The sequence below is a fragment of the Psychroserpens sp. NJDZ02 genome (assembly GCF_004843725.1).
Taxonomy (GTDB): Bacteria; Bacteroidota; Bacteroidia; order Flavobacteriales; family Flavobacteriaceae; genus Olleya.
In genome coordinates this window covers 1448945-1564287 of record NZ_CP039451.1, presented here as the reverse complement: position 1 = coordinate 1564287, position 115343 = coordinate 1448945, and the positions used below count along the sequence as shown (strand labels likewise).

At 33.2% G+C, this 115343-nt stretch carries 105 protein-coding genes (2 of these 105 running past the window's edge); 64 read left to right on the top strand and 41 right to left on the bottom strand.

The annotated features are described in order from the left end of the window. From E9099_RS06835 to E9099_RS06785, 11 genes are all read left to right on the top strand, one after another. A protein-coding gene (locus E9099_RS06835) for a hypothetical protein (protein ID WP_136582934.1) crosses the window boundary here: on the top strand, window positions 1-1036 show its 3' portion. Its footprint begins 161 nt before the window's first position; 1036 of the gene's 1197 nt are visible here — the last part of the coding sequence; the start codon falls outside the window, past its left edge; its stop codon occupies window positions 1034-1036. A 57-nt stretch (window positions 1037-1093) separates the two neighbouring features. Beyond that, a complete protein-coding gene (locus E9099_RS06830) occupies window positions 1094-1792 on the top strand; it encodes a PIG-L deacetylase family protein (protein WP_136582933.1) in 699 nt (232 codons plus the stop codon). Between the two features lie 11 nt (window positions 1793-1803). Further along, complete coding sequence (locus E9099_RS06825; protein WP_136582932.1) at window positions 1804-2367, top strand: sugar transferase; 564 nt, start codon at window positions 1804-1806, stop codon at window positions 2365-2367. Window positions 2368-2369: 2 nt separating this feature from the next. Next, window positions 2370-3212, top strand: a complete 843-nt coding sequence (locus tag E9099_RS06820; RefSeq protein WP_136582931.1) for a formyltransferase family protein — start codon at window positions 2370-2372, stop codon at window positions 3210-3212. Beyond that, window positions 3205-3774, top strand: coding sequence for a sugar transferase (locus E9099_RS06815; protein WP_136582930.1), 570 nt, complete (start codon window positions 3205-3207; stop codon window positions 3772-3774). The genes E9099_RS06820 and E9099_RS06815 overlap by 8 nt, the downstream gene beginning before the upstream one ends. Before the next feature lie 7 nt (window positions 3775-3781). Continuing rightward, window positions 3782-4903, top strand: a complete 1122-nt coding sequence (locus E9099_RS06810) for a DegT/DnrJ/EryC1/StrS family aminotransferase (RefSeq protein WP_410523973.1) — start codon at window positions 3782-3784, stop codon at window positions 4901-4903. A gap of 95 nt (window positions 4904-4998) precedes the next feature. After that, the gene (locus E9099_RS06805; protein WP_136582928.1) at window positions 4999-6960 is read left to right on the top strand and encodes a polysaccharide biosynthesis protein; all 1962 of its coding nucleotides are present in this window, start codon (window positions 4999-5001) and stop codon (window positions 6958-6960) included. A gap of 5 nt (window positions 6961-6965) precedes the next feature. Continuing rightward, window positions 6966-8264 carry a UDP-glucose dehydrogenase family protein gene (locus tag E9099_RS06800; protein ID WP_136582927.1) on the top strand — a complete coding sequence of 433 codons (1299 nt, stop codon included), beginning with the start codon at window positions 6966-6968 and terminating at the stop codon, window positions 8262-8264. Beyond that, window positions 8265-9257 carry a UDP-glucuronic acid decarboxylase family protein gene (locus E9099_RS06795; protein WP_136582926.1) on the top strand — a complete coding sequence of 331 codons (993 nt, stop codon included), beginning with the start codon at window positions 8265-8267 and terminating at the stop codon, window positions 9255-9257. A 3-nt stretch (window positions 9258-9260) separates the two neighbouring features. After that, the gene (locus E9099_RS06790) at window positions 9261-10670 is read left to right on the top strand and encodes an exopolysaccharide biosynthesis polyprenyl glycosylphosphotransferase (protein ID WP_136582925.1); all 1410 of its coding nucleotides are present in this window, start codon (window positions 9261-9263) and stop codon (window positions 10668-10670) included. 3 nt (window positions 10671-10673) lie between these two features. Beyond that, window positions 10674-11447, top strand: a complete 774-nt coding sequence (locus E9099_RS06785; protein WP_136582924.1) for a glycosyltransferase family 2 protein — start codon at window positions 10674-10676, stop codon at window positions 11445-11447. 377 nt (window positions 11448-11824) lie between these two features. Here E9099_RS06785 and E9099_RS06780 read toward each other — a convergent pair whose 3' ends face one another. Next, a complete protein-coding gene (locus E9099_RS06780; protein ID WP_136582923.1) occupies window positions 11825-12052 on the bottom strand; it encodes a hypothetical protein in 228 nt (75 codons plus the stop codon). A 410-nt stretch (window positions 12053-12462) separates the two neighbouring features. Here E9099_RS06780 and E9099_RS06775 point away from each other — a divergent pair, with 410 nt between their 5' ends. Next, window positions 12463-13224, top strand: a complete 762-nt coding sequence (locus E9099_RS06775; protein ID WP_136582922.1) for a GLPGLI family protein — start codon at window positions 12463-12465, stop codon at window positions 13222-13224. A gap of 216 nt (window positions 13225-13440) precedes the next feature. Then, a complete protein-coding gene (locus E9099_RS06770; protein WP_136582921.1) occupies window positions 13441-16098 on the top strand; it encodes a carboxypeptidase-like regulatory domain-containing protein in 2658 nt (885 codons plus the stop codon). Window position 16099: 1 nt separating this feature from the next. Here the strand turns inward: E9099_RS06770 and E9099_RS06765 are convergent, their stop codons facing one another. Further along, entirely contained in the window at window positions 16100-17407 is a 1308-nt protein-coding gene (locus E9099_RS06765) for a phenylacetate--CoA ligase family protein (protein WP_136582920.1), read from the bottom strand. A 112-nt stretch (window positions 17408-17519) separates the two neighbouring features. On the opposite strand from E9099_RS06765, the gene purD reads away from it, so the two are divergent. Then, window positions 17520-18791: a phosphoribosylamine--glycine ligase gene (gene purD / locus E9099_RS06760; protein WP_136582919.1), complete on the top strand. Its 1272-nt coding sequence runs from the start codon at window positions 17520-17522 to the stop codon at window positions 18789-18791. A 3-nt stretch (window positions 18792-18794) separates the two neighbouring features. On the opposite strand, the gene E9099_RS06755 is transcribed toward purD, so the two are convergent. After that, window positions 18795-19022 (bottom strand): DUF6341 family protein, encoded by a 228-nt coding sequence (locus E9099_RS06755; protein WP_136582918.1) that lies wholly within the window; start codon window positions 19020-19022, stop codon window positions 18795-18797. Window positions 19023-19068: 46 nt separating this feature from the next. Here E9099_RS06755 and E9099_RS06750 point away from each other — a divergent pair, with 46 nt between their 5' ends. Continuing rightward, complete coding sequence (locus tag E9099_RS06750; protein ID WP_136582917.1) at window positions 19069-19992, top strand: DUF6427 family protein; 924 nt, start codon at window positions 19069-19071, stop codon at window positions 19990-19992. Here the strand turns inward: E9099_RS06750 and upp are convergent. Beyond that, window positions 19981-20640, bottom strand: a complete 660-nt coding sequence (gene upp / locus E9099_RS06745; protein ID WP_136582916.1) for a uracil phosphoribosyltransferase — start codon at window positions 20638-20640, stop codon at window positions 19981-19983. The genes E9099_RS06750 and upp overlap by 12 nt on opposite strands. 110 nt (window positions 20641-20750) lie before the next feature. Here upp and E9099_RS06740 point away from each other — a divergent pair, with 110 nt between their 5' ends. Both E9099_RS06740 and E9099_RS06735 read left to right on the top strand, forming a co-directional pair. Continuing rightward, the gene (locus E9099_RS06740; protein WP_136582915.1) at window positions 20751-21359 is read left to right on the top strand and encodes a DUF4254 domain-containing protein; all 609 of its coding nucleotides are present in this window, start codon (window positions 20751-20753) and stop codon (window positions 21357-21359) included. A 34-nt stretch (window positions 21360-21393) separates the two neighbouring features. After that, the gene (locus E9099_RS06735; protein ID WP_240788967.1) at window positions 21394-22419 is read left to right on the top strand and encodes a glycosyltransferase family 9 protein; all 1026 of its coding nucleotides are present in this window, start codon (window positions 21394-21396) and stop codon (window positions 22417-22419) included. Between the two features lie 470 nt (window positions 22420-22889). Here E9099_RS06735 and E9099_RS06730 read toward each other — a convergent pair whose 3' ends face one another. After that, the gene (locus tag E9099_RS06730) at window positions 22890-23945 is read right to left on the bottom strand and encodes a ferredoxin--NADP reductase (RefSeq protein ID WP_136582914.1); all 1056 of its coding nucleotides are present in this window, start codon (window positions 23943-23945) and stop codon (window positions 22890-22892) included. Between the two features lie 110 nt (window positions 23946-24055). Here E9099_RS06730 and E9099_RS06725 point away from each other — a divergent pair, with 110 nt between their 5' ends. From E9099_RS06725 to E9099_RS06620, 22 genes are all read left to right on the top strand, one after another. Further along, entirely contained in the window at window positions 24056-24394 is a 339-nt protein-coding gene (locus E9099_RS06725; RefSeq protein ID WP_101202823.1) for a PadR family transcriptional regulator, read from the top strand. Between the two features lies 1 nt (window position 24395). Beyond that, window positions 24396-25085: a hypothetical protein gene (locus tag E9099_RS06720; protein WP_136582913.1), complete on the top strand. Its 690-nt coding sequence runs from the start codon at window positions 24396-24398 to the stop codon at window positions 25083-25085. A gap of 53 nt (window positions 25086-25138) precedes the next feature. Then, entirely contained in the window at window positions 25139-26617 is a 1479-nt protein-coding gene (locus E9099_RS06715) for a DUF5687 family protein (protein WP_136582912.1), read from the top strand. Window positions 26618-26649: 32 nt separating this feature from the next. Then, window positions 26650-27360: an ABC transporter ATP-binding protein gene (locus E9099_RS06710; protein ID WP_136582911.1), complete on the top strand. Its 711-nt coding sequence runs from the start codon at window positions 26650-26652 to the stop codon at window positions 27358-27360. 125 nt (window positions 27361-27485) lie between these two features. Further along, entirely contained in the window at window positions 27486-30035 is a 2550-nt protein-coding gene (locus tag E9099_RS06705) for a tetratricopeptide repeat protein (RefSeq protein ID WP_136582910.1), read from the top strand. Between the two features lie 11 nt (window positions 30036-30046). Then, window positions 30047-30433 carry a polymer-forming cytoskeletal protein gene (locus E9099_RS06700; RefSeq protein WP_240788966.1) on the top strand — a complete coding sequence of 129 codons (387 nt, stop codon included), beginning with the start codon at window positions 30047-30049 and terminating at the stop codon, window positions 30431-30433. Further along, complete coding sequence (locus E9099_RS06695; RefSeq protein WP_240788965.1) at window positions 30405-30641, top strand: AtpZ/AtpI family protein; 237 nt, start codon at window positions 30405-30407, stop codon at window positions 30639-30641. Before E9099_RS06700 ends, E9099_RS06695 begins: the two co-directional genes overlap by 29 nt. Further along, window positions 30634-31005, top strand: a complete 372-nt coding sequence (locus E9099_RS06690) for a DUF6168 family protein (RefSeq protein ID WP_205961027.1) — start codon at window positions 30634-30636, stop codon at window positions 31003-31005. The genes E9099_RS06695 and E9099_RS06690 overlap by 8 nt, the downstream gene beginning before the upstream one ends. Window positions 31006-31140: 135 nt before the next feature. After that, window positions 31141-32253 (top strand): F0F1 ATP synthase subunit A, encoded by a 1113-nt coding sequence (atpB, locus tag E9099_RS06685; RefSeq protein ID WP_136582908.1) that lies wholly within the window; start codon window positions 31141-31143, stop codon window positions 32251-32253. Window positions 32254-32293: 40 nt separating this feature from the next. After that, window positions 32294-32482, top strand: a complete 189-nt coding sequence (gene atpE / locus E9099_RS06680; protein ID WP_090837241.1) for an ATP synthase F0 subunit C — start codon at window positions 32294-32296, stop codon at window positions 32480-32482. A gap of 93 nt (window positions 32483-32575) precedes the next feature. Continuing rightward, the gene (locus tag E9099_RS06675) at window positions 32576-33076 is read left to right on the top strand and encodes a F0F1 ATP synthase subunit B (protein WP_136582907.1); all 501 of its coding nucleotides are present in this window, start codon (window positions 32576-32578) and stop codon (window positions 33074-33076) included. Between the two features lie 7 nt (window positions 33077-33083). After that, complete coding sequence (gene atpH / locus E9099_RS06670) at window positions 33084-33620, top strand: ATP synthase F1 subunit delta (protein WP_136582906.1); 537 nt, start codon at window positions 33084-33086, stop codon at window positions 33618-33620. Between the two features lie 42 nt (window positions 33621-33662). Beyond that, entirely contained in the window at window positions 33663-35243 is a 1581-nt protein-coding gene (atpA, locus tag E9099_RS06665) for a F0F1 ATP synthase subunit alpha (protein WP_136582905.1), read from the top strand. 94 nt (window positions 35244-35337) lie between these two features. Continuing rightward, the gene (atpG, locus tag E9099_RS06660) at window positions 35338-36198 is read left to right on the top strand and encodes an ATP synthase F1 subunit gamma (protein ID WP_136582904.1); all 861 of its coding nucleotides are present in this window, start codon (window positions 35338-35340) and stop codon (window positions 36196-36198) included. A 118-nt stretch (window positions 36199-36316) separates the two neighbouring features. Further along, entirely contained in the window at window positions 36317-36778 is a 462-nt protein-coding gene (locus tag E9099_RS06655) for a hypothetical protein (RefSeq protein ID WP_136582903.1), read from the top strand. Between the two features lie 83 nt (window positions 36779-36861). Then, window positions 36862-38286 carry a polysaccharide biosynthesis C-terminal domain-containing protein gene (locus tag E9099_RS06650; protein WP_136582902.1) on the top strand — a complete coding sequence of 475 codons (1425 nt, stop codon included), beginning with the start codon at window positions 36862-36864 and terminating at the stop codon, window positions 38284-38286. A 1-nt stretch (window position 38287) separates the two neighbouring features. Continuing rightward, window positions 38288-38722, top strand: a complete 435-nt coding sequence (gene dut / locus E9099_RS06645; RefSeq protein WP_136582901.1) for a dUTP diphosphatase — start codon at window positions 38288-38290, stop codon at window positions 38720-38722. 8 nt (window positions 38723-38730) lie between these two features. Further along, window positions 38731-39696, top strand: coding sequence for a tetratricopeptide repeat protein (locus E9099_RS06640; protein WP_136582900.1), 966 nt, complete (start codon window positions 38731-38733; stop codon window positions 39694-39696). A 4-nt stretch (window positions 39697-39700) separates the two neighbouring features. Beyond that, window positions 39701-40720, top strand: a complete 1020-nt coding sequence (locus E9099_RS06635; protein WP_136582899.1) for a sugar phosphate nucleotidyltransferase — start codon at window positions 39701-39703, stop codon at window positions 40718-40720. Between the two features lie 54 nt (window positions 40721-40774). Beyond that, a complete protein-coding gene (locus E9099_RS06630) occupies window positions 40775-42139 on the top strand; it encodes a tetratricopeptide repeat protein (protein WP_136582898.1) in 1365 nt (454 codons plus the stop codon). Next, on the top strand, window positions 42139-42918 hold the full coding sequence (locus tag E9099_RS06625; protein ID WP_136582897.1) for a DUF4292 domain-containing protein: 780 nt from the start codon (window positions 42139-42141) through the stop codon (window positions 42916-42918). The genes E9099_RS06630 and E9099_RS06625 overlap by 1 nt, the downstream gene beginning before the upstream one ends. A gap of 3 nt (window positions 42919-42921) precedes the next feature. Further along, complete coding sequence (locus E9099_RS06620; protein WP_136582896.1) at window positions 42922-44154, top strand: murein hydrolase activator EnvC family protein; 1233 nt, start codon at window positions 42922-42924, stop codon at window positions 44152-44154. Between the two features lie 56 nt (window positions 44155-44210). On the opposite strand, the gene E9099_RS06615 is transcribed toward E9099_RS06620, so the two are convergent. Both E9099_RS06615 and E9099_RS06610 read right to left on the bottom strand, forming a co-directional pair. After that, window positions 44211-44720, bottom strand: coding sequence for an acyl-CoA thioesterase (locus tag E9099_RS06615; RefSeq protein ID WP_101015881.1), 510 nt, complete (start codon window positions 44718-44720; stop codon window positions 44211-44213). Between the two features lie 135 nt (window positions 44721-44855). After that, entirely contained in the window at window positions 44856-45791 is a 936-nt protein-coding gene (locus E9099_RS06610) for an SPOR domain-containing protein (protein ID WP_136582895.1), read from the bottom strand. A gap of 106 nt (window positions 45792-45897) precedes the next feature. On the opposite strand from E9099_RS06610, the gene dprA reads away from it, so the two are divergent. Next, the gene (gene dprA, locus E9099_RS06605; RefSeq protein ID WP_136582894.1) at window positions 45898-47001 is read left to right on the top strand and encodes a DNA-processing protein DprA; all 1104 of its coding nucleotides are present in this window, start codon (window positions 45898-45900) and stop codon (window positions 46999-47001) included. 9 nt (window positions 47002-47010) lie between these two features. Here dprA and trpS read toward each other — a convergent pair whose 3' ends face one another. After that, window positions 47011-47979 carry a tryptophan--tRNA ligase gene (trpS, locus tag E9099_RS06600; protein WP_136582893.1) on the bottom strand — a complete coding sequence of 323 codons (969 nt, stop codon included), beginning with the start codon at window positions 47977-47979 and terminating at the stop codon, window positions 47011-47013. 79 nt (window positions 47980-48058) lie between these two features. Between trpS and E9099_RS06595 the strand changes: the two genes are divergently transcribed. Then, the gene (locus E9099_RS06595; RefSeq protein WP_136582892.1) at window positions 48059-48796 is read left to right on the top strand and encodes a lysophospholipid acyltransferase family protein; all 738 of its coding nucleotides are present in this window, start codon (window positions 48059-48061) and stop codon (window positions 48794-48796) included. Between the two features lie 64 nt (window positions 48797-48860). Here the strand turns inward: E9099_RS06595 and E9099_RS19160 are convergent, their stop codons facing one another. The 4 genes from E9099_RS19160 to recA form a co-directional block, all read right to left on the bottom strand. Then, entirely contained in the window at window positions 48861-50471 is a 1611-nt protein-coding gene (locus E9099_RS19160; RefSeq protein WP_168800723.1) for a hypothetical protein, read from the bottom strand. Next, window positions 50472-51014 (bottom strand): RNA polymerase sigma factor, encoded by a 543-nt coding sequence (locus E9099_RS06580; RefSeq protein WP_136582890.1) that lies wholly within the window; start codon window positions 51012-51014, stop codon window positions 50472-50474. It lies immediately after the preceding gene. Between the two features lie 27 nt (window positions 51015-51041). Next, entirely contained in the window at window positions 51042-51449 is a 408-nt protein-coding gene (locus E9099_RS06575; RefSeq protein ID WP_136582889.1) for a hypothetical protein, read from the bottom strand. A 99-nt stretch (window positions 51450-51548) separates the two neighbouring features. After that, the gene (recA, locus tag E9099_RS06570) at window positions 51549-52553 is read right to left on the bottom strand and encodes a recombinase RecA (protein WP_101015897.1); all 1005 of its coding nucleotides are present in this window, start codon (window positions 52551-52553) and stop codon (window positions 51549-51551) included. A gap of 443 nt (window positions 52554-52996) precedes the next feature. On the opposite strand from recA, the gene E9099_RS06565 reads away from it, so the two are divergent. From E9099_RS06565 to E9099_RS06535, 7 genes are all read left to right on the top strand, one after another. Next, window positions 52997-54061 carry a rhodanese-related sulfurtransferase gene (locus tag E9099_RS06565; protein WP_136582888.1) on the top strand — a complete coding sequence of 355 codons (1065 nt, stop codon included), beginning with the start codon at window positions 52997-52999 and terminating at the stop codon, window positions 54059-54061. Between the two features lie 188 nt (window positions 54062-54249). Beyond that, a complete protein-coding gene (locus E9099_RS06560) occupies window positions 54250-55530 on the top strand; it encodes a stage 0 sporulation family protein (protein ID WP_136582887.1) in 1281 nt (426 codons plus the stop codon). Beyond that, window positions 55517-55999 (top strand): gliding motility lipoprotein GldH, encoded by a 483-nt coding sequence (locus E9099_RS06555; protein WP_136582886.1) that lies wholly within the window; start codon window positions 55517-55519, stop codon window positions 55997-55999. Before E9099_RS06560 ends, E9099_RS06555 begins: the two co-directional genes overlap by 14 nt. Before the next feature lie 15 nt (window positions 56000-56014). Further along, window positions 56015-58378 carry a penicillin-binding protein 1A gene (locus E9099_RS06550; protein ID WP_136582885.1) on the top strand — a complete coding sequence of 788 codons (2364 nt, stop codon included), beginning with the start codon at window positions 56015-56017 and terminating at the stop codon, window positions 58376-58378. Between the two features lie 90 nt (window positions 58379-58468). After that, window positions 58469-59170: a CoA transferase subunit A gene (locus E9099_RS06545; RefSeq protein WP_136582884.1), complete on the top strand. Its 702-nt coding sequence runs from the start codon at window positions 58469-58471 to the stop codon at window positions 59168-59170. 48 nt (window positions 59171-59218) lie between these two features. After that, on the top strand, window positions 59219-59872 hold the full coding sequence (locus E9099_RS06540; RefSeq protein ID WP_136582883.1) for a CoA transferase subunit B: 654 nt from the start codon (window positions 59219-59221) through the stop codon (window positions 59870-59872). A 78-nt stretch (window positions 59873-59950) separates the two neighbouring features. Next, entirely contained in the window at window positions 59951-60574 is a 624-nt protein-coding gene (locus E9099_RS06535) for a hypothetical protein (protein WP_136582882.1), read from the top strand. 262 nt (window positions 60575-60836) lie between these two features. On the opposite strand, the gene E9099_RS06530 is transcribed toward E9099_RS06535, so the two are convergent. After that, the gene (locus tag E9099_RS06530) at window positions 60837-62525 is read right to left on the bottom strand and encodes an ABC transporter ATP-binding protein (protein WP_136582881.1); all 1689 of its coding nucleotides are present in this window, start codon (window positions 62523-62525) and stop codon (window positions 60837-60839) included. Window positions 62526-62708: 183 nt separating this feature from the next. Here E9099_RS06530 and E9099_RS19475 point away from each other — a divergent pair, with 183 nt between their 5' ends. Continuing rightward, on the top strand, window positions 62709-65039 hold the full coding sequence (locus E9099_RS19475) for a GEVED domain-containing protein (protein ID WP_240788963.1): 2331 nt from the start codon (window positions 62709-62711) through the stop codon (window positions 65037-65039). Window positions 65040-65264: 225 nt separating this feature from the next. Further along, a complete protein-coding gene (locus E9099_RS06520) occupies window positions 65265-68474 on the top strand; it encodes a M4 family metallopeptidase (RefSeq protein ID WP_136582880.1) in 3210 nt (1069 codons plus the stop codon). A gap of 113 nt (window positions 68475-68587) precedes the next feature. On the opposite strand, the gene E9099_RS06515 is transcribed toward E9099_RS06520, so the two are convergent. The 5 genes from E9099_RS06515 to E9099_RS06495 are packed head-to-tail and all read right to left on the bottom strand — an operon-like array spanning window position 68588 to window position 72628. Next, entirely contained in the window at window positions 68588-69301 is a 714-nt protein-coding gene (locus E9099_RS06515; protein ID WP_136582879.1) for a 3'-5' exonuclease, read from the bottom strand. A gap of 55 nt (window positions 69302-69356) precedes the next feature. Further along, window positions 69357-70514 carry a serine hydrolase domain-containing protein gene (locus E9099_RS06510; RefSeq protein ID WP_136582878.1) on the bottom strand — a complete coding sequence of 386 codons (1158 nt, stop codon included), beginning with the start codon at window positions 70512-70514 and terminating at the stop codon, window positions 69357-69359. A gap of 46 nt (window positions 70515-70560) precedes the next feature. Continuing rightward, window positions 70561-71079 carry a DUF4442 domain-containing protein gene (locus tag E9099_RS06505; protein ID WP_136582877.1) on the bottom strand — a complete coding sequence of 173 codons (519 nt, stop codon included), beginning with the start codon at window positions 71077-71079 and terminating at the stop codon, window positions 70561-70563. Further along, a complete protein-coding gene (locus E9099_RS06500; RefSeq protein WP_136582876.1) occupies window positions 71079-71552 on the bottom strand; it encodes a methylated-DNA--[protein]-cysteine S-methyltransferase in 474 nt (157 codons plus the stop codon). Before E9099_RS06500 ends, E9099_RS06505 begins: the two co-directional genes overlap by 1 nt. Next, entirely contained in the window at window positions 71552-72628 is a 1077-nt protein-coding gene (locus tag E9099_RS06495; RefSeq protein ID WP_136582875.1) for a CNNM domain-containing protein, read from the bottom strand. Before E9099_RS06495 ends, E9099_RS06500 begins: the two co-directional genes overlap by 1 nt. A 108-nt stretch (window positions 72629-72736) precedes the next feature. Here E9099_RS06495 and E9099_RS06490 point away from each other — a divergent pair, with 108 nt between their 5' ends. Then, window positions 72737-73159 (top strand): hypothetical protein, encoded by a 423-nt coding sequence (locus E9099_RS06490; RefSeq protein ID WP_136582874.1) that lies wholly within the window; start codon window positions 72737-72739, stop codon window positions 73157-73159. A 17-nt stretch (window positions 73160-73176) separates the two neighbouring features. Then, window positions 73177-74445 carry a hypothetical protein gene (locus E9099_RS06485; protein ID WP_136582873.1) on the top strand — a complete coding sequence of 423 codons (1269 nt, stop codon included), beginning with the start codon at window positions 73177-73179 and terminating at the stop codon, window positions 74443-74445. Window positions 74446-74510: 65 nt separating this feature from the next. On the opposite strand, the gene hemB is transcribed toward E9099_RS06485, so the two are convergent. Next, window positions 74511-75500, bottom strand: coding sequence for a porphobilinogen synthase (gene hemB / locus E9099_RS06480; RefSeq protein ID WP_136582872.1), 990 nt, complete (start codon window positions 75498-75500; stop codon window positions 74511-74513). Window positions 75501-75572: 72 nt separating this feature from the next. On the opposite strand from hemB, the gene E9099_RS06475 reads away from it, so the two are divergent. Next, complete coding sequence (locus E9099_RS06475) at window positions 75573-78209, top strand: DEAD/DEAH box helicase family protein (RefSeq protein WP_136582871.1); 2637 nt, start codon at window positions 75573-75575, stop codon at window positions 78207-78209. Between the two features lie 4 nt (window positions 78210-78213). Here E9099_RS06475 and E9099_RS06470 read toward each other — a convergent pair whose 3' ends face one another. From E9099_RS06470 to hemA, 8 genes are all read right to left on the bottom strand, one after another. Then, window positions 78214-78603 (bottom strand): YchJ family protein, encoded by a 390-nt coding sequence (locus E9099_RS06470; protein ID WP_136582870.1) that lies wholly within the window; start codon window positions 78601-78603, stop codon window positions 78214-78216. A gap of 21 nt (window positions 78604-78624) precedes the next feature. Further along, window positions 78625-79395, bottom strand: a complete 771-nt coding sequence (locus E9099_RS06465) for a hypothetical protein (RefSeq protein WP_136582869.1) — start codon at window positions 79393-79395, stop codon at window positions 78625-78627. 2 nt (window positions 79396-79397) lie between these two features. Continuing rightward, the gene (gene hemF, locus E9099_RS19470) at window positions 79398-80300 is read right to left on the bottom strand and encodes an oxygen-dependent coproporphyrinogen oxidase (RefSeq protein ID WP_168800794.1); all 903 of its coding nucleotides are present in this window, start codon (window positions 80298-80300) and stop codon (window positions 79398-79400) included. A gap of 621 nt (window positions 80301-80921) precedes the next feature. Beyond that, on the bottom strand, window positions 80922-81458 hold the full coding sequence (locus E9099_RS06455; protein WP_136582867.1) for a GNAT family N-acetyltransferase: 537 nt from the start codon (window positions 81456-81458) through the stop codon (window positions 80922-80924). Continuing rightward, window positions 81458-82210: an EI24 domain-containing protein gene (locus tag E9099_RS06450; RefSeq protein ID WP_136582866.1), complete on the bottom strand. Its 753-nt coding sequence runs from the start codon at window positions 82208-82210 to the stop codon at window positions 81458-81460. Before E9099_RS06450 ends, E9099_RS06455 begins: the two co-directional genes overlap by 1 nt. Before the next feature lie 32 nt (window positions 82211-82242). After that, on the bottom strand, window positions 82243-83268 hold the full coding sequence (hemE, locus tag E9099_RS06445; protein WP_136582865.1) for a uroporphyrinogen decarboxylase: 1026 nt from the start codon (window positions 83266-83268) through the stop codon (window positions 82243-82245). A gap of 152 nt (window positions 83269-83420) precedes the next feature. Then, complete coding sequence (hemC, locus tag E9099_RS06440; protein WP_136582864.1) at window positions 83421-84995, bottom strand: hydroxymethylbilane synthase; 1575 nt, start codon at window positions 84993-84995, stop codon at window positions 83421-83423. Beyond that, window positions 84988-86250, bottom strand: coding sequence for a glutamyl-tRNA reductase (gene hemA / locus E9099_RS06435; protein WP_136582863.1), 1263 nt, complete (start codon window positions 86248-86250; stop codon window positions 84988-84990). The genes hemC and hemA overlap by 8 nt, the downstream gene beginning before the upstream one ends. 195 nt (window positions 86251-86445) lie before the next feature. Between hemA and E9099_RS06430 the strand changes: the two genes are divergently transcribed. Next, window positions 86446-87339, top strand: a complete 894-nt coding sequence (locus E9099_RS06430) for a helix-turn-helix transcriptional regulator (protein WP_136582862.1) — start codon at window positions 86446-86448, stop codon at window positions 87337-87339. A 38-nt stretch (window positions 87340-87377) separates the two neighbouring features. Here the strand turns inward: E9099_RS06430 and E9099_RS06425 are convergent, their stop codons facing one another. Beyond that, window positions 87378-90860, bottom strand: a complete 3483-nt coding sequence (locus E9099_RS06425; RefSeq protein WP_136582861.1) for a TraB/GumN family protein — start codon at window positions 90858-90860, stop codon at window positions 87378-87380. 155 nt (window positions 90861-91015) lie between these two features. Between E9099_RS06425 and hemH the strand changes: the two genes are divergently transcribed. From hemH to E9099_RS06390, 7 genes are all read left to right on the top strand, one after another. Continuing rightward, on the top strand, window positions 91016-92047 hold the full coding sequence (gene hemH, locus E9099_RS06420) for a ferrochelatase (protein ID WP_136582860.1): 1032 nt from the start codon (window positions 91016-91018) through the stop codon (window positions 92045-92047). Then, window positions 92047-93399 carry an MATE family efflux transporter gene (locus tag E9099_RS06415; protein WP_136582859.1) on the top strand — a complete coding sequence of 451 codons (1353 nt, stop codon included), beginning with the start codon at window positions 92047-92049 and terminating at the stop codon, window positions 93397-93399. The genes hemH and E9099_RS06415 overlap by 1 nt, the downstream gene beginning before the upstream one ends. A 48-nt stretch (window positions 93400-93447) precedes the next feature. Continuing rightward, window positions 93448-93999 (top strand): CopD family protein, encoded by a 552-nt coding sequence (locus E9099_RS06410; RefSeq protein WP_136582858.1) that lies wholly within the window; start codon window positions 93448-93450, stop codon window positions 93997-93999. A gap of 56 nt (window positions 94000-94055) precedes the next feature. Further along, complete coding sequence (locus E9099_RS06405; RefSeq protein WP_136582857.1) at window positions 94056-95507, top strand: sensor histidine kinase; 1452 nt, start codon at window positions 94056-94058, stop codon at window positions 95505-95507. A gap of 48 nt (window positions 95508-95555) precedes the next feature. Beyond that, the gene (locus E9099_RS06400; protein WP_136582856.1) at window positions 95556-96338 is read left to right on the top strand and encodes an enoyl-CoA hydratase/isomerase family protein; all 783 of its coding nucleotides are present in this window, start codon (window positions 95556-95558) and stop codon (window positions 96336-96338) included. 80 nt (window positions 96339-96418) lie between these two features. Beyond that, window positions 96419-98134 (top strand): AraC family transcriptional regulator, encoded by a 1716-nt coding sequence (locus tag E9099_RS06395; RefSeq protein ID WP_136582855.1) that lies wholly within the window; start codon window positions 96419-96421, stop codon window positions 98132-98134. 420 nt (window positions 98135-98554) lie between these two features. Further along, window positions 98555-99424, top strand: a complete 870-nt coding sequence (locus E9099_RS06390) for a TraB/GumN family protein (RefSeq protein WP_136582854.1) — start codon at window positions 98555-98557, stop codon at window positions 99422-99424. Between the two features lie 82 nt (window positions 99425-99506). Here the strand turns inward: E9099_RS06390 and E9099_RS06385 are convergent, their stop codons facing one another. Further along, a complete protein-coding gene (locus E9099_RS06385; RefSeq protein ID WP_136582853.1) occupies window positions 99507-100103 on the bottom strand; it encodes a hypothetical protein in 597 nt (198 codons plus the stop codon). Window positions 100104-100303: 200 nt separating this feature from the next. Here E9099_RS06385 and E9099_RS06380 point away from each other — a divergent pair, with 200 nt between their 5' ends. Both E9099_RS06380 and E9099_RS06375 read left to right on the top strand, forming a co-directional pair. Beyond that, window positions 100304-101173, top strand: coding sequence for an AraC family transcriptional regulator (locus E9099_RS06380; RefSeq protein WP_205961025.1), 870 nt, complete (start codon window positions 100304-100306; stop codon window positions 101171-101173). Between the two features lie 62 nt (window positions 101174-101235). Then, on the top strand, window positions 101236-101997 hold the full coding sequence (locus tag E9099_RS06375) for a hypothetical protein (RefSeq protein ID WP_136582852.1): 762 nt from the start codon (window positions 101236-101238) through the stop codon (window positions 101995-101997). 162 nt (window positions 101998-102159) lie between these two features. Here E9099_RS06375 and E9099_RS06370 read toward each other — a convergent pair whose 3' ends face one another. From E9099_RS06370 to E9099_RS06345, 6 genes are all read right to left on the bottom strand, one after another. Next, entirely contained in the window at window positions 102160-104514 is a 2355-nt protein-coding gene (locus E9099_RS06370; protein ID WP_136582851.1) for a hypothetical protein, read from the bottom strand. Next, a complete protein-coding gene (locus E9099_RS06365) occupies window positions 104489-105508 on the bottom strand; it encodes a hypothetical protein (protein WP_136582850.1) in 1020 nt (339 codons plus the stop codon). Before E9099_RS06365 ends, E9099_RS06370 begins: the two co-directional genes overlap by 26 nt. 47 nt (window positions 105509-105555) lie before the next feature. Continuing rightward, window positions 105556-106212: an HD domain-containing protein gene (locus E9099_RS06360; protein WP_136582849.1), complete on the bottom strand. Its 657-nt coding sequence runs from the start codon at window positions 106210-106212 to the stop codon at window positions 105556-105558. Window positions 106213-106216: 4 nt separating this feature from the next. Continuing rightward, window positions 106217-107203 carry an acyl-ACP desaturase gene (locus tag E9099_RS06355; protein ID WP_136582848.1) on the bottom strand — a complete coding sequence of 329 codons (987 nt, stop codon included), beginning with the start codon at window positions 107201-107203 and terminating at the stop codon, window positions 106217-106219. A gap of 4 nt (window positions 107204-107207) precedes the next feature. Beyond that, window positions 107208-107945 (bottom strand): lysophospholipid acyltransferase family protein, encoded by a 738-nt coding sequence (locus E9099_RS06350; protein WP_136582847.1) that lies wholly within the window; start codon window positions 107943-107945, stop codon window positions 107208-107210. Window positions 107946-108054: 109 nt separating this feature from the next. After that, window positions 108055-108465 (bottom strand): BrxA/BrxB family bacilliredoxin, encoded by a 411-nt coding sequence (locus tag E9099_RS06345; protein ID WP_136582846.1) that lies wholly within the window; start codon window positions 108463-108465, stop codon window positions 108055-108057. 251 nt (window positions 108466-108716) lie between these two features. Here E9099_RS06345 and E9099_RS06340 point away from each other — a divergent pair, with 251 nt between their 5' ends. Then, the gene (locus E9099_RS06340; protein ID WP_136582845.1) at window positions 108717-109511 is read left to right on the top strand and encodes a TerB family tellurite resistance protein; all 795 of its coding nucleotides are present in this window, start codon (window positions 108717-108719) and stop codon (window positions 109509-109511) included. A 57-nt stretch (window positions 109512-109568) separates the two neighbouring features. On the opposite strand, the gene E9099_RS06335 is transcribed toward E9099_RS06340, so the two are convergent. The 6 genes from E9099_RS06335 to E9099_RS06310 form a co-directional block, all read right to left on the bottom strand. Next, window positions 109569-110729 (bottom strand): metal ABC transporter permease, encoded by a 1161-nt coding sequence (locus E9099_RS06335; protein ID WP_136582844.1) that lies wholly within the window; start codon window positions 110727-110729, stop codon window positions 109569-109571. Further along, entirely contained in the window at window positions 110722-111849 is a 1128-nt protein-coding gene (locus E9099_RS06330) for a metal ABC transporter permease (protein WP_136582843.1), read from the bottom strand. Before E9099_RS06330 ends, E9099_RS06335 begins: the two co-directional genes overlap by 8 nt. Next, window positions 111849-112586 carry a metal ABC transporter ATP-binding protein gene (locus E9099_RS06325; RefSeq protein ID WP_090837394.1) on the bottom strand — a complete coding sequence of 246 codons (738 nt, stop codon included), beginning with the start codon at window positions 112584-112586 and terminating at the stop codon, window positions 111849-111851. Before E9099_RS06325 ends, E9099_RS06330 begins: the two co-directional genes overlap by 1 nt. Window positions 112587-112756: 170 nt before the next feature. Next, complete coding sequence (locus E9099_RS06320; protein WP_136582842.1) at window positions 112757-113668, bottom strand: metal ABC transporter solute-binding protein, Zn/Mn family; 912 nt, start codon at window positions 113666-113668, stop codon at window positions 112757-112759. A 73-nt stretch (window positions 113669-113741) separates the two neighbouring features. Continuing rightward, window positions 113742-114215: a thioredoxin family protein gene (locus E9099_RS06315; RefSeq protein WP_136582841.1), complete on the bottom strand. Its 474-nt coding sequence runs from the start codon at window positions 114213-114215 to the stop codon at window positions 113742-113744. An 8-nt stretch (window positions 114216-114223) separates the two neighbouring features. Continuing rightward, window positions 114224-115343 carry the 3' portion of a TonB-dependent receptor gene (locus E9099_RS06310; protein ID WP_136582840.1) on the bottom strand. It continues 1181 nt past the right edge of the window, so the window shows 1120 of its 2301 coding nt (coding positions 1182-2301); the start codon falls outside the window, past its right edge; its stop codon occupies window positions 114224-114226.

Sequence of the window (115343 nt, the reverse complement as noted above, 5' to 3'; positions counted from 1 at the left end):
TTTTTTTGTAGTGAAACTTAAAAAACTTGATAAGAGTAGTTTTGTAGTACTTATTTGTTTAGCCTCTCTATTTGTAATAAATCAATTTTTATTAAACCCAATCCTTTATAAAACCATCGATGTTAGTTTTTTGAAAGGAAGTGTTTATTATGCATACCGTTTTTTATATATTTTTATTTTTATTCTTATTTTTAAGACAACAACAAACTATGTCTTAATTGCAAAAAAAGTTTTAAAGCTGATTGAATATCTTCTTTTTTTTAATGCTTTTTTAATTTTGATAGGTTTTGTAACTGATTTGGATTTGCTAGCATCTTATGCTAGATCACCAAGGTTTGGTAGTGATGGAGTATTTAATAAGGTTAATGAAACATCCTATTTATATATAATTTATATTATATCTTTGTATTATAAATACATCAAGAAGAGGAAAGGTTTAGGAAAACTTTTATTTATAATTATAGTTAGTTTTTTTCTAGGGACCAAGACTGTTATTTTGTTTTTAGTTTTGATTTTAGGAGTGCATATTTTTTTAGTTTCATCAATTAATAAAATTATAAAAGGATTTGTAGCAACTGTTGCAATAGTAGGGGCTTTTTTGTTTGAAGAGATAGCTAGATTTTATTTTAAGTTAATTCCTTTTTGGAATAATTTACTAGATCAATATAGTATTACTTCTCTTTTGTTTTCAAAAAGAGACTATTTACTTAAAGATAATTTAGAATATGTTGGGTTAAATTGGGATTTTATAAATTATTGGATAGGAGGGGCTTTTTATACCGAAGATTTCAGAATTACTCAGATGGATGGGCCTGATTTGCTTTTGTTTTTTGGAGTTGTAGGGGTGTTACTATATTTATGGCTATTTTATAGGCATTATTTAGTTGCTGGTAATCTTATATATAACAGTTTAATTATGGCAGTTTTAATTTGCGGATTGCTAAGTGGTGGCTTTTTTCTTAGTGTAATGGCTATGATATACTTATTTTTGTTATCAACTATGATTGGAGAAAAAAACATATATTTCAATAATTAAAAGATTTTCCTTTAAAAATAAATACATTAGAAACTATTGGGTACTTAATAAAAAATAATGATAACAACTTCTAAAAAAATTTATCTGACAGTAACAGCGCATCCAGACGACGAAGCTTTAGGTTTTGGCGCAAGCTCTTTTGTATTGTCTCAAAAAGGACATAAAATATTTAATTGTATCTTATCTGGTAAAGTAGATGCTAGAAGGCATAGGCCAGACGAAGATAAATTAAAAGAACATACTGAAAATGCTCAAAAATTTATGGGTGCAGAGCCTGTAATTCTAGGAGAATTTCCCAATATTAAATTTAATACGGTACCACATTTGGACCTCGTACAATATATAGAAGATGTTATAGATCGAGTACAGCCAGATGTTATTATTACACATCATCCATACGATTTAAACAACGATCACTACCATACTTCTAAAGCATGTCAAGCAGCAGCTAGACTATTTCAAAGAAAACCATGCAAACCGCTTACAGGATTGTATTTTATGGAGATACCATCATCTACAGACTGGGCTTTTCCTGTAGATGGTCAAAATTTTACACCAGATACCTTTATAGAAGTTGGAGAAATAGGTGTTGAACAAAAATTAAAAGCACTTTATGCTTACGAAGGTGTTATGCGTCCTTATCCTCATCCTAGAAGTGATGAAGCTATTAAGGCTTTAGCAACTTTAAGAGGGTCGCAAGTAGGTCGACACTATTGTGAAGCCTTCCAAACAGCGATGAATATTATTGAACCTTAAACATCAAATAAATGTTTTTACTATTTAAAAGACTACTAGATGTTTTTGTGTCTATTTGTTTAATAATTTTTCTTTTTCCGTTATATGCAATAATTGCACTAATAATTTTTTTACAAGATGGCGGTACACCAATTTTTAAACAATTAAGAGTTGGGTATGGAGGCAATAAATTTATGTTTTATAAATTTAGAAGTATGCCACTTAAAACACCTAATGTAGAGTCTCACGAAAAAGGAAAATTAACTATTACACCTTTTGGTAAGTTTATTAGAAGATCTAATTTAGACGAGCTTCCTCAGTTTTTTAACGTATTAAAAGGAGATATGAGTTTTATTGGGCCAAGACCACCAATACCATCTCAAAATAAATTAATAAAATTAAGAAAAGAAAATAAATCCTTATTTTTAAAACCTGGACTTACAGGTTGGGCACAGGTAAACTCTTACGATAATATGCCTGAAGAAAAGAAAGCACAATTCGATGGCGAGTATGCAAGTAGAATTTCTTTAAAAATGGATTTCTTAATTTTACTTAAAACAGTAGTCTATTTTACTAAAAAACCTCCAACATATTAATTATGAAATTCGCATTTGTAACCTGTGTTCAAATTGGACTAAGTTGTATGAAATCTATTTACAATAGTAATGGTAAATTAGATTTAATTATCACTATTCCAGATGAAAAAGCTAAGAAAAAATCTGGTAGAATTTATGTAGATGAATTCGCTAATAAACATGACATTCCGGTCTTAAAAGTAAATCATATAAACGATGATATTGCGATAGAGACAATTATAGCACACGATATCGACTGGTTATTTATAATTGGATGGTCTCAAATAGCATCAGAAAACGTAATACATGCGCCAAAACTTGGAGCGATAGGCGCGCACCCAACACTATTACCAGTTGGAAGAGGTCGTGCTGCTATTCCTTGGGCTATTATTAAAGGGTTAGATAAAACCGGAGTATCCTTTTTTAAAATGGATAAAGGTGTTGATACTGGCTTAATTCTAGGTCAAGAAATAATTCCTTTAAGTGAAAAAGAAACTGCAACTACACTTTATAATAAAGTAAATACAGCGCACGAAGATTTCATAAAAGTATTATATAAAAAATTAGAAGAAAATAAAGTGGTTGCTTTAAAACAAGACGATAGTAAAGCAACGTATTGGGAGGGTAGAAAACCTGAAGATGGAAAAATACTACTAAACATGTCTTTAGATAAAGTAGATAAATTAGTAAGAGCAACAACAAAACCTTATCCTGGAGCTTTTATTATTGATGGAGACTATAAAACGATTATTTGGGAAGGCGTACCTTCTGAAAAGAAAATGGATAATGACAGTTATTTAGAGCTTAAACTATATAATGGCTATTTTTATGCTACAAATTTTGAAAGACAATTAATTCTTGACTAAAACTCAAAAAAACGTAAAAAGAGGTTTTGATGTTGTTTTTGCTATATCAGCTTTGACTTTTTTTAGTGTCATAATTATTATATTAATACTACTTTCAATTTACTTTTTTAACCAAAAAGGTGTTTTCAGGCAAGAAAGAATTGGCTATAGAGCGAGACCGTTTACCATATATAAAGTAAGATCAATAAATAAAACAAGTAGCTGTAAAAAAGGAGCTCGCCAATATGGTTCTTTTATTAGGCGCACAAAATTAGACGAGTTGCCACAGTTTTATAATATACTTATAGGAGATATGAGTGTTGTTGGTCCTAGACCAGACCTACCTGGTTTTGCAGATAAGCTAACAGGAAATAATGGAATTATTCTATCGGTCAAACCAGGACTAACAGGTCCAGCTTCAATTTATTTTAAAAATGAAGATAAATTGTTAGAAAAACAACAAGATGCAGACCAATATAATTTAAATGTTATTTGGCCCAAAAAGATAGAGATTAATAAAATATATATACAAGAATATTCTTTTTTAAAAGACTTATATTATATTTTGAAAACTGTTTTTTAATAGTATTATGCGTAAAATTCCTTTATCATCATCTCACCTTGGCGTACAAGAATTAACTTTTATTACAAAAGCTATAAATAATAATGAGCTTACTAAAGGCGAAAACTTAGAAGGCTTTGAAGCCGATTTAGAGCTTTATCTTAAGGAAGATCGTTATGTTGCAGCGTTATCATCAGGTACTGCAGCCATACATTTAGCATTATTGCAATTAGGGGTCACTTTAAATGACGAAGTAATTTGCCAAACCTTTACCTTTTGCGGGTCGTCCAATCCTATCGCTTACCAAGGCGCTACGCCGGTTTTTGTAGATAGTGAGCCTGAGACTTGGAATATGTGTCCTAACCATCTAGAAACGGCTATAAAGGATAGAATTTCGAAAGGTGTAAAGCCAAAAGCAATTATCATTGTTCATTTGTATGGTATGCCTTCTAAAATTGATGAGTTGTTAGAAGTTGCTGCAAAATATAAAATTCCTGTTGTGGAAGATGCAGCAGAAGCTTTGGGATCTACTTATAAAGGTAGACAATGTGGTACGTTTGGAGATTTTTCTATACTATCGTTTAACGGTAACAAAATTATAACAACTTCTGGTGGAGGAGCTATGGTTTGTAATACAGAAGAGGATAAAAAGCAGACGATCTTTTATGCTACACAAGCAAGGGATAATGCGCCACATTATGAGCATTCTAAAATAGGCTATAATTACAGAATGAGTAATATTAGTGCAGGAATAGGCCGTGGACAAATGGAAGTTTTAGATAAACATATTGGGCTGAGAAGAGATATGAATGCGTTTTATGTTAACTTGTTTAAAGGGATCAAAGGAGTTGAAGTTCAGAAACAACCTAACAGCGATTTTTATTCTAATTTTTGGTTAAGTTGTATATTAATTCATAAAGACGCGCCTTTTACAAAAGCACAGTTTCAAAGTGCTATGGAAGCTGCAAATATAGAAACTAGACCGTTATGGAAACCTATGCATATGCAACCAGTCTTTGAGGGGGCTTTGTATTTTGGTGATAAATTAAGTGAGGCCTTATTTAATAAAGGGTTGTGTCTGCCAAGTGGTTCTAATTTGGAACAAAAGGATTTGGACAGGATTACTAAAGTCGTAAAAGACTTGTTGTAAATAAGTATATTCCTTTCACATCTTGGCTTTGCGTATAATTTTGATGAATTGTCATTATAATTTAAGATATTTGTTAACTATTATTAATGATACAAATGCTTAAACAACTAAAACAAGCTCTATTTCAAGTTTTACAATCTAGTCGAAAACGAATAGATTTTAAAAGTGTTAATTACCTTCCTAGGTGGGCGATACTTTGTTTTGATACGTCTATTCTGTTGCTTTCTTTATTTTTTACAAAAATTATTGTTAGCAAAATTCAGAAGGCTTCATTTTTTAATTTAGGTTTTTCTAAAGAAGAGCTTGTAATAGTATTAATTAATGTCTTGTTTTTTATTCTGTTTAGGACGTATGCAGGCTTAATACGGCATTCAACGTTTATAGATGCGGCGAAATTCTTTTTGGCCTCTGTAGCAACTTTGCTGTTGGCTTTAGGATTGTATTATGGTTATTTTGTTTTCTCTAAAGAGGAATTATTTTCTATTCCACAATTATTTATTTATTCAATAATTTCCTTTTGTGGTTTATTTTTGTTTAGGATTTTGGTAAAACAAGTTTTTGAAGTATATCAACGTTATAGTGAAGAGGAAGCTAGATTAAATGTATTAGTTTACGGTACTGGAGAAAATGCAATAGCCATCGCAAGTGCTTTAAAATCAGAAAAGCCATCACGATACAAAGTATTAGGTTTTATCGATAAAGACGGTAAAAATAAAAGTAAAGAAATATTAGGGTTGCCAATCACACATTTAAATCGTAAAACTGCAGTTTTATTAAGGATATATAATGCTCAAGCCCTAATTATAGCTGATAGTACGCTTACTAAAGAGGAGAGTATTAAGATTGTGGATAGTTGTTTGGAGTTTAATTATAAGGTGTTTAGAGCGCCACTACTGTCTGATATTGAAAAAAACACGACACTTTCAAATCAGATACAAAAAATTCAAATAGAGGATATCTTGGAAAGGGATCCTATACAGCTAGATAATAAACTAGTTGCTAAAGAAATTTTCAATAAATGTATTCTAGTTACAGGAGGTGCGGGATCTATTGGTAGTGAAATTGTAAGACAGGTCGCAGGTTATAAACCAAGTAAACTTTTAATATTAGATCAAGCAGAATCCCCGTTATATAATATTCAATTAGAAATAAGACATGATTTTCCTGACCTTAATTTTGAGGCTGTTATAGCAGATGTTAGAAAACTAGATGTGCTTGACGAAATCTTTAAAACGCATAAACCTCAAGTCGTTTATCATGCTGCTGCATATAAACATGTACCCTTAATGGAAAGTCATCCTTCGGAAGCTATTTTTGCCAATGTTTTAGGAACTAAAAATATAGCGGACTTATCACACCTTTATAAAACAGAGAAATTTGTAATGGTATCAACAGATAAAGCTGTTAATCCAAGTAATGTTATGGGTGCCTCTAAGCGTATCGCGGAAATCTATGTACAAGCATTACAAAAGAAAGTCATGTTAGACAGTAAAAATGAAACACATTTTGTAACTACAAGATTTGGTAATGTTTTAGGAAGTAATGGTTCTGTGGTCCCTTTGTTTAAACGTCAAATTGAAGAAGGAGGTCCTGTAACAATCACGCATCCTGATATTATTAGATATTTTATGACGATCCCAGAAGCTTGTCAATTAGTGTTAGAAGCAGGAGCAATGGGTAATGGTGGAGAGATTTTTATATTTGATATGGGTGAGGCGGTTAAGATTATAGATTTAGCTAAAAAAATTATAAAATTAGCAGGTTTTACACCTTATAAAGAAATTGATATTAAGGTGGTTGGATTGCGGCCTGGAGAAAAATTATATGAAGAACTACTGAGTGATAAGTCGACAACATTACCTACGTATAATGAAAAGATTATGATAGCTAAGGTTGAGAACTGCACACATAAGCAAATAGATAGAGATATTCAAGATTTAATTACTATTGCTACAGAAAAAGATAAAAATGCAATAGTTATTAAAATGAAAGAAATTGTTCCTGAATTTTTGAGTATGAATTCAGACTTTGAAATTTTTGATAAAAAAATAGTTTAATTTAAATGAAAATAGCAGTAATTGGTACAGGTTACGTTGGTTTAGTAACGGGGACGTGTTTAGCAGAAACAGGTAACGAAGTGCTTTGTATAGACATAGACAAGGCTAAAGTAAAACAAATGCAAGCAGGAGAGGTGCCTATTTATGAACCTCATTTGGACGTTTTGTTTGAAAGAAACATAAAAGCAAACAGACTTAAGTTTTCTACTAATCTAGAAGAGGGTCTAGAGCATGGTGATATTATATTTTTAGCACTGCCTACGCCTGAAGACGAAGATGGCTCTGCAGATTTAAAATATATTTTGGGTGTCGCAAATGATATCGGTAAGTTAATAAAAGATTATAAAGTTATTGTCGATAAAAGTACAGTCCCTGTTGGTACTTCTGATAAGGTTAAGGCTGCTATTGCAAAACATGCAAAAGTAGATTTTGATGTGGTGTCTAATCCTGAATTTTTACGTGAAGGATTTGCTGTGGACGACTTTTTAAAGCCTGAACGTATCGTTGTTGGGTCAAGTAGTGATCGTGCTACAGAGCTTATGCAAAAGCTTTATAAACCGTATGTAAGGTCAGGTAATCCAATCATTGTTATGGATGAAAAGTCTGCAGAGCTAACTAAATACGCTTCTAATTCCTTTTTAGCAGCTAAAATCACGTTTATGAACGAGATTGCTAACTTTTGTGAAAAAGTAGGTGCTGATGTGGATAAAGTTAGAATCGGTATGGGTACAGATTCTCGTATTGGTAAACGTTTTTTATTCCCGGGAATTGGTTATGGTGGATCATGTTTTCCTAAAGACGTAAAGGCGTTACATAAATCTGGATTAGATAATAATTATGATTTCAAAATTTTAGATGCTGTTATTAATGTTAATGCTAGACAAAAGTTGGTGTTAATTCCTAAAATTGAAACTCATTTTAATAATGATTTAAAAGGAAAAAATATTGCGATTTGGGGATTAGCATTTAAACCAGAAACGGATGACATACGCGAAGCGCCTGCGTTATACATGATAGAGGCTTTACTGGAGGCTGGTTGTCGTGTTACAGCGTTTGATCCAGAAGCAATGCCTAACGTTAAACGTAAATTGGGCGATCAAATTAATTATGCAGATAGTATGTATGATACGTTGCAAAACGCTGATGCATTGATTATTTGCACGGAGTGGAGTATTTTTAGAACGCCAAATTTTGATAAAATGAAAGGCTTAATGTCTAGTCCTATAATCTTTGATGGTCGCAATTTATACGATGTAAAAGATGTTGTTAACGAAGGGTTTAAATACGTGTCAATAGGAAGATAAATGAGTCAAAAGAGAGTTTTAATTACGGGAGCAGCAGGTTTTTTGGGTTCGCATTTGTGTGATCGATTTATTAGTGAAGGGTATTATGTTATTGGAATGGATAATTTTATAACTGGAGATCCTAAAAACATAGCACATTTAGCTTCAAATTCAAGTTTTCTTTTTATTCAACATGATGTTACCAATTTTATAAATATAGAAGGAGATTTAGATTATATTCTTCATTTTGCTTCACCAGCAAGTCCAATAGATTATCTTAAAATTCCGATTCAAACCTTAAAGGTAGGCAGCTTAGGGACTCATAATTTATTAGGCTTAGCAAAAGCTAAAAAAGCAAGGTTATTAATAGCATCGACCTCTGAGGTTTATGGCGATCCTTTAGTGCATCCTCAAACAGAAGATTATTATGGTAATGTTAATACTATAGGGCCAAGAGGGGTTTACGATGAAGCAAAACGTTTTCAAGAATCCATTACGATGGCGTATCATAGGTTTCACGGTTTAGAAACACGTATTGTCAGAATATTTAATACCTATGGACCAAGAATGCGACTTAATGATGGTCGTGTTATTCCTGCGTTTATGGGACAGGCCCTTCGAGGTGAAGACTTAACTGTTTTTGGAGAAGGAATACAGACCCGTTCGTTTTGCTATGTTACTGATCAAGTGGAAGGTATTTATAGACTGTTGCTAAGTGATTATGCAAATCCAGTAAATATTGGAAATCCGCATGAAATTACTATTAAAGATTTTGCTGAAGAAATTATAAAATTAACAGGAACGTCCCAAAAAGTAATCTACAAAGATTTACCTGTTGACGATCCAATGCAACGTCAACCAGATACTACTTTGGCTAAAAAATTGTTAGGATGGGAACCTGAAGTAGAACGAGAAGAGGGTATGAGAAAAACCTACGATTATTTTAAAAACTTAACAGAAGCAGAGCTTTATAAAAGCGAACATAAAGATTTTTCAAACTATAATAAGGAATAAATTATGGAGTATAAACGCGGAAGGTATTCCTGGTTACTCCGACCTTTTCTTATCATTTTTGATCTTATTGTCATAAATGTTTTGGCGTTTTATTTTTTTGATTTTAATCAAAGCAATCTAAATTATTTTTCTTTTGATTTTTTGAATAATAAACATATTTTATATGGTTTATACGCCACAGTACTATGGTTAATATCAACTTCGTTTCTCAAGTTTTACGAAGTGTATCGCTATACTTCAACCGTTAATATTTTTTCGCTTATAGTCAAGCAGGTTTTGGTTTTTACCATTATTGTATATGCTTTTTTAGGGGCGTATAGAAGTATTGATATACCGTCTTATAGCGCCTTGGAATACTTACTTTTATGTTTTGCAGGTATTACTACTGCTAAATTAGTAAGCTATTTTGGTTTAAAATCCTTTCGTACTTTTTTAAAAGGGAATGTAAGACGTGTAATAATAGTCGGTAAAGGTGAAGGGGCACAAGAGTTAAAGCAGCTGTTTACCCAACGAAAAGCATTAGGATATAGTATAAAAGGTGTTTTTGCAAATAGCGACAATCATAAGTTTACAGGTAATATTGCAGATAGTTTTATATTTTTGAATGAAGGTAACGGTATTGACGAAATTTATTGCGCAATAGATGAGCTGTCTGAAAAAGAAGTAAACGATTATGTTAAATATGCAGAGGTTAATCACTGTAATATAAAATTTATACCCACAACTAATAAATTGTTGACCAAGAGATTACAAACTGATTATTATAACTACTTGCCCATTTTATCAATGCCCAAAGTAACGTTGAATAATGATTTGAATAAGTTTGTTAAACGTGTTTTTGATGTCATTTTTGCTTTAATGATTATCATATTAGTGTTGTCCTGGTTAACCCCAGTATTGTTTGTCTTAATTAAGTTGGAATCCAAGGGCCCATTATTTTATAAGCACAAACGTAATGGTATAAACTATAAAGAGTTTTATTGTTACAAGTTTAGGTCTTTAAAAATCAATAAAGAAATAGAAGGAACTTACATCACTCAGAATGATGATCGGGTAACTAATATTGGAAAATTTTTACGTAAAACAAGTTTAGACGAGTTTCCTCAATTTTATAATGTTTTAAAAAGTGAGATGAGTGTGGTTGGTCCACGTCCACATATGCTGTCTTACACGGATGATTATTCAAAAAAGATTGATAAATATAATTTTATTTTTAGGCATAATGTTAAACCTGGAGTGACGGGATTAGCGCAAATACGAGGCTATAGAGGAGAGATTAAAAATGACGAAGATATTATCAATCGTATAAAATTTGATAATTATTATATCGAAAATTGGTCTTTACTTTTGGATATGAAAATTATTTTTAAGACTATAATTAATGTGTTTACGGGTCAAAAAGAAGCTTATTAGAAGATGAAAGCATTAGTCTCTATAATAACACCATTATACAATTCTGAAGCCTTTATCGAGGGCACCATTAATAGTATATTAAGTCAGACGTATACTAATTGGGAACTGTTTTTAATTGACGATTTTTCAACAGATTCTACAGTGCAGATAGCAAATACATTTGCAAACACTTATCCTAATATAATAGTTTTAAAAAATAAGACGAATTGTGGTGCAGCTGTGTCTAGAAACAAAGGGATTAATGCTGCAAAAGGTAATTTTATTGCTTTTTTGGATGCCGACGATTTATGGAAACCTAATAAGTTGGAGGTTCAAATTAAGTTTATGTTGACTAATAATTGTGAGGTGTCTTATAGTAGTTATGAGCAAATCGATGAGGCGGGAAGACCGTTAAATAAACTAGTGAAGGCATTGCCAAGACTGACTTATAATAAATATTTGAAAACAAATTATATAGGTAACCTTACAGGAATGTATAATGCTAAAACCTTAGGCAAAATAACAGCTCCTAATTTACGTAAGCGTCAAGATTGGTTGTTATGGTTGTCTGCAATAAAAAAGTCTAGTAAACCGGCTCTAGGTATTCAAGAGTCCTTGGCGTATTATCGCATCAGATCCGATTCAATATCTTCAAATAAATTAGCGTTATTAAAATATAACTATTGGGTCTATAAAAAAGGATTAGGATTTTCTACTTTAAAATCTTTATATCGCATGCTCATTTTTGTAAGAGAACAGCTTTTTGTTAAATCAAAATTAATTGTCTCCATCAGGTAAATTTAGTACATAAATAATTGAAAATGTTTAAAAGTATGGTTTTAACCGCAGTAGTAAATGAGCAAAACCACATATTTTCGATAAAAGCCATATAAAATCGATAAACTTTTTAGCGATGTGTCAGAAAAATCATAGTTTCGCCTTGTCAATTAGAAACACATTTGATTTAGTCATTAAAAAACCAATTTTTGACGAATTTTAATTTTAACTAGCGCTAGTATTTTAATTTTTTTGGTTTATGTCTTGCTGTTTATTGATGCTCATTATCAATTTAAATACGGTTTAAATGTGTCTTTATGGTACTAATGTTGTATTGGAATACAGTGTAATAGTTTTAGATTTGTATCTACTTTTGTGTTTGTAGTTTCAATGCTAACCTACAATATAGACCTAAACTGTTTCAGTTTACCACTAACTTCCCGTTCTAAATTAACTTTCTGTTCAAAAATCAAATTTAAATTAGATTCCAAATACGTATCTACAGCTAATAATACAGCCTTTTGCTGAAGTTGGCTTAAGGCTTCGGTAGCAATATAAGCAATTTTAAAAGTGTCAATTTTAATTTGTTCGACTATAAACTCTTTAACATTAGCGTTTGTAGTCATTACTGCTTTTTTTCCGGTAGGAAGCGAAATAAAATCACTAGTACGACCAGTTAAAGATTCTAAAATGGGATGCTGTAAATCTTCTAACTGGTATTTTATTTATTCAAGTAACTTTAGTGACTTTTTGATTCAGGATAGCCAATCTTTTATTTTACCAAGGATTATCATGTTTAAAGTGGGTTTTAAATTGTAAAAAACGCACCTTTTTATAGATTTAATAGACTCAAAAACAAACAAGTGTGGTTTTTACCACATCTAGAAATGAGTAAAAGTCACTGTTTTCGATAAAAAGCAAAAAAAATGATTAAGAAGCTATGGTTTTATTTTTTTAAACTTAGCTTAGACTTGTCGATAGTAAAATAGACTCAGAGTAAATTAATTTACTCTAAGTCTTTATAAATTTAATAGTAATGAGAAATCACATAGTTTTAGTATTTATTTTAAATTCATTTTTTGTAACTAGTCAAACAAATGGTTATGTGGAGTATGATGTCAGTAGAAATTTCGCGTGGGACTTTCACACTGTTAAAACGTTAAGTTTTAATGCGACACAATCCATATTTACAGCGCTTAAAAAGGTTGAAAGTGATTCTGAAGTGACTATTGATGATAAAACAGATGGTGTGTCGCTCATTTTGAGATCTAAGACTAAGCAATTTGTTTTAAATGATTTGGAAAAAGACTCATTATTTAATCAAGAAGTATTCTTTAAACAAACACCTATTACAAAAGAAAAAACAACTGTTATCCCATGGAAGCTTCAAGACAGTACTAAAACAATTGGAGAATTTAAGTGTCAGTTGGCTATTGGAAAATTTAGAGGAAGGACCTATCATGCTTGGTTTACACAAGATATTCCAGTCAGATTTGGCCCATGGAAATTACAAGGTTTACCTGGGTTAATTTTAGAGGCTAATGATGATCAGAATAGGGTTAGTTATAGGGCTAAAAAAGTAAGTATTGGGACAGTGATGTTGGATGTGATTAATACAGATGAAGCTATTGAACTACAAAGTTTTATTAATGCCAAGCCACAGTATTTGAAAGAAATTGAAAAAAAAATGAGGTCTAAAATGCCAAGAGACGGTACGGTTGAGATGAATCTGCCAAATAGAAATACCCAACAAGAGATTAGTTATGAATGGGAAGTTGAAGTTATTGATAATAACTAAGGCAACTGTTTTGCAACATATGCCAGAAGTAAAGTGGTAACGGGTAAACATTGATTTAAAAAAGTTTTGTTGTTTTAAAGATATAAGGCTGGGTTAGCAATTTTAGTTATAAATAATATATAGTAATTAAGTAAGAATTACTTTGTAGTATTATGGTTATCTTTTATAACTATAGGTAACTTAAAGAGGAGAATTATAAACAGAAAATGAAGACTATTGAAAAAAATAAAGGTTACTGTACTCTTATTAGTACTCCAAACTATATGCTTATCGCAAACAACACTTTCTGGTGTTATAACGGATAGTACTGGGGGCTTGACTTCTGTTAGTGTCACCATAAAAGATAGTTTATCTAAACGTATTGTTGAGTACACGTATTCTAATGCTAAAGGTGATTATAGCCTAACGACAGAGAGGCAAGGTGCGTTTAATTTAGTTTTTCATGCGTTAGGTTACAAAACAAAAACGGTACCTCTAGTTTTAGGTAAGACAATAAAGGAAATCAAGTTAAATGTTATTTTAGAGGAAGATCCTTTTACACTAGAAGAGGTGATCATTAAATCGACACGACCCATTATTGTAAAAAAGGATACCATAACATTTAAAACAAGATTTTTTACTAAAGGTAACGAGCAAACAGTCGAAGATTTATTAAAAGTAATACCCGGTTTAAATATAGATAGTGAGGGGACTATAAAAGTTGGTAATAAAGAGATTGAAAAACTAATGATTGATGGTGATGATCTTTTTGAAAAAGGGTATAAAATATTATCCAAAAACATGCCTGCTTATCCCATAGAAGAGGTCGAGGTGTTACAAAACTACTCCAACAACCATTTGCTAAAAGGAATTGAAGAAAGCGATAAGGTGGCTTTAAACTTAAAATTAAACGATAAGTCAAAACGCATTTGGTTTGGTAATCTAGAGGCTAATGTTGGTAATGATAGTTTTTATCAATACAAAGCCAATTTAATGAATTTTGGAAAGAAAAATAAATACTATTTTTTAGCCAATGCCAATAGTATTGGTTATGATGCGACTGGAGATATACAGCAATTAATAAAACCATTTAGGTTTAATCAGCCAGCAAGTACCGGAGATAATCAGTCGGTTAGTAATTTAATAGGGTTATCGGATTCGGATTCTAATTTTAAAAAAGAACGGACCAATTTTAATAATGCCGAGTTAGTTTCTTTAAATGCCATATTTAATCCATCTGATAAGTTAAAGATTAAAACGTTAGGATTTTTTAATCGGGACGAAACCTCTTTTTTTAGAAATCAAGTGGATAATATTACTACAAATACTAACAGTTTTATTAACACGGAAGATTATAAGCTAAATAATAAAAGGCAATTGGCTTTTGGAAAGCTAGATTTTATTTACAAGCCTTCTAAAACTAAAATGTTAGAATCCACTACAAAGTACAATAGTGGTAATTATAATAATGATGCTAATTTAGTTTTTAATGGCGTGTCCACACTTCAAAATTTAGAACAGAACAATACTTTTTTTGATCAAAAACTAAATTATACTAATAAGTTTAAAGATAAAAAAGTACTGTTACTTACCGGTCGATTTATAACCGAAAAAAAGCCACAAAATTATACTATAAATCAGTTTTTGTATCAAGATTTATTTCCGGAGTATAGTACTGCAAATAATGTCTTTCAGGTTAGCAACAACCAAATGCAGTTTGTTGGTGTAAATGCGCATATTTTAGACCGTAAATCAAATGGACATTTATTAGAGTTGCAATTTGGTAACCAGTTTAGAGAGGATAAATTAAACACCAGTTTTACACTATTGGAAGATAATGTATCGTTACATCAGCCGATTGATTACCAAAATCAGGCTAAATATCAGGTTAACGATTTATATTTTAAAAGCAAATACAGGATAAAACTAGATAATATTGCATTAAGTGGTAACCTTGAAGCGCATCAGCTGTTTAATACATTACGCAGTAACAATACGTCTACCCAACAAACCCCTTTTTATATTAATCCAAGTGTTGGTGCAGAGTGGACTATAAATAGTAATAATAAAATACAAACCACTTATACTTATAATACGACTAATGCCAATGTATTGGATGTGTACAGTGATTATGTGTTAACAGGATTTAGATCGTTTAGTAAAGGAACAAATATGTTTAACCAATTAAAAGCCTCTAGTATGATGCTTAATTATCAATTGGGTAATTGGGCAAATCGGTTTTTTGCAAACACTTTGGTGCTTTATACTAAAAATCATGATTTTTTGTCAACCAACACGCTAATTAATCAAAACTATACGCAAACCCAGAAAACACTTATAAAAGACAGTCAGTTTTTAACTATTAATACCAAGTTTGATTACTATTTTAAGTTTATGTCATCTAACCTAAAGTTAGATTTAGGCTACACCAAAAACGAATTTAAAAACGTAGTAAACAATTCTAATTTAAGAACAGTGGTGTCTAATAATTATAATTATGGATTAGAGTTACGGTCTGCTTTTAAAGGGTTTTTTAATTACCATTTAGGTACTGCTTGGACAACCAATAAAATTGAAACCTTTGCTAATAGTAAGTTTACTAACAATCAATCTTTTTTAGATCTTAACTTTATCTTTAATAAAAAATTTGATGCAAAAGTAAAAACGGAACGTTACCATTTTGGAAGTTTAGATACAGATAATACCTATTATTTTTTAGATTTTGAAACACAATATAAGTTGATTGATAAAAAACTAACGTTAGGGATTACCGGTAAAAATTTATTTGATACCAAACGGTATACTAGTTTTTCTATCAGCGATTTGGGGTCTTCAACAACAGAGGTTAGGTTACTACCACGTATGGTGCTTTTAAAGGCAGAATACCGATTTTAACCTACAATCTAGACCTAAATTGTTTCAGTTTACCACTAGTTTCCCGTTCCAAAACAGTTTTCTGTTCAAAAATCAAATTTAAATTAGGTTCAAGGTAGTTATCAACTGCTAATTGTACTGCCTTTTGCTGCGTTTTACTTAAGTCTTCGGTAGCAACATAATCAATTTTAAAGGTGTCAATTTTAATTTGTTCGACTATAAACTCTTTCACATTAGCGTTTGTAGTCATGATGGTTTTAGTCACATAATAAAAGGTTAAGCCTGCTGCTTTTTTTCCGCTTGGAAGCGAAATAAAATCACTAGTACGACCAGTTAAAGATTCTAAAATGGGATGCTGTAATGTGCTTTTTGTGGATAATTGTCCTAAATCGCCTAACTCGTATCTTATAAACGGGTGTGCACGGTTGTATAAATCTGTAATTACAATTTTTCCGGGCTGACCCAAAGGTATCGGTTGGTTGTTATTGTCTAATATTTCGATGTATAAATGGTTAGAGTTAACCATCCAATTATCGTTTTTGTCTTCAAAAGCAATTAAACCTAATTCGGCTGCACCGTATTCGTTAACAATATTGATATTAAGCTGTTTTTCAAGTAGTTTTTTGTCGTCTTCAAATAACATTTCGGAAGTGACAATACAAACTTCTAAACTGGGGCAAACGTCTTTTAAAACAATGTTTTTACGTTCTAGATATTTCGCAAATTGGACAATAGCACTTGTGTAACCGTTAATGTAGTTAAACTTAGTACGCATAAATTTGTATAGTACGTTGTCTAAAGCTACATCGCTTAAATCAAATACCGAAAACCGAAACCGATTTCCTAACCAATCCTTTAATCGTTCTTTATAATATGCTTTTCTGTCTAACGGAATGCCATAAAAACGCGCCTGTTTAGACGTGTTTAAATCAATATTAAACCAACTATAGCGTTGCATAAAGGTTACCCAAGTCATGGCATGCGCAAAATTGTCTTTAGCAAACTCAAAAGGGGTTCCGGAGGATCCTGATGTTTTATGTTTGTGTACCGTTTTTATAGTGTATTTGTCAGATAAACGATCAGCCAAAGGTTGCTGTAAGTCGGCTTTAGTCAAAACGGGTAATGTATGCCAATCTGAAGTGTTTATATCTCCACATAATGCCTTGTAAAAAGGTGTGTGCTCTAGATGAAACGCAACAATAGCCTGTAACTGTTTACTTAAATAATTAGCATAATCAGCTTCGGTAAATCCATCAATAATAGCTTGTGTTTTTTTAGCTTCATTAACAGGAAATCCTTTTAATCGTAAAGACCATTCAAATTGTTTCAATGCAATATATTTTCTGTAAAATAAAGAAATAAAAAACTATTGGATTTAAAGTGAATCAAATTCTTTTAAATAATTATTTTTGTTGAAACAACAACAACACAATATTACTACAATGAATATTTTAATTTTAGGATCAGGAGGAAGAGAACACACAATTGCATGGAAGCTTAAGCAAAGCACAAAATGTAACTCACTTTTTGTAGCACCAGGAAACTCTGGAACAGCACAAATAGCAAAAAATGTTCCTGTTAGTGTAACCGATTTTGAAGCCATAAAAGATGTGGTGTTAAATAATAACATTACCATGGTAGTAGTTGGTCCTGAAGATCCATTGGTATTAGGTATTCATGATTTTTTCTTAGCAGATAAATCACTTAAAAATGTAGCAGTTATTGGGCCACAACAGGCAGCAGCAACCTTAGAAGGTAGTAAAGAGTTTGCTAAAGAGTTTTTATACAGACACAATATCCCAACAGCCGCTTACCAAAGTTTTAATAAAGACACTGTGGAAGATGGGTATGTATTTTTGGAAACCTTGAGTCCACCATATGTATTAAAGGCCGATGGTTTAGCAGCAGGTAAAGGTGTTGTTATTTTAAATGATTTAAATGAGGCTAAAGCCGAATTAAAAAGCATGCTTGTAGATGCTAAGTTTGGCGAAGCAAGTACTAAAGTTGTTATTGAAGAATTTTTAGACGGTATAGAATTAAGTTGTTTTGTACTAACGGACGGTAAAAACTATAAAATCCTACCAACAGCTAAAGATTATAAACGTATCGGAGAAGGTGATACAGGCTTAAATACAGGAGGAATGGGAGCAGTGTCTCCTGTACCTTTTGCTAATCAAACATTTTTAGATAAAGTAGAAGAGCAAGTAGTCAAACCGACGATTGCTGGTTTACAAAAAGACAATTTACCATATAAAGGGTTTGTGTTTATTGGGTTGATAAAAGTCGGTGATGAGCCTAAGGTTATCGAGTATAATGTGCGTTTGGGTGATCCTGAAACGGAAGTCGTTTTACCAAGACTTAAAAATGATTTAGTTGACGTTTTTCAAGCAATTGCCAATCAAACATTAGATCAAATTACTATTGAGGTAGATCCAAGAGCAGCAACTACAATTATGTTAGTGTCTGGTGGTTATCCGGAAGCGTATCAAAAAGGAAAAGTTATTACAGGTGTGGAAGATGTAATCGATTCTATTGTGTTTCATGCAGGAGCACAAAATAAAGAGGGTGCTATTGTAACGTCTGGAGGACGTGTTATGGCAATTACTAGTTACGGAGATACGTACCAAGAGGCCATAAAAAAATCTTACCAAAGTATAGATAAACTACATTTTGATAAGATGAATTATAGAAAAGATATAGGGTTTGACCTATAAGTTTTATAGATATGAGTGAGAAGAGATGCTTTTGTCTTCTTCATTGTTAGCCGCGTGTCCTTTTAATTGGATCATCCAATATATAAAAGCTACAAAACCAATAGTGATAAATATCCAAGACATAAAGTTTGCTGCCCACCAACTTTCTAATTCTAAGGCTCTTAATGCATCATAAGGAGCAAATAATACGTCAACAAAAAGGCTTTGTATAGCTTCAAAAAAATCTTTCATAATTATATAATAGTATATTTATAATACAAAAATACAAAAAGAGTTAATGATTACAACTATTTTTAGCAAATCCAAACCAATTAATTTTTTAATTGTCTTTAGTATTACACTAATTGCTTTTTTTTTGTTGCCTTTTAAATATCCTGATAATGTAAATCCTAACCTTACTATTTTGGGTAATCTAGGTATTTTTGTTTTAGTGTTTTTATCTATTTTAGTGCTTAATTTTATAGTTATAAAAAACCTTTTATCCCAACAGAATAATTACGAAATATTACTTTTTGCTTTATTTGTTTTAGCGATACCTCAGGCTTTTGTAAATTATAAGATAGTAGTCTCTAATTTTTTTATACTACTAGCTTTTAGGCGTTTAATAAGTGTAAGGTCAAAAAAAGATGTGGTTAAAAAATTATTTGATAGTGGTTTTTTAATTGGGATAGCTGCGCTGTTTTACTTTTGGGCTATTTTATTTTTTCCTTTAACTTTTATTGCTTTATTACTGTTTTCAGAGACTACAGTGAAGTATTATTTAGTGCCTTTTGTTGGATTGATAGCTATTGTGGTTATTGCTATTTGTTTTTCGATAATAGTTTATGGCGATTACTTTTCAGCATTACAGATTGATCCAGCTGTTAATTTTAATTTCAATAGTTATAATTCGTTACAATTTATAATTGCTATAACAATGTTGGCCTCTTTCGGGATTTGGTCGTCTTTATTTTATTTAAGAGACATTAAAAAGAAAATGCGTAGCTATAGACCATCTTATAAAATACTGTTTTTAACCTGCGTGTTTGCTGCAGTGATAGTCGTGTTTGCGCCTCAAAAAAATGGAAGTGAGTTTTTGTTTTTATTTGCCCCACTATCAGTGATAGTAACTAACTATATAGAAACGATAGAGGATAAATGGTTTAAAGAGCTATTTTTAGGGCTATTAATTATTATCCCAATAACCTTATTAGTGCTGTAATTTTACGCCAAAGGCTAAATCACCTGCATCACCTAATCCAGGAACAATATAACCTTTGCTGTTTAAAGTATCGTCAATGGCAGCAATCCAAAGATTAGTGTCCTTTGGTAAATTGTCCTCTAAAAATTGGACGCCAACTTCTGCGCCAATCGCAGCTACAATATGTATGTTTTTTGGAGTTCCAAATGGTTGTAAAGCTTTAAAAGTAGCAATTAGTGATTGTCCCGTTGCTAGCATTGGATCAGCAAGGATTAGTGTTTTTCCTGTAAGATCTGGACAAGCAAGATACTCCACAACAATTTCAAAAGATTCAGGGTTGTCTAAATGATGTCTATAGGCAGATATAAAGGCATTTTCAGCTTTATCAAAATAGTTTAATAAGCCATTATGTATAGGTACTCCTGCTCTAAGAATAGAACATAAAACCACATCGTTTTTTGGGACTAAGGTTTTGGTCGTGGCTAAAGGTGTGGTGATTGTTTTTGTTTCAAATTCTAAGGTTTTGCTTAATTCGTAACCTAAAACTTCACCAATACGTTCAATGTTTCGTCTAAAACGCATACTGTCTTTTTGGACTGTCACATCTCTTATTTCTGATACAAATTGACTTAAAATAGAGTTTTCTTTAGATAAATTATGAATATGCATGACTAATAGTTCTTTAAAGAGTAAAGTTACTCTATTATTTAAAAAGCCAAAATGTGTACCGACAAAATTCAGTTTAATTTATGTAATTTTACAGTCTTAAAAATAAGAACATGTTTACAGATAAAGCAAATACCATATTTCAGGACGTTATAAAAAAGTATCATATCATTAATACAGTGGATCAACCTTTTACTAATGTGTATGATAAAAACACCGACTTATTGGAGCACCTTTTATATAGAAAATGTTGGATCGATACTGTGCAGTGGCATTACGAGGATATTATTCGTGACCCGCAAATAGATCCTGTTGCAGCGTTGACTTTAAAGCGTAAAATAGATGCCTCTAATCAGGATAGAACGGATATGGTTGAATATATTGATAGTTATTTTTTAGAGCAATATAAGGATGTGAGTCCTAAAAGCGATGCGACTATTAATACCGAAAGTCCAGCTTGGGGGGTTGATAGATTATCTATTTTAGCATTGAAAGTATATCATATGGAAGAAGAAGCAACTAGAGCTGATGCGTCTGATGCGCATAAGGCGTCTTGCCAAATAAAGTATGATATTTTATTAGAACAACGTGTGGATTTAAGTACTGCAATAGATACTTTATTAGCAGACATCCAAAAAGGGGATAAGTACATGAAAGTGTATAAGCAGATGAAAATGTATAATGACGACGAGCTTAATCCAGTGTTAAGAAACCAGAAATAATATAACGCTTGTCTATTTGATAATGCTGTAATAGATGTCAAAAATACCAAAACATATTTTAGTGATTCGTCTCTCAGCAATGGGAGATGTCGCTATGACTATACCTGTTTTACGGGCAATGACTCAACAATTCCCTGATGTTAAATTAACAGTATTAACGCGCCCATTTTTTGCTCCTTTTTTTAGAGATTTAAATAATGTAGACGTTTTTCCTATAGATTTAAAGGAAAACCATAAAGGTGTTTTAGGATTGTTTAGGTTATCAAAACAGTTGAGAAAACTTAATATTGAGGCTGTTGCAGATCTTCATAATGTTTTACGGACTAAAATATTAAAGGTTTTTTTATTTGGAAAAAAGTACAAACAATTAGATAAAGGGCGTCAAGAGAAAAAAGAATTAGTCACAGGAGAGCGTTTTGAGGCTTTAAAAAGTACCCACCAACGTTATGCAGATGTATTTGAAGCTTTAGGTTTTAGCTTACAGCTAAATAATCCTGATTTCCCCGTTAAGAAATCAATTCCAAATGCTGTTTTAGAGGTTGTAGAGACACAAAATAAAAAACAATGGATTGGTATTGCTCCTTTTGCGCAATATGCGTCTAAAATGTATCCTTTGGATAAAATGAAGGTAGTAATAGATAGTTTAAAAGAAGACTATATTATTTTTCTGTTTGGAGGTGAAGTCGATAAGGATCAGTTAGACACATTAGCATTAAGTTCTGAGAATGTCATAAATGTGGCTGGACAATATGATTTAAATGAAGAATTAGATTTGATTTCTAATTTGGATGTGATGATTAGTATGGATTCTGGTAACGCGCATTTGGCAGCTATGCTAGGTGTAAAAGTGGTTACTATTTGGGGAGTTACACATCCATTTGCTGGTTTTGGCGCTTTTAACCAACCACGATCTAATAATTTAGTCCCGGACAGAATTGAATTCCCGAAATTACCAACCTCTATTTATGGTAACAAATATCCGGAAGATTATAAAACGGTAGCTGGGACTATCAGTCCAAAAGAAGTTACAGCTTTAGTAAAGTCTATTTTAAACTCATAAAAAAAAGCCTCAATGTTAAATTGAGACTTCTTGATTTTAACTACTAATATCAAATTAATATTATCCCTTAAACTAACAAATTTCAGCGTTATAATCTGTTACAAATGTAGAGGATTGTTGACTTGATTTATTTTGTCGAGGTCTGTTTTGATACGCTTTCGATTAAAAGTAAATATATCGGTTAATCTACAATTGTGCGTAATTATGGTTAGTCTGTATAAAAGGCGGTATGTAATGTCTTGAAAATTGGTAATATTGATTTTTTTTGCATAAAAAAAGCCTCAATTGCTTGAGGCTTTCTGATTGTAACAACTAATATAAAATTAATATTATCCCTTAAACTAACAAATTTTAGCGTTATAATCTTTTACAAATTTATCAGATTGTTCGTTTATTCAATTTTATAAAAGTTTATTCTTCTAAAATTTCGATAAAAAGCACATAAAGACGACAAAATACATAGTTAGGATTTATACGTCATCATAATCTACAGTTAAAGTTGGTGTTGTAGGATGTGCTTGACAGGTTAATATTAAACCTTCTGCAACTTCAGCATCTGTTAATATGTTGTTTTGTCTCATGATAGCTTTACCATCCACAACTCTAGCAATACAACTACTACATACGCCGCCTTGACAAGAGTATGGTGCATCTAAGTCTTGTTTTAACGCAGCTTCAAGTATCGTTTGTTTTTGTGACATGCTAAACGTTTCAGATTCATCATCTACGGTAACCGTTATTTCTGTGTTTCCGTCGCTAGTCTCTATTGTTTCTGTTGTAGTTTGAGTGGCAGCGGTAAATAATTCAAAATGAATATTGTCTTTAGAGACCTTATTTTCTGTTAATACATCTTTTACCGTGTTAATCATAGCTTCTGGTCCACAAAGGTAAAAGGAATCTATAGTAACGTGTTTGTATTTGTTTTTAACAATTAAATTAACGGTGCTTTTCTCGATACGTCCAAATAACGCATTTTCTTCTTGAGATTGGCTATATAAAAACTGAATATAAAAACGATCGACGTATTTATGGTGTAGCGCTAACAAGTCGTCAAAAAATATAGTGTCATTTTTAGATTTGTTACCGTATACCAATACAAAGTGACTTTTAGGTTCTTGCTCTAGTACTGTTTTTGCAATACTTAATATTGGTGTAATACCACTTCCGGCAGCAAAGGCGGCGATGGTGCGTTCTTCTGTCGGTTTTGGTTCAAAAACAAAACGACCTTGAGGTTTTGCAACGTCCAAAGTGTCTCCAACTTTTAAACTGCTGTTTGCATAAGTGCTAAAGGTTCCATTTGGTACTGCTTTAACCGCAACGGTAAGTGTTCCGCTTGACGGAGAAGAACATAAAGAGTAATCACGTCTTACTTCTTCATTGTTAATTTTAGTTTTTAGTGTAATATATTGTCCAGCTTTAAACGCGTAGTCTTGTTTTAAATTGTCTGGTACAGTAAAAGTCAACGTAACACATTGGTCCGTTTGACGTGTGATATCCGAAATAGTTAGTGTATTAAATTGAGACATGGTTTTTATTTTTTTGTAAAAATAATGAAGCTTTACCGTTTTGCCTGCTGTTTAGAAAAAAATTAATACCTAAGTTTATTATGCATAAGAATTTTATGTATGTTTGTGATATGGCAAATTCAAAATTATATAAGGGCAGTCTGACTACTATTATTTTAAAGCTTTTAAATGAAAGTGAAAAAATGTATGGGTACGAAATGACGCAAAAAGTGAAAGCAATAACTAAAGGTGAACTTAATATTACCGAAGGTGCTTTGTATCCTGCGCTACATAAGTTAGAAGCCGAAGGTTTGTTGGACGTCGAGGTTAAAAAAGTAGATAACCGATTGCGTAAATACTACAAACTTACCGAAAAAGGTAATAAAGAAACGGTTAGTAAACTGGAAGAACTTAAGGATTACATAAAAACGATGGAAACCTTTATGAATCCTAAATTTAGTTTGGATTAATATGAAATTAACTCCACTTCAAATAGAAAATCTTTACGCCTTTACAAGACAGCACTATGTAGAGCATTACGATTTACAAACCGAGTTAGTAGATCACTTAGCAAACGATATTGAGTCTGTTTGGCAAACAGAAACCAACTTATCTTTTGAAGATGCAAGAGATAAAGCCTTTAAAAAATTTGGAGTCTTTGGCTTTATGGAAGTCTTAGAACGTCGTCAAAAAGCTATGAATAAACGCTACTTTAAATACCTGTGGACAGAGCTAAAGCAATGGTTTACGTTTCCTAAATTAATAACTACACTAGCTTTATTTTTTGGTATTTATTTAGGGTTGTCTACAATTTTTGCAACATCATTTTTAATAGGTCTTTTTGTGATAATATGTGTTTTTGTAATCTATAAAAGCATACAGTTAAAAAGACAATTTAAACAGCGTAAAGCATTGTCCAGTAAAAAATGGATGTTAGAAGAAATTATATTTAAACAAGCAGGTGGATCTGCTATAATGTTGTTATCTCAATTGCCACAATGGTATAATTTTTCTGATCATTTATTAGATAATGCTTATGCTTTATTAGGTTTATCTATTTTCTCTACACTGTTTTGTCTTTGGATGTATATCAGTTTTGAGGTTATCCCAAACAAAGCAGAAAAACTTCTAAATGAAACCTATCCAGAGTTTTGTTTGTAACATTTTTAAACATTTGTATACTTATCTATTAAACCAACCAAACATTAACCATTATGATTAGTAAATTTTTAAGTCTAGAATGGAAATCTTTTATACGGTCTTCCAACTTTGGTAAAGGCCTAGCTATAAAAATAGTTATGGGCTTTTTTGCTGCCTATTTTATAGTTGTCTTTTTAGCGTTAGGTTTTGGACTGTATCCAATATTAAAAAAAACATTTCCGAATCAAGATCCTTTTATTGTCGTTAATACATTATTGTTTTTCTGGTTTTTAGGAGACTTAATGTTACGTTTCTTTTTGCAAAAATTGCCAGTGATGAGTGTAAAGCCATTTTTGACCATTCCAATAAAAAGAAGTACTGTTGTTCATTTTGTATTAGGTAAATCTGCTGTTTCATTTTTTAACTTTTTACCACTTTTTGCAATGGTGCCATTTAGTTTTGTTTTAGTGTATAAAGATTATGATACTATTACTGTAATAACTTGGTTGGTTGCAATGCTATTATTGACATTAATTAATAATTTTTTAAATTTTATTATTGAAAGTTTTTCGGCTGAAACTGAATTGTCTTTTCTTCCAATCATACTTTTTGCAGGTGCATTATTTGGATTAAACTATTTTAATATTGTTGATTTTTCTGGATTATTATCTTCTGCAATGTTGGCAATTACTGCTAATCCATCACTTTTATTAGTGCTACTCGCTGTTCTTGTTGGGTTGTATGTTTTTAATCATAAAATACTAATCAAAAAATTATACTTGGATAATTCGCTCAAAACAAAAATAAAAGAAGTGAGTACGTCAGACTTAGGTTGGACTAAACGTTTTGGTGATAGTGCGCCTTTTATGCAGTTGGATTTAAAATTAATTTGGCGTAACAAACGTCCAAGGTCTGCCGTTTTTATTTTGGTATTAGGATTATTATATGGCTTGTTTTTTTACCCTAATCCTGTGTATAATGACACACCAATTATGTTTGGTTTTGTTGGGGTTTTTGTGACAGGTATTTTCTTAATTAACTTTGGGCAATTTATTCCGGCTTGGGATAGTGGGTATTACAAAATGCTAATGAGTCAAAATATCAAGTACGAGCAGTATTTAAAATCTAAATACACCTTAATGATGTTAAGTGTAATTATCATGTTTGTGCTAAGTATACCGTATGTTTATTTTGGATGGAAAATTTTAGTAGCACATTTTGCTGCAGCTATTTATAATATTGGCGTTAATACTTATGTTATTATGCTTGGTGGGTCTTTTAATAGAAAAAAGATAGATTTAAACCAACGCGCCGCTTTTAACTATCAAGGGACAGGAGCAGTACAATGGCTTATCGGTATTCCGTTATTGTTAATCCCTTTGGCCATTTTTGGATCGTTAACGTATTATATTGGCTTTTATTCGGGTATTTCTGCACTAATAGCTTTGGGGTTAATAGGTATAATATTTCATCAAAAAACAATGCGTTTTATTACCAAAAAGTACTTAGCCTCTAAATATGAGATGGTCAAAGCTTTTAATGAAGACAACTAATCAATTCAATTAACCTTTACAATCACTACATTATGATAACTACAACAAATCTTTCAAAAAAATATAGCGGTAACGAAGTATTAAATATTCCTAGTTTAGACATTCCTAATGGTCAGAGTTTTGGACTTGTAGGTAATAATGGTGCAGGGAAAACAACGTATTTTAGTTTGCTTTTGGACTTAATAAAACCAACAACAGGAACTATTAATAATAACGGGGTTGTAGTAAATCAAAGTGAAGATTGGAAACCATTTACGTCTTCTTTTATTGATGAAAGTTTTTTAATTGGTTACTTAACGGCAGAAGAATATTTTTACTTTATTGGCGATTTACGTGGGCAGAATAAACAAGATGTTGATAATCTTGTGTCTCAGTTTGAGGATTTTTTTCATGGTGAAATTCTAGGTCAGAAAAAATATCTACGTGATTTAAGTAAAGGAAATCAGAAAAAAGCGGGGATTGTTGCCGCGCTTATTGGTAATCCAGAAGTTATCATTTTAGACGAGCCTTTTGCTAATCTGGATCCAACGACACAAATTAGACTAAAAGAAATTATTAAAGATTTAGCTTTGACAAAAGGCGTTACGGTGTTAGTGTCTAGTCATGATTTAATGCATGTTACGGATGTCTGCGAACGTATTGTTGTTTTAGAAAAAGGACACGTCGTAAAAGATATTGCAACTAGCGAGGCAACTTTAAAAGAGTTGGAAGCGCACTTTTCAGGAACGGTAGACGTGGCTTAAAAAACAAGTTTAATCTCATTTTTTGGAAAAAAGTAAAAAAGATGCTTATTTTTACGGTGTTGACAGTATCTATAAATACTATTTACTGCAATATTTAGTTATGTATTACACAAAATACAACCGCATTGAAGATAGCATTTAAAATTTGTATAGTTTCTGGATTAACCTTAGCAACAATCACTAGTTGCTCAAGAAAAAAAAACAGTTTCATAAATCGTAATTTTCATGCAGTTACTGCAGAGTATAATGCCTTATTTAATGGGTATGAGGCCTTAAAACAAGGTCAAGACAATTTAAATAACGGTTATAAAGACAACTATTGGGATCTTTTACCGATAGAACGTATGCAAGTTAGTGATGAGGTTGTGTTACCCGGTCAATCTAAAAATGAAGACTTTACAAAAGCAGAAGAAAAAGCGGTAAAAGCCATCCAAAAACATGGGATGAATATTAAGGGTAAGGAGTATAATCCTCAAATTGATGAAGCGTATTTATTGTTAGGTCAAGCTAGATATTTTGACCAACGTTTTGTGCCCGCTTTAGAGGCCTTTAATTATATTCTTTACAAGTACCCAGCATCCGATAAAATAAACACAGCAAAGGTTTGGAGAGAAAAAACCAATATGCGTTTAGAAAATGACGAGTTGGCTATTGTAAATCTTAAACGTCTTATTAAACAAGAAGAATTGGAGGGACAAGAATTGTCTGATGCTACATCCATTTTAGCGCAAGCTTATATAAACACAAAAGCCTTAGATAGTGCTTTGACGCAAATTAAAATAGCGTCAAAAGCGACGAGAAATAATGACGAGAAAGGGCGTTTTAATTTTATAAAAGGGCAATTGTATAATGTCTTGACCTTTAAAGACAGTGCAAATTTAGCATTTGATGAGGTTATCGATTTAAACCGAAAAACACCGCGTCGCTACCTAATGGCTGCTCAGATAGAAAAAGCTAAAAACTTTGACTACAATACAGGTGATAAAATTGAGTTTTTGAAGCATCTAACCAAGTTAGAGGAAGATAGAGAAAATCGTCCATACTTGGATAAAATCTATCATCAAATAGGTGATTTTCATTTAGCAAATCAATCAGATTCTTTGGCGGTCGCTTATTACAATAAATCATTAAGAGAAAAATCTAAAGACAAAATTTTGGTCGCTAAAAACTATGAGACTTTAGGCGATTTCTATTTTGATAGAAACAACTATAAATTTGCAGGCGCTTATTTTGATAGTACCATGACCAATATGGTTGAAAATAGCAAGCCATTCCGTACACTTAAACGTAAACGCGAAAACTTAGATGACGTCATTTATTATGAAGGTATAGCTGAAGTTAATGATAGTATTCTCAAAATAGTTAAAATGCCGGAAGCGGATCGTTTAGCCTATTTTACAGATTACACTAATACGCTTAAACAAAAATTAGAAGCAGAAAAAGAACGATTAGAAATTGAAGCGCGTAAAAGTGGATTTGCAGCAACTAATAGTTTGATTAATAATGCTGTTACACAAGGCGGTGGTTTGTCGGGAGCGGGACCTAGTTTCTATTTTTATAATCCAACTACAGTGGCTTATGGGAAGAACGAATTTTCGCGTATTTGGGGAGATCGTAAAAACGAAGATGATTGGAGATGGTCATCTGCTAAATCAGGTGGTTTTTCGGAGGAACAATCTAATTTAGAATTAGCAATAGCAGAAGGGGAAGAAAGTGAATTGTTAAGTCCAGACTATTATTTAGCTTTAATTCCTTCGGCAGAAAAAGAATTAGACAGTATTAAAAAAGAACGTAATTACGCATACTATCAATTGGGTTTAATTTATAAAGAAAAATTTAAAGAATATAAGTTGTCTAAAAGTAAATTTTTAAACTTATTAGAAAGTGATCCTGAAGAAAAACTAATTTTACCTTCTAATTATAATTTGTATAAAATTTATGAGATATTAGGCTTAGGTGATGAGGCTTTAATAACAAAAACTAGTATTATTAGTAATTATCCAGAGTCAAGATATGCTAATATTTTACTGCATCCTGAATTAGCAGCAACTAGAGATGAAAATAGTTCAGAAAGTCTATATGAAGCAACTTACAAGCTTTTAGAAGCACAACATTTTCAAGAAGTCATTGAAAAATCTAAAGAGTATATGACCTTTTTTGATGGAGACCCTATGGTTCCAAAATTTGCATTACTAAAAGCGACTGCTAATGGAAGGTTAAATGGGTATCAAGCGTATGTAGATGGTCTTAATGATGTTGTTTTAGCGTTTGCTAATACGCCAGAGGCTATTCAAGCAGAGGCTATTCTAGGTAGTTTAAAGTCGGTCAGTGATAAAACATTTAAACCAGATACACAGTCTAGAAGTTTTAAAGTGGTGTTTCAGTTTAATACAAACGAAAAAGAAGCGCTTGTTGATTTTAGAAAAATATTGGATGAAGTAATACCAAAGGTGACCTATTACAACATGTCAACGTCTGTGGATGTGTTTAATCCGGAAACGACGTTTCTTGTGGTTCATGGTTTAAGAAGTGTACAAGGTGCGCAAGCTTTTTCGGATATTCTAAAGGAAGAAGATAGAGATAAAATAAACAGACCTTATTTTGGAATATCGTCTAGCAACTACAAGACACTTCAAATACATAAAAATATAAACGAATACTTAGCAAATAAATAATGTCCCTTAAAATGAAAAATAAGCAGCAAGATCAGTTTTCAATTCAAAATATTATAGCAAAAGGCACTAAACTAGTAGGTGATTTTTTTAGTGATGGAGACATCCGTGTGGATGGAACAATAGAGGGGAATATAGAAACGTCTGGAAAAGTAGTGGTCGGAAAAGATGGCGAAATAATTGGAAAATTAAAATGTAGTAATGCTTACTTTGAAGGTAAGCTTTCTGGGACCATGGAATTGACTGAAACGTTAACTTTAAAGTCAACAGCACATATTGAAGGCGATGTGGTTACACAGAAACTAGCAGTAGAGCCTGGAGCAACCTTTAACGTGTCTTGCGTTATGAAAACCTCTGTAAATAACTTAAATAGTGGCTCGAAAACCCAAAAAACAACTTAATCCTTATATCCGGTTTACATCAATAGCATTGCAAATGGGTATTACCATTTGGTTAGGGAGTATATTGGGTAATTGGTTAGATCTTAACTATAGCACTAATCAGTTTTATTTTAAAACAATAACATTACTTGCTGTATTTGTGGCTATGTATTCTGTTATCAAGCAAGTTGTTAAAATTACTAATGATCAAAATTCTAAAAATGAATAAACGTATTGTATACGTCGTGTCTTTTATCCTTGTGGTATTAGTCGCTGCTTATAGCATTCAAAACTATGTCACACAGGATAATCTCCCTTATTCTTTGCAAAAACTGTATCTGTTTCATGGAATAGCAGTGTTAATTGTGTATTTAAGTATAGAGCTTGTTAATAGTAAATTACCTAATCAGCTAGGATTTGCTTATTTAACCTTAATGTTTGTTAAAATTGGAGTCTTTATTTTGCTTTTTCAATCATCGATCTTTTCTGAGACAAATTTGAGTCTGCCCGATCGTTTAGGTTTGGTGATACCCTTTTTCTTGTTTTTAATAATCGAAACAGCTTGTATCGCGAAATTATTAAAAGAGAAGTAAGTATTTGAATGATAGTTTAATAGTGTTTAATTTGTCTGTGAGAAAAATCTAATTAAAAAAAGTGTTTACCTTTTTAAATTATTACTTACATTTGCACAAAATTTACAGACCATAAATTTATTAGTTACAAAAAGTATGATGTTGGCAAAAAAACCTTTCCATTTTATAGCAATATTAGTTCTGATGTTCGTTTCAGTCTCTTCTTACGGAGATGATACTAAACATGAACCAGGGAATCAAGTGAACACTGCTCACGAAATCAAGGAGTATATAAAGCATCACTTAAAAGATTCTCACGATTTTCATTTGTTTACTCATAATGAGTCTGGGACACATTATAGTTTCCCTTTGCCAGTTATTGTTTGGACTAAAGATGGGTTGAAAACATTTATGTCTTCAGCTTTTCATCATGATGATAGTGCAAGCGTAATTGTAACTAAAGGAGAGTCGCGTTTAGTAAAACTACACAGTAAAATATACGAGTTGGATGCAGGAGTAACAACTCTTGATTTTGATGATAAACACCACCCGAAAAATGCACACAAGGTTTTAGATTTTTCAATCACAAAGTCTGTAGTTGGTATGTTATTAACAGGGGTTTTAATGTTATTAGCATTTAGCGCATTAGCAAGAGGTTACAAAAAAGGACATTCCGTACCAAAAGGTATTAGTAGAGTATTAGAGCCTTTAGTGATTTATGTAAGAGATGACATTGCAAAGCCAAATATTGGAGAGAAAAAATACCGTAAATTTATGGGGTTTTTGCTAACGGTCTTTTTCTTTATCTGGATCTTAAACTTATTAGGATTAACACCAATAGGATTTAATGTTACAGGTCAGATTGCGGTAACAGCATGTTTAGCAATTTTTACAGCAGTAATATATTTATTTAGCGCAAGTAAAGATTTTTGGAAGCACACATTATGGATGCCAGGTGTTCCAGTAATCTTACGACCAATATTAGCAGTGATAGAGTTAGTAGGTTTTGTTTTAATTAAGCCTTTCTCTTTATTAGTTCGTTTATTTGCAAACATGACAGCGGGTCACTTTGTTGTAATGAGCTTAATTGCATTAATGATAACAATGAAAGAATCATTTGGAGCTGTTGGATCAACAGGGATGTCTTTAGTGTTAGCATTATTTATTTCGGTTATTGAAATTTTAGTAGCCTTTTTACAAGCATTTATTTTTACGATGTTATCATCGTTATTTATAGGGATGGCAGTTGAAGAACATGACCACCATTAATAAGAATTTGTTTAATTAATATTTATAAAACCAAATTAGTATGTACAATTTAATTGGAGCAGGATTAATCGTAATCGGTGGAGGAATCGGATTAGGTCAAATTGGAGGAAAAGCAATGGAAGGTATTGCTCGTCAACCAGAAGCAGCTGGAAAAATCCAAACTGCGATGATCATCATCGGAGCCTTATTAGAAGGTTTAGCATTCGGTGCGTTAATCTTAGGAGCATAATCCTAAAACAAAAAGAAACAGTGTTCTGCAACGGTTGGTTGCAGAAACTGTTTTTAAATTAAACAAAAAAAGAATTATAGTAATCTATATAGTATGGAAACTTTATTAAATGATTTTTCAGTAGGCTTATTTGTTATGCAAGCCGTTATCTTGATAATATTAATAGTATTAATGAGAAAATTTGCATGGAAACCAATTTTAGACGCTTTACAAACACGTGAGGATGGTATACAAAATGCATTAGATTCAGCTGAAAACGCGAAGTTAGAAATGCAAAATCTTCAAGCAGATAACCAAAAGTTATTAACGGAAGCACGTGCAGAGCGCGAAGCTATGCTTAAAGAAGCAAGAGATTTAAAAAACAAAATGATTGACGACGCTAAAACGGAAGCTCAAGCGCAGGCTAACAATATGATTGTTCAGGCACAAGCAGCTATCGAAAGCGAGAAGAAATCAGCTATGGCAGAATTGAAAAATCACGTAGCAGGATTATCTTTAGAGATTGCAGAAAAAGTAGTACGTCAAGAATTATCTAACAAAGACAAACAATTAGAGTTAGTTGAGTCTATGTTAAATGATGCTAAATTAAACTAGTCAAATCATGGCAGGAGAAAGAGCAGCAATACGTTACGCAAAAGCAGTTTTAAGTTTAGCTACAGATAATAATATAGCTGAGGCTGTAAATACTGACATGGAGCTAATAAATAATACAGTAGCGCAAAGTAAAGACTTGAAAGATATGCTTTACAGTCCTGTAATTAGTGCAAGTATTAAAAAGTCAGCGTTATTAGAAATTTTTAAAGGTGTTAACCCCGCAACGGTTAATCTTATAAATACTTTAATTGCTAATAAACGTTTAGATTTATTACCTCAAGTGGCTGGAAAGTTTATAACTTTATACGAGCAACAAAAAGGGAGTCAAGTGGCAACCGTTACTACAGCAGTACCGTTAACAGAAGCTTTAGAAGCTAAAGTTTTAGCTAAGGTAAAAGAGCTTACAGGTAAAGAAGCTGCAATTAAAAATATAGTGGATGAAAGCATTTTAGGTGGTTTCATTTTAAGAGTTGGAGATACGCAATATAATGCAAGTATCGCCAATCAATTAAGCAAGTTAAAAAGAGAATTTACAATAAACTAAGACTTACCCTGAGTTTGTCGAAGGGTCTAAATATCAATAAAGATGGCAGAAGTAAAACCAGCTGAAGTATCAGCAATCTTAAAACAACAACTTTCAGGTTTTGAAGCTAGCGCTTCATTAGACGAAGTTGGAACAGTATTAACAGTAGGTGATGGTATTGTACGAGCTTACGGATTAGCTAACGCACAATATGGTGAGCTAGTAGAATTCGACGGTGGATTAGAAGGTATCGTACTTAACCTTGAAGAAGATAATGTAGGTATTGTACTTTTAGGAACTTCAGTAGGAGTTAGAGAAGGATCTACAGTAAAACGTACTAATCGTATCGCATCTATTAAAGTAGGTGAAGGTATTGTTGGACGTGTTGTAGATACATTAGGAAATCCAATTGATGGTAAAGGACCAATCACTGGTACAACTTATGAGATGCCTCTAGAGCGTAAAGCACCAGGAGTTATCTACAGAGAGCCAGTAACAGAGCCATTACAAACAGGTATTAAAGCAATTGATGCTATGATCCCAGTAGGTAGAGGTCAACGTGAGTTAGTTATTGGTGACAGACAAACAGGTAAAACTGCAGTTTGTATTGATGCTATCTTAAATCAAAAAGAATTTTACGATGCAGGGGAACCTGTATATTGTATATATGTTGCTATTGGTCAAAAGGCGGCAACAGTAGCACTTATTGCTAAAACATTAGAAGAAAAAGGCGCTTTAGCTTATACTACGATAGTAGCAGCTAACGCATCAGATCCTGCAGCAATGCAAGTATATGCACCGTTTACAGGAGCATCTATTGGAGAATATTTTAGAGATACTGGTAGACCTGCTTTAATTGTATTTGATGATTTATCAAAGCAAGCAGTTGCTTACCGTGAGGTATCTTTATTATTACGTCGTCCACCAGGACGTGAGGCGTATCCTGGAGATGTATTTTATTTACACTCAAGATTATTAGAGCGTTCTGCAAAAATCATTAATAATGATGCGATTGCAAAAGAGATGAATGATTTACCTGATTCGCTTAAGCCAATCGTAAAAGGTGGTGGTTCTCTTACAGCTTTACCAATTATAGAAACGCAAGCAGGTGATGTTTCGGCATATATCCCAACTAACGTAATTTCTATTACTGATGGGCAAATTTTCTTAGATGGAGATTTATTTAACTCTGGTGTTCGTCCAGCAATTAACGTAGGTATTTCGGTATCTCGTGTTGGAGGTAATGCACAGATTAAATCAATGAAAAAGGTATCTGGTACGTTAAAACTGGATCAAGCACAATATCGTGAGCTTGAAGCTTTCGCTAAGTTTGGTTCGGATTTAGATGCTGTTACTTTAAACGTAATTAACAAAGGAAAGCGTAATGTTGAGATTTTAAAACAAGCGCAAAATGATCCTTTTAAAGTAGAAGATCAGGTAGCAATTATTTATGCTGGATCTAAAAATTTATTGAAGGATGTTCCTGTTGAAAAAGTTAAAGAATTTCAACGTGATTATTTAGAATTTTTAAATGCAAAGCATAGAGGTATTTTAGATAGTTTAAAAGCAGGAAAATTAACAGATGAAGTTACAGATGTGTTAACAGTTGTAGCTAAGGAATTATCTGCTAAGTATAGAGCATAGTACTCTTCCTATCTCTTTTTAAAGAGAAACGAGAGTTTGTAAAGTATAACATTTTAAAAAGTCCTTTTTTAGGAAAGGACTTAGGATAAGAAAAATGGCTAATTTAAAAGAAATACGTAACAGAATTGCTTCAGTATCTTCAACGATGCAGATTACTAGTGCCATGAAAATGGTGTCTGCTGCTAAATTGAAGAAAGCTCAAGATGCTATTACAGCAATGCGTCCTTATTCGGACAAGTTGACTGAACTTTTACAAAGTTTAAGTGCAACATTGGATGAAGATTCAGGAAGTAAATATGCGGAACAACGTGAGGTTAATAATGTATTAATTGTATCCATAACGTCTAATAGAGGATTGTGTGGTGCTTTTAATTCTAACATTATTAAACAAACGCAACATTTAATTTCTAATGTGTATGCAGATAAAAAAGTGTCTGTTTTAGCTATTGGTAAAAAATCAAATGATGCGTTCACTAAAAAAGGAGTTGTAATAGGTAATCAAAGTGCCATATTTGACGATTTAACTTTTAATAGTGTTGCAGACATTGCAGAAATGCTAATGGGTAAATTTATTAGAGGCGAATTCGATAAAATCGAAGTTGTTTATAATAAATTTAAAAATGCAGCAACGCAAGAGGTAATGACAGAACAATTTTTACCAATTGTACCTATGGAAGGTGGAGCGGATAATAATTCTGATTATATCTTTGAGCCTTCTAAATTAGAAATCGTTGAGGAGTTAATACCTAAGTCTTTAAAAACACAATTATACAAAGGTATAAGAGATAGTTTTGCTTCAGAGCATGGTGCACGTATGACAGCAATGCATAAAGCAACAGATAACGCTACGGAGCTAAGAGATCAACTTAAATTAACGTATAATAAAGCGCGTCAAGCATCAATTACTAATGAAATATTAGAGATTGTTGGAGGGGCAGAGGCTTTAAACAATTAAACTAGTTGACTCTCAAGTATTGAAGAGTTATAGAAATAGAAAAAACCTTATTCAATTTGAATAAGGTTTTTTTATGGAATACATTTTGATTAATTACCTTTAACAAAATACAACGATTATGAGATTTTTTAAATATTTAAGTGTTTCTATTTTATCAAGCTTCTTTTTTATGCAATGTAGTAGTGCTCAAAAACTCCAAAAGGAAACTTCTTTTAAAACCAGTAATGTTTACTATCAAAAGTGGGTAGCAGGTGTTAAAGGTGGCGGTTCTGGTACAAATGTATTTATTCCCCTAACTGCAGAGCAAAAAGAGATAACGCTAGATAGCCTTTATTTTAGAGGCCATAAGGTAGCGTTGGAAACTAAACCTAATAGTCCAAAATTGTATATTGGACGTATCATAGGTAGCGCTAATCAAAAAGAAGGTTATACATCCAGTGGTGATAAGATTCCTTTTGATTTAAAGGATAATGAAGCAGTGGTTAGTTATTCTGAAAATGGAAACGTCAAGTACTTTAAAATTGAAAATATATCAGAGAAACCAATGCAACAGTTTCCAAGTGCACCACCAAGAAAATAAAAATTTAATTAAATCAGGCAAATAATTTATGCGTTTTGCATTCATACATATTCAATACATTTATACTTAATTAACAAGCTACATTGAGCGTATTAAAAAAATTTTTTAAAGACACAATTATTTATGGTTTAGCGACCGTTTTACCTCGTTTGATGAACTTTGTTTTGGTTCCTCTTCATACTGGTAAATTAGTAACCAGTAGTTTTTCGGACAGTACTACCTTTTATATTTATGCGGCCTTTTTTAATGTGCTATTAACTTATGGAATGGAAACAGCTTTCTTTAGATTTTTCAGCAAATCTGAAGAAAAAGATAAAGTGTTTTCTACAACATTTATAAGTCTTGTGGTTACAACAATGCTTTTTTTGATGGGTATATTGGTCTATAATCAAGAGTTATCCAGCTGGATTGGTATTAATCAGCTCTATTTTAATTTATTAATTGGAGTTATAGTTTTAGATACACTTGTAGTAGCTCCTTTCGCCTATTTGCGTGCTACAGGAAGGCCTATTAAATTTGCATCTATTAAGATTGCTAATATTTTAACTTATGTAATACTAAATTATTTTTTTCTTTGGGCTATTCCAAAATTTGGATTCAGTTTTTCATGGTATGATAGTACAGATTTAGTACAATATATATTCATCTCCAACCTATTCGCTAGTATTCTTACTTTTATATTACTTATACCTTATTTTTTCAAAACTAAACTACAGTTTAGTAAAACAATTTTTAAGCAATTAATTAGTTATGGATGGCCAATTATGGTTGCTGGTTTGGCTTATGTAATTAATGAGAATTTTGATAAATGGATCTTACCTAATTTGTTAGACAAGGATATAAATGGGGCGTATAGCGGATGTTATAAAATAGCAATGTTTATGACTATTTTTATACAAGCTTTTAGATTGGGAGCAGAACCTTTTTTCTTTTCTCATGCTAATGAAAAAAATGCAAAGCAAACGTATGCTTTAATAATGAAGTATTTTGTTATTGCCGGAAGCTTTATGTTAGTCTTTATAATTTCTTATTTAGATGTTTTTAAAGGATTGATAGTTAAAGATGAAAGTTATTGGATAGCTATTAAAATAGTACCAATAGTGTTACTTGCTAATTTATGTTTGGGTATATATTTTAACCTAGCAATTTGGTATAAATTGACGGATAAGACGCGATATGGTATGTATTTATCTATTGTTGGCGCAATATTGACTATAGCTTTCAATTTGATAATGATTCCAAAAATCGGATTTATTGCTGCTGCTTGGGCAACACTCGCGGCTTATGGCGTTATGATGGTTCTGTCTTATATTTTGGGGCAAAAGCATTATCCAGTACCTTATAATTTGAAACAAATTTTAGGCTATTTAGGAAGCGCCATAGGATTATCTATTATTGCATTAACGACCAATTCTAACTATTATATAAACACTATTTTAGTTTTAGTATTTTTGGGACTTATTGTCCTTTTTGAAAAGAAAGAACTAAAACAATTATTAAAAAAATAAAATGCAAATTAAAATTATAAACCAATCCAGCCATACGTTACCAAATTATGAGACTATGGCATCAGCAGGATTAGATCTAAGAGCTAATATTACAGAAGCAATAATACTTAAGCCTTTGGAGCGTGCAATCGTTAAAACAGGTTTATTTATAGAGTTACCAATAGGTTTTGAAGCACAAGTTAGGCCAAGAAGTGGTTTGGCAGCAAAAAAAGGAGTAACCGTATTAAATGCACCAGGAACGGTGGATGCCGATTACAGAGGAGAAATTGGTGTCATTCTTGTTAATTTGTCAAACGAAGATTTTAGTATTGAAAATGGAGAACGTGTTGCGCAATTAGTAATTGCAAAGCATGAACGTGCCGAGTGGGTTGAAGTTGAAGCATTGTCTGAAACTTCAAGAGGAGAAGGCGGCTTTGGAAGTACAGGAACTAAATAAAACCAAATATGAAACCAATTACAGTACTAATAACGCTATTAATAAGTAGCATTGGATTTGCTCAAGATAATTCAGAGAAAATTGTGGATGTCGCTTATGATGCTTGTGATTGTATTGGTGATATTAATAATAGTTTAAGTACTACAGAAAAAAGCATAGAAATAAAATCCTGTATTACCGCTGCAAACATGGCTTGGCAATTAAGTCATTCTATGTCTGAAGTGTCTTTAAAAGTAACTGATACGCTAAGTCAATTAGATAATGTATCCAAAATAGACTCGCTTATAGTTCCAACGGATAATTTAAATATTACATTAGTTTCTGATTCAGATTATGAAGAGATTGAAGCATACCTTTTAGAGACTTGTGGGGATATGGAAACTATGTATTTCGCAGAAAACGATACTACAGAAAACTCTTATTCTGATAAAGACAAAGCGATGGAGTATTATAATCAAGGATTGGCTGCTTTTGACAATCAAGATTATAGTAAAGCAGTGACTTTATATAAAAAGGCAGTCAAAGAAGATAAAACATTTGCTTTTGCTTGGGATAATCTAGGAAGGACATATAGAGAATTAGGAGATTATAAAGAGGCTATTAAGTGTTATAAAAAATCAATCAAAATAGATCCAAAAGGAGGTATGCCTTTAATGAATATTGCTGTGGCTTATGGTTATTTAGAGGAATTTGATAAAGCAAAAAAAGCATATCGACAATATGGTAAAGTCTTTGAGAATGATCCCGAAACCTATTTTGGCTTAGGTCGGATTTATGCTTTAGATAACGATTTTGAAAATGCTTTAGATAACATGATGCAAGCTTATCTTTTGTACGCAGAAATAAACTCACCGTATATAAAAGATGCCGAAAAGTTTATAGAAATATTATATCACGAATTAGAAAAACAAGATAAAGTAGAGGCGTTCAATAGAATAGCAGAGAAATATAAGATTCAAATTTTAGAAGATTAACAATATGAAAATAATAGTTCCCATGGCTGGACGAGGTTCTCGTCTTAGACCACATAGTTTAACAGTGCCAAAACCATTAATTCCTGTAGCAGGGCAACCAATTGTCCACAGGTTAGTAAAAGATATTGCTAAAGTATTAAACCAACCAATTACAGAAATTGCTTTTGTTTTGGGTGATCCAGCTTGGTTTGGTGACGATGTGGTTGCTAGTTTAAAAGATTTAGCGACCGGTTTGGGTGCTAAAGCATCAATTTATAGACAAGACCAACCTTTAGGGACAGGTCATGCTATAATGTGTGCTAAGGAGTCATTATCAGGGCCTGCTGTAATTGCGTACGCAGACACTTTAATTAGAGCTGATTTTAACTTAGATCCAGAAGCAGACGCTGTTATTTGGGTAAAGCAAGTTGATCAACCAGAAGCTTACGGTGTTGTTAAGCTAAATGATCAAAAGGAAATTGTAGAATTAGTTGAGAAACCAGAACAATTTGTAAGCGATTTAGCAGTAATTGGTATTTATTACTTTAAAGACGTTAGCCAATTAAAAGACCAACTTCAGATTGTATTAGATAATAATATTATTCATGGAGGAGAATACCAGATAAACGATGGTATTAAAGGAATGATGGCGGAAGGTAAAGTATTTAAGACAGGAGAGGTTAGCGAATGGATGGACTGTGGAAACAAAGCCATTACATTAGAAACTAATCAACGTATGTTAGGCTTTTTGAAAGCAGACGGAGAGGAGCAATTAATAGCGTCTAATGTTATAAACGAAAATTCTACAATTATAGAACCTTGTTATATCGGAGAGAATGTCGTGCTTAAAAATACGACTATTGGACCGTTTGTATCTGTTGGTGATAACTGTGTAATAACCGATTCGACCGTTAAAAATAGTCTAATACAAAACCATACCATTATAAAAAACGCTACTTTAGACGAAGCTATGATTGGTAATCATGTTAAGTTTGATGGTAAATTCAGTAAAATTAGCATTGGTGATTATTCTGTTTTAGAATAATAATGACGGTCTAATATAAGGTGGTCTTTAAAGCGTAGCATACAATTTTTAATAATGAAAAAACAATTTTATATAGTACTAATTTGTTTCGGAACACTGCTGTTTCCGCAGATTGCTGCTGCGCAAGTTGATTCTAATAAACCACCTGACGATGACTTAGGAGACGTTTCTGATGCGTATCAAGAATACTTTTTTGAGGCCTTAAAACAAAAAGGAATAGAGAATTACCAACGTGCAGTAGATAACTTGTTGGAGTGTATAGAAATTAACGATTCTGACGCTATTTTGTATTTCGAATTAGGTAAAAATTATAACCAGCTTAAAAACTTTGGAGCAGCAGAGGATGCGCTAAAAATAGCGGTGAGTAAAATTCCTGATAACGAATGGTTTTTAGATGAATTGTATAGTACTTACATTCAGGAAAAAGAGTATAAAAAAGCGATAAAAACGGTTAAACAATTGGTGAAATATCATCCTGATTATAGAGAAGATTTAGCAAATATCTATATGCAGACTGGCGATTTTAAAGAAGCGCTTAAAGTCTTAGATCAGTTGGATGAAGAATTAGGTATTACTAAAGAACGAGATATTTTAAGAAACAGAATTTATAATGCCACCGGTCAAAAAAAGGATCAGATAGCAAATTTGGAAGATCGTGTAGATAAACATCCAGATTCTGAAGACACTTATCTAAGATTAATTTATCGCTATAGCGAAAGCGGAGAATTAAAAAAAGCATTTGAGACGGCTAAAAAGTTACTTGAAGTTAACCCTAAATCTGAGTTAGTCCATTTGGCTCTTTATAAATTTTATTTGGAAGAGGGGAATAACGATATGGCTATTAAATCTATGAAAATTGCATTGCAGAGTTCTCAGATTAATCCGGAATCAAAAATTAAGGTGCTTGCAGATTTTGTGAAATTTGTAAGTAAAAATCAGCAATACGAGCAAGATTTGGTAGACGTGACTTCTATGTTGACAAAAATTGAATCAAGCGGAAAAACGTTGGTGGAATTAGCACAGTATTATCTGTTAAAAGGTGAAAAACAAAAAGCACTTAATTTTTATGAGGAAGCACTTCAAAAGGAAGAAGAAAACTTTGGTATTTTAAGAAACATTATATTACTTCATATAGATTTAAAACAATTTAAGGAAGCAGAACAAAAAAGCAAGGAAGGTTTAGAAATCTTTCCTTCACAACCCGTATTATATTTAGCAAACGGAGTGTCATTAAATTATTTAAACCGTCCTAAAGAAGCTATTGAAAGTTTAGAAATGGGTTTAGATTATATTATTGAAGACACTAAGATGGAAATAGATTTTTACAAACAATTAGCCAAAGCAAATACTGCAATTGACAATTTATCTAAGGCAAAAACGTTTACAGATAAAGCTAATAAACTCCGAGAATTAAACTAATGACTTTTAAAACACGCATATCATTTATCTTATTACTCTTAACAATAGTTGTTGTTGGCTGTAAAAGTACTAAGACAGTTGTGACTAACGGAGCAGTTAATTCTGGGTTGACCACTAAACAACTGATTAGGAATAGTACAAAAGCCAATATAGATTTTAATACTTTAGTCTCTAGATTAAAGATTGAAACGACTCAAAAGGGAAGTTCTAAAAGTTATACAGTAAATTTAAAGATTGAAAAAGACAAACAAATATTAATAACCTCTACGCCTATTAGTATTATCAGAGCTTTAATTACACCAGACAGGGTTGCTTTTTATAACAAATGGGATAACACGTTTTTTGATGGTGATTTTACTTATTTAAGTAAGCTTTTAGGGACAGAATTAGACTTTAATAAAGTACAAAACTTATTGTTAGGAGAGTCAATTTTTGATTTAAATGATGATAATTACGATTTAACAGCTAACGATAAATCGTATGTATTACAACCCAAAAAACAACGTGAATTGTTCGATTTATTTTTGTTTGTAAATCCTAGTCATTATAAAATGGATGCTCAAGAAATTTTGCAACCTAAAGAGAAGCGTATGCTGCATATAGATTATCTTACTTATCAAGAGGTTGATAAAAACACATTACCAGAACAGACTAAGATACTAGCTATTGAAGATGAAGAAGAACTAGAAATTAATCTGGAACTTAAGTCTGTAAAATTAAACGAAAACATTCGTTTTCCGTTTAAAATCCCATCTGGTTTTACAAAAATAGAATTGTAATTTATGAAGCGACGTTTACTCCTTTTTAGTGTGATTTGTTTTGTTTTGCTTGGCAGTACTTCCGCTTTAGCGCAAAAAAATAAAATTGATCAATTAGAAGCACAGCGTTTAGAAATTAAACAACAGATTAAACAAATAAATGATCTATTGTTTAAAAACCAATCTAAACAAAAAAGCCAAACCACATTAATTGAAGATTTAAATTACAAATTAAGTGTTAGACGCAACTTGATAAAAGTTACCAACCAGCAAGCTAATTTGATTAATAGATCTATTAATGTCAATCAAAAAAAGATTTCAAGCTTGCGTGAAGAGTTGGTTATTTTAAAAGATAACTACGCCAAAACGATTCGTAATACCTATAAAAACAAAAGCAGCCAAAGTCGCGTTATGTTTTTGTTGTCTTCCAATGATTTTAGACAAGCCTATAAGCGGTTGCAGTATATGAATCAGTACTCTAAATATCAAAAAGAGCAAGGCGAGAATATTAAGGAAAAAGCGTTAAAACTTCAAAATTTAAATTTAGAATTAGGACAGCAAAAAGCTGCTAAAGATAAACTGATTGCTGAAAATAGAGAGGTGCAAAAAGCATTGGAAGTGGATATGAAGCAACATGAAACAGTAATGGCTTCGATTAAACAAAATTTAAATAAATATGCTGCACAAGTAAAAGAGAAGCAAAAAGAGGCTAGAGAAATTGATCGTGAAATAGATAGAATTATTAAAGAAGCCATTGTCAGTTCCAATAAAAAAGCGGGCGCAAAAAATGCAACTGCTAAATCATCGACTACATTTGCTTTAACACCTGAAGCTAAAATTTTGGCGGCTGATTTTTTAAGTAATAAAGGAAAGTTAGTTTGGCCTGTAGAAAAAGGTTTGGTTAAGGTTAAGTATGGTATACAACGTCACCCAACGGATGCATCGTTGTCGATAAATAGTACAGGTGTGCGTATAGCAACTGAGAAGAATGCGATTGTAAGAGCAGTATTTAAAGGAGAAGTTTTGAAAATTATTGTTCAAAAAAGAGGAAATCCAACAGTCTTAATAAAGCATGGTAACTATATTACAGCCTATCATAATTTAAAAAAGATATCAGTTAAGCCTGGAGATAAGGTCGTGTCTAAGCAGGAAATTGGAGAAGTCTTTACCGATAGTAAAGGAGAAACGTTGCTTTGGTTTAGTTTATATAAAAATGATAAATCTGTAAACCCTGCACAATGGATTTATAAGATGTAGACTGACTAATAATAAGTAATAAAAAACCCAATGCATTGCATTGGGTTTTTCGTTTTCTATATAAACAAAGCTTTAAGCTCTGTAGCATCGTTAGGTTTTATTTTTCCTGCTAGTAATAAACTTAGTTGTTTACGTCTTAAAGCAGCAGCATAACGTTCTTTTTCTAAATCTGTTTCCGGTATTAATTCTGGTACAGCAACAGGTGTTCCGGTTTCGTCTACAGCAACAAACGTATAAATAGCTTCGTTGGCTTTAGATCGATTTCCAGATTCTCTGTCTTCTACCCAAACATCAATATAGATCTCCATAGAGCTTTTAAAGGCTCTAGAGACTTTAGCGTCTACGGTTACGACACTTCCTAAAGGAACGGCTTTGTTAAACGCAACGTGGTTAACAGAAGCGGTTACAACAATACGTCTAGAGTGACGTCTTGCACTAATACTGGCAGCACGATCCATTCTAGCTAGCAATTCGCCACCAAAAAGATTGTTTAAAGGATTCGTTTCACTAGGTAAAACTAAATCAGTCATTACGGTTCTAGAGTGTTCGGCTGTTCTTGCGTTCATCATAATTTTTCTTTTCAGCCACAAAGGTAAGCTGATTTACATATTTAGATTGCTGATTTTACAATTTATTAAGAAATAAAAAACCTCAAAGAATTTAAATTCTTTGAGGTTTTTTATATGTATAAAGGCTAGATTTTAGTCTATTGCTTTAATAAGCACCCAAGCATCTTTGTTTTGTTCTTCTCTAATTGTGTTTAAAGCCTTAAAAGCATCCTCTCTTGACGTATAACTAGCATAGGCTACTTGGTGCAGTCCATGTCTGTTTTTACCTATTTTACGAGCTTTAAAACCTTGGTCTTGTAACTGCGATACTTTTTTGTCTGAGTTTTCTTCTTCTCTAAAGGCGCCAGCTACAATGTGATAATTACCACTTTGCTTATTTACGTTTAAAGTAATAGCAGGTAACGGATTACTAATTACAAAAGTCGCTTCTTGTATTTGACTATCTAATTGTGTGTTAGCTTCTTCTTGTGCTATTTGGTTATGTTGGTCTACATTATTAACATAGTTGTTAAAACCAAAACCAGCAACACCTAAAGCAACAACCGCAATGGCAGCATACTTGAAAAACGACGTAGTGTTACGTTTTTCAGGAGTAATAGTAAGCGGGATTACTTTTTCAATAGTTTCGACTTCTTCTTTGTAAACTTCTCTAGTTACAGCAGGAGATACAAATTGAGACAATCCAAACGCATCAGTCAAATAATTAAGATGATAAGAAGGGTTAAACTCAATCTTACTTTCCGCATTAAATGTTAAATCACCAATGTTTTCAAAACTTAGTGTTTCGCCTTCCGCTAAATAAGACTTTAAAGACTTAACACGTTTAGATAAGTTTTGTAAAGCTGTTTCGAAAGGTATTTTTTCGACATCGGCTATATAACGAATTAACAAACCATCATTAGTCTGTATTTGCTCGTTAAAAGATAAGGTCTTTTTTGGTGGATAAAATGCATTGGTACTATCATGTACTTGTGCAGATTGACGTTGTGTTAAAAATGATCCAAATTCAGGAATCGTAACACAGTCATATCTGTATAATAAATCGCTTATGTAATGTTCTAATTGCATAGAAGCAAAGTTAGAAAATTTTAAAAACCAATAAAATTTTGGCAGTATTAGTTATTAACAGAGTTAAATTTCTTTTCTTGTAGATTCAAAATCAGTACAATAAAAAATGAATGACGACCAATTAAGATATAATTTAGCATTACAACACGTTTCAAAAATAGGAGATACCACTGCAAAAAAGCTAATTAATCATTGCGGAAGCGCGGAAGCGGTCTTTAAAGAGAAAAAACAAAACCTATTAAAAATTGATGGTATAGGTGAAATTATTTTAAGCGAATTGTATCAGTCTAGTCATTTTGAAGCGGCAGACAGTGAGTTGCGGTTTATTAAAGACGAAAACATTAAGCACCATCATTTTACTGACGAAACATATCCGGAAAATTTAAAACACTGTATTGATAGTCCGCTTATTTTATTTGAAAGCGGAAACATTAACCTTAACAACAAACACATAATTAGTATTGTTGGAGCAAGAAAAATAACAACCTCGGGCATTGCTTTCTGCGAAAAATTAGTAGAGGAATTAGCGATTTATAAACCTATTATTGTATCGGGCTTTGCTTATGGTACAGATATTACGGCACATAAAACAGCGGTGAAAAATAATTTGCAAACCATAGGTTGTTTAGCACACGGATTAAATCAGATTTATCCAAAGGTGCATAAAAAATATGTTGCTGAAGTCGAAAATAACGGTGGATTTTTTACGGATTTTTGGAGTAGCGATAATTTTGATCGGAACAATTTTTTAAAACGAAACCGAATTATTGCTGGAATAAGCCAAGCGACCATTGTTATTGAGTCTGCAGAAAAAGGAGGGAGTTTGGTAACCGCAGATATTGCAAATTCTTATAATAGAGATGTGTTTGCTGTGCCAGGTCGCGTTACTGATAGTCAAAGTATAGGTTGCAATAACTTAATAAAACAACAAAAAGCACATTTGTTATCGACGCCTTTAGATGTGCCTTATATTTTAAATTGGCAATTGGAGCACTTAAAAAAACCACCAGTTCAGAAACAATTGTTTATTGAGTTAGAGGCGGACGAAAAATTAGTTTATAATTATTTGAAAGACAAAGACAAAGAATTGTTGGATAGTATTGCTATTAATTGCAAAATGCCAACGTATAAATTAGCTGGCATTTTACTTAATATGGAATTAAAAGGAGTGATTAGACCACTTCCTGGTAAGTTGTTTGAGGTTATTTAGGTTCTAAAATTAATACCCAAGTTTTTCTCTTACTCTAACTAAAACATCATTAGCTACTTTTTTAGCTTTTTCTGCGCCTTTTGCTAAAGCATCATCAATTTCGTTTAAATTAGCCATGTAATGGTTGTAGCGTTCACGCTCAGTGCTAAAGGTTGCTAAGATTAGTTCGTATAGTGCTTGTTTAGCATGACCGTAACCATAATTACCGTTTTCGTAATTAGCTTTCATGGTTGCTATTTCGCTTTCTGAAGCTAATAATTTATATAAAGTAAAACAGTTACAGGTAGACCAATCTTTTGGATCTTCCAATGCGGTGCTATCTGTTTCGATGGACATAATTTGTTTGCGTAACTTCTTTTCAGGTAAAAAGATGTTTATTATATTCCCTTTACTTTTGCTCATTTTAGCACCATCGGTACCAGGAATAAGCATATTGCTTTCTTGGATTTTACCTTCTGGGATTACAAATGTTTCTCCTAATTTAGCATGAAATCTTGAGGCAACATCACGAGTCATTTCAATATGCTGTAATTGGTCTTTCCCAACAGGAATTATATCTGCATCATATAGTAAGATGTCCGCAGCCATAAGCATCGGATAAGTAAATAATCCAACGTTTACATCTTCTAAACGATCCGCCTTGTCTTTAAAACTATGCGCTAAAGTCAAACGTTGAAACGGAAAAAAACAACTTAAATACCAAGATAACTCAGTGGTTTGAGGGATGTCACTTTGTCTATAAAACACTGTTTTATCTATATCTAATCCTAAAGCTAGCCAGGTTGCAGCAGTAGAGTAGGTGTTGTTTCTAAGTGTTTCAGCATCTTTAATTTGAGTTAAAGAATGCATGTCTGCAATAAACAAAAACGATTCGTTTTTAGCATCATTAGATAATGCTATTGCAGGACGCAATGCACCCATTATGTTTCCAAAATGAGGTGTTCCTGTACTTTGTATTCCTGTAAGTATTCTTGCCATAATTATAAATATGTTCTAAGATGCAAAGGTAATTTTTTTAGTAGAATACCTCAATTAATTTAGTTAGTTTTGGCACACAATGATCGTATTTAAATATATTTTTTGGACATTTTACCGTATTTGGTTCTACATAATGGTGGCATTGCCAATTATTATCATGTTTCCACTTTTAATAGTTTCTATTTTAAAAGAATCTTGGTACCCTTATTTTTTTAAGTTAGCGCGTATTTGGGCTAGGTTTATTTTAATAGGAATGGGATTTTATACTAAAATTGAGTATTTGGAAAAACCAGAACGTCATAAAAGTTACATGTTTATTGCTAATCATACATCGATGTTGGATATCATGCTTATGCTAGTAACGGTTAAAAATCCTTTTGTATTTGTTGGTAAAGCGGAGTTGTCTAAAATACCATTATTTGGTTTTTTCTATAAACGAACTTGTATTTTGGTAGATCGAAGCAGTGCGCAAAGTAGACAGGCTGTGTTTTTAAGAGCGCAAAGACGACTAAAGCAAGGTTTAAGCATTTGCATATTTCCTGAAGGTCTTGTGCCAGAAGAAGATATTCTGCTGGGTGAATTTAAAGATGGTGCTTTCCGATTAGCGATTAATCATAATACACCAATAGTTCCTATTACTTTTGGGGATAATAAAAAACGTTTTTCTTATACTTTTTTTAGTGGAGGACCAGGAGTTATGAGAGCTAAAATGCATCATTTTATTCCAACGGAAGGGTTGGCTAAAGAAGATACTAGGGCGTTAAATGAGCAGTCTAAAAATGTTATTTTAGAACAATTGAAAATGTTTTTAAAATAGAAAAGCCACTCTTGGCACAGAGTAGCTTTTCAATATATTTCCCTAACTAAAGGGCACTCAGAAATTAAAATTTATAATTTAACCCTGTATATAATCCTATAATGTAAGGGTTAAAGTCACCTGAGGTGTTACTAAATGTTTTTAATTGATATTTAAATGTTGGCTCTACATTAAAATTGACGGTTTTGGTAATTCTAAAATTTAGCCCTATACCTAAGTTTGTACTAAAACTAACAGGGTTGATGTTGTTTGCTTCTCCAATTTCGGTTTGAGAACCATTTAATTCTGAAACAACTTGATTGTCATTAAGAAGAAAAGTGCTTAAGCCACCTATTACATTAATACCAAAACGTTTGTCCAATAGCTTGTACTCTATTTCTAATGGAATTTCAAAATAGCTCATGCGTTGACTTATTGCTGCATTTAAACTTGTGCTTACAAACATGGTGTTTACGGTGTTGGCACTAATCATACTTAGTTGCTGTCCTGATGGCATGCTCATAAAATTAACATTTTTTAAATTAGGCTCACTATTAGTAGGGGCATCGTTGATAGAGATGTTAGAGCTATAGCTATTAAATTTTTCGTAAACAATGATATCGTCTGTATCGTAGCTTAGGTTAAGACGATTGATACCTGATCGAATAGTGATTTTTTTATTTAAAGCATAGCCTACTTTTAAACCGTAACTAGCATTAATCTCTCCAGATTTACGGTTTTTATTAAATTGTGCGTCAATATGAGAACCTTCTCCAAAGGTGTTGTAATATACAGGTGAAATATTAGCATTAACTACCCACTTATTAGCTGTTTTTTGCTCTTTAATATCGTCCTCAATAGTTTTATTTTCGGTTATAGCCTCTTCAATGGATGTTTTTGCTATGTCAGTGTTGGCTATAGTAATGTGTGATGTAGTGTCTTTATTTTTGATAGTATTTGAAACTATAGATTGTTTTACTCTGGTTTGATTTTGATAGTTAGTATTATTCTCTAAATTATTTGCGCTATTAGTAATCATAGTCGCTTTTTCTTTATCCTTTTTTTCTATCGCATTGGTGGTCTTGGATGCATAGGTGTTTGCGGTGTTTTTGCGAGTTTTAGAGTTGGTGTTTTGGGTATTGCTAGGTATAGCACCGTTAGTGTTGACTGTTGCTTTTGTACGATGTCTACCTGAAACAATTATGTTGTTGTTGTTGTTGTTGTTGTTGTTGTTGTTGTTGTTGTTGTTGTTGTTGTTGTTGTTGTTGTTGTTGTTGTTGTTTGAAGTGATAACAATTTTGTCTTCTAAAGATGTCTGTGTGTTGTTTCTTATTGCAGCTTTAACAGTATTTAAGTCTTTTGTTTGTGATTTTTTTAATGGAGAATAACTGTCCTTGGACTTGTATTCTGTATTACTATCGTCATAGATTGTTCTTGTAGTGTCAGTGTCAACATTAGTTGGGGTAATTGAGGTGTCAGAAGTATTAAGTAAACCATTGCCTATTACCATGAATAGTGTTAGTGTCGCTGCAATACCTGATAATTTTAACCAAAAAGGGATTGCAAATACGGGTTTGTCATCCGCTTCTTTTTCTAGTCTAGATTGAATGTTTTTCCAAACTTTTGCGTCTGGTTTGACCTCAAAATCTTTAAACCTTTCCTGAAACAGTCTATCTATGTTTTTTTTGTGACTCATTTATAGTGATTGCGAGTTTAAGCTCGTTTTGTATGCTAATATTTTTTCTTTTAATAATTGTCTAGCTCTTGCAAGGTTAGATTTTGTGGTTCCAGTGGTTATGGATAGGAGATCCGCAATTTCTTTATGAGAATATCCATCTAAAACATATAGGTTAAATACTAAACGGTATCTATCTGGTAATTCTTGTATGTATTGTAGTAAGTAGTCAATGCTTACTGCATCTTCATCTATATCGACTTCTTCGTCTACTATGGCATCTTCATTAATTATTTCAAAAACTTTCTGACTTCTGTAGCGTTGTAGAGCTGTGTTTATTGTTATTCGTTTAAGCCAACCTTCAAAACTTCCTTTGTTTTTATACTGCTTTATTTTGCTGAAAATGGTTATAAATGCATCTTGTAAATTATCTTCGGCTTCTGCATAGGAGCTTGAATACTTTAAGCTAACTGAAAATAATTTGCTTGAGAAAAGCTGGTATAATTCACTTTGTGCTTTAGTATCATTAGACTTACATTTATGTATGAGTTGGTCTAAACCCAATTTTAGTTACGGTTTTAGTTGAAAATTTTACTGTACTGGTATTTCCATTGTTAAATAAATATTCTCGCCATTAGCATCTTCTCCTTGCCAGAATTTAAATATATAAGGCTCTTCATTGGTTACAATAAAATTAAAGGATTGTTCCTGTTCCAAATTAATCGCTTCGCACGTATCGCTATCGTAAACAGTGTTAATTATAGCAATTGTTCTAATATTATCTTCTTTGACATAATAAATGTCATAGAAAGCATAGCAATTGGTGGGTTGAATGTAATTAAGATCTATTTGATAGGTCTGTCCTTGTTCAAAATATTCTGGCACAGTTACGCTTTCAATAGGTACGGCTTCCAAATTTAGGTTTGGTCGTTGTGGTTTGTCATCCACGCTACAAGACATAAAGAGTAATACTATTAAAGCAGTTATAAGCTTTTTCATTTTTAGAGAACTAAATATTTGTTACTAAAGAGATGCATGAATTGTAGAAAGGTTGCGTCTTAAACCAAAAAAATCCCGATTAAATCGGGATTTTTAATTTTAAACACTTTCTTTAATAGCGATTTTTATTTTTTGTTCCAGCTCGTCAAACAGTTCTGGGTTGTCTTTTATAATCAGCTTAACGGCATCTCGTCCTTGTCCTAGTTTGGTGTCACCATAACTAAACCATGAACCACTTTTTTTGATGATTTCTTTTTCTACAGCAACATCTAAAATTTCTCCAACTTTACTAACTCCTTCTCCATACATGATGTCGAATTCTGCCATTCTAAAAGGTGGCGCAACTTTATTTTTTACTACTTTAACTCTGGTTTTATTTCCTAATACACCACCATTACTATCTTTTATTTGTGTAGATCGTCTGATGTCTAATCTTACAGAAGCGTAAAATTTTAATGCGTTACCACCGGTTGTTGTTTCTGGGTTACCAAACATAACACCAATTTTTTCACGTAACTGGTTAATAAATATTACTGTACAATTAGTTTTACTAATAGATGCAGTTAATTTTCTAAGGGCTTGTGACATTAAACGGGCATGTAGTCCCATTTTAGAGTCACCCATTTCGCCTTCAATTTCTGCTTTTGGCGTTAATGCAGCAACCGAGTCAATTACAACAATATCAATAGCTCCTGATCTAATTAAATTATCAGCAATTTCTAAAGCTTGCTCTCCATTATCTGGCTGAGAGATAATAAGGTTGTCAATATCTACTCCTAATTTTTCTGCGTAAAATCTATCAAAAGCATGTTCTGCATCAATAAATGCAGCAATACCTCCTGCTTTTTGTGCTTCTGCAATAGCATGAAGCGTTAATGTTGTTTTTCCAGAAGATTCTGGGCCATATATTTCTATAACTCTACCTCTTGGGTAACCACCAACTCCTAATGCAATATCCAAACCTAAAGATCCCGATGGGATAGCCTCTACATCAACAACAGCAGCATCACTCATTTTCATTACCGTACCTTTTCCGTAGGCTTTGTCTAATTTGTCTAAGGTTAATTGTAATGCTTTTAGCTTTGCTTCTTTCTCTTTACTCATACGTCAAGTTTTATTAAAAAAATTTTTCTATGCTAAAATACTACTTTTTTAAAGAATTTTAATTTTCTCACGCAACCTTTTTAAAGTTTTTGCATCTACTTATTGAAGTGGAAAAGATATGCTATGAAAAAGAAAATTTAATCCGCTTTTTAAAATGTTAATCCTTTAAATTTTTGAGGATATGAAATATTTAAAAAAGTTAGTGCGCAGTAAAGCATTAGGCGTTTCAGTTGTTATTTTACTTAATAGTAACTGTAAAGCCGATGGAGGTTAGCTCGGAATGTTATTTAATAAATTCAGTTAAGTAATATTAACGGGTTAGTCTATTAAAAGTCCTTTGCAAAGCGCAAGGGACTTTTTTTTTTGGTTGTAAATTGGTTAATTCATTTTATATAATACCTTTGTAAAAAAACTTTTTATTAACACTTAAAACCAAGTATAGCATGCAACTGTACAACAAATTAAGCGCTATTGAAAGAGCAGAACTTATTGAAAAAGCTGGAAAAGATCGCTTGACGTTATCTTTTTATCAGTATGCTCGCATTAGCAATCCACAAGAATTAAGAGATCAATTATTTATCAAATGGGATAGTCTAGACGTTTTAGGGCGTATTTACATTGCTACAGAAGGGATTAATGCCCAACTGTCATTACCTGCGGATAATTTTGAAGCTTTTAAAATTCATTTAGATAGTATTGATTTTTTAAAAGATGTCAGGCTTAACATTGCTGTAGAGCAAGATAATATGTCTTTTTTAAAGCTGAAAGTTAAAGTCCGTGACAAAATAGTAGCAGACGGGCTAAACGATGATACGTTTGATGTCACCAATAAAGGGGTGCATTTGTCTGCAAAAGATTTTAATGACATGTTATCAAATCCAAATACTGTATGTGTGGATATGCGTAATCATTATGAAAGTGAAATAGGTCATTTTGATGGCGCCGTAACACCAGATGTAGATACTTTTAGGGAATCTTTAGATATTATTGAAGCTGATTTAAGGGAGCATAAAGAAGAAAAAAACCTGTTAATGTATTGTACAGGAGGAATACGTTGTGAAAAAGCAAGTGCGTATTATAAGCATAAAGGATTTGAAAATGTATATCAATTAGAAGGTGGTATTATAGAATATACCAGACAAGTAAACGAAGAAGGTATTGATAATAAGTTTATTGGGAAAAATTTTGTGTTTGACGAGCGTCGTTCAGAAAAAATTACAGACGATGTTATCGCAAAATGTCACCAATGTGGTACGTCTTGTGATACGCATGTAAACTGTGCTAATGATGCCTGTCATTTGTTATTTATCCAATGTGAAGATTGTAAAGCAGAAATGAATAATTGCTGTTCTACTACTTGTAATGAGATACATGCATTGCCTTTTGAAGAGCAAAAAGAATTAAGAAAAGGGCAAGGTAATAGTAACGATATTTTTAAAAAAGGACGTGCAGATCACTTACCTTTTAAAAAAGATTTACGTAATATTTTTGAAGTACTTAAAAAATAGATTTAATCTTTAAAACATAAAAAAACCGTGATAATTTTTATCGCGGTTTTTTTATGTTTTAAAGTCAGCCAAATAATCTTATCTTTACGGTTTAACAAGGGTTGATGTTCGCTTACGCGGAAACAACTAATTATTAATCTTCATCTTTAGGGTAAAACCTTAAGATTCAATATATACACATAAATAGTATGGCTTGTCAAAGTTGCGCTACAGGAAAAGACGGACAACCAAAAGGTTGTAAGAATAATGGAACATGTGGTACAGATAGTTGTAATAAATTAACCGTTTTTGATTGGTTAGCAAATATGTCTGTTCCAAATGGCGAAAAACCATTTGATTGGGTTGAGGTTCGTTTTAAAAATGGACGTAAACATTATTACCATAATGCAGAGAATTTAACATTAAGTATCGGAGATATTGTAGCTACTCAGGCACAATCAGGTCATGATATTGGTATGGTTACTCTTACGGGAGAATTAGTACGCGTTCAGATAAAACGTAAAAGAATTGATATTAAAAATGATATTTTAAAAATCTATCGTAAGGCTTCTCAGAAAGATATAGATATCTGGAGTGAAGCTCGTGATAAGGAGGAACCGATGAAGGTTAAGGCGCGTCAATTTGCTATAGATTTAAAACTTCATATGAAAATCTCGGATATCGAGTTTCAAGGCGATAGTAGTAAAGCAACGTTTTATTACACCGCAGAAGAGCGCGTTGACTTTAGAGAGTTAATTAAAATATATGCGAGAGAGTTTAGAATTAGGATAGAAATGAAACAAGTCGGTTTTCGTCAGGAAGCATCTAGACTTGGAGGTATTGGCTCATGTGGTCGAGAACTGTGTTGCTCGACATGGTTAACAGATTTTAGATCTGTAAGTACCAGTGCAGCACGTTATCAGCAGTTATCGCTAAATCCTCAAAAATTAGCAGGACAATGTGGTAAGCTTAAATGTTGTTTAAATTATGAGTTGGATTCTTATTTAGATGCTTTAAAAGCTTTTCCTAAAGCAGATACTAAATTGTACACTGAAAAAGGAACTGCTGTTTGTCAAAAGACCGATATTTTTAAAGGGCATATGTGGTATGCTTATGAAGGTGAATGGATGAATTGGCACCTAATTACTACAGATCAAGCTAGCGAAATTATTGCAATTAATAAAAAGAGGGAAAAAGTAGCTAGTCTTGAAGAATATGCTGCAGATATTGAGGTTGATACTAAAACAGAGTTCGAAAACGTTGTTGGTCAGGATAGTTTAACGCGTTTTGATAGTCCAAAAGGTAATAAAAAACGTAAAAACAGTAGGGCTAGAAATAAAAAGCCAGTTCAAAATAATGTTGAGGCTAATAATAATAATAATAACACAAAGAGTTCGTCAAATAGCTCAAAACCAAAGCCTAGACCAAAACGTAAGCCAAACAAAAGAAAGCCAGAGAACAATAATAATAAACCTAATGAGAGTAAGTAAAATAGCGTTTATATTACTATTGGTTCTAGTCACTTCTTGCGATCAGAAAGCTGTTTTTGATGAGTATAAAAGTGTCTCTACTGCATGGAATAAAGAGGATGTCGTTCAATTTAAGGTTAATGCGCCAGATTCAATAAATCCTTATAATTTGTTTATTAATGTTAGAAATACTAATGCTTATAAATACAGTAATTTATACTTAATTGTCGAAATGAATTTTCCTCATGGGAAAAGACTAACAGATACATTAGAGTATAAAATGACTGAAAGAAATGGGGCATGGTTAGGAGAAGGATTATCAGCTGTTAAGGATAATAAATTGTGGTATAAAGAAGGTGTTATTTTTAACGAAAGCGGGACCTATAACGTCAAAATACAGCACGCAATGCGCAGTAGTGGGGAAGTTAATGGTGTTGTGAATTTAGAAGGTCTTACCGATGTAGGATTTAGAATTGAAAAATCAGAATAAATTAGTCAGATAGATATGGCAAAAACAAAAAAAGCAGAAGCAACAGGGTTTGATAAGTATATAAGATGGTTTTGGGTGCTGTTTTTAGGAGGATTACTTTCAGTAGTATTATTATTTCTTTTAGCATCTTGGGGTGCTTTAGGAGAGATGCCTGATCACACGCAATTGGAAAACCCTAAAACAAATTTAGCGACAGAAGTTATTTCTTCGGATGGTAAAACATTAGGTAAATTTTATTTTAGAGATAACAGGACTCCTGTTAGTTACGACGAATTGCCAGAACATCTAGTACATGCGTTGATAGCTACAGAAGACGTACGTTATATGGAACATTCTGGTATTGACGGACGTGGTACGTTAAGAGCCGTTTTAAAGCCAGGAAGTGGTGGGGCGAGTACAATTACACAACAGTTGGCAAAACAGTTGTTTACAAAAAGAGCCTCTAGTAACAAAATAAAAAGGGTGTTGCAGAAGTTTAAAGAATGGATTATTGCTATTCGTTTAGAGCGTCAATATACTAAAGAAGAGATTGTAGCGCAATATCTTAATATTGTAGATTTTGATAATAATGCAGATGGAATACGCTCGGCAGCAAGAATATACTTTGGAGGAAAGGAGCCTAGGGAACTTAGCTTAAAAGAATCTGCAATGATTGTTGGAATGCTTGTTAATCCGTCGCTATACAATCCACTTAAGGATGATGGCAAGAGAGCTGTTAGAACTAAGCAAAGACGAAATGTGGTGTTATCACAAATGGCTAAATATGAATATATTACTCAAAAAGAGAAAGACTCACTTCAAAAAACAGACTTAGGCATTCATTATAACCCGGATAGTCATAGTTCTGGGACAGCGACTTATTTCAGAGAATATTTGAGGGATTTTATGAAGAAATGGACTGATGATCCAAAAAATAGAAAACCAGATGGAACTAAGTATAATCTTAACAATGATGGTTTAAAAATCTATACAACTATTGATTCGCGTATGCAAAAGTATGCAGAGTTGGCAGTTGCTAGACATATGCCAAGGTTACAAGCTGAGTTCTTTAAACAAAATACACCTGAACGTAATAAAACGGCGCCATTTAGGGATTTAAGTGCTTCTCAAGTAGATAATTTGCTTAATAATGCCATGAAGCGTGGTGAACGTTGGAGGATTTTAAAGAAAGCAGGTAAAAGCGAAAAGGAAATTAGAGCCTCTTTTTTAAAGCCCACTACAATGACCATTTTTAAATGGAAAAAGGATGGAAGTCCTAGCGAAGTGGATACTATTATGAAGCCTATAGATTCTATGCGTTACTATAAGTCTTTCCTTCATCCAGGAATGATGAGTATGGATCCGCAAACAGGACATGTTAAGGCATGGGTTGGAGGTATGAACTATAGACACTTCCAATATGATCACGTAAAACAAGGTAAACGTCAAGTTGGGTCTACTTTTAAGCCTTTTGTTTATGCTACAGCAGTAAATCAATTACACATGTCGCCATGTGATAAATTACCATTAGCACCTTTAACTATTGAGGCTAATAAATTTGGTAATGCAAAAGCTTGGACACCTAAAAATGATGATAGTAATTATAATGGAGAAGTTACTTTAAAATATGCTTTAGCAAATTCTATAAATACTATTACGGCAAGGTTAATGGATAAAGTTGGTCCGCAACCAGTGGCAGAGTTAGCTAAAAACTTAGGGGTAACATCGGATATACCATTAGTACCGTCTATTGCTTTAGGAACACCAGATATTAGTGTTTACGAAATGGTAGGCGCATATTCGGGATTTGCAAATCAAGGCGTTTATACTAAACCTGTAATGGTAACAACTATTGTGGATAAGAATGATACTGTTTTATATCAATTTGTACCAGAAACAAGAGATGTGTTAAGTGCAGAAACTGCTTATGTTACAGTTAAATTAATGGAGGGTGTTACGCAATCCGGTTCTGGTGGACGATTAAGAGGTAAAGGACGTGATAAATACAGAAAAGATTATCAAGAAATTATTACTGGTTATCCTTATGAATTTACAAATCCAATAGCAGGTAAAACAGGAACGACACAAAACCAGTCTGATGGTTGGTTTATGGGGATGGTACCTAATTTAGTAACAGGAGTGTGGGTAGGAGCAGAAGATAGAGCAACGCATTTTAGAAGTATAACTTATGGTCAAGGAGCTGCTATGGCCTTGCCAATTTGGGGGATGTATATGAAGAGTTGTTATGAGGATGAAACATTAGATGTTTCTAAATCTAGTTTTTCAAAGCCTTCTAATTTATCAATTACTGTGGATTGTACAGGTTATGAAGCAGATCAAGGAGGTACTCAGGATTCAGGTTTACCTGACGAGGATGTTCCAGATGAGCTAGAAATGTAATTCTAATTTGTATTAAAAAATAAAAAAGCCATTCTGTAAAGAATGGCTTTTTTATTTCTTAAATTTAAACCACAAAAAATTCGAAAAATAATGATTCTAAAAACAGTTAATTCGGTTTCAGAAGCACTAGAAGGTGTTACAGATAATATGACCTTTATGTTAGGTGGTTTCGGGCTAAGTGGTATCCCTGAAAACGCAATTGCAGAGTTAGTTAAACGCAATGTTAAAGGTGTGACTTGTATCTCAAATAATGCGGGAGTAGACGATTTTGGTTTAGGTTTATTGCTACAGAAAAAGCAAATAAAAAAAATGGTGTCGTCTTACGTTGGAGAAAATGATGAGTTTGAAAGACAGATGTTGTCTGGAGAGTTGGATGTGGAGTTAATTCCGCAAGGGACTTTGGCTGAACGTTGTCGTGCAGCTCAAGCAGGTTTTCCTGCAATTTTCACACCAGCAGGTTATGGGACAGAAGTAGCAGAAGGAAAGGAAACTAGAGAGTTTGATGGTAAAATGTATGTTTTAGAGCATGCGTTTAAAGCTGATTTTGCTTTTGTAAAAGCTTGGAAAGGTGATGTTGCTGGTAATTTAATTTTTAAAGGAACGGCACGGAATTTTAATCCTTGTATGGCTGGAGCAGCTAAAATAACAGTTGCTGAGGTGGAACATTTAGTGCCTGTTGGCGAATTGGATCCAAATCAAATTCATATTCCAGGGATATTTGTGCAACGTATTTTTCAAGGTGAGAAATATGAGAAGAGAATCGAACAAAGAACGGTTCGTACTAAAGAATAAGTTTTAATAGTTTTCTGCTGAAGCAGAAATTACAAAAAATAAAATAACATGCTTGACAAAACAGGAATAGCAAAACGTATTGCGCAGGAAGTGCAAGATGGTTACTACGTTAATTTAGGGATTGGAATCCCAACTTTAGTGGCTAATTATGTGCGTAACGATATAGAAGTAGAATTTCAATCGGAAAACGGTGTATTAGGTATGGGGCCTTTTCCTTTTGAGGGAGAAGAGGATGCTGATATTATAAATGCGGGAAAACAGACCATAACAACATTACCAGGTGCTAGTTTTTTTGATAGTGCAACTAGTTTTGCAATGATACGTGGACAGCATGTAGATTTAACTATTTTAGGAGCAATGGAAGTTGCTGAAAATGGAGATATCGCCAATTGGAAAATACCAGGTAAAATGGTGAAAGGTATGGGTGGTGCAATGGATTTGGTGGCTAGTGCCGAAAATATTATTGTGGCAATGATGCATACTAATAGAGCGGGCGAATCAAAATTATTAAAAAAATGTAGTTTGCCTTTAACGGGAGTTGGTTGCGTTAAAAAAGTAGTGACTAATCTAGCAGTTCTGGAAGTAACAAATAAAGGGTTTAAGTTGTTGGAACGAGCTCCAGGAGTGTCTGTAGAAGAAATACAAAAAGCGACGGAGGGAACTTTAATTATTGAAGGGGATATTCCGGAAATGAGCTTTTAAATTAGGAGTCATAATTTATACAACAAATATACGCTAGTACTATATTTGATAATGATTTATAGTTTTTAAAATTATGCTATGCGAATTAATACACTAGTAAATCAATACGTAAGTTACCAGTATGTTTCAGATAGAAATCATGATTTAATTGAAGATCGTTTTTTACGAAACACAACTATTGCATTAGATTTTTTGGTAAAGACTAATGCGCTTACCATTGCTTTTGAAGAAGATGAACAGGTACATAGGGTTGACGTTATTGCTGTTTTAGTAGCAGATGTATTAAATAATATAACAATTATTCCGGCTCAAAAAAACGCATATAGTCCTAGTCATAATACTGTTTTATTTTATGATACACATGGTGTAGTGTTTAGGAAAAATCATAAGAAGAAATGGTTTACAAGTAATAAAGGGTACAATTCTCCGGTATCCTTGTTGTCCCATGAGTTAATACATTGTTATAACGAATTGTATGATACAGAAGATTATCATCATAGAAAAAAGGATGATTCCTCTAGAGGAGAAAAAGTAGATGCGGATGGACATGATTTATCGTTTCCAAATGCTGAAGAAGTTTTTGTGATAAAAATGACTAATCAAGTCGCTTCTAGGTTAGGTGAGGATAGGCGATCTAATTATGGTAGAAGCTATTATCCTACAAGTGGAGTTTTGACGGTTAAGAAAGCAAAAAAAGGTTAGAATGTTAAAATAAGATGCGTTTTGTCGAATAATTGTGCTTTTTAGCTGATTAAATGAAAAGAGGTTGTATGTTTATAGTCCCAAACCTAACCAACTAAAAATAACCACAGTCACCCATGACTTAATCTATTTTTATTGCTTTTTTGTTTCAAATTAACCTAAAACCTAATCTACTATGTTTTTTAAAAACTTTATAATCGGATTTAAAAACACTGTTACTTTTATTAACAGCATTATGCATTTAACTAAAAAAATATTTATGTTATAATCCTTTTGGGATTGCAGCAATTAATTTTTTAGTATAGTCTTTTTTAGGCGTGTTGTATATTATATCTGCATCGTCTAATTCTTCAATTTGTCCGTGATTCATTACTAGTAATTGATCGCTCATGTATTTTACAACTGCTAAGTCATGAGAGATAAATATATATGTGAATCCAAAATTATCTTTCAATTCATTTAAAAGGTTTAAAACTTGCGCTTGTACAGAAATGTCCAAAGCAGACACGGACTCGTCACAAACAATTAACTTAGGTTGTAAGGCAATAGTACGTGCAATACCAATACGTTGCCTTTGTCCGCCAGAAAACTCGTGTGGATATCTATTAAAAGCCGTTTCGTCTAAGCCTACGCGGTTTAAGATTTCTATTGCTTTTTCTTGTCGTTCCTGTGCCGACGAATAAAGATTATGGACTGTCATGGGTTCCATAATAGCATTACCAATGGTGATTCTTGGGTTTAGGGAGGCGTAAGGATCTTGAAAAATAATCTGTATATCTTTTCTAATGGCTATCGTTTCAGCTTTTGTTAGATTGGTAATATCCTTCCCTTTATATAGTATTTGACCTTTTGTGGCTTTGTCTAACAACAATATGGCGTTGCCTAAAGTGGATTTTCCACAACCAGACTCGCCAACTAACCCTAGTGTTTCTCCTTCATATAAATTAAAACTGACATTATTTACAGCTTTAAAAGTTTCTGCTTTAGCGAAAAAACCAGATTTAGAGATGTATTCCTTTTCAAGATTAATAACTTGTAATAAAGGGGGTGATGCATAGAGTTTGTCGTGTTTAATTTTTCGCATCTGAGGAGTAATTGTTTCTGTTGATACAGTATTATTTAAAACATCGGCGATGGTTGGTAGCGTTTTCAATCGCACATCTAAAGATGGTCTAGACGAAATTAGTGCTTTGGTATAATTGTGTTCTGGATGTTTAAATATATGGTCTACCGTGTTTTGCTCTACAATTTCACCTTTATACATGACTAAAATGCGATTAGCAATTTCGGAGATTAAGCTTAAATCATGCGTTATAAAAATAATGCTCATTTTAGTTTCTGCCTGTAACTCTTTTAGTAGACTAATTATTTCTTTTTGTACTGTAACATCTAATGCTGTGGTAGGCTCATCAGCAATAAGTAGTTGAGGTTTGCAGGCAATAGCCATGGCGATCATAACCCGTTGTTTTTGACCTCCAGAGATTTCATGCGGATAAGCTTTGTAAACACGTGTAGGGTCTGGTAATTTTACTTTTTCAAGTAGCGTTAGTGTTTCTGTTTCAATTTCTTTTTTAGTCAGTGATGTATGCTGAAATAAAATTTCCTCAACTTGCTTACCACAGGTCATTGAAGGGTTGAGAGAACTCATTGGTTCTTGAAAAATCATAGCAATTTGCTGCCCTCTAATCTTTTGAAACTGTTTATTATTTATCTTAGTTAAATCGGTGTCATTAAAAATAATGCTTCCAGACGTAATTTTTGAAATACGTTTTGGTAATAAACCTAAAATAGCTAAAGAGGATACGGATTTGCCAGAACCTGATTCTCCAACGATGCCAACAATTTCATTTTTATTAATAGTGTAGGAAATAGTATTAATTATTGTTTTAAAAGAATCTTCGTTTTTAAAGTCAATAGATAGACTATCTGTTTTTAGTAAAATATCAGCCATATTAAGTAAAAGTAATTAATTTCTTTCAATTGATTGTGGCTGTAACCACACATAAAAGCGAATGTTATTTATTATTCGGTTGTTAGTCGAAATATGTTAAATTTAAAGCTGTTTATTGTTAAAGTTTTGATAATTTACATGAGAATTTAACAAATATTAATCTAATCCATTAAACTATTTAGTATGAAAAAAACAATTACTTTATCGGTATTAAGTTTTTTATTGACCTTTTCCCTTTTTGCTCAGCAAGAAAGAAATTGTTCGTCAATGGAAAATTTAGAGTACAGAAAACAACTTGATCCAACATTGCAACAAAGAATGGATCAAATAGAAGCTTTCACGCAACAAAAAGTGGCACAACCTCAGGCTGCAAGAGTTGATGGAAGTATAATTACCATACCGGTAGTTATTCATGTATTATATAGAAATAGTACAGAAAATATCAGTGAAGCACAAATTCAGTCTCAATTAGATGTTTTAAACGAAGATTTTAGACGTACTAATCCAGATGCAGATAACAGTTGGTCGCAAGCTGCAGATACACAAATTCAGTTTTGTTTATCAACAGTAGATCCAAATGGGAATGCAACGACAGGTATTACGAGAAAGTCTACCACTAGACAAGATTGGGGAACATCAGATGCGATGAAAAGCACCTCCACAGGAGGTGTTAACCCATGGGATACTTCAGAGTATTTAAATATGTGGGTGGTCCCTCAAATGTTAAGTCAAGGGGGTACCATTTTAGGTTATGCACAGTTCCCAGGAGGTAGTGCGGCAACGGATGGTGTTGTAATGGCGTATAACTATTTTGGTCGTGTTGGTAATGTGTCTGCTCCGTTTGATGGAGGACGTACAACAACGCATGAAGTAGGACATTATTTAAACTTACGTCACATTTGGGGAGATTCTAATTGTGGGAATGATTTTGTAAGTGATACACCTACGCACCAAACTTCTAATGGAGGTTGTCCAGTTGGACAAGTCTCTTGTAGTTCTACAGATATGGTTCAAAACTACATGGATTATACTAACGATTCTTGTATGAACTTGTTTACTGAAGGTCAAAAAACACGTATGCGTGCTGTTTTAGAAGCAGGTGGTGTAAGACGTACTTTAGCGTTGTCTGATAAATGTGGAAGTGTAGGGACTACTCCAACGTGTACAGATGGAATACAAAATGGTGACGAAACAGGTGTTGATTGTGGAGGTTCTTCATGTACGCCATGTACTACAGGGACACAGTATTGCGATTCTCAAGGTAATAGTGCGAATGACGAATATATTAGTAACGTAAAAGTAGGATCTATTAACAATGCTTCTGGAGCTCAGTTATATTCTGATTTTACAAGTGTGTCTACTAACTTAACAAAAGGATCTTCAAATACAATTACAATTACGCCAGCATGGACTGGTAGTGCTTATTCTGAAGGGTATGCTGTTTGGATTGATTATAATAATGATGGCGATTTTACAGATTCTGGAGAGCAAGTTTTTTCTAAAGCAGCGTCTTCAGCAACAGTAGCAAGTGGAAGCTTTACTGTGCCAACAAGTGCAACAACAGGAACTACAAGATTACGTGTTTCTATGAAGTATAATGGTGTACCAACATCTTGTGAAGCTTTTTCTTATGGGGAAGTAGAAGATTATACTGTAAACATTACAGCAGGAGTTGCAGATGCAGTTAAGCCTGTAATTTCGTTAACGGGAAGTACAACTATTAATTTAACAGTTGGAGATACTTATAATGAATTAGGAGCAACAGCGACAGATAATGTAGATGGAAACTTAACGTCTAGTATTGTAATTACAGGAACAGTCAATACTAATTCTGCTGGTACATATACTAGGTATTATAATGTTAGTGATGCGGCAGGTAACGCAGCAAATCAAAAATCAAGAAGCATTGTAGTAAGTGCTGCAAGCTCAGGTAGTACAGATGTTAATTTATCAATTACTTTTGATAACTACCCAGAAGAAACGTCATGGTCAATTGCTGATAGTTCTGGTAGTACAGTGGCATCTGGAGGTACTTATGCTAGTCAAGCAGATGGTTCTACTCTAAATGTTAGTGCGGAATTACCAACGGGCTGTTATACTTTAACTATTAATGACGCTTATGGTGATGGTATTTGCTGTTCTTATGGAAATGGATCTTACGCTTTAACCGATGGTGGAACTGTATTAGTTAGCGGAAGTTCTTTTACAAGTTCTGAAACAACATCTTTCTGTGTTGGTGGTGCAAGCGCTACTTTTAGTTCGTCAGCTCATAGTGTAGTCACTACTTTAGATTCTCAATTTAAGGTGTATCCTAATCCAGCAAAACAACAACTTAATGTTAGCTTAATAGGATTTGAAGCGCAAAGTTTTGAGGTTAAAAACCTATTAGGACAAACGGTGCTTGAAGGACGATATACAAGTGCTATTGATGTTTCTAAATTACAAGGTGGTATGTATGTCTTACAATTAAATATTGGAGAGAAAATAAAACTTAAAAAGTTTATTAAAGAATAAACAATACAGTACCTGAACTTAATTTATTGAAAAAGTCCAGAGTGAAAACTTTGGACTTTTTTGTTTTTTATTCCCAAAATATCGTAAAAAATACATATTATAAATCACTGTTAGTGAGTCTCTTGTGTTTTTTTTTTTTTTGGATGTTTTGAGAACTTGAGTCAGTTTAAAGAAACAGTTTTGATATGTAATCAAAATAATATTAACCAATTAATCTATTTTATTATGAAACACAAAATTATTTTATTCTTAATGTCACTGTTGTTCTCAACTGGGATCTATGCCCAGAATAAACGACAAACTAAATTTATTAAACTAGATGCGTTTGAAAAGCACAATGTAAAAGACGCAAAGCAATTGATTACTACAAATCTTGGTCTGACCTCCGATGATGCTTTAGTCAAAGTTAAAACAGAAAATGATCAATTGGGGTTTACGCATGACACATACCAACAGTATTTTCAAGGTGTAAAAGTTGAATTTGGGATTTACAAAGCGCATGCTAAAAACGGAAATTTAATGCTGTTGAATGGGGCTCTTTTTTCACCAGGGAAATTAAAAGTTGTTCCTACTTTAAATAAGCAAGCAGCATTTGATAAAGCAGTGTTATCTGTAGGTGCTTCACGTTACTTATGGGAGTCTCCAGACGAAGCTAAAATTATGGGTAACTACAAAAAGCCTGAGGGCGAATTAGTTGTTTTTCCAGGAGAGGTTATTAATAAATCAAAAGCTAGGTTAGCTTATAAATTTGATGTGTATGCAACGCAACCAGTTAGCAGGGCGTATATTTATGTAGATGCGCATTCTGGAGCCATTTTATATTCAGATTCAATTATTAAACATTTAGATCATTACAGTTCGGGAACTCGTAAAAACAAATCTGTAAGTGAAGCGCCTTTTGTTACTGGTAATGCAGCAACGCGTTATAGTGGAAATCAAAGTATAGAAACGACTTTAAGTGGTGGAAATTATATTTTAAGAGAAACGACAAGAGGAAATGGGATTGAAACTTATGATATGAATATGGGCATCAATTATAATAGTGCTGTAAATTTTACAGATAACGATAATTCCTGGACAGCTGCAGAGCACGCAAACGCTAACAAGGATAATGCTGCTCTTGATGCACATTGGGGTGCTGAGAAGACCTATGATTATTTTTATCAAACATTTAATAGAGATAGTTATGATGATAATGGTGCTGCTATAAAAAGTTATGTACATTTTGATTTGGTAGAATATGGTTATGATAATCAGGATAATGCCTTTTGGAATGGGAGTGTAATGACGTATGGTGATGGGACTAGTTTTGACCCATTAACATCGTTAGATATTGCCGCTCATGAAATTGGTCATGCCATCTGTGAAAATACAGCCAATCTTACCTATTCTTATCAGTCAGGTGCAATGAATGAAGGGTTTTCTGATATTTGGGCAGCAAGTGTTGAGTATTATGCAGATCCTGCAAAGGATACTTGGTTGTTAGCAGAAGAGATTGGTGGGCCAATTAGATCATTATCAAATCCAAACGATTATGGGCAACCTGATACTTATTTAGGTACAAACTGGTACACGGGATCAGGAGATAGTGGTGGTGTGCATTATAATAGTGGTGTTTTAAATCATTGGTTTTATATTTTGACTGTTGGAAAAAATGGTACAAATGATAACAATGATGCTTATAGTGTTAGTGCTGTGGGTATTGATGCAGCTTCAGCAATTGCGTATAGATTGGAAAGTGTTTATTTAGTATCAAGCTCTCAATATGCTGATGCGCGAACTGGAGGTATTCAGGCAGCTATAGATTTATTTGGAGCAGGTTCGGCAGAAGAAATTGCAGTTACTAATGCTTGGTATGCAGTAGGATTAGGAGATGAATATGTTCAAACTTGTGCATTAGCAGCGCCTTCAAATTTAGGGTCTTCTAATATTGGAGATAACAATTTTACCGTGTCTTGGGGTTCTGTTTCTGGAGCTGATGATTATACAATTACAATCGGGACTACTGCCAATACGGTATCTGGAACGACGTATACTGCTTCGGGTTTAGCTAGTGGAACAACCTATGCTGTTTCTGTAGTCGCAAACTGTACAACAGGCGGAAGTGGAAGTTCTGCAAATAGTAATGTAACAACAACAGGAACGGCGCCATTAAATTATTGTGATTCTAATGGTAATAGTGTTTCAGATGAGTACATTGCAAGAGTTCAATTAGGAAGTATTGATAATGTAACGGGAGGAACTTCTGGAGGTTATGCAGATCATACTTCTATTTCTGCTAGTTTAATTAAAGGGGCTTCCGCAACTATAACGGTAACTCCTACTTGGTCTGGTACTGCTTATTCTGAAGGGTATTCTGTTTGGATAGATTATAACCAAGATGGTGACTTTTCAGATTCTGGAGAACAAGTTTGGACACAATCGGCTTCAAAGACAACGCCGGTAAGTGGTACTTTTACAGTGCCATCAGGAGCTATAAATGGGGCAACCAGAATGCGTGTATCCATGAAGTATAATGCTGTGCCAACATCTTGTGAAGCGTTCTCTTACGGAGAGGTGGAAGATTATACGGTTACTATTACTTCAGGAACAGCAGACACGGTTAAACCAGTAATTGCTTTAACGGGAAGTGCAACCATTAATTTAACGGTTGGAGATACTTATAACGAATTAGGGGCAACAGCTACAGATGATGTAGATGGAAACTTGACAGCTAGTATAAGCATTACAGGAACGGTTAATACAAGTGTCGCTGGTACGTATACTAAAAATTATAATGTTAGTGATGCGGCTGGTAATGTCGCTAATCAAGTGTCAAGGACTGTAGTTGTAAATCCTGCTAGTACAAGCGATACCGCGGTTAATTTATCGATTACTTTTGATAACTATCCAGAAGAAACGTCCTGGACGATTACAGATGGTTCTGGAAGTCCAGTGGCATCCGGAGGTACTTACGCTAGTCAAGCAGATGGTTCTACATTAAATGTCAGTACAGAGCTACCAGTGGGTTGTTATTCACTTACCATCAATGATGCGTATGGAGATGGTATTTGTTGTTCCTATGGTAATGGTTCTTATACTTTAACAGATGGAAGTGTTGTCTTAGCTAGTGGCGCTTCTTTTGCTAGTTCAGAAACAACAACGTTTTGTGTGGGAGGCGCAACAAGTGCAACTTTTAGTGCTTTTACTTCGGGAGTAACCGAAACTTTAGATAATCAATTTAAGATTTATCCTAATCCGACAAAACAACAACTTAATGTAAGTTTAGTAGGGTTTAAGGCACAAAGCTATGAGGTTAAAAACATATTAGGGCAAACGGTGCTTCAAGGACGATATACTAATATAATTGATGTCTCTAAATTGCAAGATGGTATATATGTCTTACAATTAAATATAGGAGAAAAAACAAAGCTTAAAAAGTTTATTAAGCAATAGTAAGTATAATTTATTAATTGAAAAGACCCAGAACATGCATTCTGGGTCTTTTTTTTATATTCTAATCAAAAATAAGTTTCGATTAAATAGTCTGTATTTGCTATATTTTTGAGTTAAATATGAATTATCTCATCATCTGTTAAGATTGATTCGCCGCGTAAACGTAAAAATATTTGGGCAACTGCAATGGTGTCTTTTTCGCAGTATACGATAATGCGATTAATGTCATTGTCTTCGTAATATGTTTTGTAGACTTCACTACCATCAATATCATCTTTAGGCGACGGAATGCCCAAGACATTAGTCATTAATTTTAAAGACGTATATGTTTTGTAGTCACCAAATTTCCATAGTTCCATGGTGTCTAAATGCGAGATTTCCCATGGTTTTTTGCCAAATAAATTTAGTTTATTAGGCAGTTCAATATTATGGATAATCATACGTCTAGCGATGTATGGAAAATCAAACTCTTTACCGTTATGGGCACATAATAGGTGTTTTGCTTGACTAAAATGAGAGATTAGTAAGTTTTTAAACGCAACTAATAGTTTATGTTCTTCTCCATGAAAAGAAGTCGTTCTGAATAAACGAGTATCATCTTGCATAGAAAAATAACCCACCGAAATACATATTATTTTTCCAAACTCTGCCCAAATTCCCGCACGATCATAAAATTCTTCGGGAGTAAATTCTTCCTTACGTTGGTAGCGTGATTTAGCCTCCCAAAGGTCTTGTTTGGTTTTATCTAATTCAGAGAAATGGTGTGTTTCTGGAACGGTTTCGATGTCTAAAAATAAGATATTTTCTAGGTTTAGTTTAGAGATCATGGATTGAGTTTTGTTCAAAAAAATGATTAAATAATAAGTGCGGTAAACAAAAACATTAAGGTTTCATATCCAACATCTTATAAGCCTCATCAATATACAGGGAGATATCATCGGTAAAGACGCCGACACCAGCATCGGGTGATTTTTTATGGCCTAAACGTACAATAATGATATTGTCATCTGGTTGTACGATAACGTATTGTCCGAGGTGTCCTCGCATCATATAAAAGTCTTTCCCGTTTTGGTTTTTTAACCACCAGCCATAGCCATATTCGGGACTAGATGGAAAACGAGGTTTTAAAGATTTAGCAACAAAAGCAGAGTCTAATATTTGCTGTCCATTCCATTTTCCGTTGTCTTTATATAGTTTTCCAAAACGCGCAAAATCTTTAGCATTACTAGCAATACAACAATAGGCTTTGACTAAATCATCCTCGGCACTATCAACTTGCCATAACGTTGGATTTTCGCTACCTAAAGGTTTCCAAAAGCTTTCAGTTAAATAATCGTACATTTTTTTACCTGTTGCTTTTTCGATAACCATGGCTAGCATTTGTGTATCTCCACTCGCATATTTAAAGGCTTGTCCTGGTTCCGTAACGACTTTAAGTCCGTTCATTACTTTTTGTAAATCATCGTCAAAATAAGCACGGGTTGTGATTGATAATGGAGAGTAATAGGCTTCGTCCCAATCTGTACCTGAGGCCATGCTTGATAAATCTCCAACGGTCATTTTAGTCGCATCGCCATCGCAAAAAGCGGGTAAGAAGTCGCAAACTGGTTGGTCTAAACTTTTAATATAGCCATCCATAATTGCTTTTCCCATTAATCCAGAGACATAGCTTTTAGCCATAGAAAATGAGTTGGATTTAGAGTCTTTGTTATAGCCACCATAATAGTTTTCAAACCAAACACTATCATTTTTTATTATAACATAAGCAACTGTTTCCCAATCCTTGTTCGCTTTTTGCAATGTTGAGGTTTCTTTTATAGAATTATAATCGGCATGATTTGGCCAAGGTTGAGGTGTTCCGTTGGCAATAACTTGATTGTCAAACTTTTTGTAATCGTCTAAAAAGGCTGTCGTGTGTCCGCGTAAATAAATGGTGCGTACAGCTTTAATAAGGTAATCGGTATCTGTAATATAAAGGGTGGCGATTAGTAAAGCAAAAAGTACAATAAGCACTTTAAATAGTTTTTTTATGAATTTCATTTTATTTAATTAGTTTAGAATTTAAATATAATGAAAATAAAGCTAATTATTTAGCTCGTCTTAGGGCTTGCTTTTTCTTGTAGTACGCTTTATCAGCAACATAAAGTGTTTTTGAAAATTCAGCAATAACCTCAGCGTTAGTATTCACTAATTGCATTGTTTTTATAAGGTCTACTTGCTGCTCAGTTTTTAGTTGCGCTTTTAGGGCTTTAATTTCTTCAACAGAAAAAATAAACTCACCATAAATAGTGCCTTTGCCTGGACGTTTATACTTTGCGGTGACGGCTTTGTCCCAAACCACGTAGTCGTTTCCCAGTATCTGAATTAGCTGAATCATATAAATAGGATCTGTTGCAGATAGCATGCTTCCTCCAAATAGTGTTCCTGCATAATTACGATTTTTCCAATTCAGTTTTAATCTGATTTTAACGTAATGTAAATCGTCACTAACTGTGATTATTTTTGCAGTCGTACGTCTGTACATTGGAGACCAGTTAAATCCGTACTTATAGATGTTTGCTGGTTTTATAAAGCGTGTTAAAAATTCGGTAGCAACTTTGTACATTAAAAAAGAGTGGTTTGTTTATAAGGGCTTTCGTGATCTATTAGCCATTGTTTACGGTATAAACCTCCAGCATAGCCTGTTAGGCTACCATCGCTACCAATAACTCTGTGGCAAGGAATAATGATCCATAATGGATTTTTACCATTGGCATTAGCAACTGCACGAATAGCTTTGGCATCGCCTAATTGTTTTGAAAGGGCGAGGTACGACGTTGTTTTGCCATGAGGAATAGTTTGTAATGCTTCCCAAACGCGGTTCTGAAAGTCAGTGCCTTTAGGGTTTAGCTTTAAGTTGAATGCCGTTCGTGATCCTTCAAAATATTCATTTAATTGAAGTACACAGGTTTCCAAAACCTTTGGTATGGTCTGAGTAATTGATGCTTCAGAATTTAAAACCGTGACGCCTGCAATACCATTTATATCACCAGTTATTTTAGTAAAACCTAAAGGTGATTGGATAATGCAGTCTTCCATTATTTTTCTGGATTATTTTCGTCTATAATTCCTAGTTTCTTAGCGCGCGACTCCCAACTTTTTCGTGCCAAACTTTGTAAGTCACTAACGTTGTCACTCTCATCCATAATTTCCATACCTAAAAGGGTTTCAATTACGTCCTCCATGGTTACAATTCCGCTAACACTTCCGTATTCGTCAACAACCAAAGCCATGTGGTTTCTAGTTTCTACAAGTTGCTCAAATAGGGTTGGTATTGGTAAGTTTCGATCTACAATTATAATATCTCTTTTAAGTTCTACTAATTTTTTAGAACCATTCCCTAAAGCCATTTCTTTAAAAATCTCGTCTTTTAAAACTAATCCTTTAATGTTGTCTTCGGTTTCTGAGTACACAGGAATTCTGGAAAATCTAAGGTTCATGTTTCTGTTAAAAAAATCTTCAACAGTAGTCTCTTCATTTTCAGATTTCATTACGGTACGTGGTGTCATCACATTTTTAGCAAAAACTTCTTTAAAAGTTAATAAGTTTTTAATGATTTTACTTTCATTACCTTCAAAAACACCTTCGTCATGAGCCATATCGGCCATTACTAAAAAGCCTTCACGACTTAAAACACTACCATGTCCTTTGCCTCCAATAAGTTTTGTAGTTAATTGCATTAACCATAATAATCCAGTCCATTTTAAAGGAAATATTAAAATATTTAGTGCGGTTGTAGTAAAACCCGCTAAGCTTTTCCAGTACGTTGCTCCAATTGTTTTTGGTATAATTTCTGAAGCTACTAAAATTAAAAGTGTCATTACTGCAGATACTATAAATACGCCATAACCATCACCGTTTCCGTAAAGTCCTTCTGCTTCTTTACCGACTAAAATAGCGCCTACAGTATGTGCAATTGTATTTAAAGTAAGAATAGCAATTAAAGGTCTGTCGACATCTTTTTTTAGTTCTTCTAAATTGGTAGCAAATGATTTGCCTTCTTTCTTTTTAAGATTGATAAATGTTGGGGTTACACTTAAAAGTACTGCTTCAAGAATGGAGCATAAAAATGAAAAAAAGATTGAGATCGTTCCGTAAAAGAGTAGTAAAGCCATTAATTATATCTAGTTTCTGTAAAAATAGCTATATTTTTTTTAACTTGTTGATTATAATTATTCCCTTACACTACTGATTGATAGTTTGACTTAAAAAAAACACTGAACATGGATACTTTTGAAGCCAAATTAGATAATCAAAAACTGACTATTGGTGCGCAAATTTCTAGCGATGCACTTTTAGATGGTTCTAGCAAAATATTTGTTACTATTTATCATGAAGATACGCCTAGACGTTGGCGAAAAATTGATGTACAATTAGAGGATAATAATAGGTTTACCGCAATAGTCGAAAAATCTCGATTACAAAAAAGACCTATTATAAAAATTAGAACAAATTATATTGTCGACGCAATCAATTTAAAGGAGTCTATAGTAAAAGTATCGACTGTTAAGTATGCGATAAATGATGGGTTAAAAACGGTAGATTTTGTATCAAAATTCGAGACTGATACAGAGGAATTCGATTTAGGGACACTTGAAGATGAAACATTTAGTATCACAAAGAGGGTAAAGGTCGCTCTTGTATAATTTTAAATTGATTCCAGATGTGTAATAATAGATATTTTAAGTTTTTGCTTTTTTTTGTTAGTGCTTTTTCTTTCGCACAAGACAACGTATCTGTCAACGATTTTAATTTTGAAAGTACAACCAATCCTGCATTTAGTTTGTTAGGAGAAACGCCTACGCAAATCAATACACCAGATAATTTAAAAGCCTTAGGGTTGTATTTGTCCAATGGATTTTCAAATACAAATATAGCGGTAGAAGTTAATCCGTATTGGTTGATTGACTTCGAGGTTGACCGTTCTTATCAAAATTATAGAGGTTTAAATACAAATGATAATGGTAAAACATATATTGATCCGTTTATAGGTTTAAAAACTAATTCGTCATTTTCAGTAGGTTATATCGATAAACAATTTAGTGGTTTTGAGGCCGAGAAAAAGACGTTGGCAATAGGGTACAGAACAACTATTTTACAGTTTTATAACACTAAACGATTAGATAAAATACAAGAGGCAATCCAGCAAATTGACAATGGGGTGCAGCGTCCATTAAATAAATTGTTTGAAGAGTTTTTAGCAGGTGAAAATATTAATTTCCCAGGAAGTGGAAGTTGTAACGCTTTAGAAACAGATTTAGAATTAAAAGCAAAATATGAAAGTTTAGCACAAGATTTTTTAGATAGAATTTTAGACGAACAAGTGCCAGATGATCCTGATGCTTTAGCTATCAGAGGTGTAAATATATTATCAGGTATGGATAGGCTAAAGATTACTAAAGGAGACATTGTTAGTAGTTATTTTGAAGATCGTTGCGAAAACATTAAAAACTTTGTGACCAATCCAAAGACAGTTAAACCTGTTTTTAGATTAGACGGAGCAATTGGTTATAGTGTTTTGTTTAAAGAGAATGAGGTGAATACAGCTACAGCAAACCGTTTTGGTGCTTGGTTAACGGCGGATGTTGCAGTACAGCTTAACAGTCAAAGTTATTTGCATTTTTATGGAATCGGAAAATATGTTGATGACGGATTTAATATAGATAACGCTGGGTTGTATAGCAATCAATATTTTTGGGATTATGGAGGTAAAGTAGAATTAGAACTAAAGAAACTTAAATTTTCTTATGAGTATCTTATGCGATCCATAGATAGCGAGCAATTTAGATCTGTTGGGAATATCACGTATCAAGTCAATAATAATATAAGTGTGACAGGAGGTTTTGGAAAAGACTTCCCATCGGATAACAATTTAGTGACGATACTTGGAATAAATTGGGGATTAGACTTAGGTGAAGATTCTTTTTTTTGATTAGAAAAGTAAAAGCATAAAAAAAGGGTCTAATAGTATTTATCTATTAAACCCTTTTTTGTTTTTTATGAAATTAGCTTAACAACATCTTTAGCAAAATAACTAGCAATGATGTCTGCACCAGCACGTTTTATAGCTGTAATTTGCTCCATCATAACAGCATCATGATCTAGCCAACCTTTTTCGGCAGCAGCCTTAAGCATAGCGTATTCTCCAGAAACTTGATATACTGCAACGGGTACATCGACTTCATTTTTAATTTCTCGTACAATATCTAAATAACACAATCCTGGTTTTACCATGACGATATCTGCACCTTCATCTATATCCATTTCTGTTTCGCGTAACGCCTCAAAACGATTAGCGTAATCCATCTGGTACGTTTTTTTGTCTTTTGGAATATCTTGTGCATCTACAGGAGCAGAGTCTAAAGCATCACGAAAAGGACCATAAAAAGCAGACGCATATTTAGCAGAATAACTCATGATTCCCGCATCTGTATATCCTTCGTCTTCAAAAGCTTCACGGATAGATAAAATACGACCATCCATCATGTCGCTTGGGGCTACAAAATCAGCACCAGCTTCAATATGAGAAACACTCATTTCTGTTAATACTTCTACGCTCTCGTCATTTAACACGGTTCCGTTTTCTATAATGCCATCATGCCCGTAAGCAGAGTATGGGTCTAGTGCCACATCGGTCATTACTAGCATATCAGGGCACGCATTTTTAACTGCTTTAATGGCGCGTTGCATTAGTCCTTTTGGATTTATAGCCTCAGTCCCTTTATTGTCTTTTAAATTGTCTGGTACTTTTACAAATAGTAAAACCGATTTCAAACCTAGTGTCCAAAGTGCTTTGACTTCATTTTCTAATAAATCTAAGCTATACCTATAGTAATTGGGCATGGAAGCAATTTCTTCTTTGATGCCTTTTCCTTCAACCACAAAAAGTGGTACTAAAAAATCGTTTGGAGAGATAATCGTTTCTCTAACTAAGCTTCTAATAGCTTCGTTTGTTCTTAATCTTCTATTTCTCTTAATTGGGTACATAATTTTTGTATAAAATTCCTGATAATGTTTACTTTTATCAAAAACAAAGTTAATCAATAATCCCTATTTCTATTGAGCAAAACGTGGTCTAGTTTACAATTTATTTTCCCTTGGAGAAGCTACCAAGCAAAGCTTTTGAAACATTTTGATAGCCATATTTCTGACCGTCATTTTCATGTGATTGCACCTCCAGGTTCTGGAAAAACCATTCTAGGTATTGAGATCATGCGACAATTGGGTAAAAAAACTTTGGTTTTAGCACCTACACTTACCATTAGAGAGCAATGGGAAGATCGATTGCAGTCCTTTTTTACTACAGATAGTGGATTTAAAGCTTTCTCTTTTGATGTCAAAGCACCTAGTGAGGTTACTTTTATTACCTACCAATCGTTGCATGCTTTTTATAAATCTTTTGAAAACAAAGCCGACTATCTCAATTTTTTTAAAAAGCATAATATTGAAACATTGGTTTTGGATGAAGCACACCATTTAAAAAATGCGTGGTGGACCTGTTTATTCGAATTAAAAAATAGTAAACCTTTTTTTGTTGTAGCCTTAACAGCTACGCCGCCTTATGATAGTGATAGGAGAGAAGTAGCAAAGTATTTTAGCCTTTGTGGCGAAATAGATGATGAAATTGCAGTTCCTGATTTAGTAAAAGAAACGGACTTATGTCCACATCAAGATTTTGTGTATTTTTCTAAACCAGAAGCGTTAGAGATTAATTTAATTTACGAGTATAGACAAAAAATAGCAGGATTTAAAGATGAATTGGTCAAAGACGAAACGTTTATCACGTTTATTACACAGCATCGTTTTTACGAAAACACAGAAGCCTATTTAGATGAATTATATGGTAATACTGAATATTTTTCAGCATTACTTATCTTTTTGAATGCTTGTGGAGTGGCTATTGAACAGTCTAAATTAAGGACGCTAGGTTTTAGTAAAAGTGAAACCATTAATTTTCCTGAATTGCATTTAGATTGGTTAGAAATTTTATTTCAAAACCTATTAGTAAAAGATCGGGAGCAGTTAATAGCACAGGAACCTTACCTTTTAAATTTAGAAAAAAAGCTAAGGCGATTACATGTTTTCGATAAAAAAAGAGTCAATTTTTTAGGTGAAGACTTGTTGTATCGTTCATTAACTAATAGTCCGAGTAAACTTAAAAGTATCATCACAATTGTGGATGCGGAGCGTAAGAGTTTACAGTCAGATTTAAGGTGTGTTATTTTAACGGATTATATTAGAAAAGAATTTTTAACGACACCAGAATCGGAACTTAACACAATTAATAAAATTGGTGTTATTACTATTTTTCAACATTTGCGTTGTCGTTTTCCTGATACGGAGGCATTAGCGGTGTTGACAGGGAGTATGGTAATTATTCATGAATCGATTCGTAATGCTTTTGGAGCTATTGAAAACGTAGACTCCTTTTCATTTACGCCTTTGGAGGTCGATACTCAGTTTCTTATAGTGTCATCCAAAACAAAGACTAAAAATGGTATTGTTAGTATCATGACTACGCTATTTGAAAACGGAGCTATTAAAGTGTTAGTGGGTACAAAATCGTTATTAGGTGAAGGTTGGGATGCGCCTTCCATTAATAGTTTGATTTTAGCATCGTTTATTGGATCGTTTGTGTCTTCTAACCAAATGCGAGGCCGAGCCATTAGAAAAAACCCGAAACAATTGGATAAAACGGGAAATATATGGCATTTGGCTTGTGTGGATAGTACCTCTAAAACAGGAGGAAAGGATATCGAAACTTTAAGGCGTCGTTTTGAAGCCTTTGTGGGTGTGGCGACTAATAGTATTCCTTATATATCTAATGGAATTGATCGCTTAGACATTCCTGAGGAATTTTTAGAGGCCGATATAGAACAGCTAAATGCGGCAACTTTAAATAGAGCAACCAATAGGGCTTCAATTACTAAAAAATGGCAAGATTCTATAGGAAATGGAACGGCTCTTGGTAAACAAGTACAAATTTTTGATTTAAGTGAATTGCCTTTTAAAAAGCAAAAACAAATCTATTATTTTGATGTGGTGCGTTTTTTTACAATCGAATTGTTCTTTTCAATCTTATTATTCTATTTCGAGTATATCATCAAAGGATTTAATGTGATTTTACAGCGCGGACTGACGTATTTTATATATTCGTTTTTAGTGTATTTCTTAATTTCTTTTGGACGTAAATTGTACAAAGCAATAGCGCTATACATTCGTTATGGTTCTTTGTATAAAACGATTCAGAAAATGGGTGAAACAATTGTGGACTCATTATCCGATTTAGGGCATCTAACAACTAGTAAAGATGAACTTTTTGTAGCTGCTGCCAAAGTGGGAAGTCGAGACGTTATATGCAATTTAATTGGAGGTAGCACGTATGAGAATACTTTGTTTTCTTCCGCTTTAAGCGAATTATTAGACCCTATAGCGTCTCCAAGATATTTGATAATTAAAACGAGTGTGTTTAGACGACGATTGAATATTGAGAATTTTTACCCAGTACCAGAGCTGTTTGGTGGCAAAAAGAAGAATGCTTTAGTGTTCCAAAATAATTGGAGAAAACATATGGGGCGAAATAAGTTGTTTTATACTAGGCATTTTGAAGGGCGGCAATTGCTTTTAAAAGCGAGATTGTTTCATGTATACAATGCGTTTAGAAAAACAACTAAGGAGGTGACTATCTGGAAATAATATATTAGTCTTTGGCATAGCCTAGGTAAAACCAATGGTTGTTTTCTTGTACAAAAGCTGACTTTTCATGGATGACATCCATGGTGCCACTTTCATAAAAATAGGCGCTAAATGTCACTGTGCCTTCATTGTCATTTTCCAAGCCTTTGGTCGTATCTTGTATATCTAATTTAATCCACTCTACGGATGTTGCCCATTTGACGATGGCTTTCTTTTCTGAGCTTGGTCTTGTTGACTTATGGTGGGTTGACATTAAATAATCACCATTTGCTAATACAAAAGCACTATATCTAGAGCGCATAAGTTGTTGTGCTGTTTCCGTTTTTCCACCGTTTAAATGAAACACTTCACAGCATGCTTTATAGCTTTTGTTATTTCCGCAGTAACAATTCATGTCATAATGGATTTAAAACAACTAGTCTAAATTGCGAATAAATTTCTCAACATTAATATGGACATCATCTTCACCTTGTTGATCAAATGGATTTTCTAAATGTGATTGAATATTATCTAAAGCTACTAGTATAACACTAAACATGATTGGTACAGCGTATTGTAGACCGTAACTATAACTGGTTACACTGTGCGCAAAATGAGGTCCGTAAATGATAGGTAAAGCAATAATAAAAATATCACTATAGGTGCGAAGCGTGCGTGGTGTACGGTATTGGTAAATGTGTTTTATACGCTCAAAAGAAATCATCATTTTGCTTAAGAATTGGTTAGATCTTGAGGCTTCACCAGAAGGTAAACCATGAGATCTTAACGTTTTTATAAAAAGAGAAATGGTGTTGAAGTTTTCGTATACCTTTTTCTCGGTGGTTTCTAATTCGTCAACCGGATTTGTAAAAACCTCCGTTAAAGAATTTAATAAATTTTCAAGATTGGTTTTGATTTCTGTTTTAAGAGCTTCGGGAGGATTCTCCAGCCAATGGGATACGGCAAAATACAGGGCGCGACCATGTGCTTTGATCGATCCATACTCGTCTAAAGCAACTTCACGACGTTTGTAAGCACCTCCAATTGAAAATACAATAGGAAATACAATGGCTGTCCCGATAAGCGTTAACGGGAAGTCCGCTTTGATTTGATAATGAATACAAAATGCGGTGGATGCAATGGCTAAACCTGTAATTACAAATGTTTTCCAGTTTATAATTAAAAATATACGTTTGAATAATTTCATAGTTATACCCAGTCTTTAGGATTTTGTAAAATGTTTATTAAGCGTTCTTCTTCACTACCAGCTTCTGGTTGATGATCGTAAACCCATTGGACATGAGGTGGTAGGCTCATTAAAATACTTTCGATGCGTCCATTGGTTTTTAATCCAAAAAGGGTGCCTTTATCATGCACTAGATTGAATTCTACGTAGCGCCCACGACGTATTTCCTGCCAATCGCGTTGTGTTTTTGTGTAGTCTAAGTTTTTTCTTTTTTCGACTATAGGGACATAAGCTTCTAGAAAACTATCGCCAACTTCGGTAACATAATCGTACCAGTTTTGCATGCTCATGTCTTCAGTAGCTTTACAATAATCAAAGAATAGCCCTCCAATACCACGACCTTCATTACGATGTGTATTGTAAAAATAGTCGTCGCAACGTGCTTTGTATTTTGGATAAAATTCTGGATTATGTTTGTCGCAAGCCGTCTTACAGGTTTGATGGAAATGTGTTGCGTCCTCATCAAATAAATAATAAGGGGTCAAATCTTGTCCACCACCAAACCATTGATCTACGATGTTTCCGTCTTTGTCATACATTTCAAAATAGCGCCAATTAGCATGCACTGTTGGAACCATTGGATTTGTAGGATGTAAAACTAAACTTAATCCACAGGCAAAAAAATCGGCATCTTCAACACCAAAATATTTTTGCATGCTGTCTGGTAATTTACCATGAACCCCAGAAATATTAACACCTCCTTTTTCAAAAACGTTTCCATTTTCGATAACTCGTGTTCGTCCTCCACCGCCTTCTGGGCGTTCCCAAACGTCTTCTTGGAAAGTGGCTTTTCCGTCTATTTTTTCTAGACCAGCTGTAATTTGATCTTGTAGTTGCTGTATGTATTTGAAAAATTTATCTTTGATGTCTAAATTATATTTAATGGTTATACCTGTAAGGTTTTTAAAATCTGATAGGTCTTTTTTATTTATTGTATGATGTGCTTTGATAAAGTTTTCGGTGTCATTAAACAAACTTAAGATATACTTTTTATTATCTGAAATAATTTTGCCATCATTAAGGTATTCGTTGAAAGAAGAGAAAGCGTATGTGTCAAATTGTTTTGTAACTTGATGTGCTTCAGGGTTTTTGTGAACGTATAGAATTAAAGTTTTTAAGTAATCTTCATCTTTAATTTTAACGCGATTAAAAGGTCTTTCAAATAAAGATCCTGTCCTGTTATTTTGTTTGTTGTATGCTTCTGAATAGGCATTAAATAGGTTTGAAAATGCTTGAGAAGCGATTTTTTCCTCGGATTTTATTTTAACCACTAAATGAAAATGGTTAGTCATTAAGCAATAGGCTATAATGTCTACTTTAGTTGAAAGGTGCTTTTTAAGTAAATCTAAAAAATAAGACATGTTATCGTTGTTTTTAAAGATAACTCCGCTATCAATTCCTCGATTATAAATGTGATAGTATTGGTCTTGTTCTATTTTTTCTAAGCTCATGGTCATGTTGTTCAAACCTGTCAGGTTTTGTAAACCTTACAGGTTATGTAATTCATATAACTCCATATCTAATGGGTTGTCATCAGTGGGAGTACATTCATTTTTCAAAGTTTTAATCCATTGAAAACCATTGTTTGTAGCAACATTTACACTTGGTAAATTATCTTTATGTGCAATAATTTGAAGTGTTTTCAAATCCAAAGAAGTAAAAGCATAGTTTGATAATGCGGTTATGGCTTTTGATATAATCCCTTGCCCTTTGTAATTATAATCAATACAATAGGCAAATTCTCCTTGGTTTATGGACCAGTCTAGTGCTTTTATATAGATTAATCCTATTAATTTACTGGTTTGAGAGACCTTTAAGGTGAAAAGGAATTCTTCTTTTTTCTGAAACTGTTTTAATTTCTTTTCAACAAATAACTGCGATAGTGTGGGGTTTAGATTGTCTTTTAATGTCCCTGGAAAAAAACGTTTAAAACGATCTGAATTTGTGATCATTAAATCACATAACGCCCAAGCATCGTTAGTATTGATTGGAGTAATATCGAAATCGTCGAATTGCAAAATCATTAAACTGTAATTTGATTATCGTTTTTTAATAATTTTACGGTACTTAAAGAAGCAGCGGTTACACTTAAAGGTAAGGCTAGAATGACACCTATAAAAGGTATTAATAAAAACAACGTAAAAACAAGTCCATTTCCGATAGCTACTCCTCTGTTTTTTCTTACAAAATTTATACTGTCTTTGTAATTGTAATGACGCTCTAGGGTGTAATCCATATTACCAAAGCCAGCGTAATAGCCTTGTACGCAAAAGAGTAGTATCGTAGAGAAGATATTAACGACAGGTATAAATTTTAGTAGTAAAATCGGAATTGTAATTAGTAATTCGCGTATTAAGTTTCTGATATTTATTCTAATCCCTCTCCAAAGTTGTTCTTGAAATGAGGTCTTTCTGTGGTTATGTTTAGCAACACCTGTTAAATGGGATTCTATTTTTTCTGAAACAGGACTCATAAATGGCGCAGATAAAGCCATTACAATGTGCTTGTATAAAATGAGACCTATGACTATGATGATGATAACACCAATTACGGTGGAAAAAGCTGTAAAAGCCCCTTTTCCCCAATCCCAAAACCATATTTTGGCTATAAAGCGACCAATGTTATCTGATAGTCTATAAGCTGCAAAAGCAATTGTCGAACCTACAATTACGCTAATAATAATAGGGATGAAAAAGTATTTCCAAAGCTTCAACTTTGAGATTAAAGCTAAAGCTCCAGAATAACCGTTTAGTCCTTTTATTATGTTTTGTGTCATATTTGAATTAAACAAAACCTAGTGGTTTTATTTTAGGCTTTATACTCTTTTACAGCGTCAATAAATGCTTTTGCATTTTCTATAGGTATGTTTGGTAAAATACCATGTCCTAAATTTACAATATATTTATCTTTTCCAAACTCGTTAATCATTTGGTGTACCATTGTCTTAATTTGCGCTGGCGGCGAAAATAAACGAGTAGGGTCAAAATTACCTTGTAGTGTAATATTTCCTCCAGTTAAATAACGTGCATTTTGAGCAGAACACGTCCAGTCTACACCTAATGCAGCTGCACCTGATTTAGCCATTTTGTCTAGAGCAAACCAGCAGCCTTTACCAAAAGCAATAACCGGCGCGTCATCTTTTAATGCATCAATGATTTGTTGAATGTATTTCCAAGAAAATTCTTGATAATCTACAGGAGATAACATACCTCCCCAAGAGTCAAACACTTGAACAGCATTAACACCTGCTTTTACTTTCTCTTTTAAGTAAGCAATAGTAGTATCTGTGATTTTTTGTAATAAATTATGTGCTGCTATCGGGTTTGTAAAACAAAATTCTTTTGCTTTATCAAAGTTTTTAGAACCTTGACCTTGTACGCAATAACAAAGGATAGTCCAAGGAGAACCTGCGAAACCAATTAACGGAATATCGTCATTTAGTTTCTCTTTTGTCATTTTTATAGCTTCATAGACGTAACTAAGACTTTCTTTTACATCGGGAACAATAACATTGTCCACGTCTTTTTGGTTACGAATAGGATTTGGTAAATAAGGCCCAAAATTCGGCTTCATTTGCACCTCAATATTCATAGCTTGTGGAATTACTAAAATATCGCAAAATAAGATGGCAGCATCCATACCAAAACGACGAATGGGTTGTATCGTGATTTCACTTGCTAACTCAGGTGTTTGGCAACGTGTAAAAAAATCATACTTAGCTTTTATCTCCATAAATTCTGGAAGATAACGACCTGCTTGACGCATCATCCAAACTGGTGGACGATCTACTGTTTCTCCTTTTAATGCTCTTAAAAATAAATTGTTTTTCAACATAGCTTTTTGATATTCCCGAGAAGACGAGAATTTATTTAAATTCAACTTGTTTTTTGGTTGTCAATGGTGATTCTCTCTTTTTAGCTAGAGAGTAATCTGTCTGTGATAAAAGGTTACTGTTTTACTAATGTTTTCTGCAAGGACCTTATTTGCTATACATAATAGTCGTTTACCAGTTCAATAACACTTTCAACTGTTGGTACTTTAGCAATGCGGATATCATCAAAATGCTTACTAGCTTCTTTTGCTGTTGTTTCGCCAATACAGAATGCAATACCATTGGCATCATTTTCTTTTTTATAACTCTGTACCGTTGATGGACTGTAAAACATTACGCCTTCAACACTTTCTGGAAGTTCAATACTATCCAGTTTAGTTTGATAAGCTTCTACTTCGTTAATGGTTATATTGTTTTCTGCAAGAATTTTAGGTAAATCATCCAATCGTACATCACTACAAAAATAAGTAACTTCTGAACCTTCCATGTGATCAACTAAATAGTCTGCTAGTTTCTTTGCGTTTTTCTCCGTGTGTAGCACTTTTCCTATGCGGTTTTCGATCATTTTTTTAGTACGACGTCCAACACAATAAATGTTTTTAAACTGAAGTTCGATAGCTGAGTAGTTTGTCAATAAAGCGTCTACAGCATTTTGACTAGTAATGACTACATTTTGAATTTCGTTTTTAAGAAATCTTGGATGAATTCTATTTAAACTAATCTTTACAAAGTCCGAGCTTTCCGATTTTACTTTTTCGTTAAACAAAAAACGTTGATCCTCTGTTAATGATTTTGTAGAGTAAATATTTGTTTTTATATGAGACTCTTGAAGTTCGTCCATTAAACGATTACCACCACGCTCTAATATGTAATTAGCACACCATTCTGCAATATCATGATGTTCGTTTAATGCTTTGACGCGTTTTACTTGTATTTTTTTAGTCCCGTCTTTACTTAATAATATACCTTCAAACGTTACTTCTTCATCTTTAATAAAAGCTAAAGCACCAATTGGAGCTGTACAACCACCTTCTAGTTTTCTTAAAAAATCACGTTCGATTTTTGTGCAAATCTCAGTTTCCTTGTGATTGATTTCAGCTAAGATCTCAAGAGTTTCGACGTCGTCAGCTAAAGCTGCAACCATAATTGTCCCTTGCGCAGGAGCAGGAATCATCCAGTCTAAATTTACAGCATCTTCGGGTCTAATATCTAAACGACCAATACCAGCAGCAGCAAAAATAGCACCATTCCAATCACTATCTTCTAGTTTTTGTAATCTAGTATTTACGTTTCCTCTTAAGTCTATCAACGTGTGTGTTGGAAAGCGATTTAACCATTGTGCGCGTCTGCGTAAACTTCCAGTTGCGATAACGGCTTCTCTTGAACCTAAAAATTCTTCGTTATTTTTAAACACTAGTGTGTCTTTAAAATTACCACGTTTAACAACAGCAGCTTGGACAATTCCAGTTGGTAATTGAGTAGGCACATCTTTAAAGGAATGTACAGCAATATCGATATCTCCATTTAACATGGCGATGTCTAAAGTGCGTGTAAAAATACCTGTAATACCTAATTCGTGAAGTGGTTTGTCTAGTACAATGTCTCCTGTAGATTTTAAGGGAACCAAAACAGTTTGATGACCTAATTCTTTTAATTGACTTTGTACTGCTTTTGCTTGATATAAAGCTAACGCGCTATCGCGCGTTCCGATTCTAATTATTTTAGACATGCTTTGTGGTGTTTTCTAGGTGAAACACTTTTTTGATTAGTTCCAAACTTTCGTCGGTTGAGAAAGCATCATCTTTTAAGTGATGCGCGAAATGATTGGTTATTTTTTGAATAATTTTGTTACTTATAATTTCGGCTTGTTCTTCATTGAAGTTAGCCATTTTCTTGCGTTGTGTATCTAGTTCAGCGTTTTTAAAACCTTGTAGTTTGTGTTTTAATGCTTTTATAGTTGGCGCAAATTTTCTTGTTTCTAACCAACCTATAAATTCAGCTTTAATATCTTCAATAATACTTTCAGCTAACGGTACTTGTTTTTTTCTGCGTTCTAACGTTTCGTCTGTAATTTGTGATAAATCATCTAAATGTATACGTTTGACGTTAGGTAAGTCTGTTACGTTTTCGTCTACGTTTTTAGGAATCGATAAATCTAAAATTAATAAGTCTTTTGTAGATTGGATTAACTGCTTGTCCACCGTTGGGTTTTGCGCGCCAGTGGCTACAATTAGGATATCAGCTTGATTGATTTCTTCTTGTAAGTTAGCATAATCCTTAACTACTAAATTAAATTTACCAGCGACAGCTTCGGCTTTACCTTTTGTCCTGTTTATTAATGTTATTTGCTCATTTTTAGTGTGTTTTACTAAGTTTTCGCAAGTATTACGACCAATTTTACCCGTTCCGAATAGTAAAATGTTTTTATCTGTAACGTTATCAATCGTGTTTAAAATGTATTGTACAGAAGCAAAAGAAACGCTTGTGGCACCTGAAGATATTTCGGTTTCAGTTTTTATTCGTTTGCTTGCTTGTATGACAGAGTTTACTAAGCGCTCTATAAATGGATTTAGTAATCCGTGCTCTTTAGAGGCTATCGTGCTTTTTTTAAGCTGACCTATGATTTCAAAATCACCTAAAATTTGACTGTCTAAACCAGATCCGACTCTAAATAAGTGGGTGATGGCTTCTTGACTTTTATAGATGTAAGCGTATTTTTGAAACTCATCAACAGTACCTTTTGTGTTGTCACACAATAGTTGAATGAGTTGATAGGGGTGTTCTGCAAATCCGTAAATTTCTGTACGGTTGCAAGTTGAAGTAACGATTAGGCTTTGTATACCATTAGACTTAGCTTGATTTAAAAGCGCTGATTTAGACGTTTCATCCAAACTGAATTTACCTCTAATATCTGCGTCTGCTTTTTTATAACTTAAACCTAAGGCGTAAAAATATGTGCCTGTTGACATGTGATAGTGCTCCATTTACCTGACTGGGACTTTATTGTTGGCAAATTTATGTTGTATATTTTATAAAAAGTAACGCTAAAAGAACTTTTAATAACGTTTGTGGTTTTTTAAGGGTAAAAATAACGTGACAATGATAAATATCATATTTTTGTAGTGAATACAAAGGTTTTAAAGCAAATTGTTTAGAACCAATCTAAATAAGATATAATTATGGAGCAGTCTTCTTCTTTAAAAAATGTCGCTAAAAGTTCGTTTGCTGAAACGCAAGTGGATGAAGGTGTTTTTGTGTTAACTTATCAAAATGAAACAGCTAAAAATCAAACTGTTGAACGGTTTATTGATAGTAGTTTTATTCAGTTTCATTTTTGTTTAAAAGGGGGTAGTGACTTTATTTTTAACAATGGGAGTTATGTTTTAAACATTGCTGAAGAGACGTCTTTGTTGCTTTATAATCCGCAACGTGATTTGCCAATTCATTTAGAGGTTAAACCAGACTGTTGGTTGGTTTCGGTTTTAATATCCATCAAGAAATTTCATGGCTTGTTTTCTCAAGAAGCGGATTATATTACTTTTTTGAGCAGTGATAATAAAGACAAGAAGTATTATAAAGACGGAAAAATTTCGCCATCCATGGCTATTGCGTTAAATCAAATTGTGAATTATAACCTTAATTCGTCCATAAAAACATTATATTTTAAAGGGAAGGCTTACGAGTTGTTGAGCCTGTATTTTAATAGAGGTGAAGATGCAGATATCGAACAGTGCCCGTTTTTAGTAGATGAAACCAATGTGACTAAAATTAAAAAAGCTAAGGATATAATTATCGCAAGAGTATCAGAACCACCAACGCTTCAAGAATTATCGGAAGAAATAAGCTTGCCTTTAAAGAAACTAAAAGAAGGATTTAAGCAGATTTATGGCGATTCTGTTTTTAGTTTTTTATTGGATTATAAGATGGAGGTTGCTAGAAAACTATTGGAAACAGGTGGTAATAATGTAAATGAAGTTGGTTTGAAAGTTGGTTATAGTACCTCTAGTCATTTTATTGCGGCTTTTAAAAAGAAGTATGGTATTACGCCTAAAAAGTATATACAGTCAATCTAAATAAAAAATGCGCTTAATTTCTTAAGCGCATTTTTTATTTAATAACCTCCTTCGTTCAGTCGTTTTCGGTTTTTATGGATGACTAGATCTAAGACGTCTTTTATTAATTGATCTTCTTCTTGGTTTTCGTCAATGTAATCTCCGCTATAGCTAGATTCGTAGTAGATTTTTGTTTGTAGTCTACCTGGTTTTTCCGGTTTTAAAAAGCCTGCATAGTAAAATCGTTTTGTTTCGTCTTTTTCTTCTTTTTGAACTAGCATGTAAAAGTACATGTCGCCTTTTTTATCATCATCTGTATTAAATTCTTTTTTACCTAAAAAGTGAATCGAATCTCGTTCTTTTTCTATGGTTGTGTTTCTGAAAAGTGTTGACTTAGCATACATTTCCTGACTTATTTTTTCGGTTAAATAGGGTTTGTATAATTTTTTTCTATACATCTTATCGACTAATGTCGCTTGGTTTTTATAGTCATCAATAGTTTTTTCTTTTAATTTTTCAGGAATAGGTTCTCCTGCTTCTTCTAGTAAGATATAGTAGGTGCTTAAGGCGGATACATTATCACTATCTAATAACTTGTCAAAAAAGTTTTTGGCTTTTATTTCTTTTCGGAAAGGGAAAATTAATTTTACAAAAGCGTACAAAGAACTACTGTAAGTCCTGTAATTATAGGAAGATTTAGAGCCTAAACTACGTTTTACTTCTATTTTACCATCTGTTATTAGCTGTTTTTTAAACTTTTTGTAGGATTTGGTCTTAATGATGCTACTGTCTTTTAATCGAGCTAATAACTCGTAAATTGGTTCTCTGTACTCTTCAATAGAGGTGTATTCCATTAAGGCAGGAAACAGCGTTCTTTTAAGCTGTAAAGAGTCCTTGTAGTTGTAAAACATAGAGCTTATGGAGCCGCTTAATGGTAAATCTTTATCAAGTAAGGTTAAAAAGGTATTGTATGACTTTTTTGTAGGCTTATTTAATAATGATCTTAAAATGGTATTTTGAATGTCTGGTTCAGAATACGACTCTTCATACAGTGTATTTAAAAAAGCATCAGTTCTTGGGTCTTCAAGTTGGGCTAATTCAGAAATTAAAAAGGTTTTGAATTCTTCCTTGTTGTCTGGGAATTCGAAGTTTTTAATTAAGTCAATCATCGTACTTGCGTTAGATTTATTAAACTTAATTTTAGTTCTTGCTTTAAATACAATACTATCATTGTCGCGCAGTGCCTTAAAAAAGCGTTCTGTTTTATCGCTAAAAACGGATTCACCAAGCAGTGTGTCTATCGGCTGAAAAGAGTCATAGAAATTGGTTACAAATTGTGATGGTTGAGATATGGTATCTGTTAAACTTTTAATTTCGAAGAGGGCTCCTTTTTTTAATATGTTTTTTACTAATATGGCCTTAGCGCTTAACGAGTCTTTTAAGGTGTACTCGTAAACATATTGGTCTTCTTTTTTGTATTTCTTTTTGTCGGCAATAATGTACTTGTTAAAGTCATCAATGTCTTGCGATAATTTTACTTCACTGTCAATGTCGTTCCATAAACTATCAACGTTTTTATACATCTGTAAGTCATGAAATTTTAGTTTAGTAATAAAAATTTGCTCATTTGTTTTAGAGTAGTAAGTGGTGCGTTTGATTTGTTCTTCGTAATCTTTTGTGTTTCTGCTACCGTAAGAGTTGTAAGGAGGTATTGGTTTTGTATTGGTTATTACAGAAAAATGTAGAGAAGTATCTGTTATTTTCTCAAAACCTTCTTGTTTTACTTTCTTAAATTTAAATGTTTTAAAAAAGTCATCTGCTTTGGTTTTTGTGGGTCCAACATAGCCCATTAAAAAATAGCTACCATCTTTTACAATACTTTTTAAATGTATGTTTTGTGTTGTAGTCGAATCCTTTTTGGCAATGCCTTCATAGCTATAGTATTTATTGTTGTTATAGCTGCCTTCTGAATCTTCGATATCAAAATCTTTAAAAAAGTTAGTGACTATAAACTTGGCTTCAAATTTGTCTTCTTCAATATAAAAGGCATCGTTAAATGCGACTTCTTTCAAGAAATAATAGTCTTCTCCTATGTTACCTTGAATTAGTTTTTGACCAGCATTCTCGATGTTATCCGTGGTGTGGTATTTTGGAAAATTAACTTCGTATTTGTTATAAGTAGAAGTGAATGTTTCAAAGTCATTGCTTGGTGTTTTAAATGTAATAGAATCAAAAATACTAGCTTCGTTTTTTAAAACATAGTCTTTTTGTCCTGCAAATTTGATAAGAACAACCTCTAACGGTGTTTTGTAAATATGATATTTTTGATAATCTCCTTTTTTAGTTTTATTTAATATGCTAATACCCGGATACGGTGTTTTTAGTATTTCTTTTTTTATAATATCACCTGGAATATCTTCGAATAAAAAATTATCTAAACGCTCTAGTGAGATTTCTTTTTCACTTGGTAGGTATTCAAAGGTGTTAAAACGACTAATGGTTAAGTATGCACCATTGGTCATGTCTGGCGAGATATAATATTTTTGACCGCTATGATAAAACTCGTATAGCTCTGTAAATGTTTTTAGAGTTAAAAAGCCATCAGGTGTGCTTGCTGTTTTTAATTTTGATGGGGCAATATAGTTCTCTAAATGTTCTTTTTTAGTTTGGGCGACGTTTGATTGTTTGGACACTAACGGTTTTACAGTGTAGCCTTTGTTTTCTAACATTTTTAACAGGCCCTTTTTTCCAGGTAAATGTGCAGCTCCAACTCCGGCAAATACCGTTTGAGACTGCATTAAAGAATCCATAACGTGTACCATATTTGCATTACGTGTGTACAACATGTTTTTTCGGAAAAACTCTGTGTTTGAGGCAGCTCCTATAGAGTCTAAAAGTGTTAGATTTCTATCTCTATACGTGTTTTCTTGAACTAAATAAGGGTTTTCTTTTTCGTATAGTTTAGTTAACCAAGGGTCAATTTTGTTTTTTCTGGCATTACGTTGTGCTTTTGAAACTAGATAGCGGGACTCCTCAATATCTTCTAAACTATAAATTTTTTTCTTTTTCTTTTTACCTGCTTGGTAGATAAACATATCCAAGTAAGTCTCTTCTTCAAAATTATCAGCATAACCATCCTTTCTGTATAGATAACCATTAATCATTCTGTTGTCAGATCGTATACTTCCTCTAATCGCTACTTCTTCTGGGTGTTCTAAGCCAAATAGACTAGAGTAAAAGTTTTTATCGTAAGCCTGTGAGTAATTTTGGGGTGCTAACGTTGTGGTTTCGTAATTAAATGCTAGCCATGTAGAAGGGTCGGACTCCAATGCGATACTCTCGCTATTTTCTAAAGCTTCAAAAAATACATCGTCTAATCTAAAAGCAACTTTTGCACTGACGTGCATTGTGCCATAAATGTAAGAAGGTTTATCAAGATTGTTACCAGAAATCTCCCAGAGTAAACTTTGTTCTTTGTTTTTGTTCTGAGAAAATGAGACAAAAGAAATTACACAGAAGAATGTGAGAAAGTGGTTTTTCATATAAATTAAGGGTATCTATCTGTAAATATATTAAACTAAACTTTATTTAAAAGACTTTGGCTATATATTAATAGGAATTTAGTATCGTCTACACTTCAATTTGTATTCATAATAAAATTTAGTGTTGTATTTTTGTTTTTGAAAAAGAAACACACATGAGAAAAGGCGTACTGCTTGTTAATCTTGGTTCTCCAGAAAGTCCAGAACCAAAAGATGTAAAAAAATATTTAGGCGAATTTTTAATGGACGAACGCGTTATTGACGTTCCGCTTTGGGCTAGAACCTTACTAGTAAAAGGTATTATACTAAATACAAGACCAAAACAAAGTGCTAAGGCCTACAAGAAAATTTGGTGGGAAGAAGGATCTCCGTTAATTGTATTGTCAGAACGGCTACAAGAGGCAGTTCAAAAACATACGGAGTTACCAATAGCTTTAGCGATGCGTTATGGAAGTATGACTATTAAAAAAGGTTTACAAGAATTAGTGGATAAAGGTGTTGAGGAAGTCTTTATAATTCCATTATATCCTCAATTTGCGATGGCAACTACAGAGACTATTTTGGTTTTAGCTGAAGAGGTTAGACAGGCTAATTTTCCGAATCTAAAAATAGATAGTTTACCTGCTTTTTATAATAAACCTGAGTATATTAAAGTTCTAGCCGAGTCTGTTAAAGGGCATTTGCAAGGTAAAGATTACGAACATTTGTTGTTTTCTTACCACGGTGTACCAGAACGTCACATTAGAAAAAGCGATATTACTAAAAGTCATTGCAAAATCGATGGAAGCTGTTGCGAAACTGCAAGTAAAGCGCATGAGTTTTGCTATAGACATCAATGTAAAGAAGTCACGCGTTTGGTGGGAGAGTATTTAGGATTGGAAGACAATAGCTACTCGACATCATTTCAATCTAGACTAGGTTTTGACCCATGGTTGCAACCTTATACTGATCGTACGATTGAGCGATTAGGTAAAAAAGGAATCAAAAGTATGGCAATTGTAACGCCTGCTTTTGTTAGTGATTGTTTGGAGACTTTAGAAGAAATAGCAATGGAAGGAGAAGAGATTTTCCACGAATTAGGCGGTAAGGATTTTACGACAGTACCTTGTTTAAATACAGATGCTAGTTGGGTTAAATTATTGTCAGATTGGATTAATCAATGGTCAGAAACAACGGTTAAGGCGTAATGCAAACAAGTCAATCCTCCAATTTAGGAACAGAAACCATAAGCAAACTCTTGATTAAGCAAGCGGTGCCAGCGTCTATTGGTATTCTGGTAATGTCGTTAAATATTTTAGTAGATACTATTTTTGTGGGGCAATGGATTGGGTCAACTGCAATAGCGGCTATCAATGTTGTTTTACCAGTGTCTTTTTTTATTGCGGCTTTAGGGATGAGTATTGGTGTTGGAGGATCGTCTATTATTTCTCGTGCTTTAGGTGCTAATAAAAAAGAAAAAGCACTTAAGACTTTTGGTAATCAAGTCTCTTTAACTTTAGTTTTCACGGTTGCTTTCGCGGCGTTTGGGCTTTATTTTGTAGATCAGTTAATACCTGCGTTTGGGGGAAAAGGTAATATTTTTGATCCAGCCAAAGTGTACTATGAAATAATCTTGTATGGTGTTCCTGTTTTAGGATTTGTAATGATGGGTAATACTGTGATACGTGCAGAGGGTAAGCCTAAATTTGCGATGTATGCCATGCTTATTCCTTCCGTAGGTAACTTGGTTTTGGATTACGTTTTTATTGGGGTGTTAGATTTAGGAATGGCTGGTGCTGCATGGGCAACAACGGGATCTTATATTGTGTCTTTCTTATTTATATTTTGGTATTTCCTGTCAGATAATTCCGAACTAAAAATCAATCTTTCTCATTTTAATCTGCAAAAAAGTATAGTATCAGAAATAGGGTCTTTAGGATTTGTAACGTTGGCAAGGCAAGCGGTGGTAAGTGTTACATTTTTGCTAGTTAATAATGCCTTATTTGACTATGGTGGTGAAACGTCTGTAACAGCATATGCTATTGTCGGAAGGATGAGTATGTTTGCTTTGTTTCCAGTATTTGGTGTTACGCAAGGGTTTATTCCTATTGCAGGTTATAACTTTGGATCGCAACAATATGGGCGTGTAAAGGAAGTGATTTATACAGCTATAAAATATGCAACACTGCTGGGTACGATAGTCTTTATTGGTTTGATGTTTTTTCCAGAAATCATTACTAAATGGTTTACTACGGATTTGGACGTTATTGATGTGACCCCAAATAATATGAGATGGGCATTTGCTGCGGTTCCAATTTTATCGTTACAGTTAATAGGGGCGGCTTATTTTCAGGCTGTCGGAAAAGCATTGCCAGCATTACTATTAACGTTAACTAGACAAGCTATTTTCTTTATTCCTTTAATGTATATTTTACCTATTTATTTTGGCGAATTTGGGATTTGGATATCTTTTCCAATTGCAGATGTTTTGTCTACAATTGTTACCGGCTTCTTTCTGCGTAGAGAAATGAAGCTAAAATTAAATATATCAGAAGCATAATTTTATTATGTCTATTTTTAAAACGAATTAATTTTTGATAAAACAGTAATGGAATACTATTATAACTACATAAAAGCTTTACATTTAATATTTGTGGTAACCTGGTTTGCGGGTTTGTTCTACATTCCTAGATTGTTTGTTTATCAAATAGAAGCGTTTCATAAGCCATCACCTGATAAAGAAATTTTGGGAGAACAGCTAAAGTTAATGGCCAAGCGTTTGTGGTTTATTATTACTTGGCCTAGTGCAATTTTGGCAACTATTTTTGCTGTTTGGTTATTAATTTTACAACCTTTTTGGTTGCAACAACCATGGATGCATGTTAAATTAACTTTTGTGTTATTGTTGTTTTTATATCAATTGCAAACGCATGTTTATTATAAGCAGTTACAAAAAGATGTCGTTAAAAAAACATCAAATTTTATGCGATTATGGAATGAAGGAGCTACTTTTATTCTGTTTGCAGTAGTCTTTTTAGTGATCGTTAAAAGTGCGATAAATTGGGTGTTTGGTGTTAGTGGTGTCATAGTTTTAGGGGTGTTATTAATGGTAGGTTTTAAACTGTATAAACGCATCCGGGCTAAAAATCCAAACGCTTAGCTAGGGCATTAATTACAGAAGTTCATCTTTGGTTTGATTATTGCTATATTTAAACAATGAAAATAACTAAACTCTCTTTACGTCTTCGCATATTTTTTGCAATGATTTTTTTGGTGCTTTTAGCCTCAATTTTAATTGCATTAGTGGCGGCGTATCAATATTCTCAAGAAACGCAAGATTATCATGAACAACGTTTAGAACGTAAAGAAAAAAACATCAAGCGACACTTAGATTTTGTTATTAGAGAAACGACTTTTGAAGTTATTCCGGAGCGGTTGTCTTTAATTTTTAAAGACGAAATTTATAAAATTGCAGACATACATGGTTTAAAAGTTAACCTTTACGATTTGGAAGGGAGTTTATTGATCTCGTCCAAAGCAAGTTTGCCAGAGGACGCTATAGAGAAATGTATTACTGCCGAAATACTAAATACGCTATCTGATACTTTTGGGCATAAACATGTCGAGTTAAGAGAGGAAAAAGGAGAAAATTTCAGATCGTCTTATACGTATATTACTGATCAAAAATTTAAGCCATTAGCCATTTTAAATTTGCCATATTTAGAAAATGACGACTTTTTATCAAGAGAACTTAATGAGTTTTTTGAGCGGTTAGGGTATACCTATCTTTTAATGTTAATCATTGCAATTACACTGGCTTACTTCTTGTCAAAGTATATCACTAGAACACTTAAAACGATTAGTGATAAAATGAATCAAACGCGTTTGGAAAAGCGTAATGAGAAAATAGAAATAGAGAGTACAACAGAGGAGATCGCAACGCTTGTAAAAGCGTATAACAGTATGATTGATCAAATAGAAGAAAGTGCTGTTAAATTGGCTAAAAGCGAGCGTGAACAGGCGTGGCGAGAAATGGCAAAACAAGTTGCGCACGAGATCAAAAATCCATTAACACCAATGCGATTAACAGTGCAAAGCTTTCAACGTAAGTTTAACCCTGAAGATCCAGAGATTATTCAGAAATTAGACGAGTATAGTAAAACGCTTATTCAGCAAATAGACACGTTGAGTGCTATTGCTGGTGCTTTTTCAAATTTCGCCAAAATGCCTGCGCAGCAAAACGAAATTTTAAATGTGGTTAAAGTGGTAGATTTAGCTTTAGATATATTTAATGAAAATTATATCCAGTTTCGTCCTGAAAAAGACGAGATTATGGCCAAATTTGATCGAACACAATTAATTAGAGTAATTACAAACTTGGTTAAAAATGGTATTCAAGCGATTCCTGATCATAAAACGCCAGAAATTTTAGTGAGTGTTTTTGATAATAATGGTAGTGTGGTATTGACTATTTCGGATAATGGAAATGGGATTTCTGAAGAAAATAGAGCTAAAGTCTTCGAGCCGAAGTTTACAACAAAATCTAGTGGCATGGGGCTTGGGTTAGCAATGGTGAGAAATATAGTAGAAACATATCAAGGAACAATTACCTTTGTTACTCAAAAAGATGTAGGAACCACATTTACAGTGACGTTTCCTAAAGAATAAAAAAATAAACAGGTTTCGCTTTCGCGGAAATAATAAATAACATTAATTATGAATTTCGAAAACATACTTACAAGTACACAAAACGGAATAACTACTATTACTATTAATAGACCGTCAAAATTAAATGCTTTAAACAAAGTAACAATAGAAGAATTGCATCATGCGTTTGATGCGGCTAATAAGGCTGTAGATACTAAAGTAATTATCATTACTGGTAGTGGCGAAAAGGCTTTTGTCGCAGGAGCGGATATTAGCGAATTTGCTAATTTTAGTGTTGAAAATGGAGGGAAGTTAGCAGCAAAAGGACAAGAAATTTTATTCGATTTTGTTCAAAATCTAAGTACTCCAGTAATCGCTGCTGTTAACGGTTTTGCGCTTGGCGGAGGTTTAGAATTGGCTATGGCTGCACATTTTAGAGTAGCCAGTGATAATGCTAAAATGGGATTACCAGAAGTTAGCTTAGGTGTTATACCAGGTTATGGTGGTACGCAGCGTTTACCGCAATTAGTGGGTAAAGGACGCGCTATGGAAATGGTGATGACAGCAGGAATGATAGATGCTCCTACAGCGTTAAGCTATGGTCTAGTAAATCACGTGGTAACACAAGATGAGTTATTACCTTTAGCAGAGAAAATTGCTAGTAAAATCATGAGGAACTCAACAGTGGCAATAGGGAAAGCTATTCAGGCTATAAACGCTAATTATAATGATGGAGTTAATGGGTTTGAGGTTGAAATCGAACAATTTGGTGCGTGTTTTGGAACAGAAGATTTTAAAGAAGGGACCACTGCGTTTTTAGAAAAGCGTAAAGCAGCATTTCCTGGGAAGTAATAACAATAATAAAATATAAAAAAAACCTCACAATAGTAAATGTTGTGAGGTTTTTTTATATTCACGTTTTACTATATATAATGCGAAATTCTATTTTATATTTCTTGTTTTCTTTAATTAGTGCGTGTGGGTTTGCGCAAAGTCAAGATACGTTGTCTAATAAAACGAATCAAGAATTGTTTCAATTAATGCAAAAAACAGGATTTGAAGATATTGATAAAGGGCTAGAGGTAGGTCAGTATTACTTGAATAAAACCAGTAAAGATGGTGATGATCTTGAAAGATTTAAGGCCTTAAGTTTATATATATTAACTTGTATTCAGGGAAGAAAATTTAATTATTTTGAATCTCAGGAGGTCCAACTTGCTGATTTGGCAGCAAAAAAAGGTTTCGATAAACAGTTGATGGAGGCTTATTTTTTACATGCCGACAATTATTTTTATCAAGGCTTATTCGGAAAGGCTATTGAAACTTATTATAAGTCATTTGAATTAGCCAAAAGACAAGATGATATTGTTTATAAACATCTTAATTTAAAGCAGATTGGTTATTTAAATTATTTTACAGGAAAGCTAAAGGAGTCTATTAGGCTGCAAAAGGAAGCTATTGCATTGTTATATAGTGAAAAAGCTATTCGCGACACCGTTTTGGTTAGTTCTAAACAAAAGATGGAATTACGATCTCTTGAGTTGCTTACAAGAACTTTTCTCTTTGCGAAGCAAAAGGATTCAGCTAGAGTCTATAATGACAAAGCATTTGAGATGAGAATGGTCGAAGATAGTTGCTTTGTTAAAATAATTATAAGACAAAGAGCAGAGATTTTTGTGCTTGAAAGGTCTTTTGATAAAGCAAAGGAGTCTTTAGAGCAGTTTAAGGCGCATTGTTTTAATCCAAAATCAATTGACGCCTTTTTTTTAGGTTCAGAATATGGAAAAATATATTTAGAACTAAAGGCATACGATAAGGCTGTTGAGGTCTTGAATAAAGGATTGGAGGGTTTTAGTCTAGAAGGCCAAGAGGCTTTTGCTACTAGTTATCTTAAGCTTTTAGCATTAGCTTATAAGCATCAAGGAGATGTTAAAAAGTCAAATTTTTATTTTGAGAAGTTTGTTAACGCAAACGAGGATTATGGTAAGATTAAAGATACTGTAGCTGCTAGAGTGAAATCGCAAGAAGTAAAGGCATTTAAAACAGAATTAAACGCTATTCAATCCGAAAAAGAAACACAAGAGAGCTATTTGAAGTATTTAGCATTTGGGGCAACTTTGGTGATATTGGTTCTGTTATTTATGTTACTTAGATTTTACAAAATCAAAAATAAAAATGAATTGAAGTTTCAAGAGTTACTTGCCAAGGTAAATGTGGCTTCAGTAAAAGCTAATATAGTAGATACAAAGGACTCTGTTTTTGAAAGGAATGGTAATGCTAATGACGTTAATGAGGTCATTAAGCAACAAATTTTACAAGGGTTGCAAAAATTGGAGGAACAAGATTATTTTTTACAACAAGATTGTAATTCTTATAATGTGGCTAAAAAAATAAAGACTAATACGTCATATCTATCAAAGGTTGTTAATTCTCATTTTCAAAAAAACTTTAATACTTATATTAACGATTTGCGTATAAATTATGCGGTTGTTAGATTAAAAAATGACTCTCAATTTAGGCACTATTCTATTCAGTCAATTGCTGAAGAATTAGGGTATAAAAGTGCAGATTCTTTTACAAAATATTTCAAAAAACATACAGGTTTAAATCCTTCTTTTTATATCAAGCAGCTCAATGCTATAGTTTAGTTTTTGCCCTATATTTATAAATTTAGGGCTAGGCTTTTTTTGATATAATAACAAGGTTGATTAGTGTTTATGATGTTGTTTTTTAGTGGTTTGTAGTTTGTTTTTTGAGCCCTAATTTTCTAAAATTGGGGTTGTTCCTCTTGTTTTGTGTTTTTATTTGATGGTACTTTGCCTTGAGAAACAAATAGCACAAATGTCAGTTTCGATGTAATCTTAATCAAATTAAATATGAGATCTAAAACAAACAATAAAATAGGCATTATTAAATTTTGCATTGGCTTAGTTGCAGGAATAGCAATTTATTTAATACATGATGTTTATTTCTAAAATCAAAAACCAAATGATAACACTCGTGAAACAATTGATAGATATTGTAACAACTATCTTCATTTAAATACTAATACTATAAATCAAATACTTATGAAAACTACAAAACAATTAATCGCCTCCATTTTATTAACAGTAGTTGCTGTTTTTAATTTGCAAGGACAAAATAATGCTAAAACTAACCTTTGGAAAATTGAGGGTGATAGTATTAAAACTTCTTATCTTTTTGGAACATTACATTTGTTGCCAGAAAAAGACTTTGTGTTGAAGGATAAAGTGAAAAACGCATTTGATGCGTGTGATAAGGTTGCTTTAGAGATTGATATGGCTGATGTCGGTTTTGGTGCAGAAGTTATGAGTAATGCTTTTTTGAAAGAGGGGGAAGAGCTTAAGTCATATTTAGATGAAAATGAATATGCCTTGTTGGATACTTACTTAAAAGATAAAACAGGTGTTGGTATGGTTAACTATAATAAGTTTAAGCCTTTTATGTTAATGTCTGTAATCATGACGGCGTCTATGGAAGAAAAATCAGCAAGTTTTGAATTGACTTTTATGCAAATGACGAAAGATGCAAGTAAAGAAATGGAAGGTTTGGAAACTTTTGCAGATCAAGTTAGCATTTTTGAAAACGAACCTTATGATGAGCAGTTAGATAAGTTTATTGAAATGATTGAAGATCCAGATAAAACGGCAGATGCTTATCAAAAACTTTTGGGATTATACTTAGCGGAAGATATTGATGGTATGTTCGATTATATGGATGACTATATGGAAGGTGATTTAGAGGCGATGAAATTATTTTTAGACGATAGAAACAATAATTGGATCCCTAAGTTTGGAGAATATTCTAAAGACACATCTGTATTTTATGCTGTTGGAGCAGGGCATTTAGGAGGTGATCAAGGTGTTATTAGTTTGCTTAAAAAAGCTGGATACACTGTAAGTCCTGTTTTAGATTAAAGTATAGGATCTACTAATTGAATTTTAAACAAAAAAAAGACGCCGTATGGCGTCTTTTTTTTGTTTTGTACAACTTGGTTGCTTAAAAGTTAATTGTCGAAGTAAATGATCTTCCATTTGCTGTTACAACCACTTTGTAGGCTTCGTCTTTGTCTTCTAAAAGTCTAAACTTTTTTCCCATAGTAGTTGTGTTTTTAAACGTGCCAGAATAAATTTTTTCATTTGTGTTTTCAACACTGTCGTAAAAAATTTCGATCGTATAATTTACTTGTTCGGGGTTCTGAGCAGTAATGTAGATATTGTTATTATTACTAGTTACTTTCGGCTTGTTAAGAACAGAAACTTTTTCTTTATTAAACGTGACTACATTTATGTCAACTGTAAATGGGTATACTCTGATTTGATTTTGTTTATCTAATTCAAAGATATAGTTTCCATTAGGCAAAGCGGTTAGGTCAAAAGACTTATTGTATTGACCATTTTCTATAATGGCTTCTTTATAAAGAATTAGTCCAAAAGCATCTTTTACTGTCAGTTGGTCTCCTTGATTAACTTTACCAAACTTTAATATTGTTTTTCCGTCTTCTTCATTATTTAAAAAAGTGTGCTCTGTTGCGTTACTGCTTAGCGTAGCAAATACGATTGCTAAAGCTAAAATGTGTTTCATAAATTTTTTCATAATAAATCGTTTTAATGATTATGTGTGCAAAGTTAGAATAGAAGAGGGGTTCTAATAACAAGAGAATTGGCATCTTTATGTGCTATATTAACAGAATAAGGTTTTACGAAAACGTTATAGGTTAAAATAACATATAATAGTGCTAAATTAGCATACAACTTAACATGGATATGTTGTAATTTTGTAAAAAGTTTTAAAAATTGAATATAAAGCCTACATTAAAAAAGATTACCCCCACGTTTGGGAGCTCAATAATTGCAGTTCAGAAAACTAAAAAACGTAAACGTAGTGAGGCCTTTTGGCACTTTCATCCAGAATTGGAAATGGTGTATGTTAATAAAGGGAAAGGACGTCGACATATTGGAAACCATTTGTCTTACTTTAATAATAGTCAATTAATCTTAATAGGATCTAATTTGCCACATAATGGTTTTACAGATCGATTAACTTCTAAAGGGAAGGAAACATTAGTACAATTTCATCCTGATTTTTTAGGTGATTCATTAACCGGTTTACCGGAAATGAAAAATATACTTCAATTATTAGAGCGCGCGAAAAACGGTATATTGTACAAACAAGAGATAAAAAAGATAGTGGGCCCTAAGATTGAGAGATTACCTAAATATGAAGGTATAAAGCGAATTACTAAATTACTTGAAATATTAGAGTTACTTGCGCTGACTGATGATTATACAATACTTAACCAAAACGGTTATGTGTTCGAAACCCAGCCACAAGACACAGACAAAATTGATAAGATTTATAAGTATGTCAACAAGAATTTTCAAAATCACATCACTTTAGATCAAATTTCTGACTTAGTTAGTATGACTGTACCTGCGTTTTGTCGCTATTTTAAAAAGATAACGAGTAAAACCTTTACGCAGTTTGTAAATGAGTACCGCATATTTTATGCTACCAAGTTACTAACAGAAAGCCAAAGTAGTATTACTGATATTTGTTTTGAATGTGGATTTAATAACTTCTCTCATTTTAATAAAGTATTTAATGAGGTGGTTGGTAAAAGTGCTTCTAAATATAGAAGTGAAATAAAGTTGATGGTTCAATAAAAACTTAGATATTTTTTTATATTAGCGCATATTTAAAAATTAATTTAATCAATAATTTATTCATGAAACTAAAATTACAAATTACATTACTTACCGTTTTAGCCCTTTTTACTGGTTGTAGTGACGATTCTACAACGGAGGAATTTAATGCAGCTAATGAAGATGCAGCAGTTAAATTGATTACAAATTTATATGTTATATCTGCCGAAGATGGTGAGGATAATGCATCAGTAACTATTAATTACGACGCAAACAACCGAGTGTCTAGTGTTACAGATGGAAATGAAACAAGTGTATTGGTTTACAGTAATGATAATTTAACCAACGTTACTGGAGGTGGTGATGCTTTAAATGTAGAAGAATTATATGAGTCTCCATATGATGCTTTTGAAACTGGGGAAGTAATGGAATACGATAGTAACATGAACCCTATAACTATTAAATTTTTTGAAGAATATTATGATTCTTCAACGAATACATCAACATTGTTAGAATACTATGCTGAAATTGAATATGACGATGCGCCAAACCCATTTTTTTATACATTAGAAGCAGCCGGAATTATAGCTGTATTAGATAATGTAGAGTTAAACTTTAGTATGCTTATGGAAGCGCCAGAAATTGTACAAGCAAGAATGCTTTTGCCAACAAATAACATCAAAAAAATCACCTATAAAGATCCAGATTTAACGCCAATCTTTGAAATTGTTACAGATTATGTTTATGATTCTGAAAATTACCCTTCTACAGGTACTGTAACTTCTACAGATTTAGAAGATGCTAGTATTAGTGTTGTTTCTACTACTTTTACTTATATGGAGTAGTAAGTATGTTTAATTGGTAAAGAAGGTTGTATTAATGTTCGTTTTTGCGGGCTTAATACAGCCTTTTTTTTATTTTTAGTATTACCATTCAGTATTAAATTGTTGTAAAAGTTAAATCATGCATTGGTATATTTGTTTTGCTATTTATCTTATTTAAGTTTATTAAAACCAACTACATTCTTTTAAAATTTCTTGATAAAACTGGGTGTCAGAATACTCTTTTTTTAACGTTTCAAAATAACTCTTATGACGATTACATAGCGTTATAAAGTATTCATTTTTATCGTTATCATAGAAGGACTCTTGGCAGCTGTTTGCTTTTGCTAACATAAAAAGTAATTTTGCTTTAGTTTCTTTAGTTCCAGAAGCAGTAAGCCCTTTTTGAAAATAGTTAGTGGCGGTTTGTTTTATGTCTATGGCTTCTATTGTGTTTTGTGAGTTCTCGTCTTCGTTGTCGTATTGATATTTTGCTAGTAAATCATTTCTATTATTGTTGTCAATATAAAATAAGTTATTTACAAACCAACCATTAGCACTCATGTTGTACCAAGCGTTACCAATCATATAGTAATAGTCGGCTGTGTTTGCGGTTTCTGTTTTTGCTAATGTATTTAGTTTAATAAGTGTAGACGTTAATTTTATTTTATTGTCTTTATAGTTTTCGTCGGACTTTAGATTGCTTGTCGAGGCGGTAATTTTGGATAAATATTTTAAATGAAATTTATCAGAAATAGCATTAAAACTTACATCCATCCATTCTTTAATGGACCCAGAGAAAATTTCTGGTCTAATGTCTTCTTCCCAAAATAGTTGTGGTAGTTCGACTTTTTTAAACGCATTAAGAGCAAGGTCTAATTGGTTATTTGCTAAAAACCAAGTGCCACGTAAATCGTGAACAAAATCTTTTGCTGGTGGATTTAGTCTATTTAGAATTGTTTTTTCAAACGCTGTTGGTGTGGTTAAGTCTAAAAAAGCATCAAACGCATTAATAGCCTCTAAATTAATATAAGGGTATACAGATTCAAACGCGTAATTATAGGCGTAATTAGAACCTATAAGACTCCAATCGAAGGTTTGTTTTGAGATTCCGGAGTCATAATTAATAGCTGTAATAGCGCTTAAAATGGGATTGCTTTTTTCATATACTGCGCTTATGTGGTTAAAAAAAGCGGCAACTGTTGGTCCGTGTGTATTTAAATCGGGATCATTATTTATACGGCTAAACAAGGTGTTTATTCTTGGTCTATCTATCGTTGTAATTTTTAAATGGTCTAAAGTTAATTGTAATCTTTTTTTATGAATTAAATACGCTGATTGTGTTATTGAATTTAGGTTGTTTTGTGCATCATCAAACAATCCAAGTTGCAAGTTTTGCATAGTCATAACAAGTTGCCATAAGGAAGGGTTTTTAAGGTTTGGGTTGTTTAATATATCTTGACATACGATTTTGTATTTTGACATGGCGTACATAGATTCGTCGTCATGATCAGAATAATAACGAGAATTGTTATGTCTAAAGAGACTTGATTGGATTTGATCCATCTGTCTCACTGCCAAAATTTTTAAATAAGGAGAATTGACATTGATGTCTGCTATGTTTTCTGTTTCTACAATAATATTACCGCGACCGTGAAAAGCTTTAAAAAAATGTTTTGCATCTTGATACGCTGTATTTTGTGTAAATGCTTGGTTTTGTTCTAAGCTAGCCCAATCTAAATAACGAAGGCTTAACGCGCAATTATTGCGTCTGTCCGGTAAATTATCGTAGACCTTAAGGTAGTAATGGGCGGCAGTAACTTCATCATTAATATTAAAATAAGCGCCAGCAACCTGCTCTAAAGCGCGATAGTAAATATAATCCGATGCTTTGGTGTATTTAATTATGGTTTTAAACGCGTTAATAGCTTTTTGGTTGTCTTGTTTGTAGTGTAATAGTTTAACAACTTGGTAGCCCAAGCGATTTTTGTAAAATTGATTAGGCGCTTTATTTATAAGTCTATAAGTGTCAGTTAATAATTGATCTTTATCTGTTTTTTCTTGATCTTCGCCTTGATACCAATCATCTCCTGAGTTCCTGTCGCTTTGAGTTTTTGCAGTTTTTTTGGCTAGTATTAAATAGTCTTTAAAAAACGAATAGCTAGATTGACTGATTTTGCTATAAATGGATTTGTTTTTCTGCTCGACTTGTTTAGGGTCATTTAGTTGTTCTAAAGGTAGATGATATATTAATTGTGTTAATTCCTCTTTAGTAAATTTACCTTTAAAAAAAGTGTGCCATTCATTAATGTTTAGTAATGTTGTGTCATAGCCATGCTCATAACAATAGGTTTCTTCTGGGCAATTTAAAAACGCCCAATTTTCTGCTTCTATTAGGCTAAATTGATCTACTATTTGATAATAATAATCGTTCCAAGAGCCTCCCCAACCACAAAATGTGGGTGTTTCATTTGGGGTGTTGGATAGTGCAATAAAAGGGAGTAAAAGTAATATTCTATTTAACCAAGTCTTTAATGTCATCTTCAGAGAATTTTAGAATTAATGGAGAGGTTAAGTGATAGAAAATGGTTTCATAATCTATGACTGATGCCTCTTTTATCAGAATAGCTAGTTCTTTAAGTTGTTTTTTGGGGACCGTTTCAATACGTAATTTGTCACCTTCGTATATAAAATTGCCATCAATATAGGTCTCGTTTTTTGCAATATACGTCGTCTCAGAAATCAAATTAAAATTTGCTTTTATATCCTGATCATTGTATTGATTTATAAGACCAATAATCTTACCGTGTCTGTATAGAATTCCCCATTCAAAAATAGGTAATGCTACGTTGTATTTAATGGGGTAGGTTTTTAAACGTTCTAAATATTTTGCAGTTATTGTGTTATTAATAATAGTGTTTTTTTGATTGCTATCGCTAATATCTCCAACATTATAGGCCATTAGTATAACCTTGTCTACCGGTGGAACTCCTGTTTTTTCTCTATATTTTATTTGATGCAACCTCACGGTTGAGGTTATTAAGCGGTCAGGGCTATGTTTTTTTAAAGACTCTAAGAAGCTAAAAAAAGAGGTTTTTGTACTTTGAGACCAATCACAATCAATTTGAATGTCTTCACAAATGATCGTATTATTAAAGTTTTTTGAAAGTAAGCGATCAATCTTCTGTATTGTATTTCTGGCTAATTGATCTAAATTAACATTAGAAGCGTTGGTAAACACACTGTTCCTAATAAAAATAACAGGGACTACTTTATTAAATGGAAGCGCTGTGTCTTTTGTGAATTGAGTTGTAGCGACAGGAAGCGCATTTTGTTGTTTTTCATTATATACAATGTCAAAAAACCTGAGATATAGTTTCTCGCTCAAACTATTGGTTATTAGTTTTTTTTCGGATTGAGGTAAAGAGAACTCTGTTTTCCAATGGTAATAAGAATACGGTTTAACTTCATGGTCCCGTTGGCAGGATATAAAGGCAATACTTGCTAAAACGAAAAGCGTTATTTTTTTCACCATTGTGTTTTTTATAAATTTTATGTGCGTAATGCAAATGGAATAGATTGTTATCTTTTCCCTTCCCACTCAGCATCAAATTGCTGTAAAAAATCAACCATGTATTGGTGTCTTTGTTTTGCTATTTTGGCACCGGTTTTGGTGTTCATCATATCCTTTAGAAGTAACAGTTTTTCGTAAAAATGATTAATGGTTGGTGCGTTAGAAGCTTTGTATTCGGCTTTAGTCAAATTTAAATTGGGTTTAATTTCCGGATTGTAAAGTGTTCTATTTTTAAACCCTCCGTAATTAAAGGTGCGTGCAATACCAATAGCGCCAATAGCATCTAATCGGTCTGCATCTTGCACAACGTCCAACACGATAGATTTAAATGCGTTTTCTATTCCTATATTAGAACTATAGGAGATGTTTTCAATAATCTTAATAACATGATTTATGGTTGCCGAGTCTACATTGTGTTTTAATAAAAAATCACCAGCCACTTTTGGGCCAATAGTGCTATCTCCATTGTGGAATTTACTATCCGCTATATCATGTAGTAAAGCACCAAGGCTAACCACTAATAAGTCTACGGTTTCGCCTTTTGCAATCAAAAGCGCGTTTTTGTAAACGCGCTCTATATGAAACCAGTCATGTCCACTTTCAGCATCTTTTAAGGTCTCTTTTACAAAATCTTTAGTCGCTTCAATTAAATCATGATTTATCATAGTGTTATAGCTTAGCTGGTTGTACCCATTTAAATTGGTAAGCGTTTTCAGGGATTTTAATTCTGTCAGCCAAACGTAACATTCTACTTGGAAGTTTCATTAGGTAGTCACGCGCTTTTTCAGCTTCATCAGTTAAACCCGAAATTTTGTCTATTTCCCAACGTGCTATTAATTTTTGTAAAATTTCAATGTAATCCATTGATGTATAAACACCAATACGTTGCGCTGTGTTAGAAAATTCTTCAAAAACAGAGCCGATTTTCCCTCCTGACTCTCTTAAAAAATGTGCAGGCATTGTTATTTTTTGTTTCATCATGTATTGAAACGCTAACATCATTTGACTAGGATCTACTTTAAAGATACGTTCGACAAATTCGCTATAAGCATGATGGTGTCTCATCTCGTCACCAGAAATTATTTTACACATTCTAGATAATTGCTTGTTTCCTTTTGCTTTTGCAAGTTTAGCTACGCGATTATGAGAGACGTAGGTTGCTAGTTCTTGAAAACTCGTGTAAACAAAGTTTTTGTAGGGATCTTGGGCAGTACCAATATCAAAACCATCAGCAATAAGATGTTGTGTGGTTTGCTCAATTTCTTTCATATTAACACGACCAGAAAGGTATAGGTACTTGTTAAGGACATCTCCATGACGATTTTCTTCGGCAGTCCAATGTCTAATCCATTTTGCCCAACCGTTACGTTCGTTTTGATCAATACCTTCTACGTCCATTAACCAAGATTCGTATGTAGGTAGGGCTTCTTCTGTAATCATATCACCAACTAATACAACCCAGAAATCGTAAGGTAATTCTTTAGATAGCTCTCTAATTTCTTTAACCTCTTCTAGAAAATTTGGGCCTTCAGAATTAGGTAAAAAATCTGTCGGTTGCCAGATTTTTTCCACTGGTATTAAATATTTTTCTATTAACGATTCTACATCTTTCTCTAAAAAAGACATTACCTCTAATCTTACGTTTTTTAATGACATAATCTTATATTTTAATACTATTTTTAATAGTGGTTTCTATGTGTGTAAGTAGTGCTTTTGTATCCTCAAAATCACTGGCTTTTACGGGTTTGTGAGCTGTAAATGTTATGTTATTACCAATGCCTAAAGGAAACTTGCCATAACGCAGGTTTTTCCATGAATTATTGATTGTTACTGGTATAATGACAGCACTTGGTATATATTTTATTAACGTCTCTAATCCCTTAGTTTGAAAAGGTTTTGGTTTTCCGTCACGACTTCTAGTACCTTCCGGGAATATAACAGCAGCGCGATTGGTAGACTCAATATAATCGGCAAATTTCCGGATAGCAACAATAGCTTGTCTCGGGTTTTTTCTGTCAATTAAGGCAGAACCTCCATGTCTTAGATTATAAGAGACACTTGGTAAACCTTTACCTAGCTCTTTTTTGCTAACAAATTTGACGTGATGTTTTCTAAAATACCACATTAATGGCGGGATGTCTGCCATGCTTTGGTGATTAGACACAATTATTACGGGATGTGAATTATCTAATTTATAGGGGTTAATTAACTTTTGGCTTGTAAATAAAAGGTTGACACAGCGCATTAAGCAAAACTGTAAAAGGTCAACACTTGTTTTGTGCGCCTTATAGCCAAACACATTAAAGCAGAACCATTGTATAGGGTGAAAAACAACTAATGTTAACCCGAAAAATAGGTAATAAATAATAGATAAGGGATAGGCTAAAATTTTTCTCATTTTACTGTTAAGATTCTATCTTTCAAAAATAGAAAAACCACGTTTAAAAAACGTGGTTTTTTTATAATACTTAGCTTAAAAGCGACTTATGTTATCAGTAAGAAGTGGCTTAGCAATGTTCGTTATAAGCATCCATAAGGTTTTCTGCAATTAATTCTGCAGGTCTTCCCTCAATATGATGACGCTCTAACATGTGTACTAATTCTCCATTTTTAAATAATGCCATACATGGCGAGCTTGGAGGAAAAGGGACCATGTGTGCTCTTGCTTGATCAACTGCGTCTTTATCAACACCTGCAAAAACTGTAACTATATTCGTTGGTTTTTTTGCGTTTTCTAAGCTCATGCTTGCTCCTGGTCTTGCATTTGCAGCTGCACAACCACAAACTGAATTTACAACCACTAAAGTTGTTCCTTCTTTTGCAATTGCAGTGTTTACTGCTTCAGCGGTATGCAATTCTTCAAAACCTACTTTGGTTAAGTCCTCACGCATTGGTTTTACTAATTCTGCTGGATACATATTTTTGTAATTTTTTGTTTATAAATCTATCTCATGCAAAGATAATCAAAAACCGTGCAAAAATTATTATGGCGTTACCTTATAACACTTATGGTGTCATAAGGTCAGGCTATCGCTACTCGCTCTCTCCGAGGAGCTCAGACAGGCCGCTCCATCCTTAACGCACCAAGCTAGTTGCATCAGTAACAAATCAGATTTAAAGTATACTAACAAAGTAGTATATTTACTTTTTTTAAATTAGAACAATATTTATGGCTGGATTAAAATGGATAGGCGCAACTTTAGGATGGACATTAGGTGGTCCAATTGGAGCTATTATAGGGTTAGCCCTTGGTAGTTTAGGGGATTCTATGTCAAGTAAAGGGCAATTGTTGGGTAATGGTCGTGCTGATAGTCAGCAAAGAAATGAATCAAAATACAAAAAACAATCTAAACGTAAGTCGCAAAAACAACGTCGTGCGGAAACCACTTCGGGAGATTTTGAAGTTAGTTTGCTAGTATTAGCGTCTGTAGTTATAAAGGCAGATGGAAAACAAGAGCAAAGTGAGTTGGATTTTGTGCGTAATAAATTTGTAGAACTTTATGGTAAGGATAGAGCAAACAAAGCGTTTAAGTTATTTAAAAAAATAAGTAACCAAAACGTATCTACTAGAGATGTGTGTAATCAAATCCATGACATGATGGATCATGCGTCGCGTTTACAGTTGGTGCATTTTCTTTTTGGAATTGGAAAAGCGGATGGAATGGTTACAGACGATGAAGAGGATGAAATCCACAGAATAGCGAACTATTTAGGGATAAGTAGCCGTGATTATTCCAGTATAAAAGCGATGTTTTATAACAGTAGTGATAATGCTTATAAGATTTTGGAAATTGATAAAACGGCAACTGTAGACCAAATTAAAAAGGCTTACCGTACTATGGCTAAAAAATATCATCCAGATCGCGTAGAGCATTTAGGAGAAGAGCATAGAAAAGGTGCTGAAGAAAAATTTAAGCAAGTCCAAAAGGCTTATGAGTTTTTACAAGATGAGAGACGATTTTAATAGTCTTTAAATAAAAATAAAACAAGAGACTTCTCTAATCTGAGAGGTCTTTTTTTTTTACCCTCTAAATAAAAAGAAATCATCTTTCATGTCTTCTATCTGAGCATCTTCGTTAGTAATTATATAATCGATCGCTTTTGAGGTAAAGGTGTCTCCTTTGTCTGTTAGTGACACAACGTTATTATTAACAGCAATCATATTATTTTTAAGCGCTAATTCTAAAACGGTTTTGGCTCTAATTTTTTGCCAATTTATGTGTTCTCTTAAATGATTGACGTGACGCTCTTCAACTTCGCTATGATTTTTTAGGTGTAACAAAAAAGTTAATAAGCTTACTTCTATGCGTTGTTGTTTTTCACGATACATAACGGCAATAACACCTTTATTTGGCGCGAATAAGTAGACAGCTAAAAATAGCAGGCCGAGCATTGTTGTTATTGAACCAGCAATAGAAGCGTCCAGTAAATGGGCTAACCAATAGCCGGAAATGGCACTAAAAACACCAAAAAAAGCAGCTAAGGCTAGCATCTTTTTTAAGTTGGTGGTTAGTAAGTAGGCAGTTGCGGCAGGCGCAATCATTAAAGCAACGACTAAAATAGCGCCTACAGCATCAAATGCACCAACTGTAGTGATAGATGATACAGTCATTAATCCGTAGTGTATAATGGCAGGAGAGAACCCTAGAGAGGCTGCTAGTCCTTTGTCAAAAGTGCTTACTTTTAGTTCTTTATAAAAGGCAATTAGCAAAGTGGTAGTAATCAATAAAATGGTTCCAATTATCCATAGCGATTTTGGGCCTATATCAACACCTGAAACGACTAGTCTATCGAAAGGAGCTAATGCTAATTCGCCAACCAAAACAGCATCCACATCTAAATGAACATCGTTAGCGTTTTTTGCTATTAAGATCACACCAATACTAAATAGTGCAGGGAACACTAAGCCGATTGCTGTATCTTCTTTTACTAAGCCTGTTTTTTGAATATATTCGACTAAAACAACTGTGATAACACCGGTAAAAGCTGCTAAAACAATTAGCAAAGGTGAATTTAAATCTTGTGTGATAAAAAAACCAACCACAATACCGGGTAGGATAGAATGGCTAATGGCGTCACTGATCATTGCCATTTTACGTAGGACTAAAAAAGTCCCAGGAATAGCACAAGCTAAGGCAACTAAGCTAGCAATTAATTGTATTTCTATTTGAGCGCTATTCATCTTCTGTAGCTTGTTTTGTGTATAAATTTGCGGCAGTTTCGAAGCCAGTTTTGGTTAAACTCCACATATTTCCGTCTAGTGTGACATATTTTTTTTCGACTAAATTTTGAAGCGTTTTTCTTGTGAACCCTTGAAAATTATTTAATAGCTTGATAGCATGTGGGTGAGAAATGTCGTCATGTGTTTCGGCAATATGATGCATAAACGCTAAAGTTTTGTGTAATTCTAAATCACGTCTGTTTTTAATAAATCGTATCTGTTTAAATAATAAGCCTCGACTTGGAGAAAACACGAATGAAAACACCACAAACACTGAGGCTACTAAAACAATGACTGGTCCTGTTGATAGATTAGTTTGACTGGCGCTGATGGCTGTACCAAAGACACCCGAAAAAGCACCAAATATAGCTGCTAAAAACACCATTTTAGATAAGCTGTTGGTCCATTGTCTTGCAGCAGCAGCAGGCGCTAAAAGCATCGCACTCATTAAAACAACACCTACTGTCTGTAATCCTAATACAATTGCTAAAACAATAAAACTAGTAATTAAAACATCAATAAATTTAGTATTAAAACCTAGTGTTTTTGTGTAGTCTGCGTCAAAAAGTAAGATTTTAAATTCTTTCCAAAATAATAGCAATACAAATAAACATAATCCCGTAACGGTTGCCATCATCCAAACGTCACTTTCTACTAAAGTTGCGGCTTGACCAAATAAATATTTGTCTAATCCTGCCTGATTTGCATTGGGTTGTTTTTGTATAAAGGTTAGCAATAGCATCCCAAATCCAAAAAACAGAGATAAGATTAATCCTAAGGCTGTGTCGCTTTTTAAGTGCGTTTTTTTTACGATACTTCTAATCCAAAAGGTTCCGATTAACCCGCTTACTAAAGCACCTAAAAGTAAAGTGTTACTGTCTTTTGCGCCTGTTATTAAAAAGGCAATAGCAATTCCGGGTAATGCAGCGTGTGATATTGCGTCCCCAAGTAAACTTTGTTTTCTTAGCACTGCAAAGCTTCCAAGCATACCGGTTACGGCTCCTAAAATGGCAGTTCCTAGTGTGATGGTTCTTAAAGTGTAGTCGCTAAAGACCAAAGAAAAATATTCTTGTAAATCCATTATTCCTGAATACTTACTTTATAATTAATACCATAAGTCTTGGTTAAGTTGTCATCATTAAAGATGTCTTTAACAGGACCTGTTGCTATTTTCTTCACATTTAGAAAAGTAACCCAATCAAAATATTCCGGAACGGTTTGTAAATCGTGATGCACCACAATGACTGTTTTTCCGGCTTTACGTAATTCTTTTAAAATATTAATTATTGCAATTTCTGTAGTGGCATCAACACCTTGAAAAGGCTCGTCCATAAAATAGATTGAAGCATTTTGTACTAATGCTCGTGCTAAAAATATACGTTGTTGTTGTCCACCGGATAGTTGACTGATTTGTCTGCTTTTAAATGGTAACATGCCTACTTTTTCTAAAGCTTCTAATGCTGCTTTCTTTTCTTTTTGTCCAGGGCGTTTTATCCAACCTAAACTTCCATAAGTACCCATAGTCACAACATCTAAAGCTGTGGTTGGAAAATCCCAATCTACACTTCCTTTTTGTGGTACGTAAGCGACTAGTTTTCGTTGCTTATCATATGGTTTATCGTAAATAGTTACACTACCAGCTATGGGTTTTAATATGCCTAAAATAGATTTTATTAGCGTTGATTTACCTGCTCCGTTTGGTCCAACAATTGCCATAAGTACACCTTCGGGAATTTCTAAATCAATATCCCAAAGCACAGGTTTGTAATTGTATGCTACGGTAAGATCGTCTACTTTTACTGCTATTTTTTGTTTCATAACTATTTCCTAAATAATTGGGAGTTTTATTTAATTCAAAATATATTCATTTTTTAGTTTTTCATAAAACGAATCAAAAAATATACTTAAGGCAAACCTGTTTTTAGCTAGTGTTGCGTCATCCTGCACTTGTTTTAGGATCTCACTATTTATTTTTTATTTTAGCTAACTTATTTAAGCGCATTAACAATGGTGTTTACATTGTATTCAAACATACCAATGTAAGTGCCTTCAACAGTTCCTGCGCTTCCTAAAGCATCAGAATATAATGTGCCTCCAATTTTTACATCATGACCTTTTGATTTAACAGCTTCTTGTAAGGCTTCAATAGTTCGTTTTGGTACTGAGCTTTCAATAAAAATAGCATTCACTTTATTTTCTATTATAAAGTTAGCTAAATTTTGGACATCTTTTACACCAGCTTCTGTTGCTGTCGATATACCTTGTAAACCAACAACTTCAAAGCCGTAACTTTTTCCGAAGTAATTAAAAGCATCATGTGCAGTTACAAGAATGCGCTTGTCTGCAGGAAGTGTCTCTATTTTTGAATTAACCGTGTTTTCTAGGGTGTCTAGTTTAGATAAAAAAGCTGTAGCATTGGCGTTGTAATAGTCTGCATTTTTTGCGTCTTTCTCTGATAAGACAGCTGCGACCTTAGTTGCAAATTGTTTGAAATAAGAGATGTTAAACCAAACATGTGGATCGTAATTAGATGCAAAATATTCTGAGCCTATTAGTGTCGTTTTATCAATTACATCTGCCAGTGCAATTGGTGTTTTTGTTTGGCTTCCCATTTTTTCGAAAACTTCAACTAATTTTCCTTCAAGATGTAGGCCGTTAAAAAATATAATATCGGCATTAACTAGTTTTGTAACATCACCTTCGCTTGCTTTGTAAAGGTGTGGGTCTACTCCGCTTCCCATTAAACCATTAATATTAATACTGTCACCCCCAATATTTTTAACTAAATCGGTTAGCATCGTCGTAGTGGTGACTATGTTGAGTTTTCCGTTGTCTTTGGGGTTGTTATTACAGCCTACTAGAATCGTGGTAATTCCTAAAAGTAGAATTATTTTTTTCATTGGTCTAAATATTTATTACGAAGGTACTAAAAATAACAAGCTTTAACTGGTTTTTATTTGTATTAACACGTGTTTAGTGTTGATTTACAAGTATGTTGTAGAGTTGTGTTACATTTAGAAATTGGAAATACCGTGCTGTGGCATTAAATTTTTCGTCTAAAAAGACTAGGGCAGGTAATGAAAAGGGTTTGTTTTTCTGCTGAGCCATTAATAAAGGAATCTGATGTATTGGATTTCTTTTGTTTAAACGGTTATTTATAAATAGTTGATTGCCAAAATGGACCGTGTCACTAGTTTCAGCATTCATTCGGACAGCATAATACTCTTTGTTAATTGTGTTGACTATTGACGAGTCGGTGAATACGTCTTTCTGCATTTTCAGACAAGGTGCGCACCAATCTGCGTAAAAGTCAATAAGCACTTTTTTTGGTTTTAATTTTAGAGCGTCTTCTAGTTGTTCAAAATTAAGCCAATGGACTGTCTTTTCAGTTTGTGAAAAGACAGTTGTGGCTGTGAATAATAGTATTGTAATTAGACTAATTCTCATCAATATTATTAAAGCGAATTAATAGAAAGACCTATAAATACGGTTCTTGGTGCTGCGGGACCATAAATGTAATTACTGTCTCGATTTTTGCCGGTATCAAAGTCTGTTTGGTAGCTGTTTGTTATATTTTTAACACCTCCAAATAATTCAATGTCTGTGCTTACTTTTGGTAAGTTAAAGGTGTATCCTAAACGGAGGCTTAGTTCTGTAAAAGGGTCTGTCGTATCGTATTGGTCAATAGCTTGTCCTGTGTTTTCTCCTGCAAAATGAATAATATCCATTTGCCCTGTGTAAATTAAGTTGGCACTAGCGGTCAATCGTTTGGTTGGTGTATAGGTAAATGTGGCATAGCCGTAATTGTTTGGGGTTCTCAAAAAATCACGTTTGGCGTCTAGTCCTTCAATGTTTTCTACTGGATCGTCAAATAGACTGGATTGTAATGTTAATCCTGCTTCAACCTGGAATACATAATCAAAATTTGCACGTGCTTCTAGTGTAAAACCTTTTACGGTTGCTCCTGTTCCATTTCTTTTTTCAAAACGTTCTCCAAATTCATCTTCACCAATTGGAGCTTGATAGAAGGCGTCGTTTAAATGGGTGTAGAATCCTTCTACTGTAAATCCAGCAATAAAATGTTCTGAAGCTTTGTCATAGTTTACCGAGGCAGTGAAGCTATTGGAGCGTTCTTCGATTAAGTTCTCTGCAAGGGATATTCTTGATATTCCTCCTCCTGCGAAGGCAATGTGTAAGTCGGTGTCAAAAGCTTGTGGAGCTCTAAAACCAGTACCCCATCCTAAACGGAACTGTGTGGTTTCTTTTAGTTTGTAAAGTAAGGATAATCTAGGGCTAAAAATAGTAGTGTCAACTAAGTTGTGGTTGTCTAGTCTAAAACCTGCTAGAAAATTGAGTTCCTCTGTAACTTCCCAGTCATTTTGAAGGAATACACCTAGATTTTTTGTAGTTTGATCAATAAGATAGTTGTAGGCAATTATTTGGTCCATAACATCGTCATAAACATATTCTAAACCTGCCGTTAGTACTGTTGTTCCTCCTAAAAAATCATCAAATTTATTATTTAGTTGAATCCCTCCTTGATGTGTGGTTACTTCTGATATACCATAAGGTGGA

What these genes read in the sequence shown, in the direction of transcription:
- E9099_RS06830 (WP_136582933.1), top strand. Translation starts at nt 1,094, where the DNA reads ATGATAACAACTTCTAAAAAAATTTATCTGACAGTAACAGCGCATCCA.
- E9099_RS06825 (WP_136582932.1), top strand. Translation starts at nt 1,804, where the DNA reads ATGTTTTTACTATTTAAAAGACTACTAGATGTTTTTGTGTCTATTTGT.
- E9099_RS06820 (WP_136582931.1), top strand. Translation starts at nt 2,370, where the DNA reads ATGAAATTCGCATTTGTAACCTGTGTTCAAATTGGACTAAGTTGTATG.
- E9099_RS06810 (WP_410523973.1), top strand. Translation starts at nt 3,782, where the DNA reads ATGCGTAAAATTCCTTTATCATCATCTCACCTTGGCGTACAAGAATTA.
- E9099_RS06805 (WP_136582928.1), top strand. Translation starts at nt 4,999, where the DNA reads ATGCTTAAACAACTAAAACAAGCTCTATTTCAAGTTTTACAATCTAGT.
- E9099_RS06800 (WP_136582927.1), top strand. Translation starts at nt 6,966, where the DNA reads ATGAAAATAGCAGTAATTGGTACAGGTTACGTTGGTTTAGTAACGGGG.
- E9099_RS06795 (WP_136582926.1), top strand. Translation starts at nt 8,265, where the DNA reads ATGAGTCAAAAGAGAGTTTTAATTACGGGAGCAGCAGGTTTTTTGGGT.
- E9099_RS06790 (WP_136582925.1), top strand. Translation starts at nt 9,261, where the DNA reads ATGGAGTATAAACGCGGAAGGTATTCCTGGTTACTCCGACCTTTTCTT.
- E9099_RS06785 (WP_136582924.1), top strand. Translation starts at nt 10,674, where the DNA reads ATGAAAGCATTAGTCTCTATAATAACACCATTATACAATTCTGAAGCC.
- E9099_RS06780 (WP_136582923.1), bottom strand. Translation starts at nt 12,052, where the DNA reads ATGACTACAAACGCTAATGTTAAAGAGTTTATAGTCGAACAAATTAAA.
- E9099_RS06775 (WP_136582922.1), top strand. Translation starts at nt 12,463, where the DNA reads ATGAGAAATCACATAGTTTTAGTATTTATTTTAAATTCATTTTTTGTA.
- purD (WP_136582919.1), top strand. Translation starts at nt 17,520, where the DNA reads ATGAATATTTTAATTTTAGGATCAGGAGGAAGAGAACACACAATTGCA.
- E9099_RS06755 (WP_136582918.1), bottom strand. Translation starts at nt 19,022, where the DNA reads ATGAAAGATTTTTTTGAAGCTATACAAAGCCTTTTTGTTGACGTATTA.
- E9099_RS06750 (WP_136582917.1), top strand. Translation starts at nt 19,069, where the DNA reads ATGATTACAACTATTTTTAGCAAATCCAAACCAATTAATTTTTTAATT.
- upp (WP_136582916.1), bottom strand. Translation starts at nt 20,640, where the DNA reads ATGCATATTCATAATTTATCTAAAGAAAACTCTATTTTAAGTCAATTT.
- E9099_RS06740 (WP_136582915.1), top strand. Translation starts at nt 20,751, where the DNA reads ATGTTTACAGATAAAGCAAATACCATATTTCAGGACGTTATAAAAAAG.
- E9099_RS06735 (WP_240788967.1), top strand. Translation starts at nt 21,394, where the DNA reads ATGTCAAAAATACCAAAACATATTTTAGTGATTCGTCTCTCAGCAATG.
- E9099_RS06730 (WP_136582914.1), bottom strand. Translation starts at nt 23,945, where the DNA reads ATGTCTCAATTTAATACACTAACTATTTCGGATATCACACGTCAAACG.
- E9099_RS06725 (WP_101202823.1), top strand. Translation starts at nt 24,056, where the DNA reads ATGGCAAATTCAAAATTATATAAGGGCAGTCTGACTACTATTATTTTA.
- E9099_RS06720 (WP_136582913.1), top strand. Translation starts at nt 24,396, where the DNA reads ATGAAATTAACTCCACTTCAAATAGAAAATCTTTACGCCTTTACAAGA.
- E9099_RS06715 (WP_136582912.1), top strand. Translation starts at nt 25,139, where the DNA reads ATGATTAGTAAATTTTTAAGTCTAGAATGGAAATCTTTTATACGGTCT.
- E9099_RS06710 (WP_136582911.1), top strand. Translation starts at nt 26,650, where the DNA reads ATGATAACTACAACAAATCTTTCAAAAAAATATAGCGGTAACGAAGTA.
- E9099_RS06700 (WP_240788966.1), top strand. Translation starts at nt 30,047, where the DNA reads ATGAAAAATAAGCAGCAAGATCAGTTTTCAATTCAAAATATTATAGCA.
- E9099_RS06690 (WP_205961027.1), top strand. Translation starts at nt 30,634, where the DNA reads ATGAATAAACGTATTGTATACGTCGTGTCTTTTATCCTTGTGGTATTA.
- atpB (WP_136582908.1), top strand. Translation starts at nt 31,141, where the DNA reads ATGATGTTGGCAAAAAAACCTTTCCATTTTATAGCAATATTAGTTCTG.
- atpE (WP_090837241.1), top strand. Translation starts at nt 32,294, where the DNA reads ATGTACAATTTAATTGGAGCAGGATTAATCGTAATCGGTGGAGGAATC.
- E9099_RS06675 (WP_136582907.1), top strand. Translation starts at nt 32,576, where the DNA reads ATGGAAACTTTATTAAATGATTTTTCAGTAGGCTTATTTGTTATGCAA.
- atpH (WP_136582906.1), top strand. Translation starts at nt 33,084, where the DNA reads ATGGCAGGAGAAAGAGCAGCAATACGTTACGCAAAAGCAGTTTTAAGT.
- atpA (WP_136582905.1), top strand. Translation starts at nt 33,663, where the DNA reads ATGGCAGAAGTAAAACCAGCTGAAGTATCAGCAATCTTAAAACAACAA.
- atpG (WP_136582904.1), top strand. Translation starts at nt 35,338, where the DNA reads ATGGCTAATTTAAAAGAAATACGTAACAGAATTGCTTCAGTATCTTCA.
- E9099_RS06655 (WP_136582903.1), top strand. Translation starts at nt 36,317, where the DNA reads ATGAGATTTTTTAAATATTTAAGTGTTTCTATTTTATCAAGCTTCTTT.
- dut (WP_136582901.1), top strand. Translation starts at nt 38,288, where the DNA reads ATGCAAATTAAAATTATAAACCAATCCAGCCATACGTTACCAAATTAT.
- E9099_RS06640 (WP_136582900.1), top strand. Translation starts at nt 38,731, where the DNA reads ATGAAACCAATTACAGTACTAATAACGCTATTAATAAGTAGCATTGGA.
- E9099_RS06635 (WP_136582899.1), top strand. Translation starts at nt 39,701, where the DNA reads ATGAAAATAATAGTTCCCATGGCTGGACGAGGTTCTCGTCTTAGACCA.
- E9099_RS06630 (WP_136582898.1), top strand. Translation starts at nt 40,775, where the DNA reads ATGAAAAAACAATTTTATATAGTACTAATTTGTTTCGGAACACTGCTG.
- E9099_RS06625 (WP_136582897.1), top strand. Translation starts at nt 42,139, where the DNA reads ATGACTTTTAAAACACGCATATCATTTATCTTATTACTCTTAACAATA.
- E9099_RS06620 (WP_136582896.1), top strand. Translation starts at nt 42,922, where the DNA reads ATGAAGCGACGTTTACTCCTTTTTAGTGTGATTTGTTTTGTTTTGCTT.
- E9099_RS06615 (WP_101015881.1), bottom strand. Translation starts at nt 44,720, where the DNA reads ATGAACGCAAGAACAGCCGAACACTCTAGAACCGTAATGACTGATTTA.
- E9099_RS06610 (WP_136582895.1), bottom strand. Translation starts at nt 45,791, where the DNA reads ATGCAATTAGAACATTACATAAGCGATTTATTATACAGATATGACTGT.
- dprA (WP_136582894.1), top strand. Translation starts at nt 45,898, where the DNA reads ATGAATGACGACCAATTAAGATATAATTTAGCATTACAACACGTTTCA.
- trpS (WP_136582893.1), bottom strand. Translation starts at nt 47,979, where the DNA reads ATGGCAAGAATACTTACAGGAATACAAAGTACAGGAACACCTCATTTT.
- E9099_RS06595 (WP_136582892.1), top strand. Translation starts at nt 48,059, where the DNA reads ATGATCGTATTTAAATATATTTTTTGGACATTTTACCGTATTTGGTTC.
- E9099_RS19160 (WP_168800723.1), bottom strand. Translation starts at nt 50,471, where the DNA reads ATGAGTCACAAAAAAAACATAGATAGACTGTTTCAGGAAAGGTTTAAA.
- E9099_RS06575 (WP_136582889.1), bottom strand. Translation starts at nt 51,449, where the DNA reads ATGAAAAAGCTTATAACTGCTTTAATAGTATTACTCTTTATGTCTTGT.
- recA (WP_101015897.1), bottom strand. Translation starts at nt 52,553, where the DNA reads ATGAGTAAAGAGAAAGAAGCAAAGCTAAAAGCATTACAATTAACCTTA.
- E9099_RS06565 (WP_136582888.1), top strand. Translation starts at nt 52,997, where the DNA reads ATGCAACTGTACAACAAATTAAGCGCTATTGAAAGAGCAGAACTTATT.
- E9099_RS06560 (WP_136582887.1), top strand. Translation starts at nt 54,250, where the DNA reads ATGGCTTGTCAAAGTTGCGCTACAGGAAAAGACGGACAACCAAAAGGT.
- E9099_RS06555 (WP_136582886.1), top strand. Translation starts at nt 55,517, where the DNA reads ATGAGAGTAAGTAAAATAGCGTTTATATTACTATTGGTTCTAGTCACT.
- E9099_RS06550 (WP_136582885.1), top strand. Translation starts at nt 56,015, where the DNA reads ATGGCAAAAACAAAAAAAGCAGAAGCAACAGGGTTTGATAAGTATATA.
- E9099_RS06545 (WP_136582884.1), top strand. Translation starts at nt 58,469, where the DNA reads ATGATTCTAAAAACAGTTAATTCGGTTTCAGAAGCACTAGAAGGTGTT.
- E9099_RS06540 (WP_136582883.1), top strand. Translation starts at nt 59,219, where the DNA reads ATGCTTGACAAAACAGGAATAGCAAAACGTATTGCGCAGGAAGTGCAA.
- E9099_RS06535 (WP_136582882.1), top strand. Translation starts at nt 59,951, where the DNA reads ATGCGAATTAATACACTAGTAAATCAATACGTAAGTTACCAGTATGTT.
- E9099_RS06530 (WP_136582881.1), bottom strand. Translation starts at nt 62,525, where the DNA reads ATGGCTGATATTTTACTAAAAACAGATAGTCTATCTATTGACTTTAAA.
- E9099_RS19475 (WP_240788963.1), top strand. Translation starts at nt 62,709, where the DNA reads ATGAAAAAAACAATTACTTTATCGGTATTAAGTTTTTTATTGACCTTT.
- E9099_RS06520 (WP_136582880.1), top strand. Translation starts at nt 65,265, where the DNA reads ATGAAACACAAAATTATTTTATTCTTAATGTCACTGTTGTTCTCAACT.
- E9099_RS06515 (WP_136582879.1), bottom strand. Translation starts at nt 69,301, where the DNA reads ATGATCTCTAAACTAAACCTAGAAAATATCTTATTTTTAGACATCGAA.
- E9099_RS06510 (WP_136582878.1), bottom strand. Translation starts at nt 70,514, where the DNA reads ATGAAATTCATAAAAAAACTATTTAAAGTGCTTATTGTACTTTTTGCT.
- E9099_RS06505 (WP_136582877.1), bottom strand. Translation starts at nt 71,079, where the DNA reads ATGTACAAAGTTGCTACCGAATTTTTAACACGCTTTATAAAACCAGCA.
- E9099_RS06500 (WP_136582876.1), bottom strand. Translation starts at nt 71,552, where the DNA reads ATGGAAGACTGCATTATCCAATCACCTTTAGGTTTTACTAAAATAACT.
- E9099_RS06495 (WP_136582875.1), bottom strand. Translation starts at nt 72,628, where the DNA reads ATGGCTTTACTACTCTTTTACGGAACGATCTCAATCTTTTTTTCATTT.
- E9099_RS06490 (WP_136582874.1), top strand. Translation starts at nt 72,737, where the DNA reads ATGGATACTTTTGAAGCCAAATTAGATAATCAAAAACTGACTATTGGT.
- E9099_RS06485 (WP_136582873.1), top strand. Translation starts at nt 73,177, where the DNA reads ATGTGTAATAATAGATATTTTAAGTTTTTGCTTTTTTTTGTTAGTGCT.
- hemB (WP_136582872.1), bottom strand. Translation starts at nt 75,500, where the DNA reads ATGTACCCAATTAAGAGAAATAGAAGATTAAGAACAAACGAAGCTATT.
- E9099_RS06470 (WP_136582870.1), bottom strand. Translation starts at nt 78,603, where the DNA reads ATGAATTGTTACTGCGGAAATAACAAAAGCTATAAAGCATGCTGTGAA.
- E9099_RS06465 (WP_136582869.1), bottom strand. Translation starts at nt 79,395, where the DNA reads ATGAAATTATTCAAACGTATATTTTTAATTATAAACTGGAAAACATTT.
- E9099_RS06455 (WP_136582867.1), bottom strand. Translation starts at nt 81,458, where the DNA reads ATGATTTTGCAATTCGACGATTTCGATATTACTCCAATCAATACTAAC.
- E9099_RS06450 (WP_136582866.1), bottom strand. Translation starts at nt 82,210, where the DNA reads ATGACACAAAACATAATAAAAGGACTAAACGGTTATTCTGGAGCTTTA.
- hemE (WP_136582865.1), bottom strand. Translation starts at nt 83,268, where the DNA reads ATGTTGAAAAACAATTTATTTTTAAGAGCATTAAAAGGAGAAACAGTA.
- hemC (WP_136582864.1), bottom strand. Translation starts at nt 84,995, where the DNA reads ATGTCTAAAATAATTAGAATCGGAACGCGCGATAGCGCGTTAGCTTTA.
- hemA (WP_136582863.1), bottom strand. Translation starts at nt 86,250, where the DNA reads ATGGAGCACTATCACATGTCAACAGGCACATATTTTTACGCCTTAGGT.
- E9099_RS06430 (WP_136582862.1), top strand. Translation starts at nt 86,446, where the DNA reads ATGGAGCAGTCTTCTTCTTTAAAAAATGTCGCTAAAAGTTCGTTTGCT.
- E9099_RS06425 (WP_136582861.1), bottom strand. Translation starts at nt 90,860, where the DNA reads ATGAAAAACCACTTTCTCACATTCTTCTGTGTAATTTCTTTTGTCTCA.
- hemH (WP_136582860.1), top strand. Translation starts at nt 91,016, where the DNA reads ATGAGAAAAGGCGTACTGCTTGTTAATCTTGGTTCTCCAGAAAGTCCA.
- E9099_RS06415 (WP_136582859.1), top strand. Translation starts at nt 92,047, where the DNA reads ATGCAAACAAGTCAATCCTCCAATTTAGGAACAGAAACCATAAGCAAA.
- E9099_RS06410 (WP_136582858.1), top strand. Translation starts at nt 93,448, where the DNA reads ATGGAATACTATTATAACTACATAAAAGCTTTACATTTAATATTTGTG.
- E9099_RS06405 (WP_136582857.1), top strand. Translation starts at nt 94,056, where the DNA reads ATGAAAATAACTAAACTCTCTTTACGTCTTCGCATATTTTTTGCAATG.
- E9099_RS06400 (WP_136582856.1), top strand. Translation starts at nt 95,556, where the DNA reads ATGAATTTCGAAAACATACTTACAAGTACACAAAACGGAATAACTACT.
- E9099_RS06395 (WP_136582855.1), top strand. Translation starts at nt 96,419, where the DNA reads ATGCGAAATTCTATTTTATATTTCTTGTTTTCTTTAATTAGTGCGTGT.
- E9099_RS06390 (WP_136582854.1), top strand. Translation starts at nt 98,555, where the DNA reads ATGAAAACTACAAAACAATTAATCGCCTCCATTTTATTAACAGTAGTT.
- E9099_RS06385 (WP_136582853.1), bottom strand. Translation starts at nt 100,103, where the DNA reads ATGAAAAAATTTATGAAACACATTTTAGCTTTAGCAATCGTATTTGCT.
- E9099_RS06375 (WP_136582852.1), top strand. Translation starts at nt 101,236, where the DNA reads ATGAAACTAAAATTACAAATTACATTACTTACCGTTTTAGCCCTTTTT.
- E9099_RS06370 (WP_136582851.1), bottom strand. Translation starts at nt 104,514, where the DNA reads ATGACATTAAAGACTTGGTTAAATAGAATATTACTTTTACTCCCTTTT.
- E9099_RS06365 (WP_136582850.1), bottom strand. Translation starts at nt 105,508, where the DNA reads ATGGTGAAAAAAATAACGCTTTTCGTTTTAGCAAGTATTGCCTTTATA.
- E9099_RS06360 (WP_136582849.1), bottom strand. Translation starts at nt 106,212, where the DNA reads ATGATAAATCATGATTTAATTGAAGCGACTAAAGATTTTGTAAAAGAG.
- E9099_RS06355 (WP_136582848.1), bottom strand. Translation starts at nt 107,203, where the DNA reads ATGTCATTAAAAAACGTAAGATTAGAGGTAATGTCTTTTTTAGAGAAA.
- E9099_RS06350 (WP_136582847.1), bottom strand. Translation starts at nt 107,945, where the DNA reads ATGAGAAAAATTTTAGCCTATCCCTTATCTATTATTTATTACCTATTT.
- E9099_RS06345 (WP_136582846.1), bottom strand. Translation starts at nt 108,465, where the DNA reads ATGTATCCAGCAGAATTAGTAAAACCAATGCGTGAGGACTTAACCAAA.
- E9099_RS06340 (WP_136582845.1), top strand. Translation starts at nt 108,717, where the DNA reads ATGGCTGGATTAAAATGGATAGGCGCAACTTTAGGATGGACATTAGGT.
- E9099_RS06335 (WP_136582844.1), bottom strand. Translation starts at nt 110,729, where the DNA reads ATGAATAGCGCTCAAATAGAAATACAATTAATTGCTAGCTTAGTTGCC.
- E9099_RS06330 (WP_136582843.1), bottom strand. Translation starts at nt 111,849, where the DNA reads ATGGATTTACAAGAATATTTTTCTTTGGTCTTTAGCGACTACACTTTA.
- E9099_RS06325 (WP_090837394.1), bottom strand. Translation starts at nt 112,586, where the DNA reads ATGAAACAAAAAATAGCAGTAAAAGTAGACGATCTTACCGTAGCATAC.
- E9099_RS06320 (WP_136582842.1), bottom strand. Translation starts at nt 113,668, where the DNA reads ATGAAAAAAATAATTCTACTTTTAGGAATTACCACGATTCTAGTAGGC.
- E9099_RS06315 (WP_136582841.1), bottom strand. Translation starts at nt 114,215, where the DNA reads ATGAGAATTAGTCTAATTACAATACTATTATTCACAGCCACAACTGTC.